General features: G+C 67.3%; 120 protein-coding genes and 3 pseudogenes (2 of these 123 cut by a window edge). 60 read left to right on the forward strand and 63 right to left on the reverse strand.

The genetic code is table 11. The features are described 5' to 3' along the window. Positions 1–773 (reverse strand): annotated as a pseudogene (locus ACQ86A_RS00315) (aldo/keto reductase); it reaches 114 nt to the left of the window's first position. 152 nt (positions 774–925) lie between these two features. Here ACQ86A_RS00315 and ACQ86A_RS00320 point away from each other — a divergent pair. After that, on the forward strand, positions 926–1,339 hold the full coding sequence (locus tag ACQ86A_RS00320; RefSeq protein WP_431278661.1) for a (R)-mandelonitrile lyase: 414 nt from the start codon (positions 926–928) through the stop codon (positions 1,337–1,339). Between the two features lie 52 nt (positions 1,340–1,391). On the opposite strand, the gene ACQ86A_RS00325 is transcribed toward ACQ86A_RS00320, so the two are convergent. Continuing rightward, positions 1,392–2,294: an alpha/beta hydrolase gene (locus ACQ86A_RS00325; protein WP_431278662.1), complete on the reverse strand. Its 903-nt coding sequence runs from the start codon at positions 2,292–2,294 to the stop codon at positions 1,392–1,394. A 3-nt stretch (positions 2,295–2,297) separates the two neighbouring features. After that, on the reverse strand, positions 2,298–2,804 hold the full coding sequence (locus ACQ86A_RS00330) for a beta-class carbonic anhydrase (RefSeq protein ID WP_431278663.1): 507 nt from the start codon (positions 2,802–2,804) through the stop codon (positions 2,298–2,300). Positions 2,805–2,964: 160 nt separating this feature from the next. On the opposite strand from ACQ86A_RS00330, the gene ACQ86A_RS00335 reads away from it, so the two are divergent. Both ACQ86A_RS00335 and ACQ86A_RS00340 read left to right on the forward strand, forming a co-directional pair. Further along, a complete protein-coding gene (locus tag ACQ86A_RS00335) occupies positions 2,965–4,836 on the forward strand; it encodes an alkyl/aryl-sulfatase (protein ID WP_431278664.1) in 1,872 nt (623 codons plus the stop codon). A gap of 111 nt (positions 4,837–4,947) precedes the next feature. Beyond that, a complete protein-coding gene (locus ACQ86A_RS00340; protein WP_431278665.1) occupies positions 4,948–5,943 on the forward strand; it encodes an AI-2E family transporter in 996 nt (331 codons plus the stop codon). Here the strand turns inward: ACQ86A_RS00340 and ACQ86A_RS00345 are convergent. Next, entirely contained in the window at positions 5,903–6,877 is a 975-nt protein-coding gene (locus ACQ86A_RS00345) for a DUF389 domain-containing protein (RefSeq protein ID WP_431278666.1), read from the reverse strand. The genes ACQ86A_RS00340 and ACQ86A_RS00345 overlap by 41 nt on opposite strands. A 106-nt stretch (positions 6,878–6,983) precedes the next feature. Here ACQ86A_RS00345 and ACQ86A_RS00350 point away from each other — a divergent pair, with 106 nt between their 5' ends. From ACQ86A_RS00350 to ACQ86A_RS00360, 3 genes are all read left to right on the forward strand, one after another. Further along, positions 6,984–8,705 carry a SulP family inorganic anion transporter gene (locus tag ACQ86A_RS00350; protein ID WP_431278667.1) on the forward strand — a complete coding sequence of 574 codons (1,722 nt, stop codon included), beginning with the start codon at positions 6,984–6,986 and terminating at the stop codon, positions 8,703–8,705. Positions 8,706–8,852: 147 nt separating this feature from the next. After that, a complete protein-coding gene (locus ACQ86A_RS00355; protein WP_431278668.1) occupies positions 8,853–13,946 on the forward strand; it encodes a hypothetical protein in 5,094 nt (1,697 codons plus the stop codon). After that, a complete protein-coding gene (locus ACQ86A_RS00360) occupies positions 13,931–15,781 on the forward strand; it encodes a DUF5979 domain-containing protein (protein ID WP_431278669.1) in 1,851 nt (616 codons plus the stop codon). The genes ACQ86A_RS00355 and ACQ86A_RS00360 overlap by 16 nt, the downstream gene beginning before the upstream one ends. A gap of 18 nt (positions 15,782–15,799) precedes the next feature. Here ACQ86A_RS00360 and ACQ86A_RS00365 read toward each other — a convergent pair whose 3' ends face one another. After that, a complete protein-coding gene (locus tag ACQ86A_RS00365; RefSeq protein WP_431280499.1) occupies positions 15,800–16,528 on the reverse strand; it encodes a formylglycine-generating enzyme family protein in 729 nt (242 codons plus the stop codon). 70 nt (positions 16,529–16,598) lie between these two features. Here ACQ86A_RS00365 and ACQ86A_RS00370 point away from each other — a divergent pair, with 70 nt between their 5' ends. The 4 genes from ACQ86A_RS00370 (at position 16,599) to ACQ86A_RS00385 (ending at position 20,885) form a co-directional block, all read left to right on the forward strand. Then, the gene (locus ACQ86A_RS00370) at positions 16,599–16,961 is read left to right on the forward strand and encodes a hypothetical protein (protein ID WP_431278670.1); all 363 of its coding nucleotides are present in this window, start codon (positions 16,599–16,601) and stop codon (positions 16,959–16,961) included. A gap of 129 nt (positions 16,962–17,090) precedes the next feature. Further along, on the forward strand, positions 17,091–18,062 hold the full coding sequence (locus ACQ86A_RS00375) for an NADP-dependent oxidoreductase (RefSeq protein WP_431278671.1): 972 nt from the start codon (positions 17,091–17,093) through the stop codon (positions 18,060–18,062). Positions 18,063–18,225: 163 nt separating this feature from the next. Continuing rightward, positions 18,226–19,251, forward strand: coding sequence for a glutaminase A (gene glsA, locus ACQ86A_RS00380; protein ID WP_431278672.1), 1,026 nt, complete (start codon positions 18,226–18,228; stop codon positions 19,249–19,251). Further along, a complete protein-coding gene (locus ACQ86A_RS00385; RefSeq protein WP_431278673.1) occupies positions 19,248–20,885 on the forward strand; it encodes an MFS transporter in 1,638 nt (545 codons plus the stop codon). The genes glsA and ACQ86A_RS00385 overlap by 4 nt, the downstream gene beginning before the upstream one ends. A 15-nt stretch (positions 20,886–20,900) precedes the next feature. Here ACQ86A_RS00385 and ACQ86A_RS00390 read toward each other — a convergent pair whose 3' ends face one another. The 4 genes from ACQ86A_RS00390 to ACQ86A_RS00405 all read right to left on the reverse strand — a co-directional run bounded on the left by ACQ86A_RS00390 (position 20,901) and on the right by ACQ86A_RS00405 (position 23,439). Next, entirely contained in the window at positions 20,901–21,239 is a 339-nt protein-coding gene (locus ACQ86A_RS00390) for a hypothetical protein (protein WP_431278674.1), read from the reverse strand. Positions 21,240–21,274: 35 nt separating this feature from the next. Continuing rightward, on the reverse strand, positions 21,275–21,739 hold the full coding sequence (locus tag ACQ86A_RS00395; RefSeq protein ID WP_431278675.1) for a GNAT family N-acetyltransferase: 465 nt from the start codon (positions 21,737–21,739) through the stop codon (positions 21,275–21,277). A gap of 42 nt (positions 21,740–21,781) precedes the next feature. Next, the gene (locus ACQ86A_RS00400) at positions 21,782–22,699 is read right to left on the reverse strand and encodes an NADP-dependent oxidoreductase (RefSeq protein ID WP_431278676.1); all 918 of its coding nucleotides are present in this window, start codon (positions 22,697–22,699) and stop codon (positions 21,782–21,784) included. A gap of 113 nt (positions 22,700–22,812) precedes the next feature. Beyond that, positions 22,813–23,439, reverse strand: coding sequence for a TetR/AcrR family transcriptional regulator (locus tag ACQ86A_RS00405; protein ID WP_431278677.1), 627 nt, complete (start codon positions 23,437–23,439; stop codon positions 22,813–22,815). A gap of 88 nt (positions 23,440–23,527) precedes the next feature. Between ACQ86A_RS00405 and ACQ86A_RS00410 the strand changes: the two genes are divergently transcribed. Further along, positions 23,528–23,896 (forward strand): DUF2200 domain-containing protein, encoded by a 369-nt coding sequence (locus tag ACQ86A_RS00410; protein ID WP_431278678.1) that lies wholly within the window; start codon positions 23,528–23,530, stop codon positions 23,894–23,896. A gap of 18 nt (positions 23,897–23,914) precedes the next feature. Here ACQ86A_RS00410 and ACQ86A_RS00415 read toward each other — a convergent pair whose 3' ends face one another. After that, the gene (locus ACQ86A_RS00415) at positions 23,915–24,271 is read right to left on the reverse strand and encodes a VOC family protein (RefSeq protein WP_431278679.1); all 357 of its coding nucleotides are present in this window, start codon (positions 24,269–24,271) and stop codon (positions 23,915–23,917) included. Positions 24,272–24,345: 74 nt separating this feature from the next. Between ACQ86A_RS00415 and ACQ86A_RS00420 the strand changes: the two genes are divergently transcribed. After that, positions 24,346–24,939, forward strand: a complete 594-nt coding sequence (locus ACQ86A_RS00420; RefSeq protein ID WP_431278680.1) for a class I SAM-dependent methyltransferase — start codon at positions 24,346–24,348, stop codon at positions 24,937–24,939. A 30-nt stretch (positions 24,940–24,969) separates the two neighbouring features. Here ACQ86A_RS00420 and ACQ86A_RS00425 read toward each other — a convergent pair whose 3' ends face one another. After that, positions 24,970–25,854 (reverse strand): alpha/beta fold hydrolase, encoded by an 885-nt coding sequence (locus tag ACQ86A_RS00425; RefSeq protein ID WP_431278681.1) that lies wholly within the window; start codon positions 25,852–25,854, stop codon positions 24,970–24,972. A 186-nt stretch (positions 25,855–26,040) separates the two neighbouring features. Between ACQ86A_RS00425 and ACQ86A_RS00430 the strand changes: the two genes are divergently transcribed. The 5 genes from ACQ86A_RS00430 (at position 26,041) to ACQ86A_RS00450 (ending at position 31,738) form a co-directional block, all read left to right on the forward strand. Further along, positions 26,041–26,541: a MarR family winged helix-turn-helix transcriptional regulator gene (locus ACQ86A_RS00430; protein ID WP_431278682.1), complete on the forward strand. Its 501-nt coding sequence runs from the start codon at positions 26,041–26,043 to the stop codon at positions 26,539–26,541. Next, entirely contained in the window at positions 26,538–27,197 is a 660-nt protein-coding gene (locus ACQ86A_RS00435) for an NADPH-dependent F420 reductase (protein ID WP_431278683.1), read from the forward strand. The genes ACQ86A_RS00430 and ACQ86A_RS00435 overlap by 4 nt, the downstream gene beginning before the upstream one ends. 63 nt (positions 27,198–27,260) lie before the next feature. Further along, positions 27,261–28,325, forward strand: coding sequence for an LLM class flavin-dependent oxidoreductase (locus tag ACQ86A_RS00440; RefSeq protein ID WP_431278684.1), 1,065 nt, complete (start codon positions 27,261–27,263; stop codon positions 28,323–28,325). Between the two features lie 198 nt (positions 28,326–28,523). Continuing rightward, positions 28,524–30,788 carry an arylsulfatase gene (locus ACQ86A_RS00445; protein WP_431278685.1) on the forward strand — a complete coding sequence of 755 codons (2,265 nt, stop codon included), beginning with the start codon at positions 28,524–28,526 and terminating at the stop codon, positions 30,786–30,788. A gap of 128 nt (positions 30,789–30,916) precedes the next feature. Continuing rightward, positions 30,917–31,738 carry an HNH endonuclease family protein gene (locus tag ACQ86A_RS00450; protein ID WP_431278686.1) on the forward strand — a complete coding sequence of 274 codons (822 nt, stop codon included), beginning with the start codon at positions 30,917–30,919 and terminating at the stop codon, positions 31,736–31,738. Positions 31,739–31,893: 155 nt separating this feature from the next. Here the strand turns inward: ACQ86A_RS00450 and ACQ86A_RS00455 are convergent, their stop codons facing one another. The 6 genes from ACQ86A_RS00455 to ACQ86A_RS00480 form a co-directional block, all read right to left on the reverse strand. Next, the gene (locus tag ACQ86A_RS00455) at positions 31,894–33,639 is read right to left on the reverse strand and encodes an FAD-binding protein (RefSeq protein ID WP_431278687.1); all 1,746 of its coding nucleotides are present in this window, start codon (positions 33,637–33,639) and stop codon (positions 31,894–31,896) included. Positions 33,640–33,675: 36 nt separating this feature from the next. Further along, positions 33,676–34,425: an SDR family oxidoreductase gene (locus ACQ86A_RS00460; RefSeq protein WP_431278688.1), complete on the reverse strand. Its 750-nt coding sequence runs from the start codon at positions 34,423–34,425 to the stop codon at positions 33,676–33,678. 113 nt (positions 34,426–34,538) lie between these two features. Then, positions 34,539–34,931, reverse strand: coding sequence for a hypothetical protein (locus tag ACQ86A_RS00465; RefSeq protein WP_431278689.1), 393 nt, complete (start codon positions 34,929–34,931; stop codon positions 34,539–34,541). Beyond that, positions 34,897–36,549: a cytochrome bc1 complex cytochrome b subunit gene (gene qcrB / locus ACQ86A_RS00470; protein WP_431278690.1), complete on the reverse strand. Its 1,653-nt coding sequence runs from the start codon at positions 36,547–36,549 to the stop codon at positions 34,897–34,899. Before qcrB ends, ACQ86A_RS00465 begins: the two co-directional genes overlap by 35 nt. Then, entirely contained in the window at positions 36,539–37,891 is a 1,353-nt protein-coding gene (locus ACQ86A_RS00475) for an NAD(P)/FAD-dependent oxidoreductase (protein WP_431278691.1), read from the reverse strand. Before ACQ86A_RS00475 ends, qcrB begins: the two co-directional genes overlap by 11 nt. A 53-nt stretch (positions 37,892–37,944) precedes the next feature. Continuing rightward, complete coding sequence (locus tag ACQ86A_RS00480) at positions 37,945–38,844, reverse strand: RNA polymerase sigma-70 factor (protein WP_431278692.1); 900 nt, start codon at positions 38,842–38,844, stop codon at positions 37,945–37,947. A gap of 100 nt (positions 38,845–38,944) precedes the next feature. Here ACQ86A_RS00480 and ACQ86A_RS00485 point away from each other — a divergent pair, with 100 nt between their 5' ends. Beyond that, positions 38,945–40,468, forward strand: coding sequence for an ATP-dependent DNA ligase (locus tag ACQ86A_RS00485; protein WP_431278693.1), 1,524 nt, complete (start codon positions 38,945–38,947; stop codon positions 40,466–40,468). A 145-nt stretch (positions 40,469–40,613) separates the two neighbouring features. Beyond that, entirely contained in the window at positions 40,614–41,828 is a 1,215-nt protein-coding gene (locus ACQ86A_RS00490; protein WP_431278694.1) for a toxic anion resistance protein, read from the forward strand. On the opposite strand, the gene ACQ86A_RS00495 is transcribed toward ACQ86A_RS00490, so the two are convergent. Continuing rightward, positions 41,823–42,080: a hypothetical protein gene (locus ACQ86A_RS00495; RefSeq protein WP_431278695.1), complete on the reverse strand. Its 258-nt coding sequence runs from the start codon at positions 42,078–42,080 to the stop codon at positions 41,823–41,825. The two genes, ACQ86A_RS00490 and ACQ86A_RS00495, sit on opposite strands and share 6 nt — an antisense overlap. Then, on the reverse strand, positions 42,077–42,631 hold the full coding sequence (locus ACQ86A_RS00500; RefSeq protein WP_431278696.1) for a hypothetical protein: 555 nt from the start codon (positions 42,629–42,631) through the stop codon (positions 42,077–42,079). Before ACQ86A_RS00500 ends, ACQ86A_RS00495 begins: the two co-directional genes overlap by 4 nt. Before the next feature lie 132 nt (positions 42,632–42,763). Between ACQ86A_RS00500 and ACQ86A_RS00505 the strand changes: the two genes are divergently transcribed. Then, a complete protein-coding gene (locus ACQ86A_RS00505; RefSeq protein WP_431278697.1) occupies positions 42,764–43,660 on the forward strand; it encodes a hypothetical protein in 897 nt (298 codons plus the stop codon). Between the two features lie 12 nt (positions 43,661–43,672). Here ACQ86A_RS00505 and ACQ86A_RS00510 read toward each other — a convergent pair whose 3' ends face one another. Further along, entirely contained in the window at positions 43,673–43,999 is a 327-nt protein-coding gene (locus tag ACQ86A_RS00510; protein WP_431278698.1) for a hypothetical protein, read from the reverse strand. Positions 44,000–44,060: 61 nt separating this feature from the next. Further along, the gene (locus tag ACQ86A_RS00515) at positions 44,061–44,765 is read right to left on the reverse strand and encodes a histidine phosphatase family protein (protein WP_431278699.1); all 705 of its coding nucleotides are present in this window, start codon (positions 44,763–44,765) and stop codon (positions 44,061–44,063) included. Between the two features lie 76 nt (positions 44,766–44,841). Here ACQ86A_RS00515 and ACQ86A_RS00520 point away from each other — a divergent pair, with 76 nt between their 5' ends. Then, positions 44,842–45,735: a DNA/RNA non-specific endonuclease gene (locus ACQ86A_RS00520; RefSeq protein WP_431278700.1), complete on the forward strand. Its 894-nt coding sequence runs from the start codon at positions 44,842–44,844 to the stop codon at positions 45,733–45,735. A 17-nt stretch (positions 45,736–45,752) separates the two neighbouring features. On the opposite strand, the gene ACQ86A_RS00525 is transcribed toward ACQ86A_RS00520, so the two are convergent. Then, a complete protein-coding gene (locus tag ACQ86A_RS00525; RefSeq protein WP_431278701.1) occupies positions 45,753–45,950 on the reverse strand; it encodes a hypothetical protein in 198 nt (65 codons plus the stop codon). 178 nt (positions 45,951–46,128) lie between these two features. Between ACQ86A_RS00525 and ACQ86A_RS00530 the strand changes: the two genes are divergently transcribed. After that, entirely contained in the window at positions 46,129–46,383 is a 255-nt protein-coding gene (locus tag ACQ86A_RS00530) for a hypothetical protein (protein ID WP_431278702.1), read from the forward strand. Positions 46,384–46,421: 38 nt separating this feature from the next. On the opposite strand, the gene ACQ86A_RS00535 is transcribed toward ACQ86A_RS00530, so the two are convergent. Continuing rightward, positions 46,422–47,420 (reverse strand): EamA family transporter, encoded by a 999-nt coding sequence (locus ACQ86A_RS00535; protein ID WP_431278703.1) that lies wholly within the window; start codon positions 47,418–47,420, stop codon positions 46,422–46,424. Between the two features lie 71 nt (positions 47,421–47,491). Between ACQ86A_RS00535 and ACQ86A_RS00540 the strand changes: the two genes are divergently transcribed. Next, on the forward strand, positions 47,492–48,037 hold the full coding sequence (locus tag ACQ86A_RS00540) for a CGNR zinc finger domain-containing protein (protein ID WP_431278704.1): 546 nt from the start codon (positions 47,492–47,494) through the stop codon (positions 48,035–48,037). Here the strand turns inward: ACQ86A_RS00540 and ACQ86A_RS00545 are convergent. Together ACQ86A_RS00545 and ACQ86A_RS00550 are read right to left on the reverse strand one after the other, a co-directional pair. Continuing rightward, positions 48,034–48,636 (reverse strand): DUF1992 domain-containing protein, encoded by a 603-nt coding sequence (locus ACQ86A_RS00545; protein WP_431278705.1) that lies wholly within the window; start codon positions 48,634–48,636, stop codon positions 48,034–48,036. The genes ACQ86A_RS00540 and ACQ86A_RS00545 overlap by 4 nt on opposite strands. 68 nt (positions 48,637–48,704) lie before the next feature. Beyond that, the gene (locus ACQ86A_RS00550; protein ID WP_431278706.1) at positions 48,705–49,013 is read right to left on the reverse strand and encodes a hypothetical protein; all 309 of its coding nucleotides are present in this window, start codon (positions 49,011–49,013) and stop codon (positions 48,705–48,707) included. An 82-nt stretch (positions 49,014–49,095) separates the two neighbouring features. Here ACQ86A_RS00550 and ACQ86A_RS00555 point away from each other — a divergent pair, with 82 nt between their 5' ends. Continuing rightward, entirely contained in the window at positions 49,096–49,356 is a 261-nt protein-coding gene (locus tag ACQ86A_RS00555; protein ID WP_431278707.1) for a hypothetical protein, read from the forward strand. Between the two features lie 38 nt (positions 49,357–49,394). On the opposite strand, the gene ACQ86A_RS00560 is transcribed toward ACQ86A_RS00555, so the two are convergent. Continuing rightward, positions 49,395–50,165, reverse strand: a complete 771-nt coding sequence (locus ACQ86A_RS00560) for an EAL domain-containing protein (RefSeq protein ID WP_431278708.1) — start codon at positions 50,163–50,165, stop codon at positions 49,395–49,397. Positions 50,166–50,338: 173 nt separating this feature from the next. Here ACQ86A_RS00560 and ACQ86A_RS00565 point away from each other — a divergent pair, with 173 nt between their 5' ends. The 5 genes from ACQ86A_RS00565 to glgX all read left to right on the forward strand — a co-directional run bounded on the left by ACQ86A_RS00565 (position 50,339) and on the right by glgX (position 58,838). Further along, positions 50,339–51,157 carry an alpha/beta fold hydrolase gene (locus ACQ86A_RS00565; protein ID WP_431278709.1) on the forward strand — a complete coding sequence of 273 codons (819 nt, stop codon included), beginning with the start codon at positions 50,339–50,341 and terminating at the stop codon, positions 51,155–51,157. Beyond that, entirely contained in the window at positions 51,154–52,527 is a 1,374-nt protein-coding gene (locus tag ACQ86A_RS00570) for a diguanylate cyclase (protein ID WP_431278710.1), read from the forward strand. The genes ACQ86A_RS00565 and ACQ86A_RS00570 overlap by 4 nt, the downstream gene beginning before the upstream one ends. Before the next feature lie 87 nt (positions 52,528–52,614). Next, positions 52,615–54,903: a malto-oligosyltrehalose synthase gene (gene treY / locus ACQ86A_RS00575; RefSeq protein ID WP_431278711.1), complete on the forward strand. Its 2,289-nt coding sequence runs from the start codon at positions 52,615–52,617 to the stop codon at positions 54,901–54,903. Beyond that, positions 54,900–56,627: a malto-oligosyltrehalose trehalohydrolase gene (treZ, locus tag ACQ86A_RS00580; RefSeq protein ID WP_431278712.1), complete on the forward strand. Its 1,728-nt coding sequence runs from the start codon at positions 54,900–54,902 to the stop codon at positions 56,625–56,627. The genes treY and treZ overlap by 4 nt, the downstream gene beginning before the upstream one ends. Before the next feature lie 168 nt (positions 56,628–56,795). After that, positions 56,796–58,838, forward strand: coding sequence for a glycogen debranching protein GlgX (glgX, locus tag ACQ86A_RS00585; RefSeq protein ID WP_431278713.1), 2,043 nt, complete (start codon positions 56,796–56,798; stop codon positions 58,836–58,838). A gap of 6 nt (positions 58,839–58,844) precedes the next feature. Here glgX and ACQ86A_RS00590 read toward each other — a convergent pair whose 3' ends face one another. From ACQ86A_RS00590 to ACQ86A_RS00600, 3 genes are all read right to left on the reverse strand, one after another. Next, positions 58,845–59,300 (reverse strand): hypothetical protein, encoded by a 456-nt coding sequence (locus tag ACQ86A_RS00590; RefSeq protein ID WP_431278714.1) that lies wholly within the window; start codon positions 59,298–59,300, stop codon positions 58,845–58,847. A gap of 69 nt (positions 59,301–59,369) precedes the next feature. Beyond that, entirely contained in the window at positions 59,370–59,693 is a 324-nt protein-coding gene (locus ACQ86A_RS00595) for a hypothetical protein (protein ID WP_431278715.1), read from the reverse strand. A gap of 9 nt (positions 59,694–59,702) precedes the next feature. Beyond that, on the reverse strand, positions 59,703–59,882 hold the full coding sequence (locus tag ACQ86A_RS00600) for an SDR family NAD(P)-dependent oxidoreductase (protein WP_431278716.1): 180 nt from the start codon (positions 59,880–59,882) through the stop codon (positions 59,703–59,705). 54 nt (positions 59,883–59,936) lie between these two features. On the opposite strand from ACQ86A_RS00600, the pseudogene ACQ86A_RS00605 reads away from it, so the two are divergent. Continuing rightward, positions 59,937–60,964, forward strand: a pseudogene (locus tag ACQ86A_RS00605) (PHP domain-containing protein). A gap of 90 nt (positions 60,965–61,054) precedes the next feature. Here the strand turns inward: ACQ86A_RS00605 and ACQ86A_RS00610 are convergent. Continuing rightward, the gene (locus ACQ86A_RS00610; protein WP_431278717.1) at positions 61,055–61,228 is read right to left on the reverse strand and encodes a CsbD family protein; all 174 of its coding nucleotides are present in this window, start codon (positions 61,226–61,228) and stop codon (positions 61,055–61,057) included. Positions 61,229–61,417: 189 nt separating this feature from the next. On the opposite strand from ACQ86A_RS00610, the gene ACQ86A_RS00615 reads away from it, so the two are divergent. After that, a complete protein-coding gene (locus ACQ86A_RS00615; RefSeq protein ID WP_431278718.1) occupies positions 61,418–61,807 on the forward strand; it encodes a nuclear transport factor 2 family protein in 390 nt (129 codons plus the stop codon). Here the strand turns inward: ACQ86A_RS00615 and ACQ86A_RS00620 are convergent. Further along, on the reverse strand, positions 61,792–62,721 hold the full coding sequence (locus ACQ86A_RS00620) for an aldo/keto reductase (RefSeq protein WP_431278719.1): 930 nt from the start codon (positions 62,719–62,721) through the stop codon (positions 61,792–61,794). The two genes, ACQ86A_RS00615 and ACQ86A_RS00620, sit on opposite strands and share 16 nt — an antisense overlap. Before the next feature lie 51 nt (positions 62,722–62,772). Here ACQ86A_RS00620 and ACQ86A_RS00625 point away from each other — a divergent pair, with 51 nt between their 5' ends. Further along, complete coding sequence (locus ACQ86A_RS00625; protein ID WP_431278720.1) at positions 62,773–63,300, forward strand: hypothetical protein; 528 nt, start codon at positions 62,773–62,775, stop codon at positions 63,298–63,300. Here the strand turns inward: ACQ86A_RS00625 and ACQ86A_RS00630 are convergent. Further along, the gene (locus tag ACQ86A_RS00630; RefSeq protein WP_431278721.1) at positions 63,297–63,572 is read right to left on the reverse strand and encodes a hypothetical protein; all 276 of its coding nucleotides are present in this window, start codon (positions 63,570–63,572) and stop codon (positions 63,297–63,299) included. The two genes, ACQ86A_RS00625 and ACQ86A_RS00630, sit on opposite strands and share 4 nt — an antisense overlap. 150 nt (positions 63,573–63,722) lie before the next feature. Here ACQ86A_RS00630 and ACQ86A_RS00635 point away from each other — a divergent pair, with 150 nt between their 5' ends. Further along, the gene (locus tag ACQ86A_RS00635; RefSeq protein WP_431278722.1) at positions 63,723–64,385 is read left to right on the forward strand and encodes a TOPRIM nucleotidyl transferase/hydrolase domain-containing protein; all 663 of its coding nucleotides are present in this window, start codon (positions 63,723–63,725) and stop codon (positions 64,383–64,385) included. Between the two features lie 28 nt (positions 64,386–64,413). Here the strand turns inward: ACQ86A_RS00635 and ACQ86A_RS00640 are convergent, their stop codons facing one another. Then, on the reverse strand, positions 64,414–64,731 hold the full coding sequence (locus ACQ86A_RS00640; RefSeq protein ID WP_431278723.1) for a hypothetical protein: 318 nt from the start codon (positions 64,729–64,731) through the stop codon (positions 64,414–64,416). 155 nt (positions 64,732–64,886) lie between these two features. Here ACQ86A_RS00640 and ACQ86A_RS00645 point away from each other — a divergent pair, with 155 nt between their 5' ends. Continuing rightward, on the forward strand, positions 64,887–65,420 hold the full coding sequence (locus tag ACQ86A_RS00645; RefSeq protein WP_431278724.1) for a tetratricopeptide repeat protein: 534 nt from the start codon (positions 64,887–64,889) through the stop codon (positions 65,418–65,420). A 33-nt stretch (positions 65,421–65,453) separates the two neighbouring features. Here ACQ86A_RS00645 and ACQ86A_RS00650 read toward each other — a convergent pair whose 3' ends face one another. Both ACQ86A_RS00650 and ACQ86A_RS00655 read right to left on the reverse strand, forming a co-directional pair. Further along, on the reverse strand, positions 65,454–66,377 hold the full coding sequence (locus ACQ86A_RS00650; RefSeq protein WP_431278725.1) for an AEC family transporter: 924 nt from the start codon (positions 66,375–66,377) through the stop codon (positions 65,454–65,456). A gap of 73 nt (positions 66,378–66,450) precedes the next feature. Then, positions 66,451–66,921, reverse strand: coding sequence for a MarR family winged helix-turn-helix transcriptional regulator (locus ACQ86A_RS00655; protein ID WP_431278726.1), 471 nt, complete (start codon positions 66,919–66,921; stop codon positions 66,451–66,453). A 62-nt stretch (positions 66,922–66,983) separates the two neighbouring features. On the opposite strand from ACQ86A_RS00655, the gene ACQ86A_RS00660 reads away from it, so the two are divergent. Then, positions 66,984–67,352, forward strand: a complete 369-nt coding sequence (locus ACQ86A_RS00660) for a VOC family protein (RefSeq protein WP_431278727.1) — start codon at positions 66,984–66,986, stop codon at positions 67,350–67,352. 34 nt (positions 67,353–67,386) lie between these two features. On the opposite strand, the gene ACQ86A_RS00665 is transcribed toward ACQ86A_RS00660, so the two are convergent. Then, complete coding sequence (locus ACQ86A_RS00665; protein WP_431278728.1) at positions 67,387–67,767, reverse strand: hypothetical protein; 381 nt, start codon at positions 67,765–67,767, stop codon at positions 67,387–67,389. Between the two features lie 62 nt (positions 67,768–67,829). Beyond that, positions 67,830–68,612: a putative protein N(5)-glutamine methyltransferase gene (locus ACQ86A_RS00670; protein ID WP_431278729.1), complete on the reverse strand. Its 783-nt coding sequence runs from the start codon at positions 68,610–68,612 to the stop codon at positions 67,830–67,832. Between the two features lie 83 nt (positions 68,613–68,695). Here ACQ86A_RS00670 and ACQ86A_RS00675 point away from each other — a divergent pair, with 83 nt between their 5' ends. Then, positions 68,696–70,690, forward strand: coding sequence for an MSCRAMM family protein (locus ACQ86A_RS00675; RefSeq protein WP_431278730.1), 1,995 nt, complete (start codon positions 68,696–68,698; stop codon positions 70,688–70,690). On the opposite strand, the gene ACQ86A_RS00680 is transcribed toward ACQ86A_RS00675, so the two are convergent. Beyond that, a complete protein-coding gene (locus ACQ86A_RS00680) occupies positions 70,634–71,251 on the reverse strand; it encodes a flavodoxin family protein (protein WP_431278731.1) in 618 nt (205 codons plus the stop codon). The genes ACQ86A_RS00675 and ACQ86A_RS00680 overlap by 57 nt on opposite strands. Positions 71,252–71,328: 77 nt before the next feature. On the opposite strand from ACQ86A_RS00680, the gene ACQ86A_RS00685 reads away from it, so the two are divergent. From ACQ86A_RS00685 to ACQ86A_RS00715, 7 genes are all read left to right on the forward strand, one after another. Further along, positions 71,329–71,664, forward strand: coding sequence for a hypothetical protein (locus ACQ86A_RS00685; RefSeq protein ID WP_431278732.1), 336 nt, complete (start codon positions 71,329–71,331; stop codon positions 71,662–71,664). A gap of 88 nt (positions 71,665–71,752) precedes the next feature. After that, the gene (locus ACQ86A_RS00690) at positions 71,753–72,022 is read left to right on the forward strand and encodes a hypothetical protein (protein ID WP_431278733.1); all 270 of its coding nucleotides are present in this window, start codon (positions 71,753–71,755) and stop codon (positions 72,020–72,022) included. Between the two features lie 15 nt (positions 72,023–72,037). Further along, on the forward strand, positions 72,038–73,540 hold the full coding sequence (locus tag ACQ86A_RS00695) for an FAD-dependent oxidoreductase (RefSeq protein ID WP_431278734.1): 1,503 nt from the start codon (positions 72,038–72,040) through the stop codon (positions 73,538–73,540). A 61-nt stretch (positions 73,541–73,601) separates the two neighbouring features. Next, entirely contained in the window at positions 73,602–74,327 is a 726-nt protein-coding gene (locus ACQ86A_RS00700; protein WP_431278735.1) for a hypothetical protein, read from the forward strand. A 134-nt stretch (positions 74,328–74,461) separates the two neighbouring features. Further along, the gene (locus ACQ86A_RS00705; RefSeq protein WP_431278736.1) at positions 74,462–74,626 is read left to right on the forward strand and encodes a hypothetical protein; all 165 of its coding nucleotides are present in this window, start codon (positions 74,462–74,464) and stop codon (positions 74,624–74,626) included. A gap of 103 nt (positions 74,627–74,729) precedes the next feature. After that, positions 74,730–74,993, forward strand: a complete 264-nt coding sequence (locus ACQ86A_RS00710; RefSeq protein ID WP_431278737.1) for a DUF7218 family protein — start codon at positions 74,730–74,732, stop codon at positions 74,991–74,993. 32 nt (positions 74,994–75,025) lie between these two features. Next, positions 75,026–75,892: a hypothetical protein gene (locus tag ACQ86A_RS00715; protein ID WP_431278738.1), complete on the forward strand. Its 867-nt coding sequence runs from the start codon at positions 75,026–75,028 to the stop codon at positions 75,890–75,892. A gap of 13 nt (positions 75,893–75,905) precedes the next feature. Here the strand turns inward: ACQ86A_RS00715 and ACQ86A_RS00720 are convergent, their stop codons facing one another. Continuing rightward, complete coding sequence (locus ACQ86A_RS00720; protein ID WP_431278739.1) at positions 75,906–76,226, reverse strand: hypothetical protein; 321 nt, start codon at positions 76,224–76,226, stop codon at positions 75,906–75,908. Positions 76,227–76,267: 41 nt separating this feature from the next. Beyond that, the gene (locus ACQ86A_RS00725; protein ID WP_431278740.1) at positions 76,268–76,585 is read right to left on the reverse strand and encodes a hypothetical protein; all 318 of its coding nucleotides are present in this window, start codon (positions 76,583–76,585) and stop codon (positions 76,268–76,270) included. 153 nt (positions 76,586–76,738) lie between these two features. Between ACQ86A_RS00725 and ACQ86A_RS00730 the strand changes: the two genes are divergently transcribed. The 4 genes from ACQ86A_RS00730 (at position 76,739) to ACQ86A_RS00745 (ending at position 80,920) form a co-directional block, all read left to right on the forward strand. Next, the gene (locus tag ACQ86A_RS00730; RefSeq protein ID WP_431278741.1) at positions 76,739–77,830 is read left to right on the forward strand and encodes a Gfo/Idh/MocA family protein; all 1,092 of its coding nucleotides are present in this window, start codon (positions 76,739–76,741) and stop codon (positions 77,828–77,830) included. 105 nt (positions 77,831–77,935) lie between these two features. Next, positions 77,936–78,955, forward strand: a complete 1,020-nt coding sequence (locus ACQ86A_RS00735) for a Gfo/Idh/MocA family protein (RefSeq protein WP_431278742.1) — start codon at positions 77,936–77,938, stop codon at positions 78,953–78,955. 184 nt (positions 78,956–79,139) lie between these two features. Beyond that, the gene (locus tag ACQ86A_RS00740; RefSeq protein ID WP_431278743.1) at positions 79,140–79,841 is read left to right on the forward strand and encodes a hypothetical protein; all 702 of its coding nucleotides are present in this window, start codon (positions 79,140–79,142) and stop codon (positions 79,839–79,841) included. A 281-nt stretch (positions 79,842–80,122) separates the two neighbouring features. Next, positions 80,123–80,920 (forward strand): endonuclease domain-containing protein, encoded by a 798-nt coding sequence (locus ACQ86A_RS00745; RefSeq protein WP_431278744.1) that lies wholly within the window; start codon positions 80,123–80,125, stop codon positions 80,918–80,920. Positions 80,921–80,966: 46 nt separating this feature from the next. Here ACQ86A_RS00745 and ACQ86A_RS00750 read toward each other — a convergent pair whose 3' ends face one another. Then, positions 80,967–81,335 carry a cupin domain-containing protein gene (locus ACQ86A_RS00750; protein WP_431278745.1) on the reverse strand — a complete coding sequence of 123 codons (369 nt, stop codon included), beginning with the start codon at positions 81,333–81,335 and terminating at the stop codon, positions 80,967–80,969. A 105-nt stretch (positions 81,336–81,440) separates the two neighbouring features. Between ACQ86A_RS00750 and ACQ86A_RS00755 the strand changes: the two genes are divergently transcribed. After that, positions 81,441–81,740, forward strand: coding sequence for a hypothetical protein (locus ACQ86A_RS00755; RefSeq protein ID WP_431278746.1), 300 nt, complete (start codon positions 81,441–81,443; stop codon positions 81,738–81,740). A 68-nt stretch (positions 81,741–81,808) separates the two neighbouring features. Then, positions 81,809–82,012 (forward strand): LPXTG cell wall anchor domain-containing protein, encoded by a 204-nt coding sequence (locus ACQ86A_RS00760; RefSeq protein ID WP_431278747.1) that lies wholly within the window; start codon positions 81,809–81,811, stop codon positions 82,010–82,012. Positions 82,013–82,066: 54 nt separating this feature from the next. Here the strand turns inward: ACQ86A_RS00760 and ACQ86A_RS00765 are convergent, their stop codons facing one another. The 4 genes from ACQ86A_RS00765 to ACQ86A_RS00780 form a co-directional block, all read right to left on the reverse strand. After that, positions 82,067–82,276 carry a hypothetical protein gene (locus tag ACQ86A_RS00765; RefSeq protein ID WP_431278748.1) on the reverse strand — a complete coding sequence of 70 codons (210 nt, stop codon included), beginning with the start codon at positions 82,274–82,276 and terminating at the stop codon, positions 82,067–82,069. 13 nt (positions 82,277–82,289) lie between these two features. Further along, entirely contained in the window at positions 82,290–82,490 is a 201-nt protein-coding gene (locus ACQ86A_RS00770; RefSeq protein ID WP_431278749.1) for a hypothetical protein, read from the reverse strand. A 64-nt stretch (positions 82,491–82,554) separates the two neighbouring features. After that, entirely contained in the window at positions 82,555–84,819 is a 2,265-nt protein-coding gene (locus ACQ86A_RS00775) for a glycoside hydrolase family 3 C-terminal domain-containing protein (protein WP_431278750.1), read from the reverse strand. A gap of 103 nt (positions 84,820–84,922) precedes the next feature. Continuing rightward, positions 84,923–87,139, reverse strand: coding sequence for a hypothetical protein (locus ACQ86A_RS00780; RefSeq protein WP_431278751.1), 2,217 nt, complete (start codon positions 87,137–87,139; stop codon positions 84,923–84,925). Between the two features lie 715 nt (positions 87,140–87,854). Between ACQ86A_RS00780 and ACQ86A_RS00785 the strand changes: the two genes are divergently transcribed. Further along, entirely contained in the window at positions 87,855–88,112 is a 258-nt protein-coding gene (locus ACQ86A_RS00785; RefSeq protein ID WP_431278752.1) for a hypothetical protein, read from the forward strand. A 49-nt stretch (positions 88,113–88,161) separates the two neighbouring features. On the opposite strand, the gene ACQ86A_RS00790 is transcribed toward ACQ86A_RS00785, so the two are convergent. Genes ACQ86A_RS00790 through ACQ86A_RS00855 form a run of 14 tightly spaced genes read right to left on the reverse strand, consistent with a single transcriptional unit; the run spans position 88,162 to position 99,618 of the window. Further along, on the reverse strand, positions 88,162–88,371 hold the full coding sequence (locus tag ACQ86A_RS00790) for a hypothetical protein (RefSeq protein WP_431278753.1): 210 nt from the start codon (positions 88,369–88,371) through the stop codon (positions 88,162–88,164). A 37-nt stretch (positions 88,372–88,408) separates the two neighbouring features. Beyond that, positions 88,409–89,041, reverse strand: a complete 633-nt coding sequence (locus ACQ86A_RS00795) for a TMEM175 family protein (RefSeq protein ID WP_431278754.1) — start codon at positions 89,039–89,041, stop codon at positions 88,409–88,411. 39 nt (positions 89,042–89,080) lie between these two features. Continuing rightward, positions 89,081–89,662, reverse strand: a complete 582-nt coding sequence (locus ACQ86A_RS00800; protein ID WP_431278755.1) for a cysteine hydrolase family protein — start codon at positions 89,660–89,662, stop codon at positions 89,081–89,083. A 49-nt stretch (positions 89,663–89,711) separates the two neighbouring features. Next, positions 89,712–89,945: a carbon storage regulator CsrA gene (gene csrA / locus ACQ86A_RS00805; RefSeq protein WP_431278756.1), complete on the reverse strand. Its 234-nt coding sequence runs from the start codon at positions 89,943–89,945 to the stop codon at positions 89,712–89,714. 9 nt (positions 89,946–89,954) lie between these two features. After that, positions 89,955–90,914 carry a hypothetical protein gene (locus ACQ86A_RS00810; RefSeq protein ID WP_431278757.1) on the reverse strand — a complete coding sequence of 320 codons (960 nt, stop codon included), beginning with the start codon at positions 90,912–90,914 and terminating at the stop codon, positions 89,955–89,957. Further along, on the reverse strand, positions 90,892–92,940 hold the full coding sequence (locus ACQ86A_RS00815) for a flagellar biosynthesis protein FlhA (RefSeq protein ID WP_431278758.1): 2,049 nt from the start codon (positions 92,938–92,940) through the stop codon (positions 90,892–90,894). The genes ACQ86A_RS00810 and ACQ86A_RS00815 overlap by 23 nt, the downstream gene beginning before the upstream one ends. Further along, positions 92,937–94,094: an EscU/YscU/HrcU family type III secretion system export apparatus switch protein gene (locus ACQ86A_RS00820; protein ID WP_431278759.1), complete on the reverse strand. Its 1,158-nt coding sequence runs from the start codon at positions 94,092–94,094 to the stop codon at positions 92,937–92,939. Before ACQ86A_RS00820 ends, ACQ86A_RS00815 begins: the two co-directional genes overlap by 4 nt. Next, entirely contained in the window at positions 94,094–94,852 is a 759-nt protein-coding gene (locus ACQ86A_RS00825) for a flagellar biosynthetic protein FliR (RefSeq protein ID WP_431278760.1), read from the reverse strand. Before ACQ86A_RS00825 ends, ACQ86A_RS00820 begins: the two co-directional genes overlap by 1 nt. Continuing rightward, positions 94,849–95,127 (reverse strand): flagellar biosynthetic protein FliQ, encoded by a 279-nt coding sequence (locus tag ACQ86A_RS00830; RefSeq protein ID WP_431278761.1) that lies wholly within the window; start codon positions 95,125–95,127, stop codon positions 94,849–94,851. The genes ACQ86A_RS00825 and ACQ86A_RS00830 overlap by 4 nt, the downstream gene beginning before the upstream one ends. Continuing rightward, positions 95,127–95,987, reverse strand: a complete 861-nt coding sequence (gene fliP, locus ACQ86A_RS00835; RefSeq protein WP_431278762.1) for a flagellar type III secretion system pore protein FliP — start codon at positions 95,985–95,987, stop codon at positions 95,127–95,129. Before fliP ends, ACQ86A_RS00830 begins: the two co-directional genes overlap by 1 nt. Positions 95,988–95,998: 11 nt before the next feature. Further along, a complete protein-coding gene (locus ACQ86A_RS00840; RefSeq protein ID WP_431278763.1) occupies positions 95,999–96,532 on the reverse strand; it encodes a FliO/MopB family protein in 534 nt (177 codons plus the stop codon). Positions 96,533–96,540: 8 nt separating this feature from the next. Then, entirely contained in the window at positions 96,541–97,272 is a 732-nt protein-coding gene (fliN, locus tag ACQ86A_RS00845) for a flagellar motor switch protein FliN (protein ID WP_431278764.1), read from the reverse strand. A gap of 1 nt (position 97,273) precedes the next feature. Further along, entirely contained in the window at positions 97,274–98,155 is an 882-nt protein-coding gene (locus ACQ86A_RS00850) for a flagellar motor switch protein FliM (protein ID WP_431278765.1), read from the reverse strand. A gap of 32 nt (positions 98,156–98,187) precedes the next feature. Continuing rightward, positions 98,188–99,618 carry an MDR family MFS transporter gene (locus ACQ86A_RS00855; RefSeq protein ID WP_431278766.1) on the reverse strand — a complete coding sequence of 477 codons (1,431 nt, stop codon included), beginning with the start codon at positions 99,616–99,618 and terminating at the stop codon, positions 98,188–98,190. A 66-nt stretch (positions 99,619–99,684) separates the two neighbouring features. Between ACQ86A_RS00855 and ACQ86A_RS00860 the strand changes: the two genes are divergently transcribed. The 4 genes and pseudogenes from ACQ86A_RS00860 (at position 99,685) to ACQ86A_RS00875 (ending at position 102,538) form a co-directional block, all read left to right on the forward strand. Next, the gene (locus ACQ86A_RS00860) at positions 99,685–100,311 is read left to right on the forward strand and encodes a TetR/AcrR family transcriptional regulator (RefSeq protein WP_431278767.1); all 627 of its coding nucleotides are present in this window, start codon (positions 99,685–99,687) and stop codon (positions 100,309–100,311) included. Between the two features lie 252 nt (positions 100,312–100,563). Further along, positions 100,564–100,908, forward strand: a complete 345-nt coding sequence (locus ACQ86A_RS00865) for a flagellar FlbD family protein (protein ID WP_431278768.1) — start codon at positions 100,564–100,566, stop codon at positions 100,906–100,908. Then, positions 100,909–101,720 (forward strand): annotated as a pseudogene (locus ACQ86A_RS00870) (motility protein A). A 2-nt stretch (positions 101,721–101,722) separates the two neighbouring features. Further along, positions 101,723–102,538: an OmpA/MotB family protein gene (locus ACQ86A_RS00875; protein WP_431278769.1), complete on the forward strand. Its 816-nt coding sequence runs from the start codon at positions 101,723–101,725 to the stop codon at positions 102,536–102,538. Here ACQ86A_RS00875 and ACQ86A_RS00880 read toward each other — a convergent pair. Beyond that, positions 102,535–103,284: an ABC transporter permease gene (locus ACQ86A_RS00880; RefSeq protein ID WP_431278770.1), complete on the reverse strand. Its 750-nt coding sequence runs from the start codon at positions 103,282–103,284 to the stop codon at positions 102,535–102,537. The two genes, ACQ86A_RS00875 and ACQ86A_RS00880, sit on opposite strands and share 4 nt — an antisense overlap. A gap of 43 nt (positions 103,285–103,327) precedes the next feature. Between ACQ86A_RS00880 and ACQ86A_RS00885 the strand changes: the two genes are divergently transcribed. Next, entirely contained in the window at positions 103,328–104,131 is an 804-nt protein-coding gene (locus ACQ86A_RS00885) for an MBL fold metallo-hydrolase (protein ID WP_431278771.1), read from the forward strand. Between the two features lie 27 nt (positions 104,132–104,158). On the opposite strand, the gene ACQ86A_RS00890 is transcribed toward ACQ86A_RS00885, so the two are convergent. Then, a complete protein-coding gene (locus tag ACQ86A_RS00890; RefSeq protein WP_431278772.1) occupies positions 104,159–105,643 on the reverse strand; it encodes an MFS transporter in 1,485 nt (494 codons plus the stop codon). Between the two features lie 139 nt (positions 105,644–105,782). Here ACQ86A_RS00890 and ACQ86A_RS00895 point away from each other — a divergent pair, with 139 nt between their 5' ends. The 3 genes from ACQ86A_RS00895 (at position 105,783) to ACQ86A_RS00905 (ending at position 107,579) form a co-directional block, all read left to right on the forward strand. Continuing rightward, positions 105,783–106,349 carry a TetR/AcrR family transcriptional regulator gene (locus tag ACQ86A_RS00895; protein WP_431278773.1) on the forward strand — a complete coding sequence of 189 codons (567 nt, stop codon included), beginning with the start codon at positions 105,783–105,785 and terminating at the stop codon, positions 106,347–106,349. 130 nt (positions 106,350–106,479) lie between these two features. Then, complete coding sequence (locus tag ACQ86A_RS00900; RefSeq protein ID WP_431278774.1) at positions 106,480–107,100, forward strand: GNAT family N-acetyltransferase; 621 nt, start codon at positions 106,480–106,482, stop codon at positions 107,098–107,100. Beyond that, a complete protein-coding gene (locus tag ACQ86A_RS00905; RefSeq protein ID WP_431278775.1) occupies positions 107,097–107,579 on the forward strand; it encodes a hypothetical protein in 483 nt (160 codons plus the stop codon). The genes ACQ86A_RS00900 and ACQ86A_RS00905 overlap by 4 nt, the downstream gene beginning before the upstream one ends. Here ACQ86A_RS00905 and ACQ86A_RS00910 read toward each other — a convergent pair. After that, positions 107,527–107,949: an ArsR/SmtB family transcription factor gene (locus tag ACQ86A_RS00910; RefSeq protein ID WP_431278776.1), complete on the reverse strand. Its 423-nt coding sequence runs from the start codon at positions 107,947–107,949 to the stop codon at positions 107,527–107,529. The two genes, ACQ86A_RS00905 and ACQ86A_RS00910, sit on opposite strands and share 53 nt — an antisense overlap. Positions 107,950–108,182: 233 nt before the next feature. Between ACQ86A_RS00910 and ACQ86A_RS00915 the strand changes: the two genes are divergently transcribed. Further along, positions 108,183–108,593 carry an arsenate reductase ArsC gene (locus tag ACQ86A_RS00915; RefSeq protein WP_431278777.1) on the forward strand — a complete coding sequence of 137 codons (411 nt, stop codon included), beginning with the start codon at positions 108,183–108,185 and terminating at the stop codon, positions 108,591–108,593. Between the two features lie 68 nt (positions 108,594–108,661). Beyond that, the gene (locus ACQ86A_RS00920) at positions 108,662–108,940 is read left to right on the forward strand and encodes a hypothetical protein (protein ID WP_431278778.1); all 279 of its coding nucleotides are present in this window, start codon (positions 108,662–108,664) and stop codon (positions 108,938–108,940) included. 101 nt (positions 108,941–109,041) lie between these two features. Here ACQ86A_RS00920 and ACQ86A_RS00925 read toward each other — a convergent pair whose 3' ends face one another. After that, positions 109,042–109,724, reverse strand: partial view of a flagellar hook protein FlgE gene (locus tag ACQ86A_RS00925; RefSeq protein ID WP_431278779.1) — the 3' portion only. Its footprint extends 487 nt past the window's final position; the window shows 683 of its 1,170 coding nt (coding positions 488–1,170); its start codon lies off the right edge, out of view — the gene reads right to left on this strand; its stop codon occupies positions 109,042–109,044.

Consider the following 109,724-nt stretch of genomic DNA (forward strand, 5'->3'; position numbering starts at 1 on the left):
CTCGAAATCGAACACGTCGAAGTTCTCGGCGATGCGCTTGGGGTTGGTCGACTTCGGGATGGCGGAGCGCCCTTCCTGCAGGTGCCAGCGCAGCATCACCTGAGCCGGGCTCTTGCCGTGCGCCTGCGCGATCTCGGCGAGGGTCGCATCGTCCATCACACTCTTGCGGCTCTCGCCCCAACCGGGATAGAACGTGATCCCGCCGATCGGCGACCAGGCCTGCGTGAGGGTGCCGTTCGCGGCGTCCGCGGCCTGCACATCCTTCTGCGCGAAGTAGGATGCAGTTCGATCTGGTTGACCGCAGGGATCACGCTCGTCTCAGTGAGCAGCCGTTCGAGGTGGGGCGGCATGAAGTTGCTGACGCCGATCGCCCGCACCCGCCCATCCTGAAGCAGAGTCTCGAGGGCTTTGTACGCGGCGATCGTCGACGCGAAGCGGTCGGGGGCCGGCTGGTGCAGGATGAGCAGATCGAGCTGCTCGACGCCGAGCTTGCCGCTCGCCTTCTCGAATGCGTGGAGGGTCTGGTCGTAGCCGTAGTCGCTCACCCAGACCTTTGTCTCGATGAACACGTCCGAGCGATCGAGGCCGGAGCGACGGATGCCCTCGCCCACCTCGCGCTCATTGCCGTAAGCGGCGGCCGTGTCGATGTGTCTGTACCCGGTCGCCAGCGCTGTCTCGACGGCCGCCGTGGTCTCCTCGGGGGGACTCTGAAAGACGCCGAGGCCGAGTGCCGGCATGGTGATGCCGTTGTTGAGTGTGAGTTCGTTGACCATGCCCTTCACGCTACGCAGGCGGCCGACGTCATGGGAGGCCATGTCAGTACCTCCCTCGACGAAGGGGAGGCGGCGTAGCGTCGAGGTCATCACACACAGCGAGGACAAGTGAGAGTTCCTGACTTCGCGACCGAGCACTGAATAGGACACAGATGGAATTGCTACCGATCACCCCCTCCACGAAGGGCCCCGCCGAGCTGTTCACCGGCGACGTGCATTTCGACGTCATCGCGGCCGGTGTCGCCCCGTCGACGCTTCGCGTCAATCGCGTGCGCTTCGCCCCCGGAGCGCGTACCGCCTGGCACCGGCACGCGAACGGGCAGACCCTTCACGTCACGCAGGGCGTCGCATTGATGCAGGCACGCGGTGGCGAAGTGACGGAGGTGCGGCCCGGTCAGACCGTCTACACCCCGCCGGGCGAGTGGCACTGGCACGGCGCGGACGCCGAGCACTTCATGGAGCATCTCGCCATGTGGGAGGGGCTCGCCGAAGGGCAGGACGGTCCGGAGACCGAATGGGGTGAGCACGTGACCGACGCCGAATACAGGACGAGCTCGGAAGGCTGACTCAGACGCCGCCGGGGTATCCTCGCGGCACAGACGGCTACTGAGGCGGGTACTACGGGACCCGCGCCCGCAGAAAACTCCCGATCCGCTCTGTCGCCTCGGCGGCCTCGGGCGTGCCGAGCAGCAGTTGGTAGACGTGGGGCAGACCCTCCCCGACCTCCAGGGTGACGTCGACCCCCGCATCCGTCGCCGCAGCGGCCAGGCGTTCGGCGTCGCTGAGGAGCAGGTCGGAGGTTCCCACCTGGACGAGCAGCGGCGGAAGCCCGGACAGCGAGGCGTACAGCGGCGACGCGAGCGGATTCTTCGGGTCGGCTCCGGCCAGATAGTCGGAGGCCAACCCACTGAGGAGGGCGGGCGTCGAGATCGGGTCGACGTCGACGCGTTCGGTCATCGAGGCTCCGGAACTGGTGAGGTCGACGGTCGGCGACATGAGCACGGCGGCTGCGGGCAGCGCATCCCCGGCATCCCGCGTCGCGACCAGTAGGGCGACGCTGAGGCCGCCGCCCGCCGAGTCGCCCGCGACCGCCAGCGATCCGGCACCCAGTCCCAGTTCGACGCGCAGCCACCGCCAGGCCGCGAGAACGTCGTCGACCGCGGCGGGGAAGGGATGCTCGGGGGCGAGCCGGTATTCGAGGAACAGCACACGCATCCCGGCTTCACGACCTATTCTGGCGGCCAGCTCGCCGTCGCTGCGGACCGAGCCGAACTCGTAGCCTCCGCCGTGCAGAAACAGCAGTACGCGGCTTGCGTCCGATCCGGGTGGGCTGAGCCAGTATCCCGGAACGCCCCCGGCGCCTATTTCGGTCACCGCTACGTCATCGGGCACCGGATGCACGGGGCCCGCGGGCGCGAATCCTGCGCGGTCCTCCTCCAGCGTCGACGGCGGCTGGTCGGCGCTCGCTCGTCGCCGAGCCCAGAGCACGTCAAGCGCATCCTGCATCGCCCCGCTCGGCATGGATCAGGCCTCGGCGAACACTTCGCGGAGCAGCCCCGTCTCGAGGTCGAAGACGAACCCTCTGACCGGGAGGTCGGACGCGATCCAGGGGTGCGACCGGGTCTTCTGGATGGCCTCGATCGTGTTCTGATCGACATCGGTGAAGGCGTAGAACTTGGCCGGCGCGATCGGCGACGATCCCGTCTCCTTGCGAAGCCGAACTTCGAGATCGTCATCGGCGAACGTGGTCATGCCGCAGCCGGTGTGATTGATGATCATGATCTCCCGGGTGCCGAGCACCCCGGTCGAGACGATCAACGAGCGGATCGAGTCGTCGTCGATCACGGTGCCGACGTTCCTGATCATGTCCACGTCGGCATCGGCCAGCCCCAGCAGCCGGGTGATATCGGACAAGCGGGGGTCGGCGCAGGTGACGATCGCGATCTTGGGCTTCGGCGGCGCGGCGCGGCTCGAACCGTAGCTCTCGGCAAGCTTTGCATTGGCGCTGAGCGCGTCATCGATGATGCTCATACCCTGCTTCTTCCTCGAACGGCTCGCGTGTTTCGTGAGTGTTCTTCACCTTAGGACCGATCGAACACAGGGCACCAGGCCACGGAAAGAGACCTTGACGGAACTCCGATAGTGCGAGAGCGTCACTCGTACAGGGGGTGTCCCCGGAAGGAGATGGAGCATGAAGCAGAACGTGCCGGCATCATCCGTCGAAACAGCCCACCGCGAACTCTCCGGGAGTCTGCCGTTCGCAGACACCGCGGATTTCGAGAACGCTGACCGGGGCTTCCTCGGAACCCTCGACGATCCAGTCATCCGCAACGAGAAGGGCGATGTCGTCTGGGATGCCTCCAGCTACGACTTCGTCGACGGCGACGCTCCGACCTCGGTGAACCCGAGCCTGTGGCGGCAGTCGAAGCTGGTGGCCAAGCACGGTTTATACGAAGTCGTGGAGGGCGTCTACCAGGTGCGCGGCCTGGATCTGTCAGTCATGTCCTTCATCGAGACGGACTCCGGTGTGATCGTGGTGGACCCGCTGATCTCTGCAGAGACCGCCGTCGCCGGGGTGCAGTTGTACCGCAAGCATCGGGGCGAGCGTCCGATCGTCGCCGTCATCTTCACACACAGCCACATCGACCACTTCGGCGGCGCGCTCGGGATCGTCAGCCAGGAGCAGGTCGATGCTGGCGAGGTGCAGATCCTGGCTCCCGAAGGGTTCCTTGAGCACGCGATCGCTGAGAACGTCTACGCGGGTGTGGCGATGGGGCGCCGGGCCGGCTACATGTACGGCGCCGTCCTCGACCGCGGACCATCGGGGCAGGTCGGTGCCGGTCTCGGCCAGACCACCTCGACCGGCACCGCAGGCATCATCGTGCCGACCGTGGATGTCAGCGAGACCGGAGAGACGCACACGATCGACGGCGTCGAGATCGAGTTCCAGATGGCGCCGGGCACCGAGGCGCCGTCGGAGATGCACTTCTACATTCCGCGTTATCGCGCGTTGTGCATGGCCGAGAACGCGACCCACACGCTCCACAATCTCCTCACCCTGCGCGGCGCTGTCGTCCGCGACCCGCACGTCTGGTCGCAGTACCTGACGGAAGCGATCGGGCGATTCGGCGACCGCTCCGACGTGCTGTTCACATCGCACCACTGGCCGACGTGGGGCTCCGACGAGGTCGTGAAGTTCCTCGGCATCCAGCGCGACCTGTACGGCTACCTGCACGACCAGACGCTCCGGATGCTCAACCAGGGGCTCACGGGAGCAGAGATCGCGGAGGTGATCCAGCTTCCGCCCGCGCTCGAGGCCGAGTGGAGCACCCACGGCTACTACGGCTCGGTGTCGCACAACGTGAAGGCGATCTATCAGCGCTACATGGGCTGGTTCGACGGCAACCCGGCCAGGCTCTGGCCGCACCCGCCGCAGGCCCTCGCCGAGCGATATGTCGCCGCGATCGGGGGCGTCGGCCGAGTGGTCGAACTCGCCCAGGAGGCGTACGACAGCGGGGACTTCCGATGGGCCGCGACGCTGCTCGACCACGCGGTGTTCGCCGAAGCCGGCAACGCGTCGGCGACCGCGCTCTACGCCGACACGCTCGAACAGCTCGGCTACGGTGCCGAGAACGGAACGTGGCGCAACTTCTTCCTCTCCGGCGCGACGGAGCTGCGAGAAGGCAACTTCGGCACCCCGACGACGACGAACGCGCCGGCCATCCTGGCCCAGCTGTCGCCGGAGCAGTTGTTCGACGCCATCGCGATCACCGTCGATGGGCCGAAAGCCTGGGATCTCGATCTCGACTTCGACGTCACCTTCAGCGACCTCGAGCGCAGCTTTCACCTCGGGCTGCATCACGGGGTGTTGATCTACGTCGAGCAGGAGCCGTCCAGCACCTCGGCACTTCATCTCACCGTGACGAAGCCGCGATTCCTCCAGCTGGTCGGCGGCGACACGTCGTCGGACGGCTTGACGGTCGACGGCGACGCGGGAGTGCTGTCCCAGCTCACGGGTGTGCTGGATCCGGGCGATCCCGACTTCAACATCGTGGTCCCGTAACGGTTCGCCCGCTGCCCTGATGGCCGGCCGCGAACCGCGGGCATCAGCAGGACTCGCTCAAGCGACGCGAGTCCTGCTGACGCTCGCGGGCGCGGCCGCAGCTGCGTGGGGGTGTCGGCCGCGCGCGACGTGCTCGCCCCCATCCTGCTCGCCGCCGTTCTCGTCATCGTCGTGCACCCCATCCGGCGCCCGTTGGATCGTCGGGGCCTCCCGCGATGGGTCGGAACGGGTGCGGTCACCGCCATGTCGATCGGCATACTGGTCGGCCTGGGCGTCATAGTGGCCCTCGCGTTCGGACAGTTCGCGAACGTGCTGAAGGACTACGCGAGTGACATCGCCGAAGGCTCGGCCGCGGTCCACTCCTTTTTCGCGGGCCTCGGCTTCGGCTCACCCGCGAGCATCGCCGGCTGGTTCGACCCGAAGACGCTCCTCACCCTGATCTTCGACGCGGGGTCGCACCTCGTCAGTGCGGGCGCGGCGATCTTCTTCGTCTTCGGCTACGTGATCTTCATGGCGATGGACGGGTCGCGGTTTCAGGATGTGCCCGCCGCACTCGCCGAATCCGAAAGCTTCCGGATGCGCACCTTCCGCGAGTTCGCCGCCGGTACGAGCCGCTACTTCGCGGTCAACTCGATCTTCGGCCTGATCGTGGCCGTCATCGACGGGCTCGCTCTCTGGGCGCTCGGGATCCCGGCACCGTTCGCCTGGGCGGTGCTCGCGTTCGTGACCAACTACATCCCGAACGTCGGCTTCGTCATCGGGCTGATCCCACCGTTCATCCTGGCGCTCGTCACGGGCGGGTGGGGTCTCGCGCTGCTCGTGCTCGCCATCTATTGCGTGGTGAACGTGGTGCTGCAGGTGCTGGTTCAGCCGCGTTTCGTCAGCCAGACCGTGCAGCTGAGCGTGACGATCACGTTCGCATCCGTGGTGGTGTGGACGTTCCTCCTCGGGCCGATCGGGTCGATCCTGGCCGTGCCGCTCACCCTCCTCACCCGGTTCCTTCTCTTCGGTGCGGATCCGGATGCGCGGCTCGCCCGCTGGCTGAGCGGGGAACCCGAGCCGCCGACTACTTCGAGCCCTCCAGACGAACTTCGTACGCTGGAATGAAATCGAGGGTGACTTGACTGGCATCGACCCCGTTCTGCTCGAGCGCCGCCACGAGATCCGTGGTGGCGGGGAGCGGCGGGGTGCCGGTCACGGTCAGGGTCGCCTCCGAGCTCGTCGCGGTCACTCCGGTGATCACCCAGCCGTGCTTGTCTGCCCACGGCTGCGCGGCCTGTCGAACAGCGCCGACCAGCAGCGACTGATCCGTGAAGCGCACCGACGAGAGGGTGAGTGGCACACCGATGATGACAAGGGTCACGACGATCATGATGATCGCGCGGTGCCGCCGCCCCCAGCGCTGATCCGCGGTGGCCGCCCGGTTCAGGGTCCCGATGCGATAGCCGGTGAGGATGATCACCCCTGTCGCGAGGATCGCCGCGACGTTCGCCGCGAAGAGCAACGCCGCCCCCAGCGCCTCTTCCCAGGCGTGGGATTCAAGGGTCAACCCGACGACCGAGAGCGGCGGCACCAACGAGATGGCGATGGCGACGCCGGGAAGCGTGTCCGAGATGTCTTTCCGCACCAGGGCGACCGCACCGACGACGCCCGTCGCGAGAGCGGCGACGAGGTCGATCAGGCTGGGCGTGACGCGCGACGCCACCTGACTGTTCGTGGCGGCGACGACCGGTGCCGCCACGGTCAGACCGACGACGTAGGCGATCGCCACGGCGGTTGCCGCGCCCGCGGCGACGAGCACCCAACTCACCAGCAGGTTCCTCCGGTCGCCCGTGACGGTGGCGAGCACGACGCCCAGGATCGGCGTCATCAGTGGGGCGACGATCATCGCTCCAATGACCGTCGCGACCGAGTCGCCGACGACGCCGGCCGCGGCGATGACCGCGGACAGACACAGCAACAGCCAGAAACGGCTCAGCTTCGTTCCGGTCTGCGGATCTTCGAAGAAGACGCCCGCCCGCATGTCCTCGACCGTGTTCATCAGCCCTCCCCGACTGCTCGAACGGGCGAAGCGTGCCCGCTCGAGTCGAGTATGGAGGCGCCTGGTCCGATACCTCCGACGGCGCGCAGCCGGGTGGGAGGAACGCATGTCCGAGAGTGAGGCTCAGGCGAAGCGTCCGGGCTCGGAACGCGTCCGCAACTCTCTTCAACCCGCCCTCAAGGTCTTTCGACGCAAGACGCTGGCGAAAGACGCCGTTGCGGGACTCGTGCTGGGCATCGAGAGTGTTCCGGATGGGCTGGCCAGCGGATTGCTCGCAGGCGTCAATCCGGTCTCCGGTCTCTACGCCTACCTGTTCGGCCTCGCGGGGTCGGCGTTCTTCGCCAGCAGCACATTTCTTGCCGTGCAGGGCACAGGGGCGATGGCGCTCGTCGTCTCGGACACCGATCTCGCATCCCGTCCCGACCCGGCTCGAGCTCTGTTCACTCTTTCGATGCTCACCGGCGTGTTCATGATCGTCGCGGGTCTGCTGCGCGGCGGCCGATTGCTCCGGTTCGTGCCGACCGCGGTCATGGTCGGGTTCGTCACAGCCGTGGGCGTGAACATCGTGCTCGGACAGCTCTCCAACTTCACCGGCGCAGAGGGGGACGGCAACAACAGGGTGACGCGGGCGTTCGACCTGCTGTTCCATGTCGGGCGGTTCGACATCCCCACACTCATCGTGGCGCTGGTCACACTGGCGTTGATCATCGTCCTGACCCGCACCCGGCTCCGGTCGTTCGGCCTGGTGGTCGCGGTCGTGGTCGGCTCCTTCTTGGCGTGGTGCCTGAATACCTTTCTGCACAGCCAGATCGCCGTCGTCGCGGACATCGCGACGATCCCGGCGGGGCTTCCCGCTCCGGTCCTTCCCAGTCTCGACGACATCGTCTTCCTCCTCGTTCCGGCACTGTCCCTGGCTTTCGTCGGGCTGGTTCAGGGCGCTGCCGTGTCTGCGGGTATCCCGAATCCGGATGGCCGGGTCAGCGATACCTCGCGGGACTTCGTCGGGCAGGGCGCGGGGAACGTGCTCTCCGGGATCTTTCAGGGCATGCCCGTCGGCGGCTCGATGTCAGCGTCAGGGCTGATCACGGCGGCGGGGGCCAAGACCCGGCTGTCGCTGTTCATCGCGTCAGCGGTGATGGCTCTGACCATCCTGCTGATCTCCGGTGTGGTCGCCGTCGTCGCCATGCCCTCGCTGGCCGCACTGCTGATCATGGTCGGGATCGGCGCGATCAAGCCGCCGCAGATCAAGTCGGTCGTCAAGACCGGAGCTCTGCAGACCACGATCATGGCCGTCACCTTCGCGCTCACCCTGCTGGTGCCGCTCCAGTTCGCTGTGCTCGTGGGTGTCGGGCTCGGCATCATCCTGTTCGTCGCTCAGCAGTCCAACCGCCTGAAGGTGCGTCAGATCGTCTACGAACCGGATGGCCGGCGCCGCGAGACCGCACCGGTCGCCGTCGTCGGAGCCGAACAGGTGATCGTGCTGCAGCCGTACGGCAGCCTCTTCTTCGCCAGCGTCCCCGTCTTCGAATCGCAATTGCCCCAGGTGGATGCGACGACCCGACGCTCGGTCGTCATCATCCGCCTCCGCGGGGTCGATCAGATCGGTCTGTCCCTGGTCGATGCGCTCCGACGCTACGCCCGGATGCTCGGCGACCACGGCAGCCGGCTCGCCGTGATCACCACCAGCGACGACGTCGTCGCGCAGATGGCGGCGGGGGGACTCATCGCGGAAATCACCGAGGACGCCGTGTATCGAGGCACGGAATGGGTCGGCGCCACGACCCGAAAAGCTTACGAAGACGCCGAGGAGTGGATCGATGCGCGGTGAGAAGAACACTAGAGAGATCCTCACAAGGCTCGTAGGCTCGGCGTACGCAAAGCCGCGGAACAGGGGTTCATCGGAATGATGCGACACAGACGATCGGGAATCGGGCGCGCGACGGGGGGCGTCCTCGCCGCACTACTGGTGCTGGCCATGCTCCCTCTAGCCGCGCAATCGGCAGCGGCCGAGGGGCCGAGTCAGTTGAGCCTCGACAAGACCGCGAGTACCGCCACTGTCGCTCCTGGCCAGACGTTCGACTACAACCTCGAGGTCGGCTGCTCGGCGGTCGACATCGGCACAGGATGCACGAACGCCACGCTCGTCGACAACGTGCCCGCCCAGTTCGACGTGCTCGGCGCATCCGTCGGCACCGGACTCTCTGCGCAGACCCCGACGATCTCGGGCAACACCGTGACCGTCGTCTTCAACTCGCCGCTCGACGATCCTCCCGGGGCGATCGGCCTGCCTGCGTCGGCTACCGGCATCGTGACCATCTCCGTGCGGGCCCGCACCGACCTTCCGTTCGAGGCCAACAATGTCCCCGTCGTGAACACGGGAACGCTCACGGCGACGAACCAGATCGCGCCGGCCACCTCGACCGCGACCGTGACGCCGCAGGTTCCGCTCGCGCTGGCGACCACGGGGTCGAAGTCGTTCGACCCGGTCGGTGCGGCCGCCGATCCGGGCACCCCGACGACAATGACCATCGGCGGCACCAACACATCCAACGCCGGCGTCGACAGCATCGTGTTGACAGACCCGACCGACCCCACCGCGACGCCCAACCCCTTCACGTATCTCCAGGTCTCGTCGATCGGGGCCGTGACCTTCCCGCCGCCGGCCGACCAGGTACAGGTCGATGTGTGGGACGGAACCCAATGGGTCGACGGAACCGCCGGGCCGACTCCGGTGCTCCCCGGTACCGTGCCCCTGACCCAGATCACGGGCGTGCGGGTGACGTTCACCAATTCGGCCGGGCAGCCCATCCCGGCAGGCTCCACCGGATCGGTCGCCATCAATCTGGTGCAGCGGCCCAACGTGGTCGACCTGACCACGGCGACCGTCGTCAGCAATCAGGTGCAGAGCGAGGTCGCGCTCGGAACGTCGACGGCCGACGGAACGGCCAGCGCCGACTACACGATCCAGTCGAGCACGGTCACTGTCGATGCGACCAAGTCCTTCACCCCGTCGACGGTCGTGGCAGGCAACCCGACCACCGTCTCCATCGGTGCGACGAACCAGAGCGCCGTTCCGCTGACTGAACTGTCCCTGACCGAGCCGACGCAGACTGGCGCGGACCCCTTCGCCGGCGGCTTCCCGGCGGGCACGTCGTTCGGCGGATTCACCAGCGGCGTGACGTGGCCCGCGGGCGCCACCGGCGTCAGCGTGCATTACTACTACGCCGACGGCACCGATGAAGTGCTGACGTCCACGACCCCGAACACCGTGCCTGCTCCGGATGCGTCGAAGTCGGTCGTGCGGTTCACAGTCACCTTCACGGGTCAGATCGCCCCCGGCGCGAGCGCCAGCCTGCCCTTCGTGCTGAACACGGATCCGTCGATCACCACCGACACCGTCACGGTGCCGAACAGCCAGACGGTCGACGGCACGTCCGCATCCGGATCGACGGGCACCGACAGCGCGACAGCCGACCTCACGGTGTACACCACCCGCCTCGCCACGACCGTAGGCAAGACGATCAGCCCGAATCAGATCGCCTCGACGCCGGGCGAGTTCGTGACCGTCCAGCTGCCCTCGGGCACGGCACCGTTCCCGCAGTCGACCGTGGACGCCACGACGATCGTGGTGCAGGATCCGCCGGGGAACCCGCCCGCGCAGACTGACTGGTGGAACCACTTCAACGCCACCGCCATCACGCAGACGGCGGTACCGGCGGACGCCACCCTGACCATCCAGTACTGGGACGGCACGCAGTGGGTCGATCTTCCCGGAGCCGTCGACATCGCCGGCCCGACGGTGTTCTCGATGAACATCCCGGCCGGACTGCAGGACGACATTCAAGGGCTGCGATTCGTCTACACCGATCCTGACGGCTTCCCGCCGGGAACCACAGTGCAGCCCAATGTGACCATGTCGCTCCGCGATCAGCTCCGAGACGGAACGGGACCCGCCACCGGCACGGATGAGACGATCGAGAACTGCGCCGAGTCGTCGGCGACGGGAGTAGGCGGGGAGACAGCCGATGCCGTCGTTCCTTCTCCTTGCCCCGTAGTGAACACTTTCGCCGGCGGCTTGCCCGGCAGCGCGGACTTCATCGACAAGAGCTGGGCGGCGCCGAAGGTGCTCACCGCTCGCACCGAGGCGCAGACGACCGCGCAGCTGAACTGGTCGACGGGTGGGCGCGCGAACCTGTCGTCGATGACGGTTTCTGACACCGCCGACCCGACCACCACGCCCCTGTCGGCATCGGCCTTCAACGCGTTCGACCTCGTGGGCGTTCCGGCGATCAGTGCTGCACAGGATCCGCTTCTCAAGTACGACGAGGTTCAGGCGGTACAGCTCTACAACGGAACCGCCTGGGTGGATGCGGCGAACGACCCGTGCCCCGCATCCTGTATCGGCACCTTCCCCGGCGTGACCTTGACCACGGCGGAACGCGCCTCGACGATCGGGGTACGGCTCGTCTACGTCGAGAGCCCCAACCGCGCGGCGGCATCGGCCGGCGATCCGACGGCGCCTCCTGTCGGCTCGGGCGTCGCCCGCTCGACGGGGAACAACCGGGCGATCGTGCTCACCTTCGAGCTGCGCGACGATGTGCGGTCACCCGTGACCACCCCTGATCCCGTGACCGGGGCTCGCATCTACAACACCGGCGTGCCGGGCGAGGTCGAGAACACGTCCCGCGCGACCGGAGTCTCGGCCGAAGACGGCTCAACCGTGACCGATACCGCTGCGGACACCGTGCTGCTGCTCGACGTGCCGCTGAATGCGACCCTCGACAAGAGTTGGGAAGGCGGTCCCCTCGGCGTGCCCGAGGCGGGGACCGACCCCACCCTCTATCCGTCAGGTCGAGTCACGCTCACCGCCACGAACACGACCGCAGCGAGCGTCGACGATCTCCTGGTGAGCGATCCCGCGCCCGGTAGCCCGACGACGCCGTTCGATGTGTTCGACCTGCTGAAGATCGAGAGCGTCTCCGTGCCGGCCGGGGCGACGTCGTCCACGGTCTCTCTGACGACGGCGGGCGGAGTCACGACCGGCTACAGCATCGCGGATGCCCTCGCACTCACCCCCGCGCAGCTCGCCGATGTGGTGTCCATCCAGGTCAGGCACACCGGCCGAATCCAGGCGGGGCAGGCGACCGTCATCGTCTTCGACACCCGGCTGAGGGCGACGCACCGCTCCGACGGGACCCCTGTCACCGCCGCCACCGACTCGCCCGTCGCGAACATCGCCGAAGCGGCCGTCGCCGACGAGGGCGGAGCATCCGGCGGCACCCCGATCGTGCCGGCGAGCGCCACGATCGACCTCGCCGACGGCACTCTGACAGTGACCGCGGGCAAGAACATCACTCCGGCACAGCAGACCGAGCGCGACGACAGCCCGGTGACGGTGAACCTCTCGGGCGAACCCGGCGGGACCATCCGCGCCCGCCGCCTGACGATCACCGACGAGTCCGGCACGTTCTGGAACGCTTTCGACTTCCAGGGATTCGCGTCGCCGCTCGTGCTGACAGCACCGATCGACCGGGTCGAGATCGACGCCTGCGTGGGGCGAACATTCGCCGACCCGACCGCATCCTGCGAGGCTGACGGCGGCACCTGGGTGCTCGGGGTGCGGCAGACCGAGGCCGACGCGAACGCGACACCGCTGCCCGCCGGGGTGGTGGCCTCGCAGGTCGAGGGCATTCGGTTCGTCTTCACCCGCCTCGACGGATCGCTCTTCCAGCCGGTCCCGCACCAGGAAGTGAACGTGAGCGCCCAGCGCCGCGCCGACCTGCGCTCGGGCGGCCCGGTTCCGAGCGACCTCTCCACGAACTCCCCAGCGCCCGGCGAGACAGCGGCCGGAACGTTTACGAACACCGTCGATGTCCTTGCCGAGGGAACGTTCGACAACGGGGGCGCCCCCTTCACCGCCACCGATTCGCAGACCGACACGGTTCAGTACCTGCACGCGGTCAGCGGCGTGCAGGTGACCAAGTCGCCGGCGGGCATCCAGCAGCCGGGGTCGATCATCCCGTACACCCTGACCTTCACGAACACCGGCGCGATCGCGATCACCGACCCCGTCATCACCGACCAGATCCCGACGGATGCGAACGGGCCCCTGCTCGTGTTCGACCCGTTCGCCGACCCCGGTGGTCCAGGGCCGTACTCGTACGCGCTTGCCGGCGGGGCCCCGGTACCGCCGAGCGGTCCTGCGATGCCGACGGATCCCGCATCCGTCGACGCAGTGGTGAGCCAGGCCGGGGCGAATATCCAGTTCAGCTTCCCACCGGGAACAGTGCTCGAGGTCGGCCAGACGTACACGATCACGATCGACCTGATGTTCCGCACCGGCCTGGCCGCCGGGACGACGGTGACGAATACAGCGGGGGTGACAGGCGATCGCCCCTTCGACACCTGCGACCCGGTGTCCGATCCGGCCACCGGGGCTTGCACCGCCGACACGACCGTCGAGGTGCAGACAGCGGGAGCCCTCCGCGGCATCAAGTCGGTGCGCGCCACGGACACCGAACTCGGCGTCGAGTCGGTGCAAGCCGGAGTCACTTGCACCCCCGACGCGAACGGGTTCTACGCCGGGCCCTGCGTCCCGATCACCAAGCCGGGCGGAACCGAGGTGTGGCGGCTCGGTCTGATCAACACGGGCACGCTGCCGATGGACCGGATGGTCGCCATCGACAAGCTGCCGACCCCCGGTGACACCGGTGTGCTCACCCCGCTGCCGCGCGACTCGCAGTGGCGCCCGACGTACACGGGGACGTCGACCCTGGCGTCCGCCCCGGCCGGTGCGGTGCTGACCCAGTACTACACGACCGACGCTGCGCCCTGCATCGACGACCTGGCCACGACCGGTGTCGCCTGCCCGCCAGGCGCCTGGACAGAGTGGTCGACCGGGGTCGATCCGACAACTGTCACGGCGCTCAAGTTCGTGGTGGACTTCACCCCCTCGATCGATCCGGGTGGCTCGATCGCGATCGACGTGACCACGAGAACCCCGCCTCCTCGCCGAACGCCGCCAGCGACCCGATCGCCTGGAACACCGTCGGCGTGGCCGGCCGCGTGACCGTCAACGGCGTGCCGACGGTCACAGCGCAGACCGAGGGCAACAAGGTCGGCGTCGCACTGGCCACAGGTTCGGTCGCCATCGAGAAGCAGGTCACCGGCGACGGTGCCGACTTCGCTCCGACAACCTTCACTGGCACCCTGAACTGCGTCTCCGCGGGCGAGACCCTCGACCCCATTCCCGTGACACTGACACCCGGCACCACGACGACCGTCGACGACCTCCCATACGGTGCCGAGTGCACAGTCGTCGAGGACGACGCGGGCCAGACCGACTCGACGTCGACGCAGGTGACCGTCGGCACGGGTACCGACCCGGTGCCCGTGATCACCGTCACGAACGAATACGACCTGGCCGGGCTCGTCATCCTGAAGAACGTCGACTCGACGGCAGTCGATCAGGACGGCCAGCCGATCGCGTACGGGCCGTTCACCGTGACGGTCGACTGCACGTTCCTCGGCGCCCCGGTCTATGCATCCGGATACAGCGCAGCGAACCCGATGACGGCCGACCTGAGCGACGGCGGCACGCTGGAGCTCACGGGTCTTCCCGCCGGCGCGTCGTGCGTCGTCACCGAGACGGATGCGAAGGGCGCGGAGACGACGACCGTCACGACCACCACGACTGACGGCACCACCGGTCCCACCGCAGGCGACACCACGACCGTCGTTCTGACCCCGGATGCAGGGACGGACCCGACCAACTCGGTCACCCTCGTCAACGGCTTCGGCGTCGGATCGCTGCACCTGGTCAAGGTCGTGCAGGGCCCCGGCGCTGTAGATTTCGGCGCCGGCCCGTTCCGGATGCAGGTGACCTGCACCCTCGACGACGCCTCCGGAGTGCGCACGACGTGGGACGGCGTGGTCGTCCTCGGCGGCAACCAGCCGCTCGACAAGACCATCACCGACATCGCGGCCGGATCGGTCTGCGATGTGAGTGAGCCGGGAGCCGGAGGCGCGAACACCTCGGTCGTCAGTCCCGAAGAGGTCACTGTCGACAGCGGTCAGACGGTCACCGTGACGGCTACCAACACCTTCCTCGCGGGCGCCATCCACGTCGACAAGGTGCGTGAGGGCCCGGGCGCCGACCTCTACGGCGCCGGCCCGTTCACGGTTGCGCTCGTCTGCGTGCAGCAGGTGAACGGCTTCCCGCGGATCGTCTCGATCCCCGGCGGCGCGACGCGCACCCTCGACCAGGCCGACGGCTACCAGGCCGATTACGAGCTGCTGCCCGCCGATGCGGTGTGCGCCATCCGGGAGACGAACACCGGCGGCGCGACGAGCGCACAGCTCCTCGACGCGAACGGCGATCCGGTCGGATCGGTTCAGGTCGTTGCGGGCGACACCGTGGACGTGACCGCGGTCAACACGTTCGATCTCGGATCCATCAAGGTCACCAAGGTGATCACCGGCGACGGCGCAGCCACCGACGGTGGCGGCGATTTCACCGTCCACCTGGTCTGCACCGCGGTACGCGACGGGATGACCGTGCCAGTGCCCATCCCGGGCGGGGCCGATCGAACCCTCTCGCGCTCGACGAGCCTCACCACGGTATACGAGAACCTCCCCACGGGCGCCACCTGCCAGGTGACGGAACCCTCGACCGGCGGCGCCGATGCCATCTCCATCACCCCGAACAGCGGTGACGACCAGGTCGCGACCGTCACCGTCGGCGACGCCACCGAGGTCGAGATCACGGTGACCAACACCTTCGACCCGAATCCGGACACGATCGCCCGCACCGGCTCCGACATCTGGCCGCTGCTGCTTCTCGGCGCCGGCTTCGTCGGTCTCGGGATGCTGCTCAGCCGTCGACCGCGTCGACCTCGGGCCTGACCCGAGTAGCGCCGCAGGTCAGCGTCGCGGCGTCCATCCGGGCGGCAGCGGGCCGTCAATCGCGGCCCGCTCGTCGTCCGCCTCGGCCGACCACCCCTGTGCGGCTCCTTCGGAGTCGAAACCGCCGCGCGCGAGGCGGAACCCCACGTCCTCGTGCTGCGATCGGGGCGGGCCACCCCGTCGGCTCGAGGCGCGGACGCTCCACGAGTCGTCGGCGAACCCACCGCCGCGGAACACCCGGTAATCGTCGTAACGCGCCGGATCGAGGTAGTCCCAGCACCACTCCCAGACGTTCCCGAGTGTGTCGAACATCCCGTTCAGGTTCGGCAGCCGGCCACCGATGTCCTGCGGCGCGCTGAGCCCGTCCGCGCTCGTCCACGCCACCTCGGCCAGCGGCCCATAGTGCGCGCCCGTCGATCCGGCGCGGCAGGCATACTCCCACTCGGCTTCGGTGGGCAGACGAAAGCCGTCTGAGTCGACGTGCCAGGTGACGTCCTCGCCGTCGAAGCTGTACGCGGAGTCGAGGCCCTCCCACTCGGAGGCGGCATTGCAGAACCGCACGGCCCGCAGCCAACTGACCTCGGTCACCGGTCGCCGGGGATGCGACGAGGGCACCCCGATCAGCTCGGCGGCCTGCTCCTCGGTGACAGCGAACACGCCGATCTCGAACGGCTCCAACTCGACGCTCCACCGCCGCTTGCGCCGGGCGTCGTGCAGCGTCACCGTCCCGCCCGGGATGCGCGTCATCTCGATCTCCACCCCGGAAGCATGCCACAGCGCCGGGAGGCACACTTCTCGCACAACTAAGATCGAATATATGAGAAAAGGCAATCCGCCCGCGGAGAACCGGGTCGGCGGATGGAGCCAGGGTGCGGCATATGCCCTCGCAGCCATATTCACGCTCATTGGCGCTCTTCTCTCGATTGTCATCATTTTTCAGTTGATGAACATCGCCGCCTGCAGCGGGCTCGCAGCTGAATGCGATTTCGCGACCCTCTACGCCGCGATTTGGATCACCCCGGCGACCACACTGCTCGTCCTGGTCGGAGTCATCGTCGTTCTCCGCACCCGGCGCAAACAGATGCGATCACTGTGGTGGGTTTCCTGTCTTGGAGGTCTCGCCACGCTCACCGCCTACGCCATCGCAGCGAGCCTTATCACCGGCGCGATCCATCCGTAGTGGATCGCGCCCGGCCACCGAAGAACCCACCCCGATCCCGTTCGAATTCGGCGGTGCAGTGGCGGCCCCGCTGGGCCAGACTGAGTTGGGGCAGCGGGCGGCAGGCGACCGCGCCGGAGGGAGCACGAGATGGATGCCGAATCGAAGGACGCAACCGCTTCACGCCAGATGATGGCGCTTCGCGCACGCAAGCGCGGTGGACCCGAAGTGTTCGTCTACGAAGAGGCCCCGCGTCCGCATCCTGGGCCGGGTGAGATCTCGGTCGCGGTGCGGGCCGCATCCATCACGTTCGACGAGTTGACCTGGACCGAGACCTGGGAGTCGGAGGGGGTCGACCGCACCCCGATCATCCCTGCACACGAATTCTCCGGGGTCGTCGCCGAGGTGGGAGACGGGGTCACAGACGTCGCCGTGGGCGATTCCGTGTTCGGGATCGTGCCGTTCGACCACGACGGCGCCGCGGCGCAGTACGTCGTGGTTCCGGTGGAGGTCGTCGCGCTGAAGCCCGCCTCGGTCTCCGACGAGGCTGCGGCGGCGGCAGCACTCCCCGGGCTGACCGCTTGGGAAGCACTCACAGACGCCGGGAAACTCACGGCCGGCCAGCGCATCCTGATCAGAGGAGGCACCGGTGGAGTCGGTGCCTTCGCCACCCAATTCGCGCACAGGATGGGGGCCGACGTCACTGTTACCGTGACGTCGCCGTCCGGCGTGGAGCGGGCGAAGCGACTCGGGGCCGACCATGTGATCGTGTCCGGTCAGGATCCCGACCCACAGGATGCGGGAGCCTTCGACCTCGCGCTCGACGCCGTCGGTGGAGGCGTGCCCGAATGGATGTACTCGTCGGTCCGTAGAGAGGGCGCGCTCATCGTTCTGCAGGAGGCGCCGAACGAAGAGCTGGCCAAGCAGTACGGGGTGAGCGCGGCCTTCTTCCTCGTCGGGACGCGGCGCGAGAAGCTGGCGGAGTTGGCCAACCTGATCGCCGCCGGCGACCTCGAGGTCGCGATCGCGCAGACGTTCCCGCTCGAGAAGGGACGGGAAGCGTACGAGAGCGGATCGCGGCCGAAGCCGGCGCCCGGTAAAACGGTGATCCTGGTCGACTAGCCGCGCGCATCGTTGAGCGGGCCTCATTTTGTTGCGTGACGCTCGCTATTCCCTTACGGATGGCCCCGGCGCTATGTTCCTGAGTAGGGACCAGCAGACACCGTCGTCGATGCTTGCCGAATTCGGTGACGATCCGGTCACCCGCTAGGTGAAGGACGGCGCGTTGGACACGAACACAGCAGGCGTCGAGCAGACGGCCAACACCGGTCAGCTCCCCGGCTGGGACGCGGTCGACGAGCAGGTGCTCGAGGCGTACCGCCGCAACCGCGAGAGCACCGACGGTGTCGTCGCCGACTACATCCCCATCCTGGGCGCCGTCGATCCCGAACTCTTCGGCGTCAGTGTCGCCGAGGTCGACGGAGGCGTCCACGTCGCCGGCGACGCGGATGTGGAGTTCTCGATCCAGTCGATCTCGAAGGCGTTCGTCTACGCGCTCGTGGCCGAGGAGTTCGGGCACGACGAGGTCGGCGAGCGCGTGGGCGTGAACAACACCGGACTTCCCTTCAACTCGGTGATCGCCGTCGAGCTGAACGGCGGGCATCCCATGAACCCGATGGTGAACGCCGGGGCGATCGCCACGACCGCGCTGATGCCCGGGGCGACAGCCGCCGAGAAGTGGGAGCACATCCGGTCGGGCCTGTCCGCGTTCGCGGGGCGGCAGCTGCAGATGGATGGGGTCGTGTACGGCTCCGAGGCGGAGACCAACCAGCGCAACCAGGCCATCGCGCGCCTACTGCAGAGCTACGGACGCATCGACGGCGACCCGCTCGAAATGGTGGATGTGTACACGCGGCAATGCGCGCTGCTCGTCAGTGCGAGAGATCTGGCCGTGATGGGCGCGACGCTCGCAGACGGAGGCGTGAATCCCGTCACCGGAAATCGAGTCATCTCGGCGGATGTGTGTCGCGACACGCTCTCGGTGCTGGCGTCGACCGGGCTGTACGAGCGCTCCGGCGAGTGGCTGTTCGACATCGGACTGCCCGGCAAGTCGGGGGTGGCCGGGGGAATCGTCACGGTCGCACCCGGAAAGGGCGCGATCGGCACATTCTCGCCGCGTCTCGACAGCGCGGGCAACAGCGTGCGCGGCCAGCGGGCCACGGCGTACCTGTCGCGTGCTCTCGGACTCAACATCTTCGCATCCGGAGTCCACGGATCGATCGACGGGAACAAGCAAGGGAGTACACCATGACGACTGAGGCACCGACGACCGACGCGACGGAGGAACGCACCTCCTGGGCACCACTCGTGGGGCTCTTTCTCGCCCAAGTCCTGATGTCGTTCAATGTGGCATCCCTTCCGGTGTCGCTGGGCGGGATGGTCGACGACTTCGGGGTTCCACCGACCTCGGTCAGCACCGCGATCGTCGTCTACGGCATCGCGGTCGCGGCGCTGGTCATGGTCGGCGCCAAACTCGGTCAGCGCTTCGGCTGGGTGCTCGTCTTCCGGATCGTGGTTGCGACTTTCGCCGTCTCCGCGGCAATGATGATCTTCGCGCCGACGGTCTGGTGGGCGATCGCAGCGCAGGCTGTCGCCGGCGCATCCGCGGCCATCATCGTTCCCTCGCTTGTGGCCCTGATCGCCGAGAACTACCGCGGTCGGCAGCAGGCGACCGCGATCGGCTCGCTCGGCTCGGCACGCGCGCTCTCGGGGGTGAGCGCGTTCCTGATCGGTGGAACGCTCGGCACGCTCGTCGGGTGGCGCCCGGTCTTCGGCATCGTTCTCGCCCTCGCGATCGTCGTCTTCATCTTCAGCTTCCGTCTTCGCGGTGACGGGGCGAACCCCGCGATCAAGATCGACGTGGTCGCTGCCATCTTCATCGGCCTGGGGATCGTGTTGCTGACCCTCGGCTTCAACAACCTCAACGCCTGGGGAATCCTGCTCGCGCGGCCCGACGCGCCCTTCAACATCCTGGGGCTGTCACCGGCGATCGTGTTCATCGTGGTCGGCCTCATCCTCGGGCAGGCGTTCTTCCTCTGGACGCGACGCCGCACAAAGGCAGGCAAGGTTCCGCTGGTCAGCCTGGCTGTGCTCGGCTCCGGACGCGAGCGCGCCGCGGTGTACGCGATGTTCATCGTGGTCGCGCTCGAGGCGGCACTGAACTTCACGGTTCCGCTGTACATCCAGATCGTTCAGGGCCGCACCCCGTTCGACACCTCGCTGGCGATGATGCCGTTCAACCTCACGGTCTTCATCACGGCCACGCTCGTGGTGCGCTTCTACAAGCGGTTCACACCGCGCACCATCGGTGTCTTCTCGTTCTGCCTCACAACGGTCGCCCTGCTGTGGTTGTCGCTCGTCGTGACCAACAACTGGGAGACGTTGCCGACCATCCTGGGCCTCTTCGTGTTCGGTGTCGGACAGGGCGCACTTGTGACGCTCGTGTTCAACGTACTGGTCACCGCTGCGCCTAAGGAGCTCGCCGGCGATGTGGGCTCGATCCGCGGCACGACCCAGAACCTGGCGTCGGCGGTCGGAACGGCCCTGGCAGGCGGCCTGCTCGTGACCATTCTCGGCCTGAACGTCGGGCAGGCCGTCGTGAACCACCTCGACCTTCCGCCGTCGATCGTGGCCCAGGTCGACCTCGACAACGTCAACTTCGTCAGCAACGACCAGCTGAAGCAGGTGCTCGAACGCACCGACGCGACACCGACCCAGGTGGATGCGGCAGTCGAGATCAACACGAACGCGCGCCTCAGCACCCTGAAACTCGGGCTGCTCATCCTCGCCGGCCTCAGCGCGATCGCGATCCTCCCCGCCTCGCGACTCCCGCGCTACCGCCCGCACGAGATCCCCGACCCGAACCCCGTCAAGCAGACCGCCTAGGTTCGGCCCGCTCGACTATCCGGCCGTGCTGGGACGTTCGAGGTTCTGGACGTCCCAGTAGAGGCAGGAGACCAGGGTGTGTGCTGGGCAGTGCGGCTCGTCGTCTTCCTGCGATGTCGTCGCCGTTCGGGCGAACTCGCCGTGCGCTTTGGTCAGGAGCAGGTCGAATTCGACATCGGTGACGACGCACCCTTCAGTGGTCAGCCACTCGCGCAGCATGGGTTCGACGTCGGTGCGGTAGAGCCGCGAATCCGCCCAGACGCGTTCCACGATGCCGGCGATCTGATCCTCGCGGGGCGCGGGTTCCGAACCGGCCATCACGGGGAACGTCTGCGGCTTCTTCGGTTTTGCCATGGTGTTCTGCCTCTCTCGCCGGTGGTGGCCGCCGGTCAGGATGAGCGGGTGCGGCCGGCCGTGGCGACTCCCGGATGCTCAGAGTCGATGAGGTCGGCGTACTCGGGGTTGTTGTCGATGAACGTGCGCACGATCGGGCACAGGATGGTGACCGTCTTACCTTGAGCACGAACGTCGTCGAGCACGCGACGGATGAGCTCGGTAGCGATGCCCCGCTTGCGGAACTCGGGAAACACCGAGGTGCCCAGCAGCACGAGACGGTCATCGCCCGCGACGTTGAATGTGAGCCCGGCCACTTCTCGGTCTCCGACGATGGCGTCGTAGATGCCGCTCTCGTCGTTTCTGACGACAGCGAAGTCGAACTCGGGGTCGTGCGGGTCGTCGACGACCTCGTCGATGAGGACGATCTGGTCCTGGGTCAGCGTGCCTGTCCCGTCTGGGTAACCCGCTTCATCCGGATACTCGAAGGCGTAGCGGGTCGGCTCGGTTGCGTCGGTCATGTGGTTCCCTATCGTCGGTCGTCTGTCGTTGAGAACGGTGATCTACGGACGCATCCGGATGACCGTCTTGCCTTTGCGTCGTTCCGTGGGGTTGAGCGCAGCTACGGCCCGATCGAGCGTCGCGACCTCGCCGATGTTCGTGCGCAGCCGACCATCCCGAACCCGCTGCGCGATCTCGACCAGCTGGGCGGGGATGGACTCGACGACGAAATCGACCGACAGCCCCTCCTCGGGACGGACGCCGGCCAATCCGGTGACCGTCACCAAGGTTCCGCCCGCACGGATCAGGCGCGCGGACCGCTCCTGAATCTCGCCCCCGATCACATCGAACACGAGGTCGACCAGGCCGACGTCTTCAAGATCGTCGTTGTCCAGGTCGACGAACTCGTGTGCGCCGAAGTCGAGCGCCTTCTCACGATCGGCCGCCCGGCCCGTGCCGATGACATGGGCACCTGCTTCGCGTGCGAGTTGAGTGACCATCGTCCCGACAGCGCCGGCGGCGCCGTGCGCCAGCACGGTCTGTCCTGACTTGAGCCTGCCGTGATCGAAGAGCCCCTGCCACGCGGTCAGACCCGAGATCGGCAGGCTCGCACCCACCGTGAAGTCGACGTCTCCGGGTAGCGGCGCGAGGTTACGCGACTCGACCGCCACATACTCAGCGAGCGTGCCGTTCCGGTGCCAATCAGAGATCCCGAACACCCGTTGCCCGACGGTCAATCCGGTGGTGCCGTAACCGAGCGCTGTCACGACACCAGCAAGCTCGTGCCCCAGGATGGACGGCGCCCGGTTCTGCCCGGCACGATCCTTCCACGTCGACGGCCAGTCCACCTCGGTGGGAACGAATCCGGATGCGTGAACCTCCACGATCACGTCGTTGATCGCGGGCGACGGTTCGGGCCGCTCTTCCAGCGTCATTCCCGCGGTTCCCGCGGCCTGATCGGTGACGACGATCGCCTTCATCCGGCATCTCCTTGCGTCTCTTGCCCGCGCGATGACTCGGTGCACCACAATTGGACGATTTCGTCCAGAATAGTGCAGCGACCTGACGGCGGCAACCGATCAACGGTCGGCTTCTATCGCGCGGAGAGACTCTCGATGTGGGCCAGTGCCATATCGATCGAGGTCGCCATCGGCGTGACATCGCGCGCGGTCTGGGCCAGCATGTAGCCGCCCTGGAGCGCACCCATGAGGCCGGTCGCGAGCTGGTCGACGGATGCGTCGGCAGCTAACGCACCCTGCTCTTGCAGCCGGCGCAGCACACCCATAAGGAGCCCCTGCCATTCGCTGAAGAGCTGGGACAGTGCCGCACGAGCGACGGCGTCGTGATCGGCGACCTCGGAGGCAAAAGAGCCGAGGGCGCAGCCATACGCGCCGTCTTGCAGCGCGTTGTTCTGCACCAGCGCATCCCGCCACCGCCGCAAGTCGGCCAGCGTCGAGGCGGTGCCGAGCGCATCCCGCTCACGCTCGATGACGCGTTGACCCATGAGATCGATGACGGCCCGTACGAGCGCATCCTTGCCGTCGAAGTGGTGGTAGAGCTGCGACTTGCTCACCCCGCTGGCCGCGACCACCTCGTCGAGCGTGGTCGCTGCGACGCCCCGCACGTACATCAGGTCGGCGGCCTCGGTGACGATCTTCGAGCGCGTCTTGGCACCGCGCGCCGTCAGGCGCTTACCGCTCCCAGACTCGATGGTCGTCACGTCTCCATGCTACTGAGCGGCGCGCACGGCTCTCTTTCGCCCGGAATGCACGCGAGGTATCTTGTCAGAGACTCCAGGAGGTGGGGACATGGCCCAGGACAAGCTGTTCGGCTTCAGTTTTGCGCGCATCTATCCGCTTTACGTGACCAAGGTCGAGCGCAAGGGTCACACCAGCGAAGAGGTCGACCAGGTCATCACCTGGCTGACCGGGTACGACGAGGCGGGCCTGCAGGAGGCTATCGCCAGCGGGATCGATCTGGAGACGTTCTTTGCCCAGGCGCCCGCCATGAATCCGGATGCGACCCTCATCACCGGCCTCATCTGCGGCATCCGGGTCGAAGAGATCGACGACCCGTTGATGCAGAAGATCCGCTACATGGACAAGCTCGTCGACGAGGTGGCCCGGGGCAAGAAGATGACGTCGATCCTTCGCGGTCAGGCAGCAGCCGTTCGGTAGCCGAGCCTTAGCCAGCCGCTATTCCGCCGGCGGCTCCCACAGCTCGATCGGCAGCCCTTCGGGGTCGTGGATGCGCGCGAAACTGCCGTACTCGGTCGCCTCCCACTCCGGGCGACGTTCCACGGCGACACCCTCGGACTCCAGCTTCGCGATCAGTTCTTCGAGCTCGCTGACGCGGAGGTTGAGCATGAACGACTGGTCCGCCGCGAAGTAGTCGCTGTCGGCGGGGAACGGCGCGAAGACGGTCATCCCCGCATCCTGCTGCCAGATCGAGACCTGGCCGGCGTCGATCCCGAGGTGGTCGCGGTACCAGGCCGCGCGCGCATCCGGATCGCCGCTGCGAAAGAAGAGTCCGCCGATTCCCGTGACTGCCACGGCGGTCAGCCTACCGAGCGGTCAGGATGCCGTCCACCGGCCGTCCGCATCCTGCCCGGGTGCACAATCGGAGCATGAGCGCGAACGAGTGGGACAGGTACGCCGAGAGCTTCGACGAGGCGGCCGACCACGGACTGCTCGACCCGGATGTGCGGGTGGCGTGGCGCGAGTTGCTGCTCCCGCTGCTTCCCCCGGCGCCGGCCGCCATCGCCGATCTCGGCTGCGGCACCGGGAGCCTGTCCGTGCTGCTCGCCGAGGCCGGCCACCACGTGACGGGGCTCGACTCGTCTCCGGAGATGCTGAGGTACGCCAGGGCGAAAGCAGCGGCGGCGAACGTGACGGTCGAGTTCCGCGAAGGCGACGCCGCGCATCCTGAACTGGTCGAAGGGTCGTACGACGTGGTGCTCGCGCGACACATTCTGTGGGTCTTCGACGACCCGGGACCTGTGCTCGACCGGTGGAAGAGGCTTTTGCGACTGGATGGTCGGATCACCCTCATCGAAGGCCGCTGGTCCACCGGGGTCGGGCTGACGCGCGAAGCCTCCGAGGCGCTCCTCCGCGCGCGGTTCAGTGAGGTCGAGGTGATCGACCTGAGCGGGTCGGATGCGCTGTGGGGCGGTCTCGTCGACGACGATCGCTACCTCGTCATGGCGACCGATCAGCGGTAGCGATTGAGAAAAGGCGAGAGAACGCAGGCGTCAGCGGGAGGCGACGTCGAGGATCGCGGCGGCGAACGCATCCGGAGCCTCTTGCGGGATGTTGTGCCCGATGCCGCCCTCGAGTGTTCGATGCTCGTACGGCCCGGTGAACTTGCCCGCATAAGCACCCGGCTCGGGATGCGCGGCCCCGTTCGCGTCGCCTTCGAGCGTGATCGTGGGCACCCCGATCGTCGGGCCTTCCGCGAGTCGGCGCTCCAGCTCGTCGTACTCGCTCTCGCCGTCGGCCAGCCCCAGCCGCCAGCGATAGTTGTGGATCACGATGGCGACGTGATCCGGGTTCTCGAACGCGCCCGCGCTGCGCTCGAAGGTGACGTCGTCGAAGTTCCAACCTGGTGAGGCCGTGTGCCAGATGAGCTTCGCGAAGTCGTGCCGATACTTGTCGTAGCCAGCCCGCCCACGCTCAGTGGCGAAGTAGTACTGGTACCACCACTGGAGTTCCGCGGCCGGCGGCAATGGTTGAGCCCCGACGGCCTGATTGCCGATCAGGTAGCCGCTCACCGAGACGAGAGCCCGGCAGCGCTCGGACCAGAGCGCCGCGAGAATGTCGGCCGTACGCGCGCCCCAGTCGAACCCGGCGACGATCGCCCGGTCGATGCCGAGAGCGTCGAGCAGGGCGACCGCATCGACGGCGAGCGCCGACTGCTGTCCGTTCCGGATGCTGTCGTCGGACAGGAAGCGCGTCGGCCCGAACCCGCGCAGATACGGGATGATCGCCCGATAACCACTCGCGGCCAGCGTCGGGGCCACCTCGGCGAAGCTGTGGATGTCGTACGGCCAGCCATGCAGGAGCAGTACGGCCTGCCCGTCGGACGGCCCGACATCGGCGTAGGTGACGCTCAAAAGTCCGGCGTCGATCTGTCTCAAGTCGCCGAACGGACCAGTCGATCTTGGTGCGCTCGCTCCACTGTCAGCGACCATCCGACTGCCTCCTCGCTCCCGGTGGCGCCATGCTACGCCGAAGCGGAATCGCGCTCGGGAACAAATTGCATACCCTCACGGTTCATTGATGTGTCAATTACTTTATTGACATGTCAATGATGTGAGGTCACCATGGTCAACGCCCACCAGTTCGGGACGACAACCCCCGAGCGGCTGACGGCGCGCGAGCTCACGGTCTGGCGCGCCCTCCTGGACACCACGACCGAGCTGCGGAGGCTCCTCTCCGTGCAATTGCAGGAGGCTGACGTGTCGCCCGGCGACTACGCCGTACTCGTGGCACTGACGGATGCGTCCGATCGCAAGCTCCGCTCCTCCGAGCTCGCAGACGCGATCGACTGGGAGCGCAGCCGGCTGTCCCACCACCTCGGGCGCATGGAGCAGCGCGGACTGCTGCGGCGCGAGGAGTGCCCTGGCGACAACCGCGGATCCCTGATCGTGATGACCGACGAGGGCGTTAGCGCCCTGCGTCGCGCATCCGGACCCCACCTGCGTGCGGTCAAGCACTACTTCGCCGAGGCATTGGACGGCGACCAGGTCGAGAGCCTCGGTGAGGTGCTCGGAACGATCCGTGCGCACCTGGGCACGCTCACCGCATCCGGAGCCGACTCATGACCGGCGTCGAGGTCGGGCGCCCGCGCGTCGCGATTCTCGGGGTCGGGCACGTCGGCACCGCTCTCGCCCGCACCATGCTCGACGCGGGCTACGAGGTCGCGGTCGCGGCATCCGGAGACCCGAAGAAGATCGAGCTCATCGCCTCGGTGCTGATGCCCGGGGCCAAGGCAGCCTGGGCGAGGGATGCGGTCTCTGACGCAGACATCGTCGTGCTGGCGATCCCCCTGCACCGGTTCTCCACCTTCGACCACGGGATGCTCGACGGCAAGCTCGTGATCGACACGATGAACTACTGGGCACCGACGGACGGCGTCCAATCGCTCTTCGAGGAGACGCCGCTCAGCAGCAGCGAGGTCGTGCAGAACACCCTCGCGAACGCGACGGTGGTCAAGACCTTCAACCACATCGGCTACCACGAGATGGAAGAGGAACGCCGCCCGGCCGGCGCCCCCGACCGGCGCGCACTCGGCGTCGTGTCCGACGACCCGCAAGCGGCGGCGATCGTCGGCGAGCTGGTCGACTCGATCGGCTACGACCCGATCGTGCTCGACAGCCTGAGCGACGGCGCGGCCTTCGAACCGGGCGGTCCCGTCTTCGGTGCGCGGCTCACCGCGCCCGAGTTCGAGCGCGCGGTGGCCGTCGACGCGGTCGCTTGACGCTCCGCGCATCCTGAAACCTCTCATTCAACCCACCCCCAGCAAGACAGAAGAGACACACTCATGAGCACCACTACGCCCACGCCCGCTTCGACCGAGGTCGCCTTTCCGCTGACCTTCGGACTCGACACCTTCGGCGACGTCACCTCCGACGCCGACGGACACCCGATCTCGCACGCCCAGACCATCCGCAACCTCGTCGACCACGGGGTCGCCGCGGAGAAGGCCGGCATCGACTCGTTCAACATCGGCGAACACCACACCAACGACATGCCCCTTTCGGCGTCGGATGTGGTGCTCTCGGCGATCGCGGCGCGCACGGAACGCATCCGTCTCGGCTCGGCAGTCACCGTGCTGAGCTCGGACGACCCTGTGCGCGTGTTCCAGCGCTACTCGACGCTCAACGCGATCTCGAACGGTCGCGCCGAGGTCATCCTCGGGCGCGGGTCGAGCATCGACTCGTTCCCGCTGTTCGGCTTCGACCTCGCCGACTACCAGGACCTCTTCGAGGAGAAGACGAACCTGTTCGCAGAGCTGCTCGAGGGCGGACCGGTCACCTGGGAGGGCCGCACCCGCGCATCCCTGCACGATCAGGATGTGGTGCCGCACCTCGAGACTGCGCTGCCGACCTGGATCGGCGTCGGGGGCAGCCCTGAGTCTGTCATCCGCGCCGCCCGCTACGGCTTCTCGCTCATGCTCGCCGTGATCGGCGGACCCGCCACCCGGTTCGCGCCCTATGCGGGGCTGTTCCGTGAGGCCCTGTCGCAGTTCGGGCACACCCCAAAGCCGATCGGGCTCCACTCGCCGGGGCACGTCGCCGCGACCGACGAGCAGGCACTGGACGAGTTCTGGCCGCGCTATCTCGAGGTCATCACGAACGTGAGCGAGACCAGAGGATTCGCCATTCCGACCAAGGCTTCGTTCCTTCGCGAGGTCAGGGATGGCGCGCTCTACGTCGGCTCACCCGAGACGGTCGCAACCAAGATCGCGGCGAACATGACGACGGTCGGGGCCAACCGCTTCGACCTGAAGTACGCGATGGGCGGGCTCTCCGACGAGGCGCTGCTGACGAACATCCGTCTCTTCGGAGGCGAGGTCGTGCCCCGGGTTCGGGAGCTGCTCGCCTGACCCCTCGCGGCGAGGCACTGGAGGCAGGCGAACTCGAAGCGGATATCGCCGTGTCGGAGCGGGGTTCTTATTCTTGGGGCTAGCTGGTCTCAGAACGCCGCATTAGGCTTCACGGCATCGGGCATCTTGAGACCTGTGAGACCGCGCCCGAGGCGAACATCGGAGGTTCTCTTGGCCCGACAGTCCGATCCCACCCCCATGCAAGGTTCGCTTCCTCGTCCGGACTACGTGTTCGAGGGGGCGGTGGGACGAACCGTCGCCGAGTCGGATCCGGCATCGCTCCCGCACCGACCGGGGGCGCCGGAGGGCGCACCCAATGTGGTGATCATCCTTCTGGACGACGTCGGCTTCGGCCAGTTCGGAACGTTCGGCGGTCAGGTGGAGACGCCCGCGCTCGACCGGTTGGCCGCACAGGGGTTGAGCTACAACCGTTTCCACACGACAGCGATCTGCTCACCGACCCGCGCCGCCCTGTTGACCGGGCGAAACCATCACGTCGCAGCGTTCGGCGGTATCGCCGAATCAGCGACCGGGTACGACGGATACACCGCGGTGATCCCGCGTCGCACCGGAATGCTCGGAGAGGTGCTGCGCCAGAACGGGTACGCGACGGCCTGGGTGGGCAAGAACCACAACACGCCGACGTGGGAGATCAGCCCGAGGGGCCCGTTCGACAACTGGCCCAGCGGCTGGGGATTCGACTACTTCTATGGCTTCCTCGGTGGTCAGACGAGCCAATTCGACCCGATGCTCTATGAGAACCACACCCTGGTGCCTCGCTCGCCCGACCCCGACTACCACCTCACGAGCGACCTGGTGGATCGCGCGGTCGACTGGGTCGACAGCGTTCAGGCTGTGCCGTCAGGGCCGTACTTCCTCTACTTGGCGACGAGCGCAACACACGCGCCTCATCAGGCTCCCAAGGAATGGGTCGATCGTTTCGCCGGCCAATTCGACGATGGCTGGGATGTGTACCGGGAGCAGACGTTCGAGCGACAGAAGAAGCTCGGCGTGATCCCGAACGATGCAAAGCTGACGCCACGCCCCGACGAACTCCCCGCCTGGGATTCCCTGCCAGACGACCAGAAGCGGTTAGCCGCCCGGCTGATGGAGGCGTTCGCCGGGTTCACGGCACACACCGACCACGAAGTCGGGCGCTTCCTCGATGCACTCCGCGAACGCCCCGACTGGGACAACACTTTGGTCTTCTACATTGTGGGCGACAATGGCGCGAGTCCTGAAGGCGGCTTGAACGGAACCGTCGATGAACTCACCTTCTACAACGGGTTCGACCTGCCTCTCGAGACCTCGCTGGAGCACATCGATGAGATCGGTAGCCGAACTCTCCACAGCCATTTCCCGGTCGCTTGGGCGTGGGCGATGAATACTCCGTTCCAATGGACAAAACAGGTCGCCTCGCATTTCGGTGGCACCCGCAACCCGATGGTGGTGTCCTGGCCCGACCGGATCAAGGACGTGGGCGCGCTGCGAACCCAGTTCCACCATGTTGTCGACATCGCCCCCACGATCTACGAAGCTGCGGGAATCACGCCACCGGCGACCCTGAACGGCATCCCGCAGGACCCGATCGAAGGAGTGAGCATCGGGTACACGTTCGACGGCGCCGAGCCGGACGATAAGCGACGCACGCAATATTTCGAGATTTACGGCAACCGCGCCATTTACCACGATGGATGGGTCGCGGCGGCGATCGCCTCGGTACCCTGGGCGCCGTCCGGACAAACCGTGGACATCGATACCGTCCCGTGGGAGCTCTACGACATCGATCGTGACTTCAGCGAAGCCGACGATCTCGCCGAAGAGCATCCCGAGAAGCTGCGTCAGCTGCAGGAACTCTGGTGGGCTGAAGCAGCCAGAAACCACGTGCTTCCCGTCGACACCAGACCGCTCGAGGCGCGGATCGATTTCGGCACGATCCCCAACCCGTCCAAGGGCAAACGGACGATCACGTACCGCGCCGGTGCCGGCGGCATCATGGAGGGCGCAGCTCCGCAGCTCACCAACACCTCGTTCACGCTTCTCGCTGACGTCGACATCCCAGAGGGCGGTGCCGAGGGGATGATCTTCACGATCGGTGGTTACACCGCCGGTCTCGCCTGGTACCTCCAGGACGGCAAACAGGTGTATTCGTACAACTTCTTCACCGACCGCACCCGCATCGTGGCAGACGCCGCGCTCAGCCCGGGGCATCATTCACTCCGCCTCGAATTCGACTACGACGGCGAGGGTTTGGCGAAGGGCGGAACCATCCGAATGCTTCAGGACGGCGAACTCGTGGCCCAGGGGAGGATCGAGAAGACCGTGCCAGTAGGGTTCTCATCCTTCGACGGACTCGACGTCGGACTCGACCGCGGCGCCCCGGTCGACTTCACGTACACGCCGTCGTTCGCTTTCACAGGAACGCTGCACACGGTGACGGTGGAGCTGCCCCCTGAAGGGTAGATGGGTTCAGCGGCGACCAGCCTTGAGTCACGGTTAGAACTCGAAGCGGATATCGCCGTGTCGGAGCGGGGCTCTTAGCCCGGCATCCGGAAATGTGGACGTGTCACCCGACCCGTCCCAGGAGATCCATGCGCAAGACCACCCGGCGCCGCCGCTCGACCCCGCTCTCTGGCGGGATCATCGGCGCGCTGGTTCTCCTGGCGATCGTCGGCGTCGCCTTCGCCGCGCCGTCGTTGTCGGCGTCATTGTCATCGTCCGCGCCCGGTGTAACAGCGGTCATCACCGGCGCGACACCCGCCCCGGCCGAGACACCGACGGGCGCGACTCTACCCACCGACAACCCGGCGGCGCAGGGCACCGCGCTCGCCCTTCTCGAGACGTTGCCCGTCAAGGGACGAGCGCCTAAGACCGGGTACGACCGAACGGGCGACTTCGGCACCGCCTGGCTCGACGTGGACCGGAACGGGTGCGACACCCGCAACGACATCCTCGCCCGAGACTTCGCATCCCTGGCCAAGTCCGGTTCGTGCAAGGTCACCTCCGGCATCCTGAACGACCCGTACACCGGCAAGACGATCGACTTCGTTCGCGGCAACGCGACATCGCCCGCGGTTCAGATCGACCACGTCGTGCCGCTCCTGAACGCCTGGGAGACCGGCGCGCAGCAGTTGACGCAGGAGCAACGCATCGCGCTCGCCAACGATCCGCTCAACCTCTACGCAGTAGACGGGCCGACGAACACCGCGAAGAGCGCTGGGGATGCGGCGACCTGGCTTCCGCCGCGCAAAGACTTCCGCTGCACCTACGTCGCGCACCAAGTGTCGGTGAAGGCGGCCTACGGTCTCTGGGTCACCCGCGCGGAGCACGACGCGATCGCCGGGATCCTTGCGGGTTGTCCCGGCGAGAAGGCGCTCAGCTCAGCGTTGGCCCCGGCGGATTCGGCCCGCTAGGACCGACGGCTCGCTAGGACCGACTCAGCGTCAGTGCTGCGCCTTGGGGTAGTTCCCGTGCCGCTTCTCGGTGCTCGACACCTCGGGCTCCTCGCCGTGGTGGGACGCCCCGGTGTACTCCCCTCGTGCACTTGCGCCAGCAACAGTGAAGGGCTCTACTCGACGAGCTTGCCCACGGTCGACACGTCGCGCATGAGTGCCGCGATCTCCTCGGGGATCGGCGGGATCGCTTCTCGGCTGACCCGTCCTGGCCCCGACCAGACGAGGTTGACCTGCAACGACCCGTCGAGGTGCGGGAAGTCGGAGCGGTTGTGCGCTCCGCGCGTCTCGCGGCGTTCCAGTGCGGCCTCGATCGTGGCCCGAGCGGCGAGAACTGCCGACTTGAGGTCGAACGCGTGGGCGAGATCCTGAAACCCTGCGATGTCGGGATGCACGCCCAGGTCGCGCATGCGCTCCTCGATCGCGGCGATCTCGGCGAGACCCTCGCGAAGGCCGGCTTCGTCGCGCACGACTCCTGCGTGTTCTGTCATCGTGTCGCGCACGGCTCGCTGCAGAGCCCGCACATTCTCGGGGCCGTCGCTGGCCAGGAGGTCGTCGACATCCGAGCGCGCCTGGGCCAGCGCCTCCTCAGACCTCTGCTGGTTAGAGAGATGGGCAGAGTAAGCCGCGGCGGTCTCGCCAACGATGCGACCGTAGACGAGCAGCTCGATCAGCGAGTTGCCGCCCAGCCTGTTCGCACCGTGCAGCCCGCTCGACGCCTCGCCGATCGCGTACAGACCCTCGACGTCGGTCTGGTGATCCTCGGGACGCACCCAGACGCCGCCCATCGAGTAGTGCGCCGTCGGGGCGATCTCGATCGGGTCCTTGGTGATGTCGAGCATCTGCAGCTCGAGCATGGTCTGGTACACGCGCGGCAGGCGCTCCATGATCGTCTGGCGCGGAAGATGCGACACGTCGAGCCAGACGCCGCCATTGGGTGTTCCGCGGCCCTCCTTGATCTCCGTGTATGCAGCGAGCGCCACGCGATCGCGGGTTGACAGTTCCATGCGCTCCGGGTCGTAGCGCTCCATGAAGCGCTCGCCCAGCGCGTTGCGCAGAATCCCGCCTTCGCCGCGCGCGGCCTCCGAGACCAGCGTGCCGGCGGCGTTCTCGGGTTCGATAAGCCCCGACGGGTGGAACTGCACCAGCTCGGGGTCCCGGATGCGTCCGCCGGCTTCCACTGCGAGCCGCCACGAATCGCCGGTGTTCTCATCCCGGCGTGAGGATGTGCGGCGCCAGATACGGTTGTGGCCGCCTGCCGCCAGGATCACCGCGTCGGCGTGGATCACGTACCGCGTGCCGTCCTCAAGATCGAAGCCGTACGCCCCGAACACGACGTTGTCGACGACGAGCAGGCGCGTGATGTACACCGTGTCGAGGATCGGGATGTCGAGCTGAGCGGCACGATTCACGAGCGTGCGCTGGATCTCGAGCCCCGTGTAGTCCCCCGCGAACGCCGTACGCCGATACGTGTGCGCGCCGAAGAAGCGCTGGGAGATGCGGCCGTCTTCCTCACGAGCGAAGGGCATCCCGTAATCGACGAGGTCTTCGATGCCGCGCTCCGCTCCCCGGGTGACGATCTCCACGGTGTGCGGGTTGGCGAGCAGGTAACTCTCTTTGAGGGTGTCGGCGGCGTGCTGCATCCAGGTGTCGCCGGGATCCATCGTCGCCAGGGCTGCGTTGATACCGCCCGCGGCAAGCGACGTGTGCGCGTCGGACTTGGCGCGTTTGCCCACCACCACGACGTCACCGCCTCGCTCGGCGACCTCGATCGCCGCACGCAGCCCCGACCCTCCCGAGCCGATGACGAGAACGGATGCGGCAATCCGCTTCTCGGGGCGGTCACTGTCGCGGTGGTTCATCAGTACTCCCTCGTGGTGTCTTTCGGTGTCGCGGGCTCAGCGGGCGGAGGTGCGCAGCCAGTCCTCGAAGCGGGTGTCGAACAGCGTCGCGCCGTCTCCGGGAACGAGTTCGGCGTCGCTCAGGTGCGCGCCGAAGTACGTGGCATCGGGATCCGCGACCACCTCGCGCGGGTCGTTGCGGGCCGCGAGGCCCTGACGGATGAGCCCGTCCAGCGTGAACTGCTCCGGTCCCGCGACCTCGCCGACGCCGTTGAGCGGCTCGCCGACCGTGGCCTCGGCGACGGCGGTCGCCACGTCTTCCGCAGCCATCGGCTGGATTTTGACCGGGGCGAGTCGAACGGTCGATCCGTCCGTGGCAGAGTCCGCGATCGACTTGACGAACTCGAAGAACTGCGTGGCGTGAACGATCGAGTACGGAACATCCGACTCCTCGATCAGCTTCTCCTGCGCCACCTTCGCGCGGAAGTATCCGCTGTCGCTCAGCCGCTGCGTGCCCACCACAGACAGCGCGACGTGGTGCTTCACCCCGGCATCCTTCTCGGCGGCCAGGACGTTGCGGGTCGACGTCGTGAAGAAGTCCATCACCGCATCGTCGGCGAACGACGGGGAGTTCGAGACGTCGACGACGACGTCAGCCCCGGCGAGCGCATCAGCCAGACCCTCGCCCGTCAGCGTGTTCACGCCCGAGTTGGGGGATGCGGCCACCGCTTCGTGTCCCTGCGCGGTGAGCTTCGCGACGGTCTTCGAGCCGATGAGCCCGGTGCCGCCGATCACGACGATCTTCATGATGAACCTTTCGTTGCGTGTGCTGCGGGGAACGACATCGACCCCCTGTCACCAACTAGGACCGAACAGCCTTCGCAGTTGTGACGTCCGGTGCACAACGGTCTACCGCAGGGTCACCCCCGATTCCAGCTTTCGAGCTTGTCCGGGTTCAATACGATCCAGACGCGCTGCACCACATCCCGCTCGACGGCCAGGCTGATCACCGCGACGACCACGCCGTCGCGGCGGATCACGAGGCCGGGGGCGCCGTTGACGGGATGCTCGGTGAGGGGTCCGGACTCGCTCGCGAGCATCCTGAGCAGAAGGCCGAGACCGTCGGCGATGCCGCGGGCGGGCGGGGCGGTGATGCTGCCGAGCCCGCCCCCGTCGACGACGACGAAAACCTCGGGATCGAGGATGGAGGCGAGCGCCACCACATCCCGCGCCTCGCAGGCTGCCGCGAACGTGCTGACCGACGACGGATGCGCGCGATCAGCCCTGTCGCGCTCCCGCGATGCTCGCCTCATGTGTTCGTTCCTCGTCGACTTCTTCGTCGCTCGCGTGTTCCAGTTCTGCTCGGGTGACCGGGGTGAGGCGGTCCTCGAAGAAGAAGCGGGAGATGCCTGCGCGCATCCGAGCTGTCAGTCCCAGATGCCCTCGCTCGTCGGGACGGGCGAGGTACGGCTGGTAGTCGCTCGTGTTCACCAGACGCCACCGCTCGTGCTCCTCGACTGCGTGGTGCACCTCGATGTACTCGCCTCCTGGCAAGCGCACGATGCGCCCGGTCTCGTACCCGTGGAGCAGGATCTCGCGATCCTTCTTCTGCAGGCCCCAGCAGATCCGACGGGTGACGACGAAGGCGAGGATCGGTCCGAGAACCACGACGGCCTGATAGAACGCGACGACGGTCTCGACGCTGACGTTGAAATGCGTCGCAACGAGGTCGGCGCTTCCCGCTCCCCACAGGGCACCGTAGAACACGATCCCGGCGACACCGATTCCCGTGCGGGTCGGGGTGTTGCGAGGGCGGTCCAGGATGTTGTGGTCGCGCTTGTCCCCGGTGATCCACTCCTCCAGGAATGGATACAGGAGCACGGCCGCGAGGTACGCTCCGACCACGGCGAGCGGAGCCAGGATCGCCAGCGTCCACGTGTGGTTCAGCCAGACGAACTCCCATCCCGAAGGCACGAGGCGGAGGGCGCCGTCGAGAAAGCCGGTGTACCAGTCGGGCTGGCTGCCGGCGGACGCATCCCCGGCCGACGACGGCCCGAAGAGCCAGATCGGACTGATCGTGACGGTCGCCGCGACGAGGAAGAGCAATCCCGTGACCAGGAGGAACAGGCCGCCCGCACGAACCGCCGCGTTCGGCAGGATCGGAACGCCGACGACGTTGTTCTCGGTTCGACCCGGCCCAGGCAACTGCGCGGGCTTCTGCACATAACTGGCACGGATGCGCAGCACGAGCAGGCCGATCAGCAGCGCAGGCACGATGACCACGTGAATCGGATACAGGTGCTCGATGATCTCGCCGGGGAACTCGCCGCCGAACAGCAGCATGGACAGCCACGTGCCGACGACGGGGATGCCGAGCACGATCCCTTCGACAATGCGCAGCCCGGTGCCCGAGAGCATGTCGTCGGGCAGGGCGTACCCGCTCCAGCCGCCGACCAGTGCGACGATCAGGATGAGGAACAGCAGCACCCAGCCGAGCCGGCGCGGCCGCCGGAACGCTCCGGTGAAGAAGGTCGTGAGCAGCTGCAGGATGAGCGACGCCGGCAGGAGCAGGGCCGCCCAGTGGTGGGCCTGCCGCAGCAGCAGCCCGCCGTCGACCTCGAACGAGATCCTGAGCGTCGACCTCATCGCCTTCGACATAGTCGCGCCGACGAGTGGCGTGTACCCGCCGTTGTAGACGACCAGAGTGCTCGACGGCGAGTAGAAGAACATCAGGAAGACACCCGTGACGAAGATGACCACGATGCAGGCCATGGAGACCACACCGAACATGTTCGTCCAGTGGATGGGCACCCTGCGCTGCTCGAGTTCGCCGGCGAGCGCTGAGACCTTGCGGCCGAGCGCAGTGCCCGTGAGGTGATGCGCAGCCCGGTCGGTCACTGAACCCGATGCCGGGCGACGGTCAACGGGCATCGGACACCTCCAGCTGCTGCCTCGCCGAGCGGGGCAGCCCGCCGTGCACGAACGCGTCGCGGGGATGCTGCACCGATGACAGCGAGACGATGTCGCGCCCGAAGAAGACGGCGGTCGCCCACACAGCGAGCACGCGCACCTTGCGCTCCCACGTGGGCACGGCGAGCACGTGGTAACCCCGGTGCATGACCCAGGCGAGGAAGCCGGTGATGACGATGCCGCGGTACTGGAAGATCCCGCGGCCGAGGCCCAGCGTCGCGACGACGCCGAGACTGTGGTGCACGTAGTTCTTAGGCTTCTCGCCGCGCAGAGTCGCCACGATGTTCTTGGCGAGGTGCCTGCCCTGGCGCACGGCGTGCTGGGCGTTCGGCACAGTGCGAGCGCCTGGGACTCCGGATGCGAGGTCGGGCACGGCTGCGTCGTCTCCCGCGGCCCACGCATCCTGAACCGGCTCGTCGTCGGTGCCGACCCGGAGATCGGCGCGCACGATCACGGAGCCGCGTGCGTCGATCGGCAGGTCGGTGTGCTTCGCGACGACCGGGTTGGCCGCGTTGCCGGCCGTCCAGACGATGAGGTGCGAGTCGAACTCCTCGCCGGTCGAGAGCACGACGTGGCCGTGCTCGGCCGACAGGAGCTGGCTGTTCAGGTGCACGTGCGCGCCGCGCTCCTCGAGCGAGCGGACGACCCAGGCGCCCGGCTTGTCGGTGACCTCGGGCAGGATGCGTCCGTTCGCCTCCACGAGGTGGAAGCCGACCTCGGAGAAATGCAGTTCGGGGTAGGACTTGAGGAGCGAGGTGGCGAGCGAGAGCAGCTCACCGAATCCCTCGACCCCCGAGAAGCCGCCACCGACGACGGTGACTGTCAGCAGCCGGGAGCGCTCTGGCCCGGGCGGCAGTGTCGACGCGCGATCGAACGCGGTCAGCAGCCGGTCGCGGATCGCGACGGCCTCCTCGACGTGCTTCATGCCGATCGCCTCCTCGGTGAGCCCGGGGATGGGGAACTTGCGGGTGACGGCGCCGGCGGTCACGACGATGATGTCGTAGCCGATGGTGAACTCGGGACCGTCCTTCGGAGTCACCGTCACGGTCTTCGTCGAGTGATCGATCGAGGTGACGGATGCGGGCACGATCGTGGTGCGCCGCAGGTGACTCCGCAGCGACACGGCCGCGTGCCTCGCCTCGATCGAACCCGCCGCGACCTCGGGGAGGAACGGCTGGTAGGTCATGTACGGGCGCGGGTCGACGATCGTGATCTCGGCCTCGTCACGACGGAGCTTCTTCTCGAGATTCCAAGCTGCGTAGAACCCGGCATACCCGCCGCCCACCACAAGAATCCTTCGCACAATATCCTCCTGTCTCACTAACTAAGACCGAATAGGAGGGGCGAATGTGACGGCTAGACGGAAACCTCTTGGAGGCCGGTCAGTTTCTCAGGGTTCATCATCCAGAGAACCTGGTCGATACCGTCTTCGCCGAGGATAAGCGCCACGACGGCGAAGGTCGAGCCGTCGCGGTCGAGGCCCACCGCCGGCTGCCCGTTGACCTCGAGGGGCCGTACGCTGACTCCCGGCCAGAAGCGCTCGGCGAACGCGTGGATGAACTTCGCCACCGTCTCCCGTCCGTGCACCGGGATGCGCGAGGCGCGAACGATTCCGCCACCGTCGGAGTAGCTGACGACGTCGGCGGCGAACAGGCTCTCCAGCTGGGCAAGGTCGCCGGTCTTCGCTGCAGCGACGAACGCGTCGAGCAGCAGGCGTTGTTTTTCCGGATCGACGGGTTCGACGTGGTGCTCGGTGGCGAGATGCTTGCGCGCGCGGCTGACGAGCTGCCGCGCATTGGCCTCACTCGACTGGATGATCTCGGCTATCTGCGGGTACGGGTAGTCGAACGCCTCGCGCAAGACGTACGCCGCGCGTTCGGTCGGAGGGAGTTTCTCGAGGAGCAGCAGCACGGCGAACCCGAGCGCCTCCCCGCGCTCGGCGCCGAGGGCGGGATCATCGCTGGTGTCGATAGGCTCGGGCAGCCACGGACCGACATAAGTCTCGCGGCGGGCGCGGGCCGATTGCGCGAAGTTGATCGCGAGGCGCGTGGTCGTCGTGGCGAGAAATGCTGCGGGATCCTGAACCGACGAGCGGTCGTAGCCCTGCCAGCGCAGCCACGCCTCCTGCACGATGTCTTCGGCGTCGGATGCGCTGCCCAGCACCCGATACGCGATCCCGAACAGGCGCGATCGCGTCTGCAGGAAGACGGCAGCAGCATCGTCAAGGTCGTTGTCGGGCGACTGCTGTTCGGGCACGGTCCGATGCTACTCCGGCGGCGTCTGCCTCCTGGCGGTGGTCGGTGGCTGCCGTCGGCGGTCCCTGCCTCCTGTCGGCGGTCGGTGCAAGACTGGGCGTGTGCTGCTCGATGTGCTCGTGGACGCCGCCGATGCCGTCGCTTCCACCCGGTCGCGGCTGGCGAAGGTCGACGCGCTCGCCGGTCTGCTCTCGCGACTGGAACCCGACGAGATCGCGCCCGCCGTCGGATTCCTCGTCGGCAAGCCGCGCCAAGGGCGTGTCGGGGTCGGCTGGCGTGGAGTAGTCGCCGCGATGGGGAGCCCCGCGAGCGAGTCGACGCTCACGGTCGACGACCTGGATGCGTTGCTCGACCGGCTCGCCACCACTTCGGGCGCAGGGTCGGCGGGAGATCGAAGCCGCGAGCTCCGCGAATTCGCCGAGCTCGCCACGGATCGCGAACAGGAGTTCCTCGGACGGGTGCTGCTCGGCGACATGCGCACGGGCGCTCTCGAAGGCGTCCTGACGGACGCGATCGCGCGGGCGTCCGAGCGCCCCGCAGCCGTGGTGCGCCGCGCAGCGATGCTGTCGGGCGACCTCGGCGAGACGGCCCGGCTCGCACTGACTGGGACAGCCGAAGAACTCGAGGCGGTCGGCCTCGTCGTCGGTCGAGCCGTGCTGCCGATGCTGGCCGCAACCGCGGCGAGCGCATCCGCCGCGCTGGAAACGACCGGGGAAGCCTCCGTGGAGTACAAACTCGATGGGGCGCGCATCCAAGTGCATCGACTCGGCGACGAAGTGCACGTGTACACCCGCAATCTCGCGGACATCACGCACCGGGTGCCCGAGGTCGTCGAGATCGTGCGACGGCTGCCGGTGCGCGACGTAATCCTCGACGGCGAGACGCTCTCCCTCGACGAAGACGGGGCACCGCGGCCATTCCAGGAGACGATGTCCCGATTCGGGGCGGAAGCGGCACGCGAGACTTTGCTGCATCCCTGGTTCTTCGACGTGCTTCACGTCGACGGGCGCGATCTGCTCGACGAGCCCCTGTCGACGCGACTAGCCGAGCTCGAGCGCGTCGCGGGTGACCACCGCATCCCTGGCGAAGTCACTGCCGACCCCGAGGTGGCCGAACGCATCTCGCGTGATGCGCTCGCGGCGGGTCAGGAGGGTGTGGTCGTCAAAGCGATCGACTCGCCCTATGCGGCCGGGCGCCGCGGCTCCAGCTGGATCAAGGTGAAGCCGGTGCTCACCTACGACCTCGTCGTGCTCGCGTGCGAGTGGGGTTCCGGACGACGCCGCGGCTGGCTCTCGAACCTGCACCTCGGTGCGCTCGACCCGACGGGCGAGTTCGGCGAACCGGGCGGGCTCGTGATGGTCGGCAAGACGTTCAAAGGACTGACCGACGACCTGCTGCGCTGGCAGACCGAGTACTTTCAGCAGATCGAGGTGCGCCGCACGGCCAACACCGTCTGGGTCGCGCCGACGACCGTCGTCGAGATCGCGATCGACGGCGTACAGCGATCGAGTCGCTATCCGGGAGGCATCGCACTGCGATTCGCCCGCGTCAAGACCTACCGCGACGACAAGCCCGCCACCGACGCCGACACCATCCAGACCCTGCGGGCGCTACTGCGCGAGTAACTCGCTCCTGCTACCGCGGTCGTTGACTCGACGCTGCGTGATCCATTCTGCCTGCCACCTCACGGGCGCCGCGGAGCCGATGGTTCTACTCTTAGCTCGAGGGCGTGCTGCTCGAGGGCGCTGCGCTCGCCGAGAGGAGATGCAGATGTCTGGACTCGACCTGGATCAGCCGCCGACGCCGCCCGAACCGGCCGCGAACACGGAGATCGTTCTCAACCCGCCGTCGCCCGTGTCCGAGCTGCAAGGCGATCAGGCCGTGAGCATGATCGCGCTGACGCCGGACAAGCGCGCGGAGCTGCGGACGAAGGCGGAAGAGTTCGTCGCCGACTTGGCGGCGACCGAGCCCGGCAGCGCCGAGTTCGCCCGCAAGGTCGACGACATCGTCCGGATGGGTGAGCAGGAGATCCGGGCATCCGCCCAGGTCTCGAACCGAATGCTCGAGCGCCCGGCGTCGTCCCTCGCGGCGGCCAAAGGACGCGGCTCCCAGACGAACCCGCAGGTCACCGTCGCGCGCACGCTCCAGGATCTCCGCGCCACGATCACCGATCTAGACCCGGCGCGCGCGAACCTGAGCGGCCCCAAGCGTCTGCTGGCGCGCATCCCTGGAAGCACCAAACTGAAGCACTACTTTCAGCGCTACCAGTCGGCGCAGAAGCAGCTGGACGGGATCATCTCCGCACTTGTCTCGGGCGAGGACGAGCTGATGAAGGATAACGCCGCGATCGAGCTGGAGCGCGCCGGCCTCTGGGCCACGATGCAGAAGCTCGGTGAGTACGCCACGCTCGCCGCGGCACTGGATGAGGCGACCGTCGCACGGATCGCCCAGCTTCGCGCGACCGATCCCGAAACGGCGCACGTGCTCGAGGCGGACGCACTTTTCCCGATCCGTCAACGCCGACAGGATCTCACCACGCAGATCGCCGTGTCGGTGCAGGGATACCTGGCGCTCGACGTGATCCGCAAGAACAACCTCGAACTGATCAAGGGCGTCGAGCGCGCCAAGACGACCACGATCTCGGCCCTGCGGACGGCGATCATCGTGGCGCAGGCGCTCGAGAACCAGCGCTTGGTTCTCGACCAGATCAGCGCACTCACCGACACGACGAACTCGCTCATCGACCGCACGAGCGACCTGCTCAAACAGCAGACCACGCGGGTGCACGACCAGGCGGCAGCAGCGGCGGTGAGCATCGATACGCTCCAGCGCGCCTTCGACTCCGTGTTCGCGACGATGGATGCGATCGACACCTACCGCACGAAGGCGATCGAGAGCATGGACGTCACCGTCAAAGCACTCGAGCAGCAGGTGGCGCGATCGACCAGCTATCTCGAGCGGTCGCGGTCCCAGTCGCCGTCATAGTTCGAGTCGCGGTGTCGCGAAGCGTTCGGCCAGGAACTTGCCGTTGATGAGCAGCGCTGAGGCATCCTGTTCGACCGCTGCGTCGCGCATCCTGCGAGCCGCCCGTTCGAGTTCGCTCAGCTGAGCCACGAGAACCTGCGCCGGCGCGGTTCCGTCCGCAAAGACGTGGGCGGCGGCCCAGTCCGGCGGGATCGACAGGTAGGCGCGGATCGTGTCGGGGAGGTAGACCGTCGCGGTCCGGAGCACGATCACCTCCGGCTCCCCGTGCCGAGCACGCGTGGAAGAGTCTCGGCGAGCAACTCGCCGATGTGCTCGACCGAAGCCACGGCCATGGGCGGCAGTCGTCCGCCGACCCGCACCGACAGCGCGTGAAGATCGCCCTGGATGTTCGTGTCCCTCACCAGGATGTCGGAGCCCGCGGGCAGGATCCCAAGCGCCTGCAGCGCCCGCGCCGACTGTGCAGAGTCTCTGGCTGCGTGGGCGGCAAGGGATGCGATGCGAGCGGCGAAAGCGGTCAGCCAAGCACCGAGCGGCATCGTGCGGGGCGAGACGATCACGACGCCGTGCACGAGCGCGGCCTCTGGCGTCCACCCGACCCCCGCCTCGTAGCTCAAAGTCAGTGCTTCGTTCGAGCCCATCAACTGCAGGCGCACGATCGGCCCGGGGCGTCGAGCGACCCGATCGGAGAGCGAGCGCCGACGCTCGACCGTGAAGACGCGGGCAGCGAGCTCAGCCGGGATCGCACGCTGAACACTGTCGACGAGCTCGGCGAGAAACGCTTGCGGGTCTCCGTTCAGGTCCATGTCCCTGCTCCCGGGGCGAGCCGGGATCCCGGTGGCTCCGACGGCTGCTCCACGTGCTCATCCAATCACTTCCGGTCCCGTTTCAGAACAGTCCGGGGAGCCGTCACGGTCGCCGTTCAGGGACAATGGAGTGTGCACAATCTCGGACTCCTCTTCGACGTCGACGGGCCGATCGCCAGCCCGATCACCCGCACCATCAACATCCGGAGCATCGTCACCGATCTGGTCGCTATGACGGCTGCCGGGGTGCCGATCGCGTTCATCACGGGACGCTCGGGCGACTTCATCCGGAACCAGGTGGTCACCCCGCTCTGCGACGCCGGCCTCGGCGAAGCGCTCGAAGAGCACGGCGCCCGGATGTTCGGCGTGTTCGAGAAGGGCGGCGCCTGGGCCCCTGTCACGGGCGACGGGATGGGGGAGGTGACCGTCGACGAGTCCGTGGCCTTCGGCGCCGACGCGGTCGACGGCATCCGGAACCTCGTTCGAGAGAAGTACGCCGACACCATGTTCTTCGACGAGACGAAGCGCGCGATGATCTCGGTGGAGCAGCGCACCGACGTGGACGCGCAGACATACACGGAAGCGCAGGGACGCTTTCAGGACGACGCATACGAGCTGCTCACCGGGCTCGGCATCGGTCTGCGCTACGGCGAGCGGACATCGCCGGACGCGTCAGGCGAGGTGCCCTTCCGCATCGACCCGACGATCATCTCCACCGACATCGAATCGGTGCTGCTCGACAAGGACCGCGGCGCACAGCGCGCGTTCGACTACTTCGCGGCGCGCGGCCCGCTCCCCCGCCGATGGCGCTCGGTCGGCGACTCGCGAAGCGACTACAAGATGGCCGACTTCGTCCACAGCGCGGGCTACGACGTGGCGCACGTCGATGTGCGGCCGGCCGACGGCATCCTGGAGCGGCCGTACGAGGTGATCACGATCGGGGATGCGATCCACGACACCGCGGGCGCCGAGTTCCTCGCGCACTGGCGCAACGAGCTCGGCCTCGACAATGAGCTCGACCTCGACTGACCGACGATCCCGCTAGATCCCCTCTTCGTCCGCCTCGTCGCTCGTCAGCACGGCCTCATCCGGGTTGTCTTCGAGCACGTGGTCGTGCTCGTCGAGGATCGGAGACGGTTCGCGAGGCTCGGCTCCCAACGGTCCGCCCGCTCCCGGCCAGATGGTCTCACCGCCGACGGCGTCGTTCGTGACGAGATCGTCGGCGAAGTCCGCTTCGGCGATCGGATCGTTGAGCGCATAGTCGACATCACCATCCCCGGGATCGACCCAGCCGGGTGTCTCACCCGCGTCAAGCTCGCCGATCTCGTCATCGTCGGGGATGCCGTCCTCCGGGATGCGGTCCTCCATGATGCTCCCTCCGTGCGCGCCGTGTGGTGTGCTCTCCCGCCGCACGCTACACCGCGCGCCCTCAGCTCGGTAGATTCCCGTCGGAGGCGGGCATCGGTTCATCAGCCCCGGGCATTGATTCTCCGGTCGGGTCGACGGCCGCGGCGTCGTGCAGCGTCTGCCCGCCGATGGGCAGGGTGTGCCAAGTGATCAGTCGCCAAGGCTCGTCGCCCGTGCTATCGAGCACGACCATCCCCGTGTTGTCGAGCTGGTGGGTGGCCGCGTAGCTGCCTTCGATGTTGGCCGCGCGGGCCGACGCCCAGCAGCGGATCGCCATTCCATGGCTGAAGACAGCCGCGGTCTCGGCTCCGGATGCGACGACCTCCGCAATCGCCGCATCGAACCGCTCGAAGAACTCGTGTCCATCGGGACCGCCGGGGATGCGCGGATCGAGCTCCCCACGCGCCCACGCGAGCGCCGCGGATAGATAGACCTCCACCGACCCTCGGTCCGAGTCGTCTTCGAGGTCACCTGCCTCGATCTCCCGCAGGCCGTCGAGCACCGTCACGTCGAGGCCGAGGCGCTCGGCGAGGGGATGCGCGGTGAGCTGGGTGCGCACGAGGGGCGTCGCAAAGATGCGCCCGATCGTTTCGTCGGCGAGCGCATCCGGAACCGCGGCTGCCTGCGTCAGACCCAGTTCGGTGAGGCCCGGACCAGGCTTGCGGGTGTTCAGTTGGCCGAGGACGTTGGCCGGTGTCTGGCCGTGGCGGATGAGGAGCAGTCGCATGATGCGGTCAGCTTAGACCGCGCAAACGACACCCCGGCTTCGTCCGTACGTCACCCGCCGGTGCTTCACTGGGGACATGGCAGACGCATCCACTGGCTACGACGACGGCTTCCTCCCCATTGCAGTGCAGGTGCCGGCCCCGACCGTGCCGAGACTGCTCCATACCCTTCCGTACGTGCACTTCACGGTGCTGCTCGATCCGGTTCGAAGACTTCCGGCCTCGACGGGCGTGAACATCGACGGAGCGCAACTGCTCGACCTCGAGAGGGGAGACGACTGGCATCTGGAGCCGCGCATCCCCGTCGCCGAGCAGGCCGGCCCCGAGCTGTATGCGGGCAACGACCTGGATCGCGGGCACCAGGTGCGCCGACGGGATCCGGTCTGGGGCGACCCGGCCGTCGCCGCGGCCGCCAATGAGTCGACCTTCGTGTACACGAACTGTGCGCCGCAGGTCGGGATCTTCAACCAGTCGCAAGAGCTCTGGGCGGGGCTCGAAGACTACGTCCTCGGCTACGCGCGGACCTACCAGCAGAAGCTCAACGTCTACACCGGCCCGGTGCTGGCCCCCGACGACCCCAGCTATCGCGGAGTGCAGATCCCGCGCCTGTTCTGGAAGATCGCAGCCTGGACCGAGCGGCTGACGGACGGGACCTTCGAGCTCGCCGCCACCGGTTACGTTCTCGATCAGACTCCGGAGCTCGACGACATCGACCTCGCGACGGCGCGAGCACTCGCCGCTGGGAACCCGCCGCCGCTCGGGCCGTACAAGACGTATCAGGTGCCTATCGCCGACATCGGTACGCTCACCGGGTTAAACGTGTCACAGCTGAGCGCCGCCGATCGGTTCGTGGCCACTCCGACCGCGCCCGTGCCAGCTCCGGTTCCCGCTCCGGCGTCTCGGGAGGCCCTGAAGCAACGCTGGGTCGAGCTCTCGACAGTCGACGACATCACCCTGGCCGCGCGCACCTGATCCAGAGCCTGTCGGCCTCAGCGCCTCATCGCGACCAAAGTCAGGAGACTGATCGCCGCGATCACGAGCAGGCCGACCCCCGTATCGTAGAGGGTCGTTCCGAGGAAGTCGCCCGGCAGCGTCCGGCTCACGAAGGTCAGAAAGATTCCGACCGCGAGCAGCACCGCCACAGCAACAGCGGCTGCCCGGGACGACCGTTGATAGTCGACACTCATAAGGTGAGAATAACTCACCTACATGGGATTCGTTCAAGTCGTGGTGGCCTGGGATGATGGTCATCGAGCCGAGAGGGGAAACACGATGCGACCATCGGCTGAGGGTAAAGTTCGGACGTCCATTCGCCAACGACTCCAGGAGGCTGCGCTTCGGCAGACTCCGGCTACGCTCGCCAAATTGGCCTTGCTCGTGGTCCTCGCCGCGGTCGTTGTTGTGGCGATTGTCGGCGCGCCCAGGTCCAGCGCGGGGCCGACCGTGACAGGCAAGCACCATGTGGCCGGTCACGTGACGTGCAGCGCCGACAACAAGTGCGTCTGGGTGTCGCCGACCTGGCAGCTGGACGTGCTGTATCGGTTGAAGTCGGCTGACACGATCAACGTAGACAAGGCAACCTACGACCGGTACGACGTCGGCGACGACTTCCGCCCCTGACGCAGCGGGCGCGCGATCGCCGGCAGATCCTCTCGGTCTCAGGATGGGCGGGGAGCGTCGACGTGCCCTGGCGCGTTCCCCGGGACTGAGGCGGCGGCGGGCTCGCGCTGCGGGAGCGGCGCATCCGGAAGCTCCGCCTTTTCCGAGCGCACGAACCCGATGCCGACGAGGATGAGCACCCCGCCCAGCAGCTGGAACACTGACAGGCTCTCGCCGAGCAGCAGCCAGGCGTAGAACGTCGCCGCCACGACCTCGAGCAGACCGGCGAACGACGCCAGCCGAGACCCGAGCATCTCGGTGGCCGTGATGCTCGCCGCGTAGGCGATCGCCGTCGCGAAGATGCCGATCACGAGCAACGGGATCCACCATGGGGTTGGGTTGCCGAAGAGTCGCACGTCGGCGAACGTCATGCGGAAAGGCACGAGGCCGGTCGCGCCGACCGTCGCAAGGGCGATACCGCCGATGATCAGTCCCGCTGCCGCGAGAGCGACCGGGGGCAACCCCTCGCTGGGTCGCGCGGCGATCACATAGAACGCCGCGCAGCCGATCATGGCCACGATCGCGAACGTCAGGCCCAGCGGGTCGAGACTTCCTGACCCTCCAGGGGACACGACGAGCACGAGACCGGCGACGGCGACGACCGACCCGATCAGTACGACGAGCTTGGGCGTGCGCCGCGTTCGCACCCAGACCAGACCGACCAGAAGCAGCGGCGCCATGTACTCCAACAGAATGCCCGTGCCGACAGGGATGCGCTCGATCGCCGCGAAGTACACCAGTTGCGTTCCCGCCACCCCGACCAACGCCATGCCCAGCACACGCCAGCGTCCGCGCCACAGCGTCGCCCACTTGCCACGGAGGGCGATGATCGCGACCGGGGCGAGCACGATGCCGCCGGTGAGCGCTCGGACGGTCACGGCGGCCGCCGGACTCCAACCAGCTTCGAGGAGCGGCTTGACGAACGCGCCAGACAAGCCGAACGTAGCCGCCGCGAGCACGGCGATGGCGAGGCCGAGTGTGGTGGAGCTGCGTTTCATGGCGAATCCCAGGTCAGGGGTGTTTAGCTTGTTGCTCCTGACGGTAGTCTTGTCGCAAGTAAGGAGTCAACTTGCATTTTGCCCCTGACACCGAGGATGCACTGGAGTTCGCCGTCGCCCTCGGGAACACCGTGCCCAGCGCGTCCCGAAGCGGCGAGGACGAGCTCGCCACCACGGAGCAGCTGGCCGCGATGATCACCGACCTGCGCTACTCGGGACGCGTCGACCACGACGAAGCAGAACTGCGCGAAGTGCACGCCACACGCGAGCAAGTGCGCCGGGTCTGGTCGATGAACCGAGACGACGCCGCCGTCGAGGTGAACGCAATGCTGCGTGCCGCGAACGCCCTCCCCTACCTGCTGCGTCATGACGGCTTCGACTGGCACCTGCACGCGACGGCTCAGGATGCTCCGCTCGCCGAACGCATCCGGGTCGAGATCTCGATGGCGCTGGTCGACGTCATCCGCGCCTCCGAGATGGGACGGCTGCGCGTCTGCGCGGCCGACGACTGCACCGGACTGCTGCTCGACCTCTCCCGCAACGGGTCGAAGCGCTTCTGCAGCGTGCGCTGCGGCAACCGGATGAACATGATCGCGTTCCGCGCCCGCAACAGCTAACGGCGGCGTTTTGCACGGCGGCGTTCGCGCCAGGTCAAGGTCGCCTCGTGCTCGACCGCGCGGCGGCGCTCCTCCTCGCGAGCGCGCTGGCGTTCGTCGCGACGCTCGCGCCACTTCACGATCTCGGCCTCGATATCGCGGGTGGGGGTGACGACGGGCGGCCCACCCTGCAACTGCCGTCTCGCGTTGATGACGCGTGCGTTGAAGTCCTCCAGCAGTTCGCGCACGCGCTGCTCGGTGCCCATCGCATCCAGCCGGCCGTCGAGTTCGGCGTTCTCGGTGCGCAGCGTGAGGGCGGGCGGCCCGAGGCCGGTCAGCCGTTCGCGCTCGATCTTGCGCCGGATCCACCAGTCGGGGTCGTTCGGCCGCCCGAGGTCGAGCGGCTTGCCCGCCCCGGGCAGGTTGTCGAAATCGCCACGACGGATCGCCTGCTGGATGGTGAGCTCGACGTACTGGCTGCGCGCCTCCATCGTGCTCTGACCGGCGTTGTCAGTCTCAGGCTCCTCGGGCGGGGCCTCACCCTGCTCCTCGGTCAGCTTGTCGACGAGGTAGCGGGCGGCATTCACCTTCGAGTCGCTCTGCTCCCTGCGCCCAGCCATGCTTCAAGCCTAAATTCCGAACTCCGGCCTGTCGAGAATCCGGAACCCGTGGCCGAAACGGCAGGGGCTCAGGAACCGGCCGTGGCTTCGGATTCGTCCGTCAGCACCAGGCCCGCAGCGCGGCTGGCGGAGACGATCATCGACTCGATCCAGTCGCGGTTGATCGAGATCGCCCGCGAACCGCTGTAGTAGAAGTGGATCGGCACGCCGTTGTCGATCCAGATCGCGTGGCGGCCGCTGCCGCGCTCGACGGGAACAGCCCAGGAGAGGAAGAAGTTCTCGCCGCGGCGCAGCTTGGTGCTGATCGCGATCTGGAGGTGAGTCAGCACGCGATCGTCGAGTTCGAAGTTCTCACCGTCGTAAGAGAGAGTGCCCACATCAGCCTTTCGGGTGCCGTTCGGGTGACGGCCTTGATGCAGGATACCTGCAGGTCGCCGGGTACCGGGGTACGTTTGTCCCATGATCGTCAACCGACTCACCGTGGATGGCAAAGACTACTTCCTCCCGGATCCCGTGACAGAGTTGCGCGAGAAGATCCTCGAGGCCGTGAAATCCGGTGGCGGCTACGTCAACATCCCGCCGCTGCGAGGCGGCCCGGGCATCGACATCCTGTTCTCGCCAGGGATGCCCGTGACGTGGACGCAGATCGACGTCGGTGGCGAGAACGAGACAACCGCGGCCCCCGCCGCCCCCGACTTCGACGGGCTCGACAGCCTCTGAAGCGGGATGCGCGGGCGCGTACTACGCGCCAGGCGCAGTCAGCGCTTCATCGCGTCGCGCATCCATCGCTCGAAGTCGTCTTCGGAGACGGGTGCGGCGATCAGATAGCCCTGCGCGCGGTCGCACCCCAGGTCGCGGAGCCTGGCCAGCTGTTCGGGGGTCTCGACCCCCTCTCCGACGGTTCGCATTCCGAGCTCGTGGGCGAACACGATCGCTGCCTCGACCTCGCGCTCCGCTTCTTCGGCTTCGACCAGGCTGCGGTCGAGTTTCAGTTCGGTGGCGTGCAGATCGACCGCCCTGTCGGCAGACGAGTGCCCGATGCCGAAGTCGTCGATCGAGATGACGATCCCGAGCTCGCGGAGAGCGTCCAAGCGTTGCGCGACGGTCACGGGATCGTCGATCGCGGTCGCTTCGGTGACCTCGAGCGTGAGGCGGTGCGGGTCGAGACCCGATTCGTCGATCTCCGCACGTAGACCTTCGTAGAACTCCGGAGTTGCGAGTTGCGATGGCGCGACGTTCACGGCGACGTCGAGTGATGTTCCCCGCTTCTGCCAGACGGCGCCGAACTGACAGCAGGCACGCACCATCACGCGCCCCAGCTGGTGGATGGCGTCGGTCATCTCGGCGAGCGGAATGAACACCGCGGGAGGGATCTGGCCGAACTCAGGATGCCGCCAGCGGCTCAGAAACTCGACGCCCACCACGCGGCCGGTGGCGACTGCGATCTGGGGTTGCACGACCGGCACGATCTCGTGGCGGCGAATGGCGTGCAGCAGATCAGCGGCGAGTCGCTCGGCTGCGGGAGTCATGAAGCCGAGACTGCTCGACAATCGGGCCGGGGTCAACGGGGCTTGACCCTTTCCGTTCTGGGTGTATACACCCGTTCGACTCGCCTTCTCTATCCCTCCCGCCGAATCTTCGGACGCGAGATAATTGATCGTCCCGGCCCCGGGCGCCGCCCGAATTCCGTCTAGGAGCCACCATGAGTCTTGCCCCTCTCGACAAGGTCGATGTTCTGCGCCGCAACAACGTGCGCGTTCTCGGCGACCCCGATGCGCGGCCCGTGGTGTTCGCCCACGGCTTCGGCTGCAGCCAGGAGATGTGGCGCAAGGTCGTGCCCCAGCTCGCATCCGACTTTCGCATCGTGCTGTTCGACCATGTCGGCTCGGGCGACTCGGACCTGGCCTCCTATGACGCCGGAAAGTACGACTCCCTGCACGGGTATGCGGCCGACGTCATCGAGATCTTCGAGGAGCTCGGTCTCGAGGATGCGGTCTTCGTCGGTCACTCGGTCAGCTCGATGATCGGGGTGCTTGCGGCTACGCGACGACCCGACCTGTTCGGCGCGCTCATCCTCGTCGGCCCGTCCCCCCGGTACCTCGACGACGGCGAATACAGCGGCGGCTTCCAGCAGTCGGACATCGACGGCCTGCTCGACGCGCTCGACGCCAACTACCTCGGCTGGTCGGAGGCCATGGCCCCCCAGATCATGGGCAACCCCGAGGTGCCCGAGCTCGGCGACGAGCTCACCGCGAGCTTCTGCCGCACCGACCCCGTCGTCGCCAGCCAGTTCGCGCGGGTCACGTTCCTCTCCGACAACCGCCGCGACCTCGACAAGGTGATGACTCCGACCCTGGTGGTGCAGTGCAGCGACGACATCATCGCTCCCGACCAGGTGGGACGCTACGTGCACGAGCACATCGACGGCAGCGACTTCGTGCAGTTGAAGGCGGTGGGGCACTGCCCCAACCTGTCGGCGCCGGATGAACTGGCTGCGGCGATCCTCGACTACCTGCGATGAGCCCAGACCACGAGAGGCTCTACGAAGAAGCGCCCTGCGGGCTCGTCTCGACGACGCCCGACGGACGGGTCAGCGCCGTCAACCGCACCTTCGTCGCCTGGACCGGCTTCTCTCGCGATGAGCTGATCGGCAGGCTGTTCGTGAACCTCCTCGACCCGGGGAGTCGCATCTTCTACGAGACGCGCTTTCTGCCGACCCTCGAACTGAACGGCGAGATCCAGGAGGTCGCACTCACACTCCTCCGGGCCGATGGGGAGACGCTGGCCGCTTTGGTCAACTCGACCGCAGTCCTGGACGACAAGGGCGGGGCCGCCGGGATGGATTTCGCCGTCTTCGATTCGAGGCGCCGCCAGGACTACGAGCGGCAGTTGCTCGCGGCTCGGCGCGCCGCCGAAGCATCCGAGGCGCACACCCGGTCGCTGCAAGCGGCTTCGTCGGCGTTCATCGCGTGCGACTCCGCCGACGAGCTCGCTCAGGCGTTGGCCGAGAGCGTCAAGGGCGCCTTCTCAGCGACCGAGGTGGCGGTGCATCTGATGACCGACGGCCGGCTCCAGTTCGCCGGCGGCTCGCAACCGTTCGATGCTCAGGATGTGCTGGGTCGCGTCCGGCTGCGCGACACCCTCGTGCGCATCCTGGCCTCAGACCCGCTCACCCCCGAGCCCGTGGTCGCGGCCCTCGACGTATCCCAGACCGAGGAGCTCACGCTCATCCCGCTGCTCGAGGGTGATCGGGTGATCGGTACGGTGACCTGCTTCTACGGCAGAGCCCGTGAACTCGAGCCAGCGGCTGCAGAGCTGCATTACGCGCTCGCGCGACAGGGCTCTCAGGCGCTCCGTCGCATCCAGTTGCAGAACGAACTCGAGGCCATCGCGCTCTACGACCCGCTGACGGGGTTGGCCAACCGGGCGTTGCTGCGCACACGACTGAATTCCGCACTCGGCGAGGCCGCCACTCAGCGGGAGCCGATCTCGCTGCTCTTCGTCGACCTCGACGGCTTCAAGGAGATCAACGACGTGTTCGATCACAGTGCGGGAGACTCGGTGCTCCGCGAGATCGCGCGTCGTTTGGGCGAATCGGTACGTCAACACGATCTCGTCGGCCGGTTCGGCGGCGACGAGTTCCTGGTCGTGTGCGAGAGCACCGACGAGACGGCCGCGGTCGCGGTGGCCGAGCGCATCCGGGAGACCATCAAGGAGCCGATGCCCGGCGTCGGCGACGGGCTCGTCGTCACGGCGAGCATCGGGGTTGCCGTGTATCTCCCCGAGCACACGGTCGCCCTCACCCCGATCGAGGTGTTCCGCATCGCCGATGCGGCGATGTACCAGGCGAAGGACGCGGGCAAAGACAGGGTGACGGTGGCCGCGGTCTGACCTGGATGCTCGCTCGGAACGCGCCGCTGAGCGGATTGACAGTGTCAACCCCTCGCGTTCGAGGCCGCGCTCTCATAGGTTCATCACGTGCCCGCCAGTACTTACCGCTTGCAGATCTCGGCAGACTTCACGTTGCAGGATGCTGCGCGCATCCTTCCGTACCTCCGGCGACTCGGTGTCGACTGGGCCTACCTCTCGCCCCTGCTCGAGGCCGAACCCGGCTCGGCGCACGGCTATGACGTGATCGACCACTCCCGCATCGACCCCGCACGCGGCGGCTCCGACGGGCTCGCCGAGCTGGCCGACACCGCGCACGGCCTCGGAATGGGCGTGCTCGTCGATATCGTGCCCAACCACGTCGGCGTCGCTACACCGAAGGTCAACGCCTGGTGGTGGGATGTGCTCGCGCGCGGAATCGAATCCCGCTTCGAGGGCTTCTTCGACATCGACTGGCCTGCCGGAGCGGGTCGCGTGCTGCTCCCGGTGCTCGGCGACTCAGCGGACGAGCTGGATGCCCTGCGCATCGAAGACGGCGAGCTGCGCTACTACGACCACCACTTCCCGATCGCCGATGGAACCGGCGAAGGCACACCTCGCGAGGTGCACGAACGCCAGCATTACGAGCTCGTCTCGTGGCGTCGGGCTGACCACGATCTCAACTACCGCCGCTTCTTCGCGGTGAACAGCCTCGCCGCGATCCGCGTGGAACGCCGCCGGGTCTTCGACGCCTCCCACGTCGAAATCGGTCGCTGGATGAGTCAGGGTCTCGTCGATGGCCTACGGGTCGACCATCCCGACGGGTTGAAGGACCCGGGCGCGTACTTGATCCGATTGAAGGCGCTCGTGGGCGATCGGCCTGTCTGGGTCGAGAAGATCCTCGAAGGCGACGAGCAGATGCCGGGCGAGTGGCCGATCGCCGGGACCACTGGCTACGACGCGCTCGCGGTACTCGACCGCGTGTTCGTCGATCCCGACGGCGAGGAACCTCTGACCTCCTTCGCGCACGAGCTGTCCGCCGACAACGACGACTGGGGTGCCCTGGTGCGGGGGCGCAAGCGGGCGGTTGCCGACGGCATCCTGAACTCCGAGATCCGCCGGCTGGAACGCGAGCTCGATATCGAGGGATCGGGGGATGCCCTGGCCGAGCTGGCCGCTGCGATGCCCGTCTACCGCAGTTACCTGCCGTTCGGGCGCGCGTACCTCGACGAGGCCGCCGCGGCCGCGCTCGAACAGCGCCCCGACCTCGCCGGGACTTTGGAGGCCGTGGTCGAGCGACTTGCCGACGCGTCGCATCCGGCCGCCCAACGGTTTCAGCAGACCTCGGGAATGATCATGGCAAAGGGCGTCGAAGACAACGCCTTCTACCGCTACACCCGGCTGACGAGCCTGACCGAGGTGGGCGCCGACCCCAGCGAGTTCGCCGTGACGCCGCAACGTTTCCACGAGGTTCAGGATGCGCGGCTGCGCCGGTCGCCGGAGAGCATGACCACGCTCACCACGCACGACACCAAGCGGAGCGAGGACACGCGCGCCCGCATCTCGGTTCTGGCCGAGATTCCCGAGCGGTGGGCCGAGTTCGTCCGCGGGATGCGAGAAACGGCATCCCTCGGAGATGGATCCCTGGAGAACCTGGTGTGGCAGGCCGTCGTCGGCGCTTGGCCTGCATCCCGAGACCGGCTCACGGAGTACGTGCTCAAGGCGGCCCGCGAGGCGGGAACGTCGACGTCGTGGACGGACGGCGACGAGGACTTCGAGCGGCGCCTGACCGAGCTCGCGGCGCGCGTCTTCGACGACTCCGACCTGCACGGCCGAGTCGAGGCGATGGTTCACGAGGTCGAGGCGCCGGGCTGGTCGAACGGTCTCGGCGCCAAGCTGCTCCAGCTGCTGTCACCCGGAACGCCCGACGTGTATCAGGGAACCGAGTTCTGGGATCGCTCGCTCGTCGATCCCGACAACCGTCGTCGCGTCGACTTCGCTGCGGCAGAGGCAGTGCTGGGGCGGATCGACGACGGCTGGCAGCCCGAACTGGATGCGTCAGGCGCCGCGAAGATGCTCCTCGTGTCGCGCGCGCTGCGGCTTCGGCGGGATCGGCCCGAACTCTTCACCGGCTACACCCCGATCACCGCGACCGGGACGCAGGCCGAGCATCTCATCGGCTTCGACCGCGGCGGGGCTGTCGCCCTTGCGACACGGCTTCCGCTGGGCTTGACGGATGCGGGCGGCTGGGGAGACACCGTGGTCGACCTCGGCGAGCGCGAGAACGGGAGCGACAACGGGATGCGCGACGAACTGACCGGCCGGGAATTCGAAAGTGGACCCATCCCGGTCGCCGACGTGTTCGAGGTCTACCCGGCGGCGCTGCTGGTGGCGCGATGAACCGCCGGTTTCCGGTCTGGGCGCCGCGCGCATCCCGAGTCGCCCTTGTCATCTCCGACCGGCGCACCGGACGCGAGGAGATCGAACTGTCGCGCGGGGACGGCGGCTGGTGGGCGCTCGACGCCGCACTCGACGCGACGACCCCGATCGACTACGGGTTTCTCGTGGACGGCGAGGGACCGTATCCCGACCCCCGTTCGCTGCGACAGCCCCGCGGCGTGCACGAACTGAGCCGAGAATACGACCCGTCCGTCTTCGAGTGGACGGACCACGCGTGGACCGGACGCGACGTGACCGGCGCGGTCGTCTACGAACTGCACATCGGCACCTTCACGCCCGAAGGAACGCTCGACTCCGCGATCGAACGGCTCGATTACCTCGTCGACCTCGGCGTAGATGCGGTGGAGCCGCTCCCTGTCAACGCGTTCAACGGCGAGCACGGCTGGGGTTACGACGGTGTGCTCTGGTTCGCCGTGCACGAGGCATACGGCGGTCCGGCCGCCTACCAGCGGTTTGTCGACGCTTGCCACTCTCGCGGTCTCGCCGTGGTTCAGGATGTGGTCTACAACCACCTAGGACCGAGCGGCAACTACCTGCCGAAGTACGGCCCGTACCTGAGCGAGCTCGCTGCCGGGCCCTGGGGCGACGCGCTGAACCTCGACGGACCCGGGTCGGACGAGGTGCGACGCCTCATCATCGACAACGCCCTGTTCTGGCTGCACGACATGCATGTCGACGGTCTCCGGCTGGATGCGGTGCATGCGCTCCACGACAGCCGAGCGCTGCACATCCTCGAGGAACTCGCCGAGAGCGTCGACACGTTGAGCCACGCGCTCGGGCGACCCCTCACGCTGATCGCGGAGAGCGACCTCAACGATCCGAAGCTCTTCCGATCCCGCGAGTCGCACGGCTACGGGCTGGCCGGTCAGTGGGACGACGACGTTCACCATGCCGTGCACGTCAACGTGACCGGCGAGACCACCGGATACTACGAGGACTTCGAGGGCGTCGCCTCGCTCGTGAAGGTCTTCGAGCACGGCTGGTTCCACGACGGCAGCTGGTCGAGCTTCCGGGAACGCCACCACGGCCGCCCGCTCGACCCTGGCACCGCGCTGCGACGGCTCGTCGCTTTCACGCAAGACCACGATCAGATCGGCAATCGCGCCACCGGCGACCGGATGTCAGCGCTCGTCGGCAACGGCTCCTTGGCTGCGGCGGCCGCGATCATCCTGCTCGGACCCTTCACGCCGATGCTCTTCATGGGCGAGGAGTGGGGTGCGACCACCCCGTGGCAGTTCTTCACCTCGCACCCCGAGAAGGAGTTGGGGGAGGCGACCGCGCGCGGGCGCATCGCCGAATTCGCGAGGATGGGCTGGGACCCGGATGTCGTGCCCGACCCGCAGGATCCCACCACGTTCGAGCGCTCCCACCTCGACTGGGCCGAACCGGAGCGACCGGGCAATGCGCGCATCCTCGCCTTCTACAAGGAGTTGATCGCGCTGCGCCGGAGCATCGATCCGGACGCGAAAGTGACCGACGTGGCCGGGGATGCACCGGGCCAGGTCTTCACCTTCAGCCGCGGCGGTCTGCGCGTCATCGCGGCGTTCGGCGAGGGTGAGCGCACTGTCACGGTCACCGGCGAGATCGTGCTGGCGTTCGGCTCCGCGACCGTCGCCGATAGCTCGCTACGGCTCGTCGGGCCGGGTGTCGCCATCCTCCGCTGAGGCGCTAGCGGCGCATCCTGAAGCCGTGGCTAGCGGACCGGCGAACCGCTGTCAACCGCTAGAGAGCGGCCGACCCACTGGATACGCTGAGGAATAGGTCGGGGTTAGCACCAGGGGAAATCAGAGGGGAACGGCAGTGAGAACCGGACAAATCTGGGGCACGCTGCCGTGCTGAGCGAGTCGGATTCTTCGCAACCGTACCCGCTCGGCATCTCCCTGGTCGCTGGCGGCGCGAACGTGGCGATCTACACAGAGCGCGCTGACCGGGTGTTCGTATGTGTCTTCGCCGACGACGGAACCGAGACGCGAACCGAGCTCACCAATCGAACCGGTCATGTCTTCCACGGGCTCGTCGAAGACATGGTTCCCGGCACGCGCTACGGTCTGCGCGTCGACGGCCCGTGGGATCCCGAGGCCGGCCTTCGTTTCAACGTGAACAAGGTGCTGCTCGACCCGCACGCGACGGCGATCAGCGGCGAGTACGACTGGGGCCAGGCCGTCTTCGGGCACGATCTCGACGATCCGGATGCGCTCGACGACACCGATGGCGCCGGTCACGTCATGCTCGGCGTGGTCACCGATCCGCACTCGTTCGACTGGGGAGACGACAGGGCGCCCCGCACTCGCCTCTCCGAAACCGTGGTCTACGAGACGCACGTCAAGGGCTTCACGAAGCTGATGCCGGAGGTGCCGGAGGAGCTGCGCGGCACGTATGCCGGCCTCGCGCATCCCGCAGCCATCGACTACCTCACCTCCCTCGGCGTCACCGCGGTCGAGCTCATGCCCGTTCACCAGTTCGCTCAGGATGCGCACCTCGACGACAAGGGACTGCGCAACTACTGGGGGTACAACACCCTCGGGTTCTTCGCGCCGCACAACGAGTATTCCGCCTCCGGCGACGGGGGCTCGCAGGTCGACGAGTTCAAGAGACTCGTCAAGGCCCTGCACGCGGCCGGAATCGAGGTCATCCTCGATGTGGTCTACAACCACACCGCCGAGGGCAACGACCGCGGGCCCACGTTCAGCCTCAAGGGGATCGACAACGAGTCGTACTACCGACTCGTCGAGGACGACCTCGCTCACTACTTCGACACGACGGGCACCGGCAACAGCGTCAACGTGAGCCACCCCGCCGCGCTCGGCCTCATCATGGACTCGCTGCGGTACTGGGTCACCGAGATGCACGTCGACGGCTTCCGGTTCGACCTCGCGACGACTCTGACGCGACAGGGCGGGGATGCGAGCATCCACAGCGCGTTCCTCACCCTGATCCAGCAGGACCCGACTCTCGGCCCGATCAAGATGATCGCCGAGCCGTGGGACACCGCCGGCTACCAGGTGGGCGGATTCCCTGCCGACTGGTCGGAGTGGAACGGCAAGTTCCGCGACGACGTACGCGACTTCTGGCGCGGCACCGAGGGGATGCTCGGCACGGTCTCGCAGCGCATCCTGGGCAGCCCCGACGTCTACGAGGAGTCGCGGCGAGCGCCGCTGTCGAGCGTCAACTTCGTCACCGCTCACGACGGTTTCACTCTCGCCGACCTGACGAGCTACGACGAGAAGCACAACGAGGCGAACGGCGAAGACAACGCAGACGGCGAATCCGACAACCGGTCGAGCAACAACGGCACGGAGGGTCCGACCGACGACCCCGAGATCAACGCGCGGCGCATGCGTCAGCGCAAGAACTTTCTCGCGACCGTGCTGCTCTCGGCCGGCGTGCCGATGATCCTCGGCGGCGACGAGATCGGGCGAACCCAGCAGGGCAACAACAACGCCTACGCGCAGGACAACGAGATCTCCTGGTTCGACTGGGCGCACGCCGACGAGGAGCTGCACGCCTTCACGCAGAACCTGATCCGGCTGCGCCTCGCTGAACCCGCTCTGCGCCCCGACTGGTACCGGCACTCACCGGAGGTCGGCGGCCCGAGCACGGTGCGCATCCTGAGGGCCGACGGCCAGGAGTTCGCCGACGACGACTGGGACGACCCCGACGCGAAAGCAATCGTGTTCGTGCTGATGTTCGAGGGGTCTGACGCGTTCGCGTTCCTCCTGAACGCGGCTGACAACGGCGTCGACTTCGAGCTTCCGGATGCGCCGAACTCCGCATGGACCCTCGAACTGTCGAGCGACCCCGAACTCGAGATCGTCGACCCCACCATGCTCACGCTCGCGCCCCCGTCGTTCGCCCTCCTGCGCTCGAGCCAGTAGCGAGGGTCATCCGTCGGTTGGGCGAAGAACTAAAACAGTTAGTCCTTCCGCAGGGACAGAGCACTCGTAGTCCTCGTTGAGACCAAACTTGGCCGATCCGGGGCTCTTCGACAATACGGTGGCGCTCGTCTCATGAGGGCCATAAAGGTATGTATGCACCCCACCGCTGGCGCTGGTCTCCTGAGTATTCTCCTTGAAGCCAGCCCGCTTCAGTCGACTGACCAGCTCCGGCAAATGATCCGAACCCGTAACCCCGATGGTCCGCGTGTACCTGACAGTGCTCCCGAGCCCGTCGGGGGCGTACACGCCATCGCATTCGATCCGCCCCAGGGATTTCAGATCGAGCTTCTTCACCGTTGCTGAAATTGTCGACACCTGTACAGGATCGGGTTGTGTGCACCCCGTCAACCCCACTGCAAGGAACAGGACAAGTCCCACTCCGGAAATCTTCGACGCCCCCATGGCGTGAACGCTATCAACTGGCCGCACAAAGCGTACGGCCCAGCCAGTCACCTAATCGGGGCGGCGGGTCTACGACTGGTGGCCGACGGCGGGTTCGCCGACGAACTGGTGAGCTTCCGAGGCGAGTTCCGGCCAGTCCTCCGCATCGTCGATGCTGACCCAGCGGCCCTTGGCCTCGACGACGGGATGAGAGCTGGACGCCGCAACACCGCGTTCGATGAGGTCGTCGGCGCGGCCGGGCGACAGGTCGACCACGAGGTCGCCGTCGTTCAGGAAGGCGAAGAGCTTGCCGTGCACGTGGAGACCCTGTTCGGTGAGGGCCACATCGTCGTCGGGGTCTTCGAGGAGTTGGGTGGCGAGGATGTCGAAGGACACTGCGGGATTGTCGGTCACCAGCGCATCCTACGCCCGGGTGGTGTCGCTTCGGGGCGAGATCCCCACGGCAGCACTGCGCGTCCGTGCGTCGTCGCGACCCGTGATGCCCACACGCGCACCGAGTCTGCTCACACCCAGGGCGGTGGCTCGGCCCAGCCCGGCCGTGCCACCGGTGACCAAGACCGTCTGACCGGTCATGTCGTCCATGATGCTTCAAGTGTGCACCCGTTCGACGGCGGAGGGGAGGGGCATGATGGGCTCATGAACCCTGTCGACGCGCTCAACGAGATCTCCTTCTGGCTGGAGCGGGAGTTGGCTCCGACGTTCAAGGTGCAGGCGTTCCGCCGGGCGGCCGCGACCATCGGCGAACTCGCCCCCGACGAACTCGCCGAGCGGGCTCGGGATGGGCGGCTCAAGCGCACCAAGGGCATCGGCGACCGCACGTACACCGTGATCACCCAAGCTCTGGCGGGCGAGGTGCCCGACTACTTGGCGGACCTGCGGGAGCGCGGAGCGCATCCCTCGCCGAGGGCGGTGAAGCACTGCTGGCGAAACTGCGCGGCGACCTGCACAGCCACACCGACTGGTCGGACGGCGGAACGTCCATCGAGCTCATGGCGCAGGCGGCGCGGGCCCTCGGCCGCGAGTACCAGGCCATCACCGATCACTCGCCGAATCTGAAGGTCGCCAACGGGCTGAGCCCGGAGCGGTTGACCGAGCAGCTCGGGATCATCGACGGCCTCGACGCCGGCACCGACGGCGGCGGCCCCCAGCTGCTCACAGGAATCGAGGTGGACATCCTCGAAGACGGCACGCTGGATCAGACGCCGGAGCTGCTGGCGCGACTGGATGTGGTGGTCGCCAGCGTGCACTCGAAGCTGCGGTCCGATCGCGCGACCATGACCCGGCGGATGCTCGGCGGCATCCGAGACCCCCACACGAACGTTCTCGGACACGTCACCGGGCGGCTGGTGCAGGGAGGCCGCGGCACGCGCCCGCCCTCGGAGTTCGACGCCGAGCGGGTCTTCGCCGCGTGCGCAGAGAACGACGTGGCCGTCGAGATCAACTCGCGGCCGGAGCGCCAGGATCCGCCCGACGACCTCATCCAGCTCGCCATCGACGCAGGATGCCTGTTCAGCATCGACACCGACGCGCACGCGCCTGGACAGCTCGACTTTCTGCAGTACGGCGCCGCTCGAGCCGTGGCGTGCGGGGTTCCGGATGATCGAATCGTGACCACCTGGCCACTCGCGCGCCTGACGGAGTGGCTGCGCAAGACGAAGGGGTGAGACCCCATCCGCGGAGTCCCACCCCTTGATCCGAAGGCTTCAAGCGTCAGGACTCAAAGCCTTCGAGTCGTAAGTGTCAGTGCTTGAACGTCAGTGCTTGAACGCGTCCTTCACGTTTTCGCCGGCCTGCTTGACGTCGGACTTGGCCTGGTCAGCCTTGCCCTCGGCGACCTTCTCGTCGTCGCCGGTCATCTTGCCGACGCCCTCCTTGACCTTGCCCTTGAGGTCTTCGGCGGCGTTCTCCATCTTGTCTGATGCACCCATGGCGCCATCCTCCCTTTCACCGTGCTCACCGTTGCCGGTGCGTTGCCGGTGTGACAACATCCCGAAACTACGCCCGACAAAAAGTCCGTTCTACCGGGTTGCCGAACGCCCGAAATCGGTCTAGCCCATGGGCGGCGTACCATCTCCGGGTAGATCAGCTATGACGATCTCAACGGCGATGGAGGGCAGATGAGCCGCGAACAGGACCTGCAGATGTTGCTCGCACTCGAGCGGGAGGGCTGGGACACGCTGTGCGTCGGAACCGGCGCCGCCTTCTACGAGTCGATCATGACCGAGGATGCCGTGATGATCGTCGCCGGGGGCGCCGTGCTCGACCGGCAGACGGTGCTCGACGCGCTCAAGAGCGCACCGACCTGGGATACCTTCACCATCGAGAACCCCGCCTTGGTGCGGGTGGCTCCGGATGCGGCCGCGATCGTCTACCGCGCCCGCGCGCAGCGGAACGGTGATCCCGAGTTCGTCGCGACGATGGCGAGCGTTTACCGCCACGACGACTCGGGATGGCGTCTCGCGCTCTACCAGCAGACGCCCGAGACCCCTGACTACGGGAGGGTGTAGCCAGCTGCGGTGAACAGCCGGTACCACTCCTCGCGGGTGAGCGGGAGGTCGGAGCCGAGGGACGACTCGCGCACGCGCTCGACCTTGGTAGTACCCAGCACGACCTGCATGTTGGCCGGGTGACGCGTGATCCACGCGACCGCGATGGCGGAGGTCGGCACGCTGTATGCGGCGGCCAGCTCGTCGATCACATCGTTGAGCTCGGGATACGCCTCGCGGTCGCCGAGGAACGGGCCGTCGAAGAAGCCCTTCTGGAACGGCGACCACGCCTGCAGGGTGATGTCGTGCAGGCGGCTGTAGTCGAGGATCCCGTTGTCCCGATCGATGGACTGATCGAGTCCCGCCATGTTCGCGGCGACGCCGTGGGCGATGAGCGGCGCGTGAGTGATGCTGAGCTGCACCTGGTTGACCACCAGCGGCTGCTTCACGGACTTCTTGAGCAGTTCGACCTGACCGGGCGTGTGGTTGGAGACGCCGAAGTTGCGCACTTTGCCTGCGTTCTGGAGGGTGTCGAACGCGTCGGCGACCTCGTCGGGCTCGACCAGCGCATCCGGGCGGTGCAGCAGGAGGAGGTCGAGGTAGTCGAGCTGCAGCGCGGCCAACGACTCGTTGACGGAACTCAGGATGTGCTCCTTCGAGAAGTCCCAGAACCCGTCGCGGAGTCCGACCTTCGACTGCACGACGACCTGCTCGCGCTCGGCCGGCGAGAAGGTGATCGCATCGCCGAACCGGCGCTCGCAGCCGTGGGTCTCGTCGCCGTAGACGTCGGCGTGGTCGAAGAAGTTGACGCCCGCCTCACGGGCGCCACCGACGAGTTCTCGGATCTCGTCGTCGCTGAGGGGACTGATTCTCATCAGGCCGAGGATGACGTTGGACACTTCGAGGTCGGTGTTCGTGAGCTTCATCGTCTTCATCCCTCTATCCTCGCCCACAGCGGCGTCCGGATGCGCGGGTATTCTCGCTTCGTGGACGATTCGAGCGACGATCGAGCGGTCGCGGGCATCCGGGATGCACTCGATGCGGCCGTGCGGCGACTCGATGCCGCAGGTGCCCGCGACGAAGCGCTAGCCGTGTTCGTGCCACGACACCGCAAGATGCTTATCACGCGCGAGGCGGTGCTGCAGCCGACCGGACGCGTGTGGCGGCTCGGCGTGCTGCTGCTCGACCGCGACGCGAACCTCTACGCGACCGGCTCGATCACCCGCGCAACCGAACCGGGGCGACCTGCCTACCAATCACTCTCGGCCGAGACGCGGCGGGCTTATCGAGCGGCGGCTCAACGCGGCCACTTCGAGCACGGTGAGACCGTGAACTACGACGCCGAGCCCATCGCTCAGGATGCGGTGAGCCTGCGCGAGTCGACCGGCCCGCTCATCCTGCGCGACGGACGGGTTCTGGTGAAGTGGAGCCCGTCGGCCGAGGGGACCGTGGACTTCGAGGCGTATCTGCCCGAGCGGGTCGGCCTCCTGACCGACCCGCCGCAGGGCGCCTAGCTGGCGGAGGCCGCCCCCGTGGACGGCGACTTCTTGCCGGTGACGTCGTCGAGCTTGTCGCTCGCCTTATCGAGGACCTCGCTGACGCGATCGCCGGCCTCCGCGGCCGCCTTGCCGGCCAGATCCTTCACGTCGTTGGCGACCTGCCGCACCGGAGGCGACTGGGTGAAGTCGTTGACCTGTTTGCGAATCCTGTCGTAGGCCTGGCGGCCGGCCTTGGAACCGAGCACGTAGCCGACGGCGACGCCGGTCACGAAGATGGCGAGCTTCATGTGTCCTCCTCGAACGATGGATGCGGCCCGCTGCTGCTCACGCGGCGACGGACGGCGAAAGGTTGGGCTGGCACGGACGCTACGCGTGATTCGCGGGCCGCAACAGGGCCTCCCGGGTCGAGCCGGGCATCCGGTGCCAGAATGGTCTGCGTGACGGAGACGTCAGGAACCCGGACCGGGGAGCAGCAGGGCGAGGCGCTGCTCCGCTTCGAACGAGCGGTGAGATTCTGGCTCAACGGCTCGGTCGCAGCTTCGACGGCTGCCGCAGACGCTCAACGTCTCAGGGAGGCGGGTGTCGTGAGCACGGCCGTGCTTGTCGAGGGCGACAGCGACCGCGCGGCACTGCTGGCTCTGGCCGAATCCTACGGCCGCGATCTCGGGGACGCCGGTGTCGCGGTTCTCCCGATGGGCGGCGCGATGAGCATCCGTCGCTACGTCGAAGCGCTCGGCGCTCACGGATTCGAGCTCGAGCTGCACGGGCTCTGCGACCAGGGCGAGGTGCGGTTCTTCGAGCGCGCAGGGATGAGCGCTACGGCCTTTGAGGTCTGCGAGCCCGACCTGGAAGGCGAACTGATCCGCGCCCTCGGACAGGATGCGGTCGAAGACGTGCTGGAACAGCAAGGCGATCTGCGGCTGTTTCGCACGTTCCAGCGGCAGCCGGCGCAGCGGGACCGTACCGTCGAGCAGCAGGTGCATCGGTTCCTCGGCACGACGTCGGGACGCAAGGAGCAGTACGGGCGGGAGCTCGCACTCCGGGCTGCCGCGGATGCGGTGGCTCCGGGGCCGCTCAGGCGGCTGCTCGCCGCGGTGTGACGGGCTGGGTCCGACTCCGCCGCTCGGGCTAGTCGCTTGCGGCCTCCTCGGCGGCTTCACCGTGCTTCACGATGTCGCCGTCTTTGAAGAGGATGCCCCGCGCGGTCTCGCGCCACTGCGGCTTCGCCCGCAGCAGGAACTCGAGCTCCATGCTGAAGTGCTTGTACTCCTCGGCGAGGGAGTCGCGCATGATCGCCTCCGCTGCCGCATCCTTCTCGACGGCGATGCGCTGCTCGTACCAGCCGATCGCCTCGGCCTCCTCGGACAGGCTGGCGCACATCCGGGCGAACGTGCGGGTCTCCTCGCTCAGCTCGCTCGGCGGCTCGTGGTACTGGTCGGTGGCCATGGGATGCTCCTCTCATCGATCTGCGGTCGTCGACGGTGACGGCGGTGACGGCGGTGACGGCGGCGACGGCGGTGTCGGCCTTGCCGCGTCACCGACCGGAACTGTACGCCCCCGGGTAACGTTGGCGTTTCCGGTCTCCGACGAAAGGAACCATCGTGACGGCGTCAGAAGACGGGCTCGTGAGCCCCGAACTCGAGCAGCGGCTCCGCGACATCTTCGAGAGCCGCGACCGCGACAACATGGGGCCGACGATCGAGGCGTTCCTGCGGGTGCTCGCCGAGCATCCTGACAGCGCGGTCGTGCTGTACGACGTCGGCGGGTCTTATGACACCGCGGGCGAGGAGGAGACGGCGCTCGGGTACTACGAAAGAGCCTTGGACGCAGGTCTCAGCGGAGACACCCTGCGCCGCTGTCTGCTTCAGTACGGAAGCACCCTGCGCAATCTCGGCCGCTACGAGGATTCGCTCGCGGCCCTCGACCGAGCCCTCGAGCTCTACCCGCGCTCGGAGTCGGTGCGGATGTGGCACGCGCTGTCGCTGCACGCCGCAGGCCGCAGCGATGCCGCCGTCGGCGCGCTGATGGAGCTGGCCGTCGACGAGATCCGCACCGAGGACCTCCTCCGCTACGAGGCCGCCGTGCGCGGCAACGCCGCCTACCTCCGCTCCCTCGACGAGGCCCGCGCCCGCTAGCTCGCGCCGTTTTGTCGTTGAGTGGTCCAGCGGTCAGGGTGCGAGGAGGGCGGCGATCAGGAGGAGCGCGGGGATCGCGAGCAGGGTCGTCAGGAGCACCGTGTCGCGCGCGACCGGGACGCCGCGTTCGTAGCGCGAAGCGAAGTTGTACACGTTCTGCGCCGTCGGGAGTGCCGAGAGGGCGACCGCCGCGAAGAGCGCTTGGCCGTGCAGGCCGAAAGCGAGGGTCGCGACGAGGTACGCGACAACCGGCATCACAGCCGATTTGAGCAGGGATGCCGTCAGGATCTCTGCACGCCCCTCATCCGCACGGAGCGGCCGTGAACCGCGCAGCGACATCCCGAACGCCATCAGCACGAGCGGAACAGCTGCGCCGCCGAGCAGCACGAACGGCTGGAACACCGCATCCGGAAGCTGGATGCCGCTCACATCGACGAGGATGCCGAGCAGGGACGCGATGATCATCGGGTTCCGGATGGGCTGGGTCAGGATCGAGCGCACCGACACCGAGCCGCGCGAGCTCACGTCGAGAACCGTCAGCGCGATCGGCGCGAACACGATGAGCTGCAGGAGAAGAACCGGCGCGACATAGGATGCGCTGCCCAGCACGTAGACCGCCACGGGCAGACCGATGTTGTTGGCGTTCACGTACCCCGAGCCCAGCGCCCCGATGGTGGTCTCGGCCACAGGACGGCGAAAGAACAGCCGGGAGAGCAGCACGAAGATCCCGGCCGCGGCGAGCGCCGCGATGGCCCCGACGAGGAGCTGGGTCGAGAAGACGACGTGCAGGTCGGCCTTGGCGAGCGTCACGAACAGCAGCGCCGGGTTGGTGATGAAGAACGCGATGCGGTTCAGGACGAACGGAGCGTGCGGGCCGCCGATGCCGAAACGCGCCGCGAGATAGCCGACGAAGATGACGAATGCGATGATCGCGAATCCGACCACCACTCCGCCCATCCCCTCAGCCTAGGGCGGAGAGAGAGCGGCCACGGCAACTTGCCACGCGCCGGCTCGCGCATATCGCCGCCGTTCACACACCGCCGGTGTCGTCGCGCAGGGAGTGGATCATGCTCTTCAGCACCCGGAAGGCGTCGGACTGCTGGTCCTCGCTCATGCCGCCCAGCATCCTCGCCTCGACGGAGCGGACCGCGACGGTCGCTTTCTCGAGGCTGCGGCGTCCGTGCGGCGTGAGCTTCGTGGGAAGGACCTTCCCCACGGGTGCCTCCGTCGGCCGGGTCACAGAACCCTCGCGCTCGAGAGCTTGCAGAAGCACGTTCATCGACTGCCGCGTCACGAACGTCCCGCGCGCGAGCTCGGAGTTCGACAGACCCGGACGCTGCGCGAGCAGTTCCAGGCAGGCGTAATGGGTCACGCTCATCCCGAGCGGCCGGAGCACGGCCTCCATGGCAGCACGAAGCGCACTCGACGCCTCCTTCAGCAGATAGCCGAGGGATGTCTCGAGGTCGACCCCCTCACCGTCACCGACTCTGTGTTGACTCATGTCAGTATTCTGACATAGATTGTTTCGTGTCAGAAAACTGACACGAAGCGAAAGAGCACACCATGCCCGTCACCGGACCCGACTTCATCTCGATCCAAGTTCACGACCTCGATGCCTCCCAGGCGTTCTACGAGCATTACCTCGGCCTCGTCCGCTCGCAGGCGGGCCCTCCTCACGCCGTCGTCTTCGAGACGACGCCGATCGCGTTCGCCCTGCGGGACATCGTTCCCGGAACGGATCTCGCATCCGTCGCCCAGCCCGGCATCGGTGCAGCGATCTGGCTCCACGCGACCGAGGTTCAGGCCATCCACGACGCACTCGTGGCCGACGGTCACACGATCGTCTCGGCTCCCATCGACGGCCCATTCGGCCGCACTTTCACCTTCGCCGACCCCGACGGCTACCAGATCACCCTGCACGACCGCGCCTGAGGCACGACCGCACCTGAGGCACGACCGCGCCTTGCTAGCCGACCTGACGTGACGAGGTCAGGATGCCCGCGTCGTGCAGCGCCGCGCCGAGCGCATTGGCGGTCGCCTTGAAGGCGGAGTCGGCCTTGGACGCACCGATCGCCCCGCCGGTCACGACGGAGGATGCGGTGATCCGGCTGAGCCGCGCGACGATCTTCCCGTCCAGCTCCATGATCTCGACCCGGAACGTCATCGCGAGCTGCCGACCCGCGAGCCCGCCGAACAGCACAGTCATCGGAACGCTTCCGCGCTTGGCGACGAACCCGCCCGCGGAGGTCGTCTCCACGGCGAAACCCTGATCGGCGAGCGACTTGCCCACGACGGCCCGCGCATCGTCTGCCGTGCTGGAGAGGAAGAATTCGTGGGCGGAGGCCATGCGCTGCTGTCCTTTCGGAACGTCGGGTGAGTGCGCGACGAGCCTACCGTCAGCGTGGGTCCCTACCGCTCGGACCTCACTGCGATGACCACCGTCGCGTCGTACTCGTCGGACGTCTCGATCCGCGCCTGCAACCCGGCCGCTTCGAAGAGAGCGGCGGAGACAGGTGCCTGCCGACGGCTCGACTCGATCAGCAGGGAACCGCCCGGGGCGAGCCACTCGATCGCGCCTGCCGCCACGCGACGGTGCACGTCCAGCCCGTCCTCGCCACCGTCGAGAGCCACAGCGGGCTCGTAGAGCCGGGCTTCCGGCGGCATCATCGCGATCGACTCGGTGGGCACATACGGCGCATTGACCGCGAGAATGTCCACCCGGCCACGCAGCTCGGTGGGCAGCGCGTCATAGAGGTCGCCTTCGTAAACGCGACCACCAGAAGGCTCAAGATTGGCGCGGGCGCAGCGCACCGCGGCGGGCTCCACGTCGGCGGCGTACACCTGCATGCCCTCGCCGAGCCGGGATGCGATGGCCGCGCCGATGGCGCCCGCGCCGCAGCAGAGGTCGAGCACCACCGCATCCGGAGCCGCCAGGGAGACGGCACGCTCGACCAGGAACCCGGTGCGCCGGCGCGGCACGAAGACGCCGGGGGCGACAACGACGCGCAGGCCGCAGAACTCGGCCCACCCGAGAAGGGGTTCGAGCGGATATCCCTCGACTCGCAGCGCCACGATTCGCTCGAGCTCGTCGGGTGACGCGGCCGCCTCGGTCAACAGCCGCGCCTCGTCTTCGGCGAACACGCAACCGGCGGCGCGCAGGCGCGCGACGAGTGTCGGGTCAGGTGAGGTCACGAGGCCTCACGGTACTGCGCAACGCAATATGTAGCCAAGCGAGGTATTCCCCTTTCGGGGGGTACAGCGCTAGCCTGTCGCTCATGCGTACCCGATCGCGCCTGGTTCTTCCCGCCCTTCTCGCCGCGATCGTAGCGCCGCTCATCCTCTCGAACTCCGCCTCGGCAGCCACCACGTCACTCTGGGCCGGCTGGACCCCGTCGAGCGGGATCCCCACGACCGTGACGGTCGCGAATCAGCCACTGCTGTCGGCGGCGATCACCACCGACTCGCGCGCGGGTCAGGTCGGCGTGATCTCGGGAACGTCCGTCTGGCTGCCTCAAGGCTCGCCAGTCGGAGCGAAGTACGGGTCGAGCATCAACCAGCCTTACCTGAACCTGCGACCCAAGGCGGACAACGCGAGTTCGCCGTCGACAACCACGTACTCGTTCAACTCGCCGACTCCACCCTCGGGATGGACGTTCGTCCTCGGCGACATCGACTCCGACCGGGTGCAGGTGCAGGCCACCGGACCCGACGGCGTCCCCCTGACCGCGGCGCAGCTCGGATTCCGGGGCGGCTTCAACTACTGCGCCCCGGGCGTCGTAGGCAAACCGTCGTGCACCGGATCGGCCACGGACGTTCCGACCTGGAATCCTGCGACCTCGACGCTCACCGGCAACGCGACCGCCACGGACACGTCCGGCGCATCCGGATGGTTCGAACCTTCGGCGCCGATCACGTCGCTCACGTTCGTCTTCACGCAGCGAGCCGGTCTGCCGGTCTACCAGACGTGGTTCGCATCCCTCGCGCGCGACATCACCGGAACGGTCTCGGATCTGGTCGGCGGCCCGCTCGACGGCGTCGCCCTCACGCTCACCGACCGCAACAGACGGGTCATCGGCACGACGACGACTGCGGGCGGAGGCCTGTACTCGTTCCCCGGCTTCCTAGCGACAGACGGCTACACCGTCTCCATCACGCCACCTCCCGGCAAGATCGCCGACGACGCCTCCAGCAAACCCGCTGACCTCACGACCACGGATGCTGTGGTCGACTTCGCGGTGCGCGACATCGTTCCCGTCGCCGTCAGCGGAACGGTCCGGGATGCGACGGGCAACCCCATCCCGAACGTCACGATCGACATCCCCGGAACCGGAACGGTGACAACCGGGCCCGACGGGACGTACCTGTTCGACGAGGTCGGCGTCGGACCGCACACTGTAACCGTTCCGACCGCACCGACCGGATACACCGTGACCACGCCGCCTCAGCCGATCACGGTGCCGACGGGCGTCGAGACCCCGATTACGAACATCGACTTCGTGCTCACGGCCAACCCGAACATCACCGGAATGGTCACGGCGGCGGGCAGCGGAGTCGCGGGCGTGACGGTCACGGCCACTCCCACGGGAGGCGGCGCACCGATCAGCACCGTGACCGCGGCTGACGGCAGTTACACGTTTGCGCTGATCCCGCCAGGCGGGTACACGGTCGACGTCACACCGCCGAGCGAGTACGTCGTCTCCGGCCCCGCCTCGCATCCCGTGACCGTGGCGACGACGGATGTGCCGAACATCGACTTCGCGCTGGTCAAGACCGGCAGTGTCTCCGGTCTCGTCGCCGACGCCGCGGGCACGCCGATCCCTGGCGTGACCTTGACCGTGACCGGGTCGGGCGCCCCGTCCACCGTGACGACGGATGCCGCCGGCGACTACAGTCTCGGACCCCTCTCGCCCGGCACATACACGGTCACTCTGACGGTTCCGACCGGGTACACGGCCTCGGGCGCCCTCACGAGAACCGTCACCATCAGCGCTGCCGGCGAGGCGATCGTCGATCAGGACTTCGTCGTCGTCGCGGATCCCGTCGTTCCACCGACGCCACCCGCTGGGACGGGCACCGCTGACGGCGCCGGATCGCCCGCATCCGGCACCGGTGGAGACCCGCTGGCGAAGACCGGCTCGAGCCTCGACGCGACTCCCGGGCTCTGGATCGCCGCACTCGCGCTCGTCTCGGGAGGCGCGGCCGTCACCGCGGGATCAGTACGGAGTCGCCGCAAGCAGTCGCGCCAGGTGAGCCGCGTTCTTCGCGACTGACCTGTTCGTACTCGCGACCTGCTCCGGTGTCTCGTCGAGGTCCTTGTAGTCGACGCTGCCCATGGCCTCGCCGTTCCAGTACGTCGCTCCCTGCGACGGGATGCTGAAGCCCACGTCGTTCAGCCCCTGGAAGACGTCCGCGATGATCGCGTGCGCCCCGTCCTCGTTGCCGACGACGCCGACGATCGCCACCTTGCCTTCGACGAGCGGCCGGCCGTTCGCATCCGTCTCCGACAGCTCGGCGTCGATGCGCTCGAGCGCACGCTGGGCGATGCTCGAGAGATGGCCCATCCAGGTGGGGGTGACCAGCACGAGAATGTCCGAAGCGATGATCTGCTCCCGGATGCGCGGCCACTCGTCTCCGTCGCCCTCATCCAATTCGACGCCGGGCTTGATGTCGAAGTCGACGAGCCGCACGGCGGTTCCCGTGACGTCGTTCACCGCAAGTTCGTCGAGGATCTGTTTCGCCAGCAACTGGCTGCTCGATTCTGCCGGCGAAGCCTTCAGCGTGCAGACCAGCGCGAGCGCGCTGAGAGGTCGGACGGGTGTCGTGTCTGTCATGGCGGGGAGTGAACGCCCTAGCGAGCCGGAACGCAAGGGGCCTTGACCTGGGGGCGTCCCGACCGTATGAGTAGTAGATGAAACGAATCCACTACGCGAGCGGCACTCTCGTGACCGGTGACGATATCGCCGACGTCCTCGTCCGCTATGCCGCAGTGCTGGCGGAGAACGGCGGCGCCGCCGAGGTGAGCGCGCCGGTCGTCGTCGGAGACGGACAGGTCGGCAGGGCGCTGCTCCTGCTGGGCCCGGCCAGCCAGATCCTGGCGGAGGACGCCCCCGACACCGCCGAGTTGGAAGACGCGGAGTTCGTCGCCGAGGTGGGGCGGTCGATCGCCGCCCTCGGCACGCCGCAGGCCGGATTCGTGAAACCCGACCCGGACAACACCGAGGCGATCGACCTCGACTACCTCTGACGCCGTTCGGTCACGGATTCGCGTACCCCACTGGTGCATTCCTCTGGCACGCGTACTATCCGCCACCAGACAGCAATAGGGAGAGGACATGCGGGTGTACCACGTCTACATCGACGATCTGCGGTTCACCTTCGTGGACCGCGCTCCGGTGGAGGACTTCAAGGAGCGCGTCGTCGAGGCGAGCAGGGCGGACGGTGCGTTCGTGTCGATCACCCAATCCAGTCGGCCTCCGAGCGAGGTGTTCGTGACCAGCCAGACCAAAGTGCGTATAGAGACCGCGACCCTGCCGCGCGAACCCTCCGAGCGCGGCCAGGGCGACGACGAGGCGTTCTGGTTCGACTTCGACTCTCTCGGCTGACGACGGTCTGCGCCGATGACTTCGCTCTGGCTCGACGGATGCGCCCCGATCCCGACGGATGCGTTTCAGCCTGAGGCGCAGTTCGATTCCGTCATCGTCGGCGCCGGGCTCACCGGTCTCGCCACGGCACTGATGCTTGCGCGGTCGGGGATGCGCGTCGCGGTCCTCGAGGGCCGCTCCGTCGGCGCCGTGACGACCGGTAACACCACTGGCAAGGTGAGCCTGCTGCAGGGGACGATGCTCTCGCGCATGCGCAAGAACGCCACCGACAAGGTGCTCTCGGCGTATGTCGACGCAAATGCGGCGGGCCAGGGCTGGCTGCTCGACTACGCCGACCACCGGGGGATCCCGTACGACGTGCGCGACGCCATCACCTATGCCACAACGCTCGACGGACTCGACCGGCTCGACGCCGAATACGCGGCCGCCCGGATCGCCGGACTCCCCGTGAGCGAGGAGCATGACGCCGGCCTGCCGTTCGCGGTCGAGGGCGCGCTTCTGCTTCGCGCTCAGGCCCAACTGAACCCGATGGACGTACTGCGGGCTCTCGCCGCCGATCTGCGCGAGCTCGGCGGGCTGATCGTCGAAGGCGAGCGCGTGACCGGCGTCTCCGCGTCCGACCCGGCTGTCGTCACGAGCACCTCGGGTGTCACACGCGCGACCGCGGTGGTGCTCGCGACGGGGGCGCCCATCCTGGACCGCGGACTCTACTTCGCCAAGACCGAGGCCAATCGGTCGTACGCCGCGGCGTTCGTCGTACCCGGGGACATCCCTCGCGGAATGTACCTCAACGCCGAGTCGTCGACCCGCTCTCTGCGCACCGCGATCGGACCCGACGGCCGGGAACTGCTGCTCGCCGGCGGCAACGGTCACATCGCCGGCCGTGCCAAATCTCCCGCGCTTCATCTGGCGGAGCTCTCCGCCTGGGCCGAGCAGACGTTTCCCGGTGCCCAGCGCACCCACTGGTGGTCCGCGCAGGACTATCGGTCGGCCAACCAGATCCCCTTCGTGGGCTGGCTTCCCCGGGGACGGGGACGCATCTACGTCGCCACCGGCTACAACAAATGGGGCATGACCAACGCTGTCGCGGCCGCGCTGAGTCTCACCGCCAACCTCACGGATACCGAGGAGCCCGAGTGGGCGCGCGTCATGCACCACCGGGTGACGCATCCTGCAGCCATCGCGGCCGGCGCAGCCTTCAACGCCGGGGTGGGCAAGGCCATCGCCACCGGTTGGGCCGCAGCCGAGTTTGAAGGACCGACGATCGCTCAGGATGCGCTACCTCCGGCCGAAGGAACAGGCATCGTCGGTCACGGCAGGGACCGCGCCCCCGTGGCCGTGTCGACCGTGCAAGGTGAGACGTGCGCTCTCTCGGCCGTGTGCACCCACCTCGGAGGAGTGGTGCGCTGGAACGACGCCGAACTCTCCTGGGACTGCCCCCTCCACGGCTCCCGGTTCGCCGCCGACGGTTCCGTCCTCGAAGGACCCGCTGTGAAGAGGCTTCCCCGCGTGACGTGATGTATCACCACAACCGCGTGGAGGCTAGTCGCAGCAAGGCATCCGGTAGTACGGTCGCGGCATGACTATTCCCAACGACGACAGCAAGCCGGACCAACCCGCCACCGACGGAGTCGTTCCTCCGACTCCTGATGCCGCCGGGTCTGTCCCTCCCGCCGCCGCGCCCGAGCAGCCTGTGACGCCGCCCGCTCCGGCCGCCCCCGACGCGACTTATCCGCCCGCTCCTCCGGCACCTCCGGCGGCCTACCCGCCTGCGCCGCCCGCAGCCGGTGCTCCCGGCGCTTTCCCCGCATACGCGGCCACACCCGCCGCCCCCGTTGCCGCGCCGGCCGGTCCGCCCTCGCTCGTGAACACGGCATTCTGGCTTTACATCGCCGCAGCCGCGCTCAGCGTGATCAGCGGCATCGTGACCATCATCTCCGTCAGCTCGACGCGCGCGTCGATCATCGAGCAGCTGAAGAACACCGACGGGGTCAAGACCAACGGCCTGAGCTTCGAGCAGCTGGCGGACGCATCCATCGCCGGTGTGACGGTGCTCTCGATCATCACCCTGATCTTCTGGGCCGTCGTCTTCGTGCTGTTCGCGTTCTTCATGCGTCGCGGCGCCAACTGGGCTCGCATCGTCTTGACGGTCATCACGGTGCTCTCACTGGTCAACATCCCGTGGGGCTTCTTCGCAGGCGCCCTGCAGGTCATCGCCGCGATCGTGGCCACCGTGCTCATCTGGCTGAAGCCGTCTTCGGCCTACTTCGCGGCGGTCAAGGCATCGAAGGCGCCGCGCGCCTGAGCGCGCGCGTACTGAACCACGGCACAGGAGAGTAGTCAAGGAGTCGATTTCCCTCCTTTTCCCGGCCTACGTTGGGATGCGGTTGATCCGTGTCCCCCGCGGATCGCCGCAGAAGAGAAAGCAGGTATCGGCAAATGAACTTACTGCTCATCATCATCGCGATCGTCGCGATCGTGCTCCTGTTCACCGGTGGGTTCGTGCAGGCCCTCAACTGGCTGCTCTGGGTGGGAATCATCCTCCTGGTGTTCGCCGTCATCGTCTGGCTGGTTCGTATGATCAGCGGACGACGTTCGGTCTAGTACCGACAAGCTCCACCGAAACCCCCGGATCGCACAGATCCGGGGGTTTCGCCTTCGCGGGCGCGGCGTACCGTCCGGGCTGCCTGATGAGAGGAGCACCGCGATGCCGCAGAGCGAACCGCAGTTGAAGGACCAGAAGATGTACGAGGAACTCCGCAAGGAGGGCAACTCGAAGGAGAAGTCCGCGCGGATCTCGAACGCCGCCGCGGCCCGCGGCAAGTCGGCTGTCGGGCGCAAGGGCGGTGAGTCGGGCTCCTACGACGACTGGACCGTGCCCGACCTCAAAAAGCGCGCCAAGGAGCTGGGCCTCAGCGGCTACTCCAAGAAGAACAAGTCGCAGCTGATCAGCGCGCTTCGCAACCACTGACGCCGGCCGGTCGCGGGTCGTACACTCGCGGCATGGGATTGCGCGAGGTCGCCGAGGAGCTCTACTCCGCTGCGCCGGCGGATTTCACCACGTCGCGAAACGCGGCTGCGAGCCGGGCCGACGACAAGGCTCTCGCTAAGGACATCCGCGCTCTTCGCAAGCCGTCGGCATCGGCGGCGGCGATCAACGCCCTCGTGCGAGAGAAGCCCGACCTGGTCGACTCCATCCTGGAGGTGGGCGACAGGATGCGCGACGCCTTCGCCGCGCGCGACCGTGACAGCATCCGCTCACTCACGGGAGACCGCCAACGCCTCCTCCAGACGGCCGTGCGCAGCGTCGACGATGTGAGTCCCGCTGTTCAGCGCGAGATCGAGGAGACCCTGCAGGCCGCGGTGATCGATGAGTCCGCCGCCGCAGCAGTTCGCAGCGGCTTTCTCACCCGGGCGCTCGAATCGACCGGCGTCGAGGACGTGGATGTGTCAGATTCGGTGGCGCTGCCGCTCGACGGCGTCGCGCGCCCTCGGCGAGCACCGGTCTCGCCGACGTCATCGGGCAAGGCCGGGGGTGCGGCACGATCGACGACATCATCGGAGCCGGCCGAGCCAACCGAGTCGGCGGCCGACCGGCGCGAGCGAGAGCGCCGCATCCGGACCGCTGAGAAGGCTCTGGAACGAGCCAAGGCGGCCGCTGACGCACTCGACGATGAGCTCGACGCGGAGGTCGACCGACGCAGCGACCTGGAGGCCGAACGCGAAGAGCTCAACCGTCGCCTCGAACGCACGGAGGACGAACTCACGGAGTCCAAGGCCGCTGAGCGCGACCTGCGCCGCCGCATCACGCAAGCACAATCGGCCCTGCGGAGTGCGGAGAAGGATGCGCGCGCGGCGCGCGACAGCTGACGAGCCGCATCCGTCACTCGCGGTGCAGGTATTCCCCGATGTCGCTCTCCGCCATGACGATGAGACCTCGTGAACTCGAGGCGGACATCATCATCGCCTCGATCCAGTCGCGGTTGAGCGCGGGCGGCACCGTCTCTTCGAAGATGTACTGCACGGGGATCCCAGGCGCCAACCAGAGACTCACCCGCCCGGAGCCCTCCTCGATCGGGACCTCCCAGCTGACCAGGAATCCTTCCCTCAGCCTCAGCTTCGACGCGATGGCGATCTTGAGATGCGAGAGCACCCGGTCATCGAACCGGTAGCTCTGCGTTCCTCCGTAGATCAGAGTGCCCATGTGCTCATCATCACACCGCGGAGCTACCCGTGCACAGGAAGTCAGCCGGGCAGATGCTCCGTGACCTCGTCCTCGCTCATGACGACCATGCCGCCTGTGCGCTGCGACGTGTGCATCAGCGCTTCGAGCCACTGGGTGTTGATCGCCGGGGGTCGGCTGCCGCTGAACTGGAAGGCCAGCGGAACCTCCCGGCTGATCCAGAGCGAGACACGTCCGGATCCCTGCTCGACGGGCACATCCCAGTTGAGCAGAAAGCTCTCGTGACGGCGCAGTTTCGCGACGATGGCGAGCTTGACGTGGCTCAGCACACGATCGTCGAGGTCGTATTCCTGACCTGCGCCGTAGACGAGTTTTCCCATGCTCAGATCTTGCCTTACGCGAGGCCCTCCGCGCCGATCCGCTGTGGGGGATTGACACGGGATGCTCGGGGCCAGTAGGGGCTTCGGGGCTGGCGTTTCGCATCCCTACTTTTGCTGCAAAAACGGCAAAAGGCGCGCGCTCGACGACGGTATGTGGCTAGGCTCGAAGGGTTCGCGCACCCCGCAATCGACAGGCAAGGAGGCCTTCAGGCCCATGTCCCACCCCTCAAGATCGCCGCGATCGGATTCTGGCATGTCCATGCCGGGGATTACGCGAACTCGGTGCTCGAACATCCTGAGACCACACTCGTCGCCGTCTGGGACGACGACGAAACGCGCGGCCTCGCGGCCGCAGCCGAGTACGGCGTCGAATTCGTCGCCGACCTCGACGAGCTGCTCGCGCGCCCCGATCTCGACGGTGTCACGGTCACGACGTCGACCGACCAGCACCACGAAGTGATGCTCAAGGCGGCGCGCGCCGGCAAGCACATCTTCACCGAGAAGGTGCTCGCACCCACCGTCGAAGAGGCGGAGGACATCGTGGGCGTCGCTTCGGCAGCCGGCGTCGTGCTCGTCGTCTCGTTGCCCAGGCTCTACGACGACTACACGGTCGCCATCGAGCGCATCATCGACGAGGGCTCCCTCGGCGAGCTCACGTACACCCGGGTGCGCCTGGCGCACGACGGCTGGGTCGCCGGCTGGCTTCCCGAGCGTTTCGGCGACCCGGAGACCGCCATCGGCGGCGCACTCACCGACCTCGGCTGCCACCCCGCTTATCTCACCCGGCTGTTCCATCGTGCCGAGCCTCTCAGCCTCAGCGCCTCGTACGGGAGCGTCACCGGCCACCCGGTCGAAGACAACGCGGTCGTGACCGCCGAGTTCCCCGGAGGACGGCTCGGCGTCTTCGAGGCGAGCGTCGTGACCTCGCCGGGCGACTTCACCATCGAGTTGCGCGGAACCACGGCTGCCGTGACCTTCGGCTTCGGTGGTGAGCGACTGCTCGCGAAGGGCGGGGTATACGGCGACGAGTGGCAGGAACTGCCACTGCCCGAGCCGGCGCCGATGGCGTTCTGGCAGTGGGTGGAGCACATCCGCACCGGCACCACCGCCAACGAGAACCTTCGTCACGCGGTCGCGCTCACCCGCATGGTTGTGGCGGCCAACGAGTCAGCCGCGAGCGGAGCGTCGGTCGCACTGGATGCGGCTCCCGCGTCCGCGGCGGCGTCAGCTACCGCATCCGTCTAGCCCGACTTCTCTCAGCGCCGGACACCTCTACCAGAATCGCGGAACTCTTCCGCGACTTCGTCGACCCCATACGCATTCAGACATATATTCAGGAGAACTTTCACCATGAGCACGAACGACCGCACCGTCCGCATCGGACTGATCGGAGCCGGCGGCATCGCCGGAGCCCACGTCGCCGGCTACGCCCTCAATCCGGAGACCGTCACTTTCGCGGCGGTCGCCGACCCGGTACGCGCCAGTGCCGAACTGCGCGCCGGCAGCACGGGCGCGGCGATTTACGCCGACTACAACGACATGCTGTCGCAGGCCGACATCGATGCCGTCGACATCTGCCTCCCCCACCACCTGCACAAGGATGCGATCGTGGCCGCAGCGCGCGCCGGCAAGCACATCCTGTGCGAGAAGCCGCTCTGCCTCACGCCCGAGGAGGCCCGCGAGGTCGCCGCGGCCGTCGCGGCAGCCGGCGTCACCCTGATGTGCGCCCACAACCAACTCTTTCTGCCGGCGGTCGCGAAGGCGAAGGAACTGATCGAGAACGGCACCCTCGGGCGCCTCTACGAAGTGCGCACGACCGACAGCTTCTACAACGACTTCGACCCCGAGAACATGGGCTGGCGCGCGCACGCCAAGACCAGCGGCGGCGGCGAGCTGATCGACACCGGATACCACCCCACTTATCTGATGCTGCATCTCGCCGGAGGCGCTCCGGTCGAGGTGACGTCCATGCTCGCCACGCACCGCCTGACCTTCATGGAGGGCGAGGACTCGGCGAACGTCCTCGTACGCTTCGACAACGGAGTGATCGGAACGCTCGTCACCAGCTGGGCGTACGAGCCAGCGGATGGCACCGAACGCTTCTCCGCCGTGGGCGAGCTCGGCTCCCTCACCAGCGATGGAACCGTGCTGAGCTACCACCTTCGCGGAGAAGAGCCGGTCATCCTGGAGTTGGAGCCCGTCGACCAGTTCGGCGCCGAGATCGGGCACTTCGCGCGGAGCATCCTCGACGGTACGCGCCCCCTGCACACCGAAAAGGAGGGGATCGAGGTGCTCGGCATCATCCTGGGCGCCTACGAGTCGGCCCGCTCGCGCTCGATCGCTGCCGTCCCATCGCTCGACCGGGTCTAGCCACTCGCCTGTCGGCAAGAGCCTTGCGTTACGCCCCGCGAGTGGCGTTGACAATCCCCTCGAACGGTCCAGTGGGACGCGTACCGTGCATCTCTAGTGGCCGCCGACCTACGACCCCGACCTTTGTCGGTCGGCGGCCGCGCCGCGCGCTCTGCGGCGAGGCCACCGCGGTAACGTCTCAGGCATGAGCAAAACCGAGGATGCCCGACGCTCCCGCAGTGCGGAGCCCGAGCACCGCTGGCCTCCTCTGATCGCCACAGTGATCGCGCTCGCTCTCTACGCGGCGCTGCCGAGCATCATCCCCGTCTTCGAGCGATATGCCGTCGTCGGCATATGCCTCCTGATGCTGATCGCGCTCGTCGTCTACAACCCGCACCGGCTCGCACGTCAATCGAAATGGTCGCGGCGGGCGGAGATCGGGATCGCCCTGTTCATCCTGATCTCCAACCAGATCACCCTCGTCGAGACCGTCGTGCGTCTCCTGAACAAGAGCGGGAACGGCGCGGAACTCTTGCTGGCATCCCTGCAGGTGTGGGGCACCAACGTCATCGCGTTCGGACTGCTGTTCTGGGCGCTCGACCGGGGCGGCCCGGTGAGCCGGGTGAACGTTCCCCGCCACGAACTGCCGCTCGCCGACTTCCGCTTTCCGCAGGACGAAGACCACGACACCGTCGACGAGGTTTCCCGAGGATCGAGCCGACGGGCCGACTGGGTGCCCAGCTACATCGACTACTTCTACTTCTCGCTGTCGAACTCCATGGCGTTCAGCCCGACGGACACGATGCCGCTCAGCCACAGGGCCAAGCTCCTGATGGCCCTCGAGTCGTTCGGCGGCTTCGTGCTCCTCGCCCTCGTGATCGCACGCGCCGTCTCCCTCATCGGCTGACCTCACCCCTCACCCCCTCACCCACCCCTCACCGAGAGCTGCCAAAAGCGCGGAATGGCGCTCCTCAAGGCGCCATTTCACACCTTTCGCGCGACAGTTCTCCACAACTTCGTGAATCAGTGGCGGCGAGGGTGCGCGGTCGTGAGGATGAGCGCATGCGAATGTCCTCGAGCCTTCCGGCAGACCTCACTGGCACACCGTTCTCGACCCAGCGCGCCCTGCTCAGTGGGGTGAGCAGGGCTCGGCTTCGCCGCACCGATTTGGCTCATCCATTTCACGGAGTGAACGTCGGCGTCGCATTCGTCGCCCATGATCAGGTCGGCCTCGCATTCGCCTACCGGCAGCGGATGCTCGAGGGCCAGGTCTTCAGCCACCGAACGGCGGCCGCGCTGCACGGCATCCCGCTGCCGCGCTCAGCCGACCGTCGAATCCACGTCGGCGTTCGAGGCCAACGAACGCCTCCACGTGGGCACGGCGTCGTAGGGCATCGACTTTCGAACGATGTGCTGACACTTCGGACGCCTGACGGCACGCCACTCTGCTCACCAGAGGACACCTGGTGCCAACTCGCCGAGCTTCTCGATCGAAGGGAACTGGTCGCAGCCGCCGACCACCTACTCGGCTCCCGCGCGCGCCCGGCAACCACATCCCTCGATCGCCTCAAAGAAGCGGTGTCGCGATACGCCGGTAAACGAGGCGCTCGCAATCGCGCGTGGGCGCTTGCGCGAGTCCGCTGGGGCGTCGACTCGCGACCCGAATCGCTGCTCCGCCTCTTCATCACGGAGGATCTCGGCCTTCAGGATGTGCTGGTCAACGACCCGACACCCGTCGCCGGTGGTCTGATACTGCATCCCGACCTCAAGTTGCCGGCCCTCGGATTGCTCGTCGAGTACGAGGGGGATCATCATCGCGTCGACCCACGCCAATGGCGCGCGGACATCGAGCGCGGTGACCTCTTGTCCGCTGTCGGCTGGCGCACGATTCGCGCGACCTCCCACGACCTCTTCGTCGATCGCAGCCGGCTCACGCGATTACTCACACCGCGAGAGGGGCCAAAAGCGACTTATGGGACCCGTTGAAGTCGCTTTTCGCAGCTTTCGCGGACTGGATACGTCGATGGGGGCGTCAGTCGCCGGGGAGTTCGCGCAGCGGGGATGTGCGGTCGCCGGGAGCATCGCCCGTGTTGACGGTTCCCTGCGGCTCGATCAGCATGGCCGACGTCTCTTCGTCAGCGCGGGGGCAGTGCTCGACACCTCTCGGGACCACGTAGATGTCGCCCGGATCGAGCCGCACATCCCCGTCCCGCAGCTGAATCGTCAGGCGGCCCGAGAGCACAAGGAACAGTTCATCGGTTTCCGGATGCGTATGCCAGACGAATTCGCCCAGCAGCTTCACGATCTTCACGTCGTAGTCGTTGATGCTCGCGACCCGATGTGGCTGCCAGTGTTCGGCGACCTTGGCGAGAGCAGCGTCCAGGTTGAGCACGTCTGTCATCTCCCCAATCTACGGTCGCAGCGGGCACTCGCCCCAGAAAACTCTTGCGCCGCGGAGCGTGTGGGCGTTGGATGCTGCCTGAGGCACCAACGAGAGGGGTCACCGATGTCCGCCAGCGAACTCGAGATGTCGAGCGTGCGTTTTCCTTACCGGTCGCGCATATTCCATGTGGAGAAACAATCCGCCGGGCGGTGGGTCGTGCTCGACGATTCGCATGCCGAACTCGGGGTGCTCGTGCGTGTGGCGCCGGAGGGCGAGGAGCACGAACCAGTGTTCGGCGCGATTCCGCCCGGACACGTGGAGACCCTGCACGAGGGCTCGGACTGGAAGATGCTCGTCGCCGCCATCATCAACGAGGCGCTCGAGCCGGAGCCCGCATCCACAGGCAACCAGGGCGAGGCCTAGCCGAACGAATACCGCGGGATCGGGCGACGAACCCTTCGACGCAGAGGGACCGCGACTACGATACGAGCGTGAGACCGACGCTGAGGACGGCACTGGGTTGGGCGGCCGCCCTCCTGCTGAACATCGGCGCGCTCACCTTCATCGCCGGGCTGGTGCTTCCGCGCACGGGCAGCAGCGGATCCGCTGTTCTCTTCACCGGCATCGGACTCTGTGCTGTCGGGCTCGCTGCAGGCGCCGGGTGGATGTTCGCATCCCGGGCGCCGCATCCCTGACCCCACGAAAACGGCCCCGCCCGACAAGGACGGGGCCGCGCCGGAGAGAGGGGACTACTCCGGCTGCTCGGCATCCCCGACGAGGTCGGGGTTCGATGGATTCTGCGCGGGATCGAAGTCCGCGGGCGGCGGCTCAGCCGCAGCCCCATCGCCGGCGCTCTCTGCTTCGCCCTCGCCTTCGCGTCGGCCTTCGAAGCGCTCCGGTTCGTCCTCCTCGGGCACTCCTTCGGAGTTCGTGTTCGGCAGTCCGCTGGTGTCTGACATCGGCAACTCCTCCCTAGGGCTTTCCTTCTTCGCTGTACGGCGTCTCGGCCGAGTCCTCGTCCGTCAGCGGGTCGTCGAGGTCTCTGATGGCCTCGCCGATCACGTTCTGGTCGGGTGTGGGGTCGATGGCGCCGCCGTCGTCTCCGTCGAGACCGTCGACCAGGCCGTTGGTCTGGTCGAACTCGTTCACCGGTTCTTCCTTCGCATCGCTCATACCCTCAACAAACGCTGAACCCCTCGCTCTCGCAAGGGGTTCAGGTCGGTTTGCCGTGGGGGTATTACGCCGGCACGCTCGCACAATTCGCGGCGGCCACGAGCTGGTCGAGCTGCTCGGCCGTCACAGGGCTGCCCGGGAAGGCGGCCACGCGACTGAGCGGCATCGACTCGGCCATGCGCATGAGCGACGGGTCGGCGAGCATGGCGCCGACCCCCTGGTCGCCGGCCTGCGCCAGCGCGCCCATCAGCACGGGTCCACCCACCGGGTGCTTCAGCCATTCGCCGATGGTCGACTCTGCGGTCAGGATGGGCAGCCCGGCATCGCCCGCGAGCGTCACCGTCTGCGAACCGCGCAGGTCTCGGGATGATGCGCCCACCGTGACCTCGTAGTCGCCGGCCTCGACGACCCATTCCCGCTGGTCGGTGTCGAAGTACGCCAGATCCTCGTTCGGGATGTGGATGCGCACGGTCTCGGCGGAGCCGGCAGCCACCGCCACGTTCGCGAAGCCCTTCAGCTCGCGAACCGGACGCGTCGCAGCTGATCCCGGCACGGACACGTAAGCCTGCACGACCTCACGGCCATCACGGTCGCCGATGTTGGCAACCGTGAGCGACACGTCGATACCGTCTGCCGAGCCTGTCACTTCCAGCCCTGAGTACTCGAACGTCGTGTACGAAAGGCCATGACCGAACGGGAAGCTCACCGCCGCTTTCCGTGCGTCGTAGTCGCGGTAGCCGACGAAGAGGCCCTCGCCATAGCGGACGTGCCCGTTCTCGCCCGGAAAATTCAGGAACGCCGGGGTGTCCTCGATGCGCACCGGGATGCTCTCCGCCAGCCGACCTGACGGGTTGACGACGCCGAACAGCACGTCCGCGACGGCCCCGCCGCCCGCCTGACCGAGCAGCCAGCCCTCGACGATTCCGGATGCGCGATCCGCCCATCCGGAGACCCGCACGACGCCGCCGTTGGACAGGACCACGGTCACCCGCGGGTTCGCCGCGAGCACGGCATCCAGCAGCTCGGTCTGCGCGGCCGGCAGCTCGATGTGGTCGCGGTCGAAGCCCTCGGACTCGTCCTCGGCGGGGAGCCCGACGAAGACCAGCACGTCGTCGGCGCCCTGGGCGACCGCGACCGCTTCAGTCAGCAGCGCCGCTGCGTCAGCCGTCTCATCTGCGCCGAGTGCGTATCCGGGAGCGAAGGTCACGGTCGAGTCGCCGGCGAGCGCACGGATCTCGTCGAGGGCGTTGTCGAGGCGGGTCGGCACGATCTGCGAGCTGCCGGCGCCCTGGTAACGCGGGGTGCGCGCGAATTCGCCGATCACGGCGATCGAGCGACCGGCACCCGCCGCCAGCGGAAGGACTCCATCGTTCTTGAGGAGCACGATGCTGCGGGCCGCCACCTCGCGGGCGAGAGCGTGGTGCGCGTCGCGGTCGTAGTCGGCATCGGCGTCGGCGTTGTCGACGACCTTCTGCACCAGGTCGATGATGCGGTCGGCTGCGGTATCGAGGGTGCTCTCCTCGAGCGACCCGTCCGCGACGGCGGCGACGAGCTGTGCATCCGTCACCCCGTTGCTCGACGGCATCTCGAGGTCGAGACCGGCGGCGAGCGCGTTGACCCGGTTGTTGACCGCGCCCCAGTCGGAGACGACGATTCCGTCGAAGCCCCACTCGTCGCGCAGCACGCTCGTGAGCAGCCACGGATCCTCGCTCGCGTAGACGCCGTTGATGCGGTTGTACGAGCACATGACCGTCCAGGGCGCGGCGTGCTCGACCACGTGCTGGAACCCGCGCAGGTAGATCTCGCGCAGCGGGCGCTCGTCGACGTCGGCGCTCACGCGCATCCGGTCGGTCTCCTGGTTGTTGGCCGCGAAGTGCTTGAGGGAGGCGCCGACGCCCTGCGACTGCAGGCCGTTCACCAGGGCAGCGCCGAGACGGCCGCTCAGGATGGGGTCCTCCGACAGGTACTCGAAGTTGCGGCCGCACAGAGGCGAGCGCTTGATGTTGATGCCCGGGCCGAGCAGAACGCCGACGTTCTCGGCTTTCGCCTCTTCACCGAGAGCTTTACCGACCCGTTCGAGCAGCTCGGCGTCCCAGGAGGAGCCGAGCGCGACAGCCGGCGGGAAGCAGGTGGCTGGAACGCTGTCCCCGATGCCCAGGTGGTCGCCGCCCTCACGCTGCTTGCGCACGCCGTGTGGTCCGTCGGTGAGATAGATCGACGGGATGCCGACCCGGTCGATACCTTTCGATTCCCAGAAGCTCAGGCCGCTGGTGAGAGCGGCCTTCTCTTCCGTGCTGAGCGATGAGGCGCGGGGCAGGCGGTCGACCATGATTCTCCTTCGATACGGTCCCGAATACGGGGATACCTTACAACACTCGGTTTTCCGGCGGCTGAACACTCAGACAGCTCGGAGACAGCGAGAAACGGCCGCCTTAGAGCAACTTGATCATCCGCTGCAGGTTCGAGACGTACTGCACCGACGCCTGATAGTTCGGATGCGTCGCGATCTGCACAAGGTACTCCGGCGGTCCGAATTCGTCCGCCCCGCCGTCTATCGGATTCGTGCGATGGCTGTGGTCGGGAAAGCCGAGGTAGTCGGTGCGGCGCCAGAGGTTGAACCAGGCCACCTCGCCCGTCGGCTGCGTGAGGAGTCCGCGCAGGGTCGGATCGTCCGAGTCCGTCGTGACGCGCGCTCGGGCGGCCACGATGTCGTCGGCGTCGCGGTGATCCTCGATCACCTGACGTAACCATGGGTCGGCGCTCCATAGAGACGGAGCCGACTGCGGTCGCGTGCCGAGGGGCCCGGGCCCGAAGAGTTCGGGCCAGAAGCGCCCGAAGTACACACGCAGCTGCGTTCCGTACGTGAGCAATCCCACGTTCTTGATGGCGACCCGGGTATCAGGTTGCAGGGTGAAAAGACTCGCGACCGCGAGAACCGCTCCCAGGCTGTGGGCGCTCAGGATGACCTTGCGCTCGTTCTGCTCGCTGAGCCCGTCGGGCCCGAGCCAGGTGAGGATCCGCTGCCGCAGCTCGGGCACCACACGCTCGGCGTAGCAGGGAGGACCGAACGGATGCCCGGCGCGCGGAAGAAAACAGATGAGGTCCCACATGACCCCGAGCGGCCGTTCCTTCTTGGTGAGCGCGTTCGTTGCGACCGTGACGATGGCGAAGATCGCGATGCCGCCGAGCACACTCACGACCAGCGCCTGGTAGTCGCGCCAGAGCAACACGTCGATGTGCACGGTCAGGGCGAATACGAACCCGACCGCGAGCAGGATGGCGAGAAAGCCCAGTACCGGCTCGCCCCGATGGAAGAGCGCGGCGAACCTTCTCGCGCGCAGCATCTTCATCGAGAGCTTGCTCGCATCGCTGACGTAGCCGACGCGCCCATCTTTGTACTCGCCGAGCGGATATCGCAGCGGCCGGCCGCCGTCGGTCTCCGGGGTCGTCAGTTGCGGCACCTTGATCACTTTGAGGAACACGACGAGCGCGAGCAAGAGCAACAGGATGAGGGCAAGCACCGGGATGATCACCCCGAAATCCCGGAATGCCGGCGGTGGGGTGAGTTTGCCGAACGAAGCAGCCGCAGCCGCACCGGTGGCCGCCGTGCCCGTCTCGAGCCACGTCTCGACACCCAGCACCAGCAGCGTGGAGAGGATCATCGCGCCGCCCAGCGACAGCAGCATCAGCACGCCCGGTCCGGTGCCGCGCCAACCCTGATACCGATACGTCTTGTGCTGCGCGATCGGCACGAAGATGATCAGCAGGAGCAGCACCAGCGTTGCCGCGCCGGCTACTGAGAACGCCGTGATCTGCAGAACGATGTTCGCCTTCTGGGTGACGGCGAGCAGGAGCGACAATCCCGCGATCACGACGAGAGTGATCGACAGCCAGCGCGACACCCCACGACGCCACCCGAGCGCCGACAGACAGATCGCCAGCATCGCGCCGAGCAGGATGCTCGGGGCCGCGACCAGACCGAGGAACTGCTTCTCGCCGACCGCCTCCCGATAGTCGCCCGCCAACGCCACCACGATGCCCGTGAAAACGAATACGGCAACGGCGAAGGCCAGGGTCCAGCCCGCGAACTGTTCACGGGTGTGCTGCTGCTTGCGCACCTCTCGTTCCCGCGATGCGTCGTCAGTGGCGGTCGGCACGGTATCTGCGGCAGCGGCGATGCGAATGACCACGACGACGAGGCCCGCCGCGGCGGCGAGCATCCCGAGCCCCGGAAGAAGACTGGACGCGAGCGGGCCGTTCGCCAGATCGACGCATCCGTTGGCCGGGTCGAAGAATCCGTTGAGGTCGCCGCAGCCTTGGGTGCCCGCGAAGACCCTGTCCCAACCGAGCAGCAGGGCGACCAGAAGGAAGGTCGCTGCAAGGTGCAGCCACTCCGTCGGAGCGCCGACGCGGGCCTGGTCCCAGAAGCCGTCGGAGGCGAGCGGGCGACGACGACTGCCCGTGCGCTCCCGCATCGCGGTGACGGTCTGGAAGATGCCGGCTTCGTAGCGCATCCGGGCGTGATGCGAGACGAGGAAGAGAACCACCACGCCGGCGATCGGCACCAGTGCCATGATCGCCAGCCGGAGACCGCGTTCGGGCGCGACCGACGCGAAGAACGCGGTGAGGGGGTCGGCAGGGCCGGGCACGTCCTGACCGCGCTGAGGCACTGCGAGCCGATGAGGTCGAGGCTCACGGAGGCGAGCGCGCACACGTAGAGCAGGGTCAGACCGAGAGCAAACACGCGGAGCGAGGACGCGCCCCTCCCCGCCCGCCACTCGTTGCTGTCCTTCTGCACGGGCACCTTGCGTGCCCAGTACGCGGTGTTCGCTAGGCCGAACGGGAGAAGGAGCAGCCACGCAACCTGCACGAAGAACTGACCGATGACGAAGAGCGCTCCTCCGTCGGATCGCGCCATGGCACCCCACGAGTACGCCTCGCGTCGAACGCCCGGCGGCGGGGTCGACGGGTCGGCCGGATCCCCGGATTCGGCGGTCGAGATCCAGAAGCCACCCTCGTCGTCGCCCTGATCGAGCCTCAGCTCGGTGGCCGGAATCCCGAGCATCTCCGACGGCGGAGTGTTCTTGATCCCGTGGATGCGCAACTCCAGAATTCGCGGGTGCGCACCGTCGTCGTTCGCCTCGTTCACCGAGGCAGCCTCGTTCTCCGAGTTCGCCATGAGGCCGCACACTACTCCGGGCGAGGGGCGCGCGCCCAGCGTGCTGACACCGCATCCGGATGCGAGCCTGCACGGACGTGCACCGGCACTGTCTAGCCCGGGCTCACCCGCGGGCGTAGAGTCGGCTCACGCCCGACGGTGAGCGCGGTCCGCGGCCCGTCGATGGAGAGCCAGAAGGAGCCAGGATGAGCCACGAAGAGCAGGCCCGCGAGGAGCGCGACCGCGAAGGAGACAACGTCGACCGCGACAACCTCGAAGGCACGTACACCGAGGCCAACGACGAGGGACCCGAGGTGCGCACCGTGCACGGCCAGTACACCGAGTCGGCCGACTTCCCCGGCCCCGAGGCCGAGACCGAGGGCAGCTACGTCGACACGGACGAGACCCAGGAGGTCACGACCGAGGAAGAGCAGGGCGACTACACCGATCGCGACCAGCCGTAGTCGGTAGGACGCGGCCGGCCCGCCCTGACGCCTGCCGCTCTGTCGCGGGTCAGCGGAGCTGCTTGGCCTTCTTCTGAACCGCCTTGCGCGCCTTGCCCGCCTCGCGCGAGGCGTTCTTGCGTGCCTTCTTGACCGTCGGGTCGTTCCAGAACGACGTGAGTGCGTTCCTCATCTGGTCGTACCGTTCGCGCCCGGCGCGGGCGCCTAGAACGTACGCGATGACGGCGATCAGGATGATGAAGGTGGTCTTGGGACGCATATGGTTCTCCTCAGGTTCTCCCCCGAGACGGTAATCCTCACGAACCGGTCTGTGAACCCCGTCGACGAGACAGCCTGCCCAGCACTGCGTAGGCCGGGCTGGTCAGGAAGAGGAGGATCAGCCAGTACAACCCCACCTGGGGAACCAGAACGGCGAGCACCAGACAGACGGCGAGGATGACGGAGGGCACCGAAGACCGCACTAGGTCGATCTGGCCGCGCGAGTCATCCCGCAACAGGTGAGGGCTGCGCACGAGCACGACCTCGATCAGCACCGTCGAACCGGCGGTCACGATCATGGCGCCGATGTAGAGCGCGTACACGTCCGCCCGGTCGCCATCGCTGTTCGCCAGCGCGTTCGCGGTGAAAGGGATGAAGACGATCGAGGCCAGCCAGAGCATGTTCGCCCAGATCAGCCCGGTCGAGTAGTTGTCGACCCACTCGAAGAGGCGGTGGTGGATGATCCAGAACCGTCCGATCAGCCAGAACGAGACGACGAACACGATGAACTGGCCCTGGTGATCGACGACGAGCTCGCCGACCGACTTCTTGGAGATCTCCGCCGCGATGTCCACGAGCGGCAGGATCAACAGCGTGATGGCGATGGCGACCGTCGCGTCGGAGAAGTTCACGAGGCGATCGAGGCCTCGTTCCGTTCGGATCGCCGTCATAGCGACATTCTGCCGGTCGGCGAGCGCCGAACGAAGAGGCTAGCCGATCGCCGCCACGAACTCGTCGATGCTCACGACGGTGGCCTGGCGGGTGAAGACCTTCTGTGTGAGCACGCGGTGTACCTCCTCGTCGCGGTCGAAGCAGCCGTCTGCGAGCACGACGATGCGGTAGTCGCAGTCGGACGCATCCCGAACCGTCGACAGCACGACGCCGCTCGTGGAGATGCCCGCCAGAACCAGGGTGTCGATACCCCGGGCGCGCAGCTGGTCATCGAGGTCGGTGGTGCCGAAGGCGCCGACCCGCGACTTGCGCACAACGATCTCGCCCCCGGCAGGCAGGATGCGGGCGTCGATCTGAGTGGCGGGGCTCGCGTCGTCGAGGCGGCCGGATGCGGCAGCCGCAGCGAAACTGCCGGGGGTAGTGAGTGCCTTGGCCGCGTCTTCGGGAGTGAGGGCGACGCGTACGTAGCCGACGGTGAAGCCCGCCTGGCGCGCGGCTTCGCGGGCGCGGAGCAGCCCTGGCAGAAGCGCCTCGGCGCCGGAGTGGGATTCGAGGATGCCCGCCTGCAGATCCATGAGGAGGAGGGCGGTGGTCGCGGGGTTCAGAGCGAGATCGTTCACATACGTAAACTACCTCGTGATCAGCGAGGTTTGCTGAGCGTCGTCGTCGCTACAGGCCGAGAGACTTCTTGATGAGCGCTTCGGCGTCATCGGTGGCCGCGGCCTCGCTGGCCTCTTGGTTCGCCTCGGTGATTGCTTTGATGACCTCGTCGCGCTGGATGCGCACCCCGCGTGGAGCATCGATGCCGATGCGGATGCCGTCACCACGCGAATCCAGGATCGTCACGACGATGTCGTCGCCGATGAGCACGCGCTCCCCGACCTTCCGCGTCAATACCAGCATTCGCTCAGCCTATCCCGCCTGCGTTCCGTCGACCCATCCGATCGGAAAGCCGAGTTCGCGTGCCGAATCGGGCGTGGCCGTGAAGGCGGCGCCGGTGACCACCAGACCGTTGACCCCGAGGATCGCGTCGACCGCCCTGACCCAGGCGGCGGTGTCCTCCGTCTTGCGCGAGGCGTCGACGGTCAGCCACACCTGATCTGGCTCGATTCCAGCCAGGCTCTCGGCGAGTTCGGGGACCTCGGATGCGCCGCGCGCGATCCCGAATGCGGCCACGATCGGGCGCTCCCTCCGCACGCCGTCCGCCCGGGCGCGCAATGCGCCGCGGCGATCGTCGACACGGGGCGCGGCTGCTCGCGCGCATCCGCCGGGCCTGACCTCGGCGTCGCCGATCGCCTCGGCGAGCATCCTTGCGGCGGCGACCGCATCCGTCCCGAGGCCGACGACGAGCGTGAGGTCGCCGCGTCCGCGCAGCAGGGCCGGGACGGGACCCGCCGTCGTGGGAACCCGGGGCTGCGGGAGGAGGGAGTGGGGAACACTCGGCTCGGGAACGCCGACCTCCTGATCGAGGGGGCGCGACTCGCCGTCACGCGCATCCTGAGACGGCGTGTTGCGACCCCTTGTTGTCTGGTCGGCAGTGGGAGCGGGAGCGGATGTGGGCGCGGCGGGCTGAAGCTCGGTGTCGCCGACGGTGCGCACGAGGTCGTCGAGAATGGCCTGGAACGCGAGGCTGCTCGTCGAGACGGCGGGGAGCACGGGGGCGTCAGGATCGTCGTGACGTTCGGCACCGCCACCGCCGCTCGAGACGTACCCGTCGCCCGGTCGGGAGAAGTCGCCCGGCCCGTCTTCGCCGAAAGATCCGTCGCCGACGAGCGCGGCGGCGCTTCCGGCGGCAGGCCCGTCCGCATCCACCTCCGCGACCGCAGCGGCCTCAGCTGCCCCGAACCACTCAGGCCGCGATCGGTTCCGCAACGCGCACCACCCCGACGGTCTCGATGGCGGTCTGCACCGCCGTGACCTCCTGGTACGACAGCACCGCGAGCCCGTTCAGTTGCCCGGCGACGAGGCGTCGCACCGCCGGGCGCAACGCGGGCGCACACACCAGTACGGCACTCACTCCGGCGTCGTCGAGGCTCTCGGCCGTCTGCCGCAGCGAACCGAGCACCGCCTCCAGGCGCATCGGGTCGAGCACGATCTGCGTGCCGGACTCGGACGGGCGCAACCCTTCGAGCATTGCCTGCTCCAGACCCGGATCGATCATGATGACGCGCAGCGTCCCACCGTCGAGGTGCGGGGCCACGATCGCCGGTCCGAGGGATGCGCGGGCCGCCTCGACCAGCCCCTCCGGGTCGTTCGACACCTTGGCCCGCAGTGCGAGAGCCTCCAGGATGCGCGGAAGATCGTTGATCGCGACCTGCTCCACCAGCATCCCCTGCAGCACCCGCTGAACCTCAGCGAGAGTGAGCAGGTTGGGCACCAGTTCGTCCACCGCCGACGGGTTGACCTGTTTGACGCCCTCGGTGAGCTGGCGCACATCCTCGCGGGTCAGCAGCCTCGCGGCGTTCGAGGTGATGATCGACGACAGGTGTGTGATCAGCACGGACACGCGATCGATCACGGTAGCCCCGCCGAGTTCGGCGCTGTGGCGCATCTCGCTCGGAATCCACTTGGCGCCGAGCCCGAAGACCGGCTCGACCGTGGGTGTTCCGGGGAGGGCGTCGAGCATGTCGCCGAGCGCGAGCACCCGGCCCGATGGCGCCTGGCCACGACCTGCTTCGATCCCGGCGATCTTGATCACGTAGGTCGAGGGCGGCAGATCCGCGCTGTCCCGCGTGCGGACGGGCGGAACGATGATCCCAAGGTCGAGCGCGATTTTGCGACGCAGGGCGCGAACGCGCGCGAGCAGGTCGTCCGATGAGCCGCTCACGATGTCGACGAGGTCGGGCGAGAGGGTGATCTCCAGCGCGTGGACCCGCATCTGCTCGAGCAGGTCGTCCGAGCTGTCGCTGCGTCCCGCGTTCGCTATCGCGGTCTTCGCCGCCGCCGCTTTGGCAGCCGCGGCCTGGGAGGTCTTGAGCCGCTGCGCAGCGAGGATCAATCCCGCGCCGACGAGCACGAACGGGATCGGCGGCATGCCGGGGATGATCGCCATGACGATGGCAGCGCATCCGGCGATCGTGAGGGCGTTGCGCGACTGGCTCAGCTGGCCGCTCGCCGTGGTTCCGATGTCGCTCTCGGCGTTGGACCGGGTCACGATCATGCCGGTCGAGACCGCCATGAGCAGCGCGGGGATCTGTGTGACGAGTCCGTCGCCGATCGTCAGCAGCGTGTAGTGGTTGACCGCGTCGCCGATGTTCATGCCGCGCTGGATCATCCCGATCGCGATGCCGCCGACCACGTTGATGACGATGATCAGGATGCCCGCGATCGCGTCACCCTTCACGAACTTCGAGGCGCCGTCCATCGCTCCGTAGAAGTCGGCCTCGGCCGACACTTCGGCACGGCGGCTGCGCGCCTGGTCCTCGGTGATCAGGCCGGCATTCAGATCGGCGTCGATCGCCATCTGCTTGCCGGGCATGGCATCGAGGGTGAAGCGAGCGCCCACCTCGGCCACACGCTCGGCACCCTTCGTCACCACGATGAACTGGATGACGATCAGGATGAGGAACACCACCGCCCCGATGATGATCGAGCCGCCAACGGCCACGTGTCCGAACGCCTGGATCACCTGGCCCGCGTATCCCTCGCCCAGAACGAGACGTGTCGACGCGACGTTGAGACCGAGCCGGAAGAGCGTCGCCACGAGCAGCAGCGACGGGAACACGGAGAAGTCGAGCGGCTTCTTCACGAACATCGTCGTGAGCAGGATCACGAGCGCCAGCATGATGTTGACGATGATCAGGGTGTCGAGCAGCCAGGCCGGGACAGGCACGACCAGCAGCATGATGATGCCGACGACCCCGATCGGGACCGTGACTTTGGCGGCGGTCGATTTCATCGGTTACCTCCTGCGAGTGCGGGCGAGCTGCTTGCCGGTGCTGTCACGGGCGTCGGCGACGGCGCCGTCGAGGTCACCGCCGGTGTGGTCATCGTGTGGAACCCGTGCGCCGAGCCGCGAGCCTTCAACGCCATGACGAAGGCGAGCACGCGTGCGACAGAGTTGTAGAGCTCCACGGGGATCTCGTCGCCCAGCTGACAGCTGCTGTGCAGCGCGCGGGCGAGCGGGATGTCTTTGACGATCGGCACGCGTTCCTCCTCGGCCTTCTCACGGATGCGCAGGGCGATGTTCCCCGCACCCTTCGCCACGACGCGGGGCGCGGATTTGCCGGGCTCGTACTTGATCGCGATGGCGATGTGCGTCGGGTTCACGAGCACCACATCCGAGCCCCCGATCGCGCCGATCATGCGGTTGCGGCTCATGGCGAGCTGCCGCGAACGACGCTGCGACTTCACCAGGGGATCGCCGTCGGAGTTCTTGTTCTCGTCCCGGATCTCGCGCTTGGTCATGCGGGTCTGCTTGCGGTTGCGGCGCATCACGACCAAAACGTCGAGCCCGGCGAGCACGAGACCGGCTCCGACCGCCGCCTGCAGCAAGCCGCCCGCGCCGCTCGCCGCTGCGGACAGCAGCGAGTTCAGGGGCAGGCTTCCCGCCATCAGCAGCACCGGCATCAGACCCTGCACCACGAGGTAGAGCCCGATAGCCACGACGCCCGACTTCAGGAGCGTCTTCGCTCCCTCCCAGAGGGCCCGGAACCCGAACACCCGCCCGATGCCCTGCACGAGGTTGAACTGCTCGTACTTGCCCTCGAACTTCTTGAAGTGGATACCGCCCTGCACCGCCGCGCCCGCGACCACGGCGAGCGCCGTCACCACGAGCAGCGGGCCGATGGTGTTCAGGATGCTGGCGAGCCCCTCCCCGAGCATCTCCAACGCCGCCTCCGGGTCGGGATTCTCGATGATCGTCTTGATCGAGAACACCTGCTCGACACCGGCCTTGCTGCCCAGATCGATCGTGAACGGGAGCATGATCGCGGCGGCGCCGACGCCGATCCAGGCGGTCAGGTCCATCGACTTGGCGAGCTTGCCCTTGGAGCGGGCTTCCTTCATCCGCTTCTCGGTGGCCTGTTCGGTGCGCTCCTGAGCGTCGCTCATCAGCCCACCCCCAACATCGTCTTGACGGCGGTGTTCGTGAGTCCCTCGACGACACCCGGGAGGGCGACGAACACGATGGCGGCGAGCACCACGGTGAGCATGATCTTCAGCGGGAAGCCGAGCGAGAACGCGTTGAGCGCGGGAGCGACTCGCGTCAACAGACCGAGCCCGACATCGGCGAGGAACAGCACGACGATGAGCGGCCCGGCGATCTGCACCGAGGAGAGGAACATCTGCGTGACGCCGTTGACCATCTCCTTGACCGGATCTCCCAGGTCGATGCCGGCCGCAAGCGGAATCGCGTCGTACGACCGGACCAGACCCCCGATGATCAGCTGGTAGCCGCCGGATGCGAAGAGCAGCGCCAGCGCCGTCATCTGGAACATCCGGGTGAACTGGGCGCCGTTGATCATCGACTGCGGGTCGAACGCCTGTGCGAGCTGGAAGCCGCCGAACAGGTCGACCAGGTTTCCCGCCGACTGGATCGCCGCGAACACGAGGAACACCAGGAACCCGAGGGTCGCCCCGACCGCCAGCTCCTTCAGCAGATCGAGGAAGAAGATCCCGATGTCGCCCGACTGATAGCCCACGGACACCCGGGGTGCGACGGCGATGCCGAGGCCGATCGCGAGCATCCCTTTGATCTGCAGGGGGATGGCGTTGTACGAGAAAGGCGGGGCGATCACGATGAACGCGACCATTCGCAGCGATGCCAGTGCAATCGCCTCGATGGAACCCAGGTCGATGGGGATGTTCATCCGGCACTGCCGAGGAGGATCGGGATCTGCTCGAACAGCACGTGCGTGAAGGAGATCATCTCGGAGATCATCCAATGCCCGCAGATCAGCATCGCCACCCCGACCGCCGCCGCCTTGGGCACGAACGAGAGGGTGACCTCCTGGATCTGCGTGATCGACTGGATGAGCGAGATCGCGAAACCGACCACCAGGGCCGTGATCACGATGGGCGCGGCGAGCTTCGCGGTGATCAGGAGCCCCTGCATCGCGATGTCGAGAATGGCGTTGGTGTTCATCAGCCGCTCCGATAGCTCGTGATCAGCGAGGTGATGATGAGACCCCATCCGTCGACCAGGATGAACAGCAGGATCTTGAAGGGGAGCGAGATCATGACGGGCGGCAGCATCATCATGCCCATGGACATCAGGGCCGCCGAGACCACCATGTCGATCACGAGGAACGGCACGAAGATGACGAAGCCGATGATGAAAGCGGCACGCAGCTCGGAGATCATGAACGCGGGGATGAGCGTGAGCATCGGCACCGCGGCCGGGCTGGCCGGATTGGCCTGGCCCGCGGCACGGGTCATCAGCGCGATGTCCTCCTCACGCACGTGCTTGAGCATGAATCCGCGCAACGGAGCCTCAGCCGCGTGCACCGCCGCCGTGAAGTCGATGTGACCGTTGAGATACGGCTGCACCGCGTGGTTGTTGATGTCGACCAGGACCGGGCTCATGATGAACAGGCTGAGGAAGAGCGCGAGACCAGCGAGTACCTGGTTCGGCGGGATCGAGGGGAGCGCGAGCGCGTTGCGGGTCAGCGCAAGCACGACGAAGATCTTCGTGAACGACGACATCATCAGCAGCAGCGCGGGCGCCACTGAGAGCAGCGTGATCCCGAGCAGGGTCAGGATGGCCGCCGACGGTGTTCCGTTCGGCCCGTTGATGTCGATGGTCACCCCGCCGGTGCCACCCGAACCCGGACCGGCCGGACCGGTCGGCGTCGGAACGGGCTCCGGAACCATCGGCAGCTGTGCGGCGTGCACCACGTTCGACGAGATGAGCACGAGCGCGATCGCGGCGATCACTCCGAGGACGATCGCGACAACGAAGCGCGGAGACCGGATGAGACGGCCGGCTGCTGCTGTGCCCCTCACAGCTGTGCCCCTCACTTTCGGGGCCGCACCGCCGAGCTCGCCTGTCTCCACGTTGCCGGTGACAGGATCGAGCCCTTGAGGGCCTCGTCGAAAACGGATGCGCGTTGCTGCGCATTCAGATATTCGGCATCCTGCCTTGGTCGTTCATCGCTCGACGCATCCTGCGTCGGCGTTCGGTTCTCGTTCTCCGTCGTTGTCGTGCTGGTTCGCTCGATCGGCTTTGCGAACGTCTTACGAACCGGGTTCAGGCGTGTGACCTCGGCCTCGAGGTCGATCGGACGCTCCCCCGAGTGCAGCACGTTGACCGCGCGCTCGGTGACGCCGAGCACGAACCGGGTGCCGTCGACATCCACGACGACCACCGACGCCTTCGAGCCGACGCCCTGCCGGCCCACCACCGTCACGGCGTTCCCGCGACGCACACGGCCACCCCGGCCGCTCGTGCCGCTCTTGCCCTTGGTCAGCCGTCGCTGCACGTACCACAGCAGCGTGACGATGACCCCGAGCACGACGAGTACTCGAAGGGCGATGAAAACGGTGTCCACGGTTCGAATCAGTCCAGATCTTCAGCGGCGTCGAGGATCTTGGTGATGCGCACGGCGTAGTCCTGGTCGACGACCACGATCTCGCCGTGGGCGATCAGGCGCCCGTTCAGCAGCACGTCGGCCGGCGATCCTGCGGAGCGGTCGAGCTCGATCACGGCGCCGGGTTCCAGCGCGAGCACCTCGCGCACGGGCATCCGAGTGCGGCCGATCTCGACCGTCAGTGCCATCTCGACGTTGCTGATGCGGCCGAGCTTGCCGGCGTACGAGCCGATCGGCCCGCGCGCGTCTGCAGCACTCTGACGGATGCGCACGGCGAACCAGCCCGCGATCCCCGACGGGCCGGCGAGCTCGAAGACGACGGTCTCGCGGTCGGCGAAGAGGTCGGAGGCGTCTTCGACGCGGGCGTCGTCCAGCACGCCGGCGCCGAAGGTGTCGCTGGCGGCCTCGAGGGCGGGCTGCAGCACATCCTGAACTGCGACGACAGGCGAGGCCTCTGCGGCCTCGTCGACGAGCTGCGGGACATCCGGAAGCACCACGGCCAGATCGGCCGAGACAGCGCCGACGAACGTGGCGACCACGGCCTGCGAGGTGGCGCCGACGAAGCCGCCGGTCGTGTGCAGACGCGGGGTGAGGGATGCGCCGGTCGGCAGCACCCCGGTCAGCGCGCGCGCAGCGGCGAGCGCAAGGGTCGCCGGGTCGATGCGGGAATCGGTTGCCGTACTCGTTGCGGTGTTACTCATCTCAGTCCTCTGTTCTCACGATCACACAGGCGAGGCGTGACCCACTGGCCCCGAGCGCTGCCTCGCCGATGGGCTGTCCGCCGACGGCCAGGTCGAACGGCCGGTGCTGCGGATGCGGGAGCGGCAGCAGGTCGCCCACCGCAAGTCCCAGAACGACGCTCGGTCGCACGTGCGCGGGCGCCAGCCGCAGCGACACCTCGACCGGAACGTGCGCCAGTTGCGCGTCGACCAGCTCGCGGGCGTTCTCGGTGCTGCTGGTCGGGTTGGTCTCACCCAGCTGCGGAAGCAGCACGGATGCGGGAAGTGCGAGCGTGGCGGTCGAGGCGTTCTCGCCCACACGCAGGCTGAAGCCGGCGACGATCATCAGCTCGGCCGTCGCTGCCGCCTGGGCGAACTGCGAGTTGTATTGGATCGCGTCGACGGCGATGGGCGTGACCAGCAGCGAGCCGAGCGAGTACCGCAGGTCTTCGAGAGCGTCGTCCATCAGGCGCCGCACGAGCGCATGCTCGATCTGCGTGAAGGTGCGCTCCTCGGTCGTCGGGGTGCCCTGTCCGCCGAGCATCGCGTTCACCCACGACAGCGCGGCGGTCGTCGGAAACTGGATGACACCCTTCGGCGCAATGCCGTCGAGCTCGCACAGCACCATCGAGGTGGTCGGCGGCAGCGAGGCGGCGTACTCGTCGTAGGTCTGCATCGCGACCGCGTCGCAGGTCACCTGGCTGAGCACGCGCACCTTCGCGGTGAGCTGCGTGGCCCACTGACGGGCGAACGTCTCGAACGCGAGCTCGAGCACGCGCGAGTGCTCGCGAGCGAGGGTCGTCGGCCGGCGAAAGTCGTACACCAGTGCCGCGGCGGCGTCGGAGTCGGCTTGCAGGATGGTCACGGACGCGACTATCGGCCGACCCGCGCCACCCGTTAGGCGCTTGTCGCTTCGACCTTCTGAGGTTCCTCCTCGACCGCCTTCGGACGGCCCGGGAGCAGGAGCGAGAGCACGATCGCGACCACAGTGAAACCGACCGCCCACCAGAATGCCTGGTCGAACGCATCCGCTATCCCTGCGAGTCCATGAGCGCCGACCGCTGCCCCCTGCAAGATCACCGCGAGCAGCGCGACACCGAACGAGCCGCCGATCTGCGTCGCGATCCGGGTCAGGATGCTCGCGTGCGGCACCGCCGACCGCTCCAGGCCCATGAACGCCGCCGTCATCAGCGGTATGGTGACGGCGCCGAGGCCGAACCCGCGCACCAGGAGGGCTGCCATGAGCAGCCACACGTTCGTCGTCGGCGTCGCGAACGCGAAGGGAACCGTGGCCAGCCCGACGATCGCGAACCCGACCACGGAGACCCAGCGGGCGCCGATCCTGTCGGTGAGCCGTCCGGCCAGCGTTCGGCTGAGGAGCGTGCCGATGCCTTGCGGCACGAGGAGCAGGCCGGCGCCCAGCGCATCCTGACCCCGCACCTCCTGCCAGTAGAGCGGGAGCAGCAGCATCGCTCCATAGAGGGAGGCGCCGGACAGGAAGAGGAGGGCTGAGGCCGAGGCGACCGGGCGACGCGAGAGCAGCCGCAGGTCGACCAGTGCGCGCTCGCCCTTGCGCATCCCCTCGATGACGAACCCGGCGAGAAGCACCAGGCCTGCGATGAGCGGGATCAGCACGTCGGCGCGTGCGAATCCCCCGTCCCGGCCCACATTCGACAGCCCGTACAGGATGCCGACCATCGCCGGCGAGAGCAGCAGCAGTCCCAGCACATCGAGTCGCGACCGCTTCGCGGATTCGTCCTTCGGCAGCATTCGGGCCGCGAGCACGATCCCGACGACGCAGAACGGCACGTTCGCCCAGAACAGCCACTGCCACGGCAGGGTGTTCAGGATCAGGCCGCCCAGCACCGGACCGAGGATCGGCCCGAGCACGGCGGGCAGGCTGACGACCGACATCATGCGCCCGAGGCTCCGCCCGCCCGCCGCCTGCATGACGAGGGTCGAGAGCAGCGGGAGCATGATGCCGCCACCGATGCCCTGCACGACCCGGAAGGTGATCAAGCTCGGCGCATCCCAGGCCAAGCTGCAGAGTACGGAGCCGAGCAAGAAGATCGAGAGCGCCGCGATCCACAGTCGCTTGCCGCCGAACCGTTGCTGAGCCCAGCCCACGATCGGGATGGTCACGCCCAGCGCGAGCAGGTATCCGGTGCTCACCCACTGAATCGTGTCGACGGATGCGTGCAGCTCGGTCGCGAGGGTATGCAGCGCGACGCTCACGATCGTCGTATCGAACACGACGGCCATCGCGCCGACCAGCAGCACGATCGCGATCCTCATCACGCCGGGATCAAGGCGGTCCTTCTCGGTCATCATCTTCCTTTAGGTACGTTGCTGTATCTTAAGTGCGAGCGTAGACCGGTGCGATAGGATACGCAAGTGGATCTTGTTCGAGACGCCTCCGAGGAACCTGCCGCCGAGGCCGCTGCTTCCGAGCCCGTTCGCCGACGGCGCGGCGAGGTCTTGGAGGCCGCCCTCCTCGACGCCGCCTGGGACGAGCTCGTCGACGCCGGGTACAGCGCGTTCACGATCGACGCCGTGGCCACCCGCGCGGGAACGAGCCGGCCCGTCGTCTACCGCCGCTGGGCGACCAAGCAGGAGCTCGTGCTCGCGGCCATCCGTCGCTCCGGCGTGCGCGACCAGCGCCCGGTCCCCGACACCGGGACACTGCGCGGCGACGTCATCGCCCTACTCGTGCAAGCCAACGAGTCGCGCCTCGCCGTCGCGGCCGTGCTGAGCGTCCGTCTCGGCGCGTACTACGAGGAGACCGGCACCGCGCCGGCCGACCTGCGCGACGTCATCCTCGGCGATCGCACCAGCCCGACCAAGATCATCCTGGACCGGGCGGTGGCGCGCGGCGAGATCGACCCAGCCAAGCTCACCCCGCGTATCACGAGCCTGCCGTTCGACCTCGTGCGCCAGGAGTTCATGATGACGCTGCGTCCCATCCCCGTCCGCGACATCGAAGAGATCGTCGACACGATCTACCTCCCCCTCCTCCGCTAACGCCGCCCCCGCGCATCCCGCCCTCCCCGCCGTCCGATCGTGCGAAAAGTGCGGTTGCGAGGGCCCGAACCGCACTTTTCGCACGACTCCACAGGCCGCCCTCTCCACAGGGGCGACACGGCGGCTCAGGATGCGGCGCAGCAGCGACGCGCATCGCCGCAGAAACGCAGGCGTTCAGGCTTACGGCACGGCACTCCCGGCCGATAGTGCTCCTGTGACGGCTCACCCGGGGCCGGGACCAGGATTTGCGCCATGATCGTCGTCACACGGTTGAACGATAGCCAGTTTGCGGTCAACCCTGACCTCATCGAGCGCATCCACGCCAGCCCCGACACCACCCTCGTGATGGTCGACGGAGCCAAGTTCATCGTCACCGAGAGCATGGCCGAGGTGATCGAGAAGATCGCCGCATACCGCGCCCGAGTGATCGCTCTGGCCCACGACCTGCCGATGGCCGGTCCGACCCGCGCGAACGGCTCGCCCCAGCTCGGCCTGGTGCCGCCCGCCGGATCCATCGACGACGCGGACGGGGGCGACGAGGGCGCACCGCGCACCGACCCCCTCCATGCCGTTCCCCTGCGAGCAAGGAAGAAGTAGATGGATCCCGCAACCATAATCGGCATCGTCCTGGCGTTCGGCTCTGTCGTCGCCATGGTGACGATGGAGGGCGCCAGCCTGAGCGCCCTCGTGCTGCCCGCACCCATGATCTTGGTGTTCGGTGCGACGATCGCCGTGGGCATCGCGAGCGGCACCATCAAGGACTTCTTCGTCGCGATGAAGGCTCTGCCCGGCGCGTTCCGCGGCAAGGTCGAACCCCCGAGCGCGTGATCGAGCAGGTCGTCGGGCTCGCCGAGAAGGCCCGCGCGAACGGACTCCTTGCGATGGAGCAGGAGGCGGACATCGTCACCGATCCCTTCCTCAAACGCGCCCTGCAGAACATCGCTGACGGCACCGATGGGGATGAGCTGCGCATCCTGCTCGAAGACGAGATCGCCACGCGCTCGAAGAAGGACCGCGTCGCCGCCAAGTTCTTCTCCGCGATGGGCGGATACGCGCCCACGATCGGCATCATCGGCACCGTGGTCTCTCTCACGCATGTGCTCGAGAACCTCGCCGATCCCGGCCACCTCGGCCCCCTGATCGCGAGCGCTTTCGTCGCCACACTCTGGGGCCTCCTCTCTGCCAACTTCCTCTGGCTTCCCCTCGGCGCGCGTCTGCGCCGCCTCGCCGACCTCGAGGTCGATCGCATGACGCTCCTGATGGAGGGCGTGCTCGCCGTCCAGGCCGGCAGTCAGCCGCGTCTGCTCAGTGAGCGTCTGCGGGCCATGGTTCCGGATGCCGGCCCAGCCAAGGCGGATAAGGCCAAGGCCGACAAGGGCAAAGCTGACAAGCTCAAGGAAGCCGCTTAGCAATGAGCGCCAAACGGCGACGCCGGCATGAGCCGGAGGAGGAGCACGAGAACGAAGAGCGCTGGATGGCCTCTTACATGGACATGGTCACCGTGCTCATGTGCATGTTCATCGTGCTCTTCGCCATGTCGACCGTCGACCAGAAGAAGTTCGCGGAGCTGAAGGACTCGCTCGCCACCGGATTCGGTCAGGTCAAGTCGCAGAAGGTCGACACGGCCGTCGGTGTGATCGTCCCGCCGAAACAGGTCGACGAGCAGGGCAAGCACACCGATCTCTCCCTCGCGCAGGTCGAGGCGGACAATCTCAAAGCGCTGCGGGACCGCATCCTGACCGCCCTCGGCAAAGACGGGCTTCAGGATGCGGTGACCATGAAGATCGACGAGCGCGGGCTCACCATCGGCCTTGTCGGCAACGAGACGTTCTTCGCGTCGAACCGCGCCGAGCTGAGCGCTACCGCGACGAAGGTGCTGAGCGACATCGGCCCCCTGCTCGCACCCACGCCGTACCAGGTGTCGGTGGAGGGTCACGCCGACTTCCGCCAGCCGGGAGCGCCGTATCCGACCAACTGGGAGTTGTCCGCGGGCCGTGCGACAGCGGTGCTGCGCCACCTCGTCGAGGTCGACACGTTCCCCCAGGAGCGCATCGCCGCCGTCAGCTTCGGCTCGGCGAGGCCGCTCGCGACGGCCACCGGTGCCACCGACCAGGACCTCGCCGCCAACCGGCGCGTGGACGTGGTCGTGCTGTCGAACCAGCCAGACAAGGTTCGCGCGCTGATCCCTCAGGCGCTGACAGGGACCACCGCAACCTCTGCAGGCTAGGTCAGCCGGGCGGGCCGCTGCCGAACCGGCGCCAGCCATGCCGCCACGATCACTGCGGTGATCGCGCCGGCCGCCATGATCCCCGCGAGCACGACCACCTGGAAACGCCCCGCCTCAAGCGGTGAGACGCCACCGAAGATCGCGCCGACGAACGCTCCCGGCAGGGTCACGAGCCCCGTCGTCTTCGTCTGGTCGACCGACGGGATGAGCGCGCCGTAGATCGCGTTCCTTGTCAGTTCGAGGGTCGAGACGCGCGGGGTCGCCCCGAGCGCCAGCCACCCCTCGACCTCGTCCCAGTGGTCGTTCACCCCTTCGGTGAACCGCCGACCCGTCAGGGTCGCGATGCTCATCGAGTTGCCGATGATGATGCCGCCGATGGCGAGCACGTAGCGCGGCGAGAACTCGATCGCTCCGCTGACGAACACGATCCCGAGAGTCACGGTGATGCCGAGCGCCATCGCCGCAGCCATCATCAGCGCGTGGTCCAGCGACCAACCGATCCGGTGGGTCGCCGTGCCGGCGGCCACGCAGAACATGACCGCGAGGGCGAGCCCGACCCAAACCGGGCTCGTGATCACGCCGGACAGGATGACGCTGATCACGGCGAGCTGCAGGGCACCTCGAAGGATGGCGAGCAAGGGTGCCCAACGGTGCGGAACGCCGTAGGCGGCGAGCACCGCGGTCGCGAGCGCGGCCAACAGAAGCACGCCGATGAGCGTCGGGCCCAGTTCGCTGAGAATCGGCATACGCCGAGCCTATTCGCGCGGGGATGGTGGCAGGATCGGGCCCGTGCCCATCGATCCTGTGCCCAGTGAAACCGTGCCTGCCGAACGAGTTCGGGTCCGCCTCATCGGCGGCCCGACCGCGTTGATCGAACTGGGCGGATTGCGCATCCTCACCGACCCCACATTCGATCCTCCCGGCGACCATCCGAGTGGCCCGCGCGTGCTGGTCAAGACCGTCGGTCCGGCCGTGACACCCGAGGAGTTGGGACCGGTGGATGTGGTGCTGCTGTCGCACGACCAGCATCCTGACAACCTCGACGTCGCCGGGCGGGAGTTCTTGCCGTCGGTGCCCTTGGTGGTCACGACGACCCTCGCCGCCGATCGTTTGGGCGGCACCACGACCGGCCTCGAACCGTGGCATCACCTCGACATCGACCGCCCCGACGGTTTACGGATGCGCATCTCGGCCGTTCCCGCACAGCACGGCCCCGATGGCGCCGACGCCTCATCGGGCCCGGTGATCGGCTTCGTGCTCTCGGGCGACGACATCCCGACCGTCTACGTCAGCGGGGACAACGTCTCACTGCGGGTCGTCGAGGAGGTCGAGTTGAATGCAGGTCCGATCGACATCGCGCTCCTCTTCGCCGGAGCCGCCCGCACCGCCAGGCTCGACGCGTACCTGACGCTGACGAGCAGACTGGCCGCACGGGCGGCTGCGATCCTGGATGCGCGGGCGATCATCCCGGTGCACACCGAGGGCTGGGCGCATTTCACACAGGGACCCGAGACGCTCGCCGGCGCTTTCGCCGCCGAGGGCGTCTCGGATCGCCTGGTGCTTCTTGCGCCCGGGGCGAGCGTCACGCTCTGACGCATTGCGACCGGGCGGACGCGATGCTCAGGCGAGCACAGGCTCCGCTTCGGCCTCGGCGTCCGCCTCGACCTCGACCTCGCTCTCCGCGAACGGAGACTCGGCCGTTGTGACGACCTCAGCCGCCTGCTGCGTGCGCGGCTTGCGCGCCAGCACCACGGACAGCACGGTCACGGCGACCGCTCCGAGAGCCAGGATGCCGGCCGTCACGAAGCCGTCGGTGTAACCCGATTCCGCCGCGAGGCCATCGGCGCCGGTCGCTCCGGTGACCAGGGCGGTCATCACGGCCGCTCCGATCGCCGAACCGACGGTGCGGAGGTTCGTGTTCATCCCGCTCGCCACGCCGGTCTGCGTGGGCGGAACGCTCTGGACGACCACGCTGGAGATGGCCGCGTAGACGAGTCCGAGCCCGATTCCGAAGACCCCGGCCTCGAGCGAGACCTCGAGCAGCGTGGAGTGCCAGAGGCCGATGGCGACACTCGAGACCGCGATGATCGAGCTGGCGATGATGACCTGCATCCGGAACCCGATGAACCGGGCGAGCGGACCGCTGAGGAAGCCGGTGATCGCCATGGTCACGAGCATCGGAAGCATGAGCAGACCCGACTCCGAGACGGATGCGCCCAGCCCGTAGCCCGTCGAGGTCGGGATCTGAACGAATCGCGGGAAGAACGAGAACACGGCGAACATCGAAGCGCCGATGAAGACGGCGGCGGCGTTCATGGCCCACACTCCGGGCAGCCTCATCATGCGCATGTCGACCAACGGCTGCCGCGAGCGCAGTTCGACGACGATCCATCCGGCGAGGAGCAGACAGGCGGCCACGAACAGCCCGACGACGAGCGGTGATCCCCAGCCCCACTGGCTGCCTGTGCTGAGCGGGAGGAGCAGAGCGACAAGCCATCCGGAGAGCAGGATGGCGGCCCAGGGGTTCACCCCACCGGCCGCCCGGGTCTCCGACTCGGGGATGAAGATGCGCGCGAGAACCGCCGCGGTGACGGTGAAGACGACGGGAACGAGGAACAGGCCCCGCCAGCCGAGTACATCCGCGAGCGGCCCGGCAAGGACCGTTCCGAGACCGCTGCCGATCGCGATGATCGAGGCCAGCGCCCCGATGGCGGAGGGCAGCCGGTGCGCGGCGAACGCGTCGCGCACGATTCCGAACGCGAGCGGGAACATCGCACCGCCGACGCCCTGGATGACACGGGCGACGATGAGGACGCCGATGCTCGGGGCGAGGGCCGCGACGATCGAGCCGAGGGCGACGGCCAGCAGCGCCAGCACGAAGATGCGCCGTTTTCCGACCATGTCGCCGACGCGGCCGAGCAGTGGTGTGGCGACGGCGGCCGAGATGAGCCAGGCGGTCATCGTCCAGGTGGCTCCGGATGTGGTGGTGCCGAGATCCCGCTGGATCACGGGCAAGACGGGCACCACGAGCGATTGCAGAGTGGCGAAGGAGCCGACACTGAGCGCCAGGATGGCGAAAGTGCGGGCTGGATGGGATCGAGACATGGGAGATCTTTCCGTTCTCAGGGGTGTGCCGAACGAAAATCGGCTAGAATTGGAGGGAGGCTCCGATCGGAGGCATCCTCCGGTTAATAGATTAGCGGAGGGGCCTCCGGTACGCAAGTCTTTTCTCCGGAGGACCCTGATGACCGACACCGACATCCAGCTGATCGCGCACCGCCCACAGCGAGCCGACGCGCGCCGCAACTTCGACGCGCTGCTCGCAGCCGCGCGGGAGGCGTTCGCCGCCAACGGCAGCAGCGCATCCCTCGAAGACATCGCTCGCCGCGCCGGCGTGGGCATCGGCACGCTCTACCGCAACTTCCCCACTCGCGACGCGCTGATCGAGGCGGTCTACGTGGATGAGGTCGAGTCGGTCGTGCGCGCGGCGCACGAGGCCGAGTCCCTCGAGCCCTGGCAGGCGCTCACCACCTGGCTGCACCGCTTCGTGAGCTACATCGGCACCAAGCACGCCCTCCTCGACGGCCTCAACAAGGACTCCCCCGTGCTGCTCACCTGCCGCACGGCCATCTACGACGGCGGTGCTCCGCTGCTCGATCGGGCTCAGCGCGCGGGTGTCGTCCGCGACGACGTCGCCATCGACGACGTGGTGCGCATGGTCTCCGGCATCGCCGGGGTCGCCTTCGTCGACGACGCACAGCGTACGAAGGTCGTCGAGCTCGCGATCGACGGGCTGCGCGTCCGCGCCTGATCTCCACGGCGTGGTTATTGCGCCGCGGCAGACCCCTGTGGAACACTGTCACCCGTGATCTTCTAGCAGCGACTCCCATCCTCCCCACGCCGTGGGTGAGTCGATCGATCCTGCTCTCAGAAGGTTTCCCATGCTCTCTTCACGCAACAACACGTCTACTTCGACGTTCACCATCTCCCCGCTCACCGTCCCCGCCACCGTCGATTCACCGGACGCCGCCGATTTCATCGCCTTCACGGGGGTGAGAAGCGTTGTCGAATCCGAGCAGCGCGGCGGCGCCCCGGAGTACTTCACAGCCGCGGAATGGCTGCCCGCTTGGAAGGACAGCTCCGTTCGGATGATCGGGTTCGTCGCCAAGGTCGACGGTCAGGTCGTCGGCCGAGGCAATGTGGCACTGCCGAACGGTGCGGGCGAGTGCTGGTGCGCCGTATCCGTCCTCCCCGAGTTCCGGGGCCGGGGAATCGGCTCCGCCCTCTACGAGCGGCTCGAACAGGTGGCCCGGGACGAAGGACGTACGACCGTCCAGAATCAGACGACCTATCCTGCGGGCGTCGCTGGCGACAGCATCCCCGCTCCGACCGGCTTCGGATCGGTGCCGACAGACCTCGCCTCGACCCGCTTCCTGCAGTACTACGGATTCTCGCTCGAGCAGGTGGGTCGCTTGAGCGCCCTCCCCTGCCGGTCGATCCTGCAGTGTTCCCAGCGCGCCTCGCTGAGACGCTCGCCGCCGCAGCCGGGTATCGGACAGTGACTTGGGAGGGTCGCACGCCCGAGGAGTGGCTGGACGGCATGGCGCTCATGCGCACGCGGATGAGTACCGACACCCCGAACGCCGGTATCGAGCAGACCGAGGACGTCTGGACGGCCGACCGGATTCGCGAGTTCGACGACATCTGGGCGGAGAGTCCCCGCGGGGTACTCACCACGATCGTGCTCCACGACGCGAGCGGGAAAGTCGCCGGCTACACCGAACTCGGCGTGCCGGAAGAAGCCGGCCGACCCGCCGATCAGATGGACACGCTGGTGCTCTCCGACCATCGGGGCCATCGACTCGGGATGCTGCTGAAGCTGGTGAACCTGCGCGAGCTGTCCACGAGGTTCCCCGACAGCACCGTCGTCGAGACCATCAACGCCGAGGACAACCGCCACATGCTCGACGTCAACGAAGCCGTGGGGTTCATGCCCGTCGCGTACTCGGCCCGTTGGAAGAAGGAGATCGCGCGCGCCTGACGACGCTGGCGAAGGCGACGTCAGACGGTGGCGAGAAACGACGAGACCGTGTCGAGGAGCCCGGCACGATCCGGTAGTACGCCCAGGTGCCGCGCCTGCTGCGGCTGAGGTAGCCAGCCTCGACCAGGATCTTCAAATGGTGCGAGACCGTCGGCTGGGACAGTGCGAGGGGTTCGGTGAGGTCGCAAACGCAGGCCTCACCGTCCTCGTGCGCGGCGACCATCGAGAGCAGCCGGAGCCGCGCGGGATCGGCGAGGGCCTTCATGGCCTTGGCGACCGAGGTCGCGTTCTCCTGGCTGATCACTTCTTTGGTGATCGGCGCGCAGCAGGATTGCAGGTCGCGCAACGGGAGGAGCTCGGTCATCGCCATGCGTCGATTCTGCGCCATACATTGACAAACGTCAATGTATACGTTCATCCTGAGTTCATCGACAACCGTCGATGAAGAAGGGAGAATCATCATGGGATGCTGCGACACCGACGAGTGCCAGGTTTTGCCGGACGGCACCTGCGCGTCCGACTGCTGCTGACACCTTCCGGGCCGTCGCTCCGAGAGGGCGGCGGCCCACATCCCTCGACCCCGACCGCGACCCGGAGACCACGATGACCGACACCACCGACCCGACCGTCCTCTTCGTCTGCGTGCACAACGCGGGCCGTTCCCAGATGGCCGCCGGCTTCATGCGCGAGCTCTCGGGCGGCCGCGTCGATGTACTCTCCGCCGGCTCCGAGCCGAAGGACCAGATCAATCCGATCGCCGTCCAAGCGATGGCCGAGGTAGGCATCGACATCGCCGGCAACGACCCCAAGATCCTGACGACCGAGGCGGTCAAAGACTCGGACGTCGTGATCACCATGGGCTGCGGCGACACCTGCCCGATCTTCCCCGGCAAGCGCTACGAGGACTGGGAGCTTACCGATCCCGCCGGCCGCCCGATCGAAGAGGTCCGCCCCATCCGGGACGAGATCAAGCGACGCGTCCAGGACCTGCTCGCCGAGATCATCCCGCAGTAGCCGCGGCCGATAGGGCCGGCACCAGCGAAGCATCGCGGTGGCATAGGAGATGAGCTAGCTTGAGGCCCATGAAGCAGACCGATGATGGCTCCATCTTCACTCCCAGCTTTACGACGTTGTGTCTGGCAATCGTGCTCGGCGCCCCGTTCTTGCTCGGATCGACGTTGTTGGTAATGGCTTGGGTACAGGCGGCAACCTATGACGGCGTAGGAGACAGCAGTGTTCACGATCTGCTCATTTGGGGGTTTTGGCTCGCCCCGATCAGCCTGGCCGGATTGGTTCCGCTCGTAACCTGGCGCGTCGCTGCTTGGCGCGACCGTACGAGCAGCGCAATTCGAGGTGTCTGAGCAGCAGGTACCAGCTTCAGCACAGTCGGGACAAAAAAGAGAAGGGCTCCCAGCGTTGAGCTGGAAGCCCTTCTGCAAACGGGACAATTTAGTCCCGGAGACTAGCGCTTCAGGTTCGTCAGCTCCTGCAGCACCTCATCGGAGGTGGTGATGATGCGGGCGTTCGCCTGGAAGCCGCGCTGGGCGACGATCAGGTTGGTGAACTCCTGCGAGAGGTCGACGTTCGACATCTCGAGCGAACCGCTCTGGAGGCTGCCGAGGCCGTCTTCGCCGGGTCCACCGAACTGCGCGGCGCCCGAGTTGACTGTGGCCAGGTAGGTCGATCCGCCGGCCTTCTCGAGTCCGCCCGGGTTGACGAAGGTCGCGAGGGCGATGCGGCCGACCGACTGGCGCTCGCCGTTCGAGAAGAGGCCGGTGATCGTGCCGTCCTTGTCGAGGGTGAAGGATTCGAGCGTGCCCGCCGCGCGGCCGTTCTGGTCCTTGAAGGCGACGGTCGTGATGTCCGCGTATCCGGTGACGCCGGTGAGGTCGACGTTCACACCGCCGACGGCGAGGGTGCCGCCGGTCGTGAGCACGCCGTTCGTGAACGTGAGCGCTCCCGTGCCGTTGGCCGTGCCGTCGGTGCCCGCCACATCCCAGCCACCGGCTGTGCGGGTGAAGGTCAGCGTGAGGTTGCGCGGGGCGCCGTTCGCGTCGTAGACCTTGATGTCGCGTACCAGCTGGTCGCCGACGGCCGCGGTCGATGGCAGGTTGCCCGTGATCGTGCCTGCGGTGGTAGCGGATG

The organism is Leifsonia poae, assembly GCF_050632195.1.
Classification (GTDB): domain Bacteria; phylum Actinomycetota; class Actinomycetes; order Actinomycetales; family Microbacteriaceae; genus Leifsonia; species Leifsonia poae_C.

Excerpts from the sequence above, each read along its gene's own strand:
- ACQ86A_RS00385 (WP_431278673.1), top strand. The coding sequence starts at position 19,248 with ATGACGACTGAGGCACCGACGACCGACGCGACGGAGGAACGCACCTCC.
- ACQ86A_RS00525 (WP_431278701.1), bottom strand. The coding sequence starts at position 45,950 with ATGAGTGTCGACTATCAACGGTCGTCCCGGGCAGCCGCTGTTGCTGTG.
- ACQ86A_RS00770 (WP_431278749.1), bottom strand. The coding sequence starts at position 82,490 with ATGAGCGATGCGAAGGAAGAACCGGTGAACGAGTTCGACCAGACCAAC.
- ACQ86A_RS00520 (WP_431278700.1), top strand. The coding sequence starts at position 44,842 with ATGGCAGACGCATCCACTGGCTACGACGACGGCTTCCTCCCCATTGCA.
- ACQ86A_RS00920 (WP_431278778.1), top strand. The coding sequence starts at position 108,662 with ATGAAGCAGACCGATGATGGCTCCATCTTCACTCCCAGCTTTACGACG.
- ACQ86A_RS00350 (WP_431278667.1), top strand. The coding sequence starts at position 6,984 with ATGTCCGAGAGTGAGGCTCAGGCGAAGCGTCCGGGCTCGGAACGCGTC.
- ACQ86A_RS00890 (WP_431278772.1), bottom strand. The coding sequence starts at position 105,643 with ATGTCTCGATCCCATCCAGCCCGCACTTTCGCCATCCTGGCGCTCAGT.
- ACQ86A_RS00825 (WP_431278760.1), bottom strand. The coding sequence starts at position 94,852 with ATGAACATCCCCATCGACCTGGGTTCCATCGAGGCGATTGCACTGGCA.
- ACQ86A_RS00790 (WP_431278753.1), bottom strand. The coding sequence starts at position 88,371 with ATGCGTCCCAAGACCACCTTCATCATCCTGATCGCCGTCATCGCGTAC.
- ACQ86A_RS00430 (WP_431278682.1), top strand. The coding sequence starts at position 26,041 with ATGGTCAACGCCCACCAGTTCGGGACGACAACCCCCGAGCGGCTGACG.
- fliN (WP_431278764.1), bottom strand. The coding sequence starts at position 97,272 with ATGAGTAACACCGCAACGAGTACGGCAACCGATTCCCGCATCGACCCG.
- ACQ86A_RS00545 (WP_431278705.1), bottom strand. The coding sequence starts at position 48,636 with ATGGCTGGGCGCAGGGAGCAGAGCGACTCGAAGGTGAATGCCGCCCGC.
- ACQ86A_RS00750 (WP_431278745.1), bottom strand. The coding sequence starts at position 81,335 with ATGACAGACGTGCTCAACCTGGACGCTGCTCTCGCCAAGGTCGCCGAA.
- ACQ86A_RS00375 (WP_431278671.1), top strand. The coding sequence starts at position 17,091 with ATGGATGCCGAATCGAAGGACGCAACCGCTTCACGCCAGATGATGGCG.
- ACQ86A_RS00755 (WP_431278746.1), top strand. The coding sequence starts at position 81,441 with ATGTCCGCCAGCGAACTCGAGATGTCGAGCGTGCGTTTTCCTTACCGG.
- ACQ86A_RS00740 (WP_431278743.1), top strand. The coding sequence starts at position 79,140 with ATGAGCAAAACCGAGGATGCCCGACGCTCCCGCAGTGCGGAGCCCGAG.
- ACQ86A_RS00370 (WP_431278670.1), top strand. The coding sequence starts at position 16,599 with ATGAGAAAAGGCAATCCGCCCGCGGAGAACCGGGTCGGCGGATGGAGC.
- ACQ86A_RS00735 (WP_431278742.1), top strand. The coding sequence starts at position 77,936 with ATGAGCACGAACGACCGCACCGTCCGCATCGGACTGATCGGAGCCGGC.
- ACQ86A_RS00765 (WP_431278748.1), bottom strand. The coding sequence starts at position 82,276 with ATGTCAGACACCAGCGGACTGCCGAACACGAACTCCGAAGGAGTGCCC.
- ACQ86A_RS00490 (WP_431278694.1), top strand. The coding sequence starts at position 40,614 with ATGTCTGGACTCGACCTGGATCAGCCGCCGACGCCGCCCGAACCGGCC.
- ACQ86A_RS00440 (WP_431278684.1), top strand. The coding sequence starts at position 27,261 with ATGAGCACCACTACGCCCACGCCCGCTTCGACCGAGGTCGCCTTTCCG.
- ACQ86A_RS00705 (WP_431278736.1), top strand. The coding sequence starts at position 74,462 with ATGAACTTACTGCTCATCATCATCGCGATCGTCGCGATCGTGCTCCTG.
- ACQ86A_RS00420 (WP_431278680.1), top strand. The coding sequence starts at position 24,346 with ATGAGCGCGAACGAGTGGGACAGGTACGCCGAGAGCTTCGACGAGGCG.
- ACQ86A_RS00775 (WP_431278750.1), bottom strand. The coding sequence starts at position 84,819 with ATGGTCGACCGCCTGCCCCGCGCCTCATCGCTCAGCACGGAAGAGAAG.
- ACQ86A_RS00895 (WP_431278773.1), top strand. The coding sequence starts at position 105,783 with ATGACCGACACCGACATCCAGCTGATCGCGCACCGCCCACAGCGAGCC.
- ACQ86A_RS00630 (WP_431278721.1), bottom strand. The coding sequence starts at position 63,572 with ATGAAGCTCGCCATCTTCGTGACCGGCGTCGCCGTCGGCTACGTGCTC.
- ACQ86A_RS00795 (WP_431278754.1), bottom strand. The coding sequence starts at position 89,041 with ATGACGGCGATCCGAACGGAACGAGGCCTCGATCGCCTCGTGAACTTC.
- ACQ86A_RS00460 (WP_431278688.1), bottom strand. The coding sequence starts at position 34,425 with ATGAAGATCGTCGTGATCGGCGGCACCGGGCTCATCGGCTCGAAGACC.
- ACQ86A_RS00715 (WP_431278738.1), top strand. The coding sequence starts at position 75,026 with ATGGGATTGCGCGAGGTCGCCGAGGAGCTCTACTCCGCTGCGCCGGCG.
- csrA (WP_431278756.1), bottom strand. The coding sequence starts at position 89,945 with ATGCTGGTATTGACGCGGAAGGTCGGGGAGCGCGTGCTCATCGGCGAC.
- ACQ86A_RS00410 (WP_431278678.1), top strand. The coding sequence starts at position 23,528 with ATGGCCCAGGACAAGCTGTTCGGCTTCAGTTTTGCGCGCATCTATCCG.
- ACQ86A_RS00785 (WP_431278752.1), top strand. The coding sequence starts at position 87,855 with ATGAGCCACGAAGAGCAGGCCCGCGAGGAGCGCGACCGCGAAGGAGAC.
- ACQ86A_RS00600 (WP_431278716.1), bottom strand. The coding sequence starts at position 59,882 with ATGGACGACATGACCGGTCAGACGGTCTTGGTCACCGGTGGCACGGCC.
- ACQ86A_RS00665 (WP_431278728.1), bottom strand. The coding sequence starts at position 67,767 with ATGGCCTCCGCCCACGAATTCTTCCTCTCCAGCACGGCAGACGATGCG.
- ACQ86A_RS00660 (WP_431278727.1), top strand. The coding sequence starts at position 66,984 with ATGCCCGTCACCGGACCCGACTTCATCTCGATCCAAGTTCACGACCTC.
- ACQ86A_RS00330 (WP_431278663.1), bottom strand. The coding sequence starts at position 2,804 with ATGAGCATCATCGATGACGCGCTCAGCGCCAATGCAAAGCTTGCCGAG.
- ACQ86A_RS00590 (WP_431278714.1), bottom strand. The coding sequence starts at position 59,300 with ATGGGGGCGTCGAAGATTTCCGGAGTGGGACTTGTCCTGTTCCTTGCA.
- ACQ86A_RS00355 (WP_431278668.1), top strand. The coding sequence starts at position 8,853 with ATGCTCCCTCTAGCCGCGCAATCGGCAGCGGCCGAGGGGCCGAGTCAG.
- ACQ86A_RS00710 (WP_431278737.1), top strand. The coding sequence starts at position 74,730 with ATGCCGCAGAGCGAACCGCAGTTGAAGGACCAGAAGATGTACGAGGAA.
- ACQ86A_RS00335 (WP_431278664.1), top strand. The coding sequence starts at position 2,965 with ATGAAGCAGAACGTGCCGGCATCATCCGTCGAAACAGCCCACCGCGAA.
- ACQ86A_RS00620 (WP_431278719.1), bottom strand. The coding sequence starts at position 62,721 with ATGAAGACGATGAAGCTCACGAACACCGACCTCGAAGTGTCCAACGTC.
- ACQ86A_RS00650 (WP_431278725.1), bottom strand. The coding sequence starts at position 66,377 with ATGGGCGGAGTGGTGGTCGGATTCGCGATCATCGCATTCGTCATCTTC.
- ACQ86A_RS00615 (WP_431278718.1), top strand. The coding sequence starts at position 61,418 with ATGAGCCGCGAACAGGACCTGCAGATGTTGCTCGCACTCGAGCGGGAG.
- ACQ86A_RS00535 (WP_431278703.1), bottom strand. The coding sequence starts at position 47,420 with ATGAAACGCAGCTCCACCACACTCGGCCTCGCCATCGCCGTGCTCGCG.
- ACQ86A_RS00320 (WP_431278661.1), top strand. The coding sequence starts at position 926 with ATGGAATTGCTACCGATCACCCCCTCCACGAAGGGCCCCGCCGAGCTG.
- ACQ86A_RS00345 (WP_431278666.1), bottom strand. The coding sequence starts at position 6,877 with ATGAACACGGTCGAGGACATGCGGGCGGGCGTCTTCTTCGAAGATCCG.
- ACQ86A_RS00435 (WP_431278683.1), top strand. The coding sequence starts at position 26,538 with ATGACCGGCGTCGAGGTCGGGCGCCCGCGCGTCGCGATTCTCGGGGTC.
- ACQ86A_RS00560 (WP_431278708.1), bottom strand. The coding sequence starts at position 50,165 with ATGACTCCCGCAGCCGAGCGACTCGCCGCTGATCTGCTGCACGCCATT.
- ACQ86A_RS00445 (WP_431278685.1), top strand. The coding sequence starts at position 28,524 with ATGCAAGGTTCGCTTCCTCGTCCGGACTACGTGTTCGAGGGGGCGGTG.
- ACQ86A_RS00865 (WP_431278768.1), top strand. The coding sequence starts at position 100,564 with ATGATCGTCGTCACACGGTTGAACGATAGCCAGTTTGCGGTCAACCCT.
- ACQ86A_RS00675 (WP_431278730.1), top strand. The coding sequence starts at position 68,696 with ATGCGTACCCGATCGCGCCTGGTTCTTCCCGCCCTTCTCGCCGCGATC.
- ACQ86A_RS00450 (WP_431278686.1), top strand. The coding sequence starts at position 30,917 with ATGCGCAAGACCACCCGGCGCCGCCGCTCGACCCCGCTCTCTGGCGGG.
- ACQ86A_RS00685 (WP_431278732.1), top strand. The coding sequence starts at position 71,329 with ATGAAACGAATCCACTACGCGAGCGGCACTCTCGTGACCGGTGACGAT.
- ACQ86A_RS00365 (WP_431280499.1), bottom strand. The coding sequence starts at position 16,528 with ATGACGCGCATCCCGGGCGGGACGGTGACGCTGCACGACGCCCGGCGC.
- ACQ86A_RS00610 (WP_431278717.1), bottom strand. The coding sequence starts at position 61,228 with ATGGGTGCATCAGACAAGATGGAGAACGCCGCCGAAGACCTCAAGGGC.
- ACQ86A_RS00655 (WP_431278726.1), bottom strand. The coding sequence starts at position 66,921 with ATGAGTCAACACAGAGTCGGTGACGGTGAGGGGGTCGACCTCGAGACA.
- ACQ86A_RS00880 (WP_431278770.1), bottom strand. The coding sequence starts at position 103,284 with ATGCCGATTCTCAGCGAACTGGGCCCGACGCTCATCGGCGTGCTTCTG.
- ACQ86A_RS00400 (WP_431278676.1), bottom strand. The coding sequence starts at position 22,699 with ATGAAGGCGATCGTCGTCACCGATCAGGCCGCGGGAACCGCGGGAATG.
- ACQ86A_RS00515 (WP_431278699.1), bottom strand. The coding sequence starts at position 44,765 with ATGCGACTGCTCCTCATCCGCCACGGCCAGACACCGGCCAACGTCCTC.
- ACQ86A_RS00830 (WP_431278761.1), bottom strand. The coding sequence starts at position 95,127 with ATGAACACCAACGCCATTCTCGACATCGCGATGCAGGGGCTCCTGATC.
- ACQ86A_RS00700 (WP_431278735.1), top strand. The coding sequence starts at position 73,602 with ATGACTATTCCCAACGACGACAGCAAGCCGGACCAACCCGCCACCGAC.
- ACQ86A_RS00725 (WP_431278740.1), bottom strand. The coding sequence starts at position 76,585 with ATGGGAAAACTCGTCTACGGCGCAGGTCAGGAATACGACCTCGACGAT.
- ACQ86A_RS00815 (WP_431278758.1), bottom strand. The coding sequence starts at position 92,940 with ATGAAATCGACCGCCGCCAAAGTCACGGTCCCGATCGGGGTCGTCGGC.
- ACQ86A_RS00820 (WP_431278759.1), bottom strand. The coding sequence starts at position 94,094 with ATGAGCGACGCTCAGGAGCGCACCGAACAGGCCACCGAGAAGCGGATG.
- ACQ86A_RS00690 (WP_431278733.1), top strand. The coding sequence starts at position 71,753 with ATGCGGGTGTACCACGTCTACATCGACGATCTGCGGTTCACCTTCGTG.
- ACQ86A_RS00915 (WP_431278777.1), top strand. The coding sequence starts at position 108,183 with ATGACCGACACCACCGACCCGACCGTCCTCTTCGTCTGCGTGCACAAC.
- ACQ86A_RS00570 (WP_431278710.1), top strand. The coding sequence starts at position 51,154 with ATGAGCCCAGACCACGAGAGGCTCTACGAAGAAGCGCCCTGCGGGCTC.
- ACQ86A_RS00555 (WP_431278707.1), top strand. The coding sequence starts at position 49,096 with ATGATCGTCAACCGACTCACCGTGGATGGCAAAGACTACTTCCTCCCG.
- ACQ86A_RS00465 (WP_431278689.1), bottom strand. The coding sequence starts at position 34,931 with ATGAGGCGAGCATCGCGGGAGCGCGACAGGGCTGATCGCGCGCATCCG.
- ACQ86A_RS00500 (WP_431278696.1), bottom strand. The coding sequence starts at position 42,631 with ATGGACCTGAACGGAGACCCGCAAGCGTTTCTCGCCGAGCTCGTCGAC.
- ACQ86A_RS00875 (WP_431278769.1), top strand. The coding sequence starts at position 101,723 with ATGAGCGCCAAACGGCGACGCCGGCATGAGCCGGAGGAGGAGCACGAG.
- ACQ86A_RS00455 (WP_431278687.1), bottom strand. The coding sequence starts at position 33,639 with ATGAACCACCGCGACAGTGACCGCCCCGAGAAGCGGATTGCCGCATCC.
- ACQ86A_RS00325 (WP_431278662.1), bottom strand. The coding sequence starts at position 2,294 with ATGCCGAGCGGGGCGATGCAGGATGCGCTTGACGTGCTCTGGGCTCGG.
- ACQ86A_RS00900 (WP_431278774.1), top strand. The coding sequence starts at position 106,480 with ATGCTCTCTTCACGCAACAACACGTCTACTTCGACGTTCACCATCTCC.
- treZ (WP_431278712.1), top strand. The coding sequence starts at position 54,900 with ATGAACCGCCGGTTTCCGGTCTGGGCGCCGCGCGCATCCCGAGTCGCC.
- ACQ86A_RS00695 (WP_431278734.1), top strand. The coding sequence starts at position 72,038 with ATGACTTCGCTCTGGCTCGACGGATGCGCCCCGATCCCGACGGATGCG.
- ACQ86A_RS00390 (WP_431278674.1), bottom strand. The coding sequence starts at position 21,239 with ATGGCAAAACCGAAGAAGCCGCAGACGTTCCCCGTGATGGCCGGTTCG.
- ACQ86A_RS00395 (WP_431278675.1), bottom strand. The coding sequence starts at position 21,739 with ATGACCGACGCAACCGAGCCGACCCGCTACGCCTTCGAGTATCCGGAT.
- ACQ86A_RS00720 (WP_431278739.1), bottom strand. The coding sequence starts at position 76,226 with ATGGGCACTCTGATCTACGGAGGAACGCAGAGCTACCGGTTCGATGAC.
- ACQ86A_RS00565 (WP_431278709.1), top strand. The coding sequence starts at position 50,339 with ATGAGTCTTGCCCCTCTCGACAAGGTCGATGTTCTGCGCCGCAACAAC.
- ACQ86A_RS00910 (WP_431278776.1), bottom strand. The coding sequence starts at position 107,949 with ATGGCGATGACCGAGCTCCTCCCGTTGCGCGACCTGCAATCCTGCTGC.
- qcrB (WP_431278690.1), bottom strand. The coding sequence starts at position 36,549 with ATGCCCGTTGACCGTCGCCCGGCATCGGGTTCAGTGACCGACCGGGCT.
- ACQ86A_RS00855 (WP_431278766.1), bottom strand. The coding sequence starts at position 99,618 with ATGACCGAGAAGGACCGCCTTGATCCCGGCGTGATGAGGATCGCGATC.
- ACQ86A_RS00510 (WP_431278698.1), bottom strand. The coding sequence starts at position 43,999 with ATGGAGGACCGCATCCCGGAGGACGGCATCCCCGACGATGACGAGATC.
- ACQ86A_RS00640 (WP_431278723.1), bottom strand. The coding sequence starts at position 64,731 with ATGGCCACCGACCAGTACCACGAGCCGCCGAGCGAGCTGAGCGAGGAG.
- ACQ86A_RS00680 (WP_431278731.1), bottom strand. The coding sequence starts at position 71,251 with ATGACAGACACGACACCCGTCCGACCTCTCAGCGCGCTCGCGCTGGTC.